A 115,343-nucleotide genomic window follows, 5' to 3' on the forward strand; every position below is an offset into this window, starting at 1 on the left:
CAGGAACGCACAAGAACGAATGTGGTCAGCGATAACGCGCAGCGATTTATTGCTCAGATCGGTCGCGCCAGTCACCTTAGCCACCGCCTGAATCAGCGTACGGAACAGGTCGATATCATAGTTGGAGTTTACGTGTTGCAGCACGGCGGCAATACGCTCCAGCCCCATACCGGTATCTACAGACGGCTTCGGCAGCGGTTCCATCGTGCCATCTGCCTGGCGGTTGAACTGCATGAAGACGATGTTCCAGATCTCAATGTAGCGGTCACCGTCTTCTTCCGGGCTTCCCGGAGGGCCACCCCAAATGTGGTCGCCGTGATCGTAGAAGATTTCGGTGCACGGGCCGCACGGACCAGTGTCACCCATCTGCCAGAAGTTGTCAGATGCGTATGGCGCACCTTTGTTATCGCCGATGCGAATAATACGTTCGCGCGGGATCCCTACTTCTTTTTCCCAGATTTCGTAGGCTTCGTCGTCGCTTTCATAGACGGTAACCCACAGACGCTCTTTCGGCAGGGCAAACCATTTTTCGCTGGTCAGCAGTTCCCATGCAAACTGAATGGCATCGTGTTTGAAATAGTCGCCGAAGCTGAAGTTGCCCAGCATTTCGAAGAAGGTATGGTGACGCGCGGTGTAACCGACGTTTTCCAGGTCGTTGTGTTTACCACCCGCACGCACGCAGCGTTGGGAAGTGGTAGCGCGGGAATAATTACGCTTGTCGAGCCCAAGGAAGACATCCTTGAACTGGTTCATCCCGGCGTTGGTAAACAACAAAGTTGGGTCGTTATGGGGTACCAGGGAGCTGCTGGCAACTACCTGATGTCCCTTACTATGGAAAAAGTCGAGAAACGCCTGACGGATCTCAGCGGTGCTCTTGCTCATAATTATCCTGAAATCAAGCTAACGAAATATCGCCACCAGCTACAGCGTGTCTTAACCGCCGGGCTGGTAACTGAAAAGTGGGAATAAGATAAGTTTTCTTGACTGGGAAGTAAAATACCGTATGCGTTCAGTCGGCAAAATTTCGCCAAATCTCCTGGATATCTTCCATCAGATAGCCACGATAGAGCAGAAAACGCTGGATCTTAACTTTTTCTGAAAAGACAGTTGGCAAAGGTTCACCATATTTTCGCGTCGCCTGATCGCGCGCCAGTGCGCACCAGTCGATGTCACATTCACGCATCGCTTTTTCTGTCGCGTCGCGGGAAATACCTTTCTGATTCAGTTCCTGACGGATACGCGCAGGCCCATAACCTTTGCGGCTACGGCTGGCGATAAAGCGCGCAACAAATCGGCTGTCATCGAGATAGCCATGTTCATGGCACCAGGCAATAACGCGCTCGTAATCTTCTGCCGTGGCATCAATCTCTTCCGGGCCATTTTTGCCCATAATCGGTGCCGCGAGTTTACGTCGCAATTCTTGCTCACTGTGATCACGTACCGCCAGAATGCGTACCGCTCGATCCAACAGACGAGCATATGCCGGGCGACGGGATGTTGAGTCTGTCATGGCATATCCTTAAAACTTAAAAAAGCAAAAGGGCCGCAGATGCGACCCAGGTTTTGCTGACAAAGTGCGAGTTGTTCATGCCGGATGCGGCGTGAGCGCTTTATCCGTCCTACAAACCGTGCAACTTCAATACATTGCAGAGTACATGTAGGCCTGATAAGCGTAGCGCATCAGGCAATTTTGCGTTTGTCATCCGTCTCAGAGTCGCAGATGCGCCCCTTGTGTATCAAACAAGACGATTAAAAATCTTCGTTAGTTTCTGCTACGCCTTCGCTGTCATCTACAGAGAAATCCGGCGTTGAGTTCGGGTTGCTCAGCAGCAGCTCACGTACTTTCTTCTCGATCTCTTTCGCGGTTTCTGGGTTATCTTTCAGCCAGGCAGTCGCATTCGCTTTACCCTGGCCGATCTTCTCACCTTTATAGCTGTACCACGCGCCAGCTTTCTCGATCAGCTTCTCTTTCACGCCCAGGTCAACCAACTCGCCGTAGAAGTTGATGCCTTCACCGTAGAGGATCTGGAATTCAGCCTGTTTAAACGGCGCTGCAATTTTGTTCTTCACCACTTTCACGCGGGTTTCGCTACCCACTACGTTTTCGCCCTCTTTCACCGCGCCGATACGACGGATGTCGAGACGAACAGAGGCGTAGAATTTCAGCGCGTTACCACCGGTAGTGGTTTCCGGGTTACCGAACATCACACCAATTTTCATACGGATCTGGTTGATGAAGATCAGCAGCGTGTTGGACTGTTTCAGGTTACCCGCCAGCTTACGCATCGCCTGGCTCATCATACGTGCTGCAAGGCCCATGTGAGAGTCGCCGATTTCACCTTCGATTTCCGCTTTCGGTGTCAGTGCCGCCACGGAGTCAACGACGATAACGTCTACTGCGCCAGATCGCGCCAGGGCGTCACAGATTTCCAGTGCCTGCTCGCCGGTGTCCGGCTGGGAGCACAGCAGGTTGTCGATATCGACACCCAGTTTACGTGCATAGACTGGGTCCAGCGCGTGTTCAGCATCGATAAACGCACAGGTTTTACCTTCGCGCTGGGCAGCGGCAATCACCTGCAGCGTCAGCGTGGTTTTACCGGAAGATTCCGGTCCGTAGATTTCGACGATACGGCCCATCGGCAGACCACCTGCCCCGAGCGCGATATCCAGTGAAAGCGAACCAGTAGAGATGGTTTCCACATCCATGGAACGGTCTTCACCCAGGCGCATGATGGAGCCTTTACCAAATTGTTTCTCAATCTGGCCCAGTGCTGCCGCCAACGCTTTCTGTTTGTTTTCGTCGATAGCCATTTTTACTCCTGTCATGCCGGGTAATACCGGATAGTCAATATGTTCTGTTGAAGCAATTATACTGTATAGTCATACAGTATCAAGTGTTTTGTAGAAATTGTTGCCGCAGCGTATTTAAGGCATAAGCCGTCGCCTTACGACGCACGGCATCGCGGTCGCCACTAAAGCATTCCCGGCGGGTAATGCCTTCGCCGCGGGCTGTGGCAAAAGCAAACCAGACGGTGCCGACAGGCTTCTCTTCGCTGCCGCCATCCGGTCCGGCGATGCCACTGATAGCAACCGCATAATCAGCACGAGCCTCTTTCAGGGCGCCAATCGCCATTTCCACCACGACGGGTTCACTCACTGCGCCATGCTGCGCCAGCGTCTCTTCGCGTACGCCGATCATCTGCGATTTGGCTTCGTTACTGTAGGTGACAAATCCGCGTTCAAACCAGGCGGAACTGCCAGCAATATCGGTAATCACTTTCGCTACCCAGCCGCCGGTACAAGACTCAGCGGTTGTTACGATTGCGCCACGGGATTTCAGCGCCTGCCCTACCTGCTCGCTTAACTGCATCAGTTCACTGTCAGTCATCACAACCTCTGTCAGTCAGATATTTATGCCGGACAAGATAGCACTTTCCCGTAAAAGATGGGGACGAGCGATTCATTTTACGAGTCGCATTCCGAAATAAGACTGTTACGACCAACCAGTAAAGAAAAAAGGCTACCATGCCGCGTTCGCATTGATATGTATTCACAGGGAGAGAAAAGCAATGGCAACAAAGAAAACGGATAACACCCCACAAAACGTACTCAAACAGACCACGCAAATGCGCATGTGGGTCACCATTGGCGGCGTCAGCGCCCTGGTTGCAGTGGTATGTAAGATTTTATCTTCTGGCTATCTTGAACCTTTCGACTTCGGTCAGGCTGCGTTAGGCGTTGTCTGCCTGGGATATGCGATATCGCTGTCAAAAAAAATCAGGCAGTTACGTCATTCGAATAAACAGTAAGAAAGCAGAGGGAAGTTTAACCTCCCTCTTGCAGACTTGCAGATAGTTACTGTACGCGCGCCAGCGCCACGGCTTGTCCTAACTGCCAGACCGCCATTGCGTAATGGGTGCTGTGGTTATAACGGGTAATGGTGTAGAAGTTCGGCAGACCGTACCAGTACTGATAACCTGTCCCAACATCCAGACGCAGCAGGCTGGCCTGTTGATGATTGCCCAGCGACTGCTGTGGCGTTAGACCTGCCGCGGCAAGCTGTGAAATGCTGTACTTGGTTTTGAAGCCATTCGGTAATCCTGGTGCCTGACCGTTTGCCATCACCGCGACCTGATCGCCTTTCACCCAGCCGTGCGCTTTGAAATAGTTCGCCACGCTACCGATGGCATCAACCGGATCCCACAGGTTGATATGCCCGTCGCCGCTGAAATCCACGGCGTATTGTTTATAAGACGATGGCATAAACTGACCGTAGCCCATCGCCCCGGCAAAGGAACCTTTCAGATTGAGCGGATCGTCCTGCTCATTGCGCGCCATCAGCAGGAAAGTTTCCAGTTCACCAGAGAAATACTCCGCGCGGCGTGGGTAGTTAAATGACAGCGTTGCCAGCGCATCGAGGATGCGGGTTTTCCCCATCACGCGCCCCCAGCGGGTTTCAACGCCGATAATCCCGACGATAATTTCCGGCGGTACGCCATATACCTGCCACGCGCGATTCAGCGCATCTTCATACTGATTCCAGAAAACCACGCCGTTCTGCACGTTATCCGGCGTAATAAATTTTTTGCGATAACGCAGCCATGCGCCGTTCGGGCCGGATGGCGGTTTCACCGATGTGGTTGGTGCCTGGTTATCCATCAGCCGCAGTACCGAATCCAGACGTTTCGCCTGGGAGAGGATTTCCTGCAACTGCTGACGATTGAAGCCGTGTTTGTTCACCATTTTTTCGATGAACTGCTGCGCATTGGGGTTATTGGCGAAATCTCCGCCCATCTGCATCACATTGTGCTGCGGCTCAAGCAGGAAGCCGCCGGACGGCGTTCCGGAGGTCGTTTCAGTCTCAGTAGGTTTTGGCTTGCTGCTACAGGCGGCAAGCAACACAAAAAGGGGAAGCAATGTTACATAACGACGCTTGAACATGAGGAGTCCATTTAACAGATTCAACCAGGGGCAAGTATGGTAAAGCATCCCGCCCCGCACAAGGAAGCGGTAGTCACTGCCTGATACAGACTTTACATAACACAAATCACCTTCATCACCATCCTTTTAACTAAACTTTCAAATTAAAATATTTATCTTTCATTTTGCGATCAAAATAACACTTTTAAATCTTTCAATCTGATTAGATTGGGTTGCCGTTTAGTAATAAAACAATAAATTTCAAAGGAGAGAACAATGATAGAAACCATTACTCATGGCGCAGAGTGGTTCATCGGGCTATTCCAGAAAGGTGGAGAGGTGTTTACCGGGATGGTGACCGGCATTCTTCCGCTGTTAATTAGCCTGCTGGTTATCATGAACGCGCTGATTAATTTTATCGGTCAGCATCGTATTGAACGTTTTGCTCAACGTTGCGCCGGTAACCCTGTTTCCCGTTACCTGCTGCTTCCGTGTATTGGCACGTTTGTTTTTTGTAACCCGATGACCTTAAGTCTGGGTCGCTTTATGCCGGAAAAATACAAACCCAGCTATTACGCAGCGGCCTCTTATAGCTGCCACTCAATGAACGGTCTCTTCCCTCATATCAACCCCGGCGAACTGTTTGTTTATCTGGGAATTGCCAGCGGTCTGACAACGCTGAATCTGCCGCTTGGCCCACTGGCGGTGAGCTATCTGCTGGTTGGTCTGGTCACTAACTTCTTCCGTGGATGGGTGACTGATCTGACCACCGCCATTTTCGAGAAAAAGATGGGCATTCAACTTGAACAGAAAGTTCACCTGGCAGGAGCGACATCATGACGCATATTCGGATCGAAAAAGGCAATGGTGGCTGGGGCGGCCCGCTTGAACTGGAAGTCACGCCCGGTAAAAAAATCGTCTATATCACCGCCGGTACACGTCCTGCGATTGTCGACAAACTGGCGCAGCTTACTGGCTGGCAGGCTATCGACGGATTTAAAGAAGGTGAACCCGCAGAAGCGGAAATCGGCGTTGCGGTAATCGACTGTGGCGGCACACTGCGCTGCGGCATCTATCCAAAACGGCGTATTCCCACCATCAATATCCATTCGACGGGCAAGTCCGGTCCGCTGGCGCAGTACATCGTGGAAGATATTTATGTCTCTGGCGTGAAAGAAGAAAATATCACAGTGGTGGGTGCTGCAACGCCACAACCGTCTTCCGTGGGCCGTGATTACGACACCAGCAAGAAAATTACCGAACAGAGCGATGGTTTACTGGCAAAGGTGGGAATGGGCATGGGGTCTGCCGTTGCCGTACTGTTCCAGTCCGGACGCGACACCATCGACACCGTATTAAAAACCATTCTACCGTTTATGGCGTTCGTCTCGGCGCTCATCGGCATCATTATGGCTTCCGGCCTTGGCGACTGGATTGCCCACGGTCTTGCTCCGCTGGCCAGCCATCCACTGGGGCTGGTGATGCTAGCGCTTATCTGCTCCTTCCCGCTGCTTTCACCTTTTCTCGGCCCGGGTGCCGTTATCGCGCAGGTTATCGGTGTATTGATCGGCGTGCAGATTGGCCTCGGCAATATTCCGCCGCATCTGGCTTTACCGGCGCTGTTTGCCATTAACGCGCAGGCTGCCTGCGACTTTATCCCGGTCGGTTTATCGTTGGCAGAAGCCCGTCAGGACACGGTTCGCGTCGGCGTCCCTTCTGTACTGGTGAGCCGCTTTTTGACCGGCGCGCCGACCGTACTGATCGCCTGGTTTGTCTCCGGTTTTATCTATCAATAGAGGCTAAAACATGACCATTATTTATCAGACCACCATCACCCGTATCGGCGCGAGTGCTACTGACGCCTTCAGCGACCAGATGCTCATCACCTTTCGTGAAGGCGCGCCTGCGGATCTCGAAGAGTATTGCTTCATCCATTGCCACGGCGAATTGAAAGGAGAACTCCATCCCGGTTTGCAATTTTCTCTCGGACAGCATCGCTATCCGGTGACCGCCGTTGGCAGTGTGGCGGAGAACAATCTTCGCGAACTGGGTCATGTCACCCTGCGCTTCGATGGTTTAAGCGAAGCGGAATTTCCGGGCACTGTCCATGTGGCAGGCTCCGTACCCGACGATATCGTTCCGGGGTCGGTTTTGAAGTTTGAATCAGTTAAGGAGTAAAAAAATGAATCAGGTTGCCGTTGTCATCGGTGGTGGGCAAACCCTGGGCGCGTTCCTGTGCCACGGTCTGGCTGCCGAGGGGTATCGCGTCGCGGTTGTCGATATTCAGAGCGACAAAGCCGCAAATGTGGCACAAGAAATTAACGCCGAATATGGTGAAGGAACAGCGTACGGTTTTGGTGCTGACGCCACCAGCGAGCAAAGCGTTCTGGCGCTCTCTCGTGGGGTAGATGAAATCTTTGGTCGTGTGGATTTACTGGTCTACAGCGCAGGAATTGCAAAAGCAGCCTTTATCAGCGACTTCCAGCTCGGCGATTTTGACCGTTCGCTACAGGTGAATCTGGTGGGTTATTTCCTGTGCGCGCGTGAATTTTCGCGTTTGATGATCCGCGACGGGATTCAGGGACGCATTATTCAGATCAACTCGAAATCCGGCAAAGTGGGCAGCAAACACAACTCTGGCTACAGCGCAGCAAAATTTGGTGGTGTCGGGCTGACTCAATCACTGGCTCTGGATCTGGCGGAGTACGGCATTACGGTTCATTCACTGATGCTCGGTAACCTGCTGAAATCGCCGATGTTCCAGTCACTGTTGCCCCAATACGCGACCAAGCTGGGTATCAAACCGGATCAAGTCGAGCAGTATTACATCGATAAAGTACCGCTCAAACGCGGCTGCGATTATCAGGACGTGCTGAATATGCTGCTGTTCTACGCCAGTCCTAAGGCGTCGTACTGCACTGGTCAGTCGATCAATGTCACCGGTGGTCAGGTGATGTTCTGATCAACAGCGGAGATCCGTTAAGGATCTCCGCGAGACTAATAGAATGCCTGATGCGCTACGCTTATCAGGCCTACAGGACTTCCGCCACTACATTAAGGAGAAGTTATGGTATCCGCACTCATCACCGTCGCCGTTATCGCCTGGTGTGCGCAACTGGCCTTAGGCGGTTGGCAAATTTCTCGTTTTAACCGCGCCTTCGACGCACTTTGCCAACAAGGGCGGGTTGGCGTGGGCCGTTCCAGCGGGCGCTTTAAACCGCGGGTCGTGGTCGCCATCGCGCTGGACGATCAGCAGCGCATCGTCGACACCTTGTTTATGAAAGGACTGACCGTCTTCGCCCGACCGCAAAAAATTCCCGCAATTAAGGGTATGAATTCTGGTGATTTAAAGCCCGATGTGATCTTTCCCCATGATCCACTATCACAGAATGCTCTATCATTGGCGCTTAAACTGAAACGTGGATAATTTCGTTGTGAATGTTACTAGCTTGCGAAGTTATCATTTTGAAACCTAAATCAGGTAATCACGCCCATGAAACCTCGTCAGCGTCAGGCCGCCATTCTGGAGTACCTGCAAAAGCAGGGGAAATGCTCGGTTGAAGAATTGGCGCAATACTTTGACACCACAGGCACCACCATTCGCAAAGATCTGGTTATTCTGGAACATGCCGGAACCGTCATTCGTACTTATGGCGGCGTGGTGTTAAATAAAGAGGAATCCGATCCACCTATCGATCATAAAACGCTCATCAACACCCACAAGAAAGAGCTGATTGCAGAAGCTGCCGTCAGTTTTATTCATGATGGCGACTCGATCATTCTTGATGCTGGCAGTACCGTGTTGCAGATGGTGCCTCTGCTCTCGCGCTTTAATAACATCACGGTGATGACCAACAGCCTGCATATCGTCAATGCGCTATCTGAACTGGATAACGAACAAACTATCCTGATGCCAGGCGGAACATTTCGTAAAAAATCGGCCTCATTTCACGGGCAGCTGGCAGAGAATGCCTTCGAGCATTTCACCTTCGATAAATTGTTTATGGGCACCGACGGCATCGATCTCAATGCGGGCGTAACCACCTTTAACGAGGTTTATACCGTCAGTAAGGCGATGTGTAATGCCGCGCGCGAAGTGATTTTGATGGCGGACTCATCGAAGTTTGGTCGTAAAAGCCCCAACGTTGTTTGTAGTCTTGAAAGTGTCGATAAGCTAATTACCGACGCAGGTATCGATCCCGCGTTTCGTCAGGCGCTGGAAGATAAAGGGATCGACGTGATCATTACCGGAGAAAGCAATGAGTGAAGCACTACTGAACGCGGGGCGTCAGACGTTAACGCTGGAGTTGCAGGAAGCAAGCCGTTTACCGGAACGTCTGGGCGATGATTTTGTTCGCGCCGCCAATATCATCCTGCACTGCGAAGGCAAAGTGGTGGTTTCCGGAATTGGCAAATCGGGCCACATTGGTAAGAAAATCGCCGCAACACTTGCCAGCACAGGCACACCGGCTTTTTTTGTCCATCCGGCAGAAGCACTGCACGGCGATCTGGGGATGATTGAAAGCCGCGATGTGATGCTGTTTATCTCTTACTCCGGTGGCGCGAAGGAACTGGATCTGATTATTCCGCGTCTGGAAGACAAATCTATCGCGCTGCTGGCGATGACCGGCAAACCGACGTCACCGTTGGGCCTGGCGGCGAAAGCGGTGCTGGATATCTCCGTAGAACGCGAAGCCTGTCCGATGCACCTTGCGCCGACCTCCAGCACTGTGAATACCCTGATGATGGGTGATGCGCTGGCGATGGCGGTCATGCAGGCGCGCGGATTTAATGAAGAAGATTTTGCCCGCTCCCACCCCGCCGGGGCACTGGGCGCTCGCTTGCTGAATAAAGTGCATCATCTGATGCGCCGTGATGACGCTATCCCACAAGTGACGTTAACTGCCAGCGTGATGGATGCGATGTTGGAACTCAGCCGCACCGGTCTGGGGCTGGTGGCGGTATGTGACGCTCAACAACAGGTACAAGGCGTATTTACCGACGGCGATTTACGTCGCTGGCTGGTTGGCGGCGGCGCACTCACCACGCCGGTTAATGAAGCGATGACGACAGGCGGCACCACATTACAGGCACAAAGTCGCGCCATCGACGCCAAAGAAGTTCTGATGAAGCGCAAAATCACTGCCGCACCGGTGGTGGATGAAAACGGCAAACTCACCGGCGCGATTAACCTGCAGGATTTCTATCAGGCCGGGATTATTTAATCCTTCAATCCCAGACGTTTCGCCAGCCGATGCAGGTTGGCGACGTCAGTTTCCAGCATCCGTGCGCAGGCAGCCCAGTTGTTATGATTTTGCACCAGCGCCTGGCGAATGGTTTCACGCTGAAACTCTTCTGTCGCTTCACGCAGGTTTTGCTTAACAACGGGCACCGCTGCCACTTCTGGCGGCGGCACCGTCACTTCTGGAAAAGCAAAATGTTGCGCCTCGAGAATCACTTCATCGCCGCTGCGGGTCGCTCTCGCCAGCACTACCGCCCGATGAATAGCATGTTCCAGTTCGCGCACGTTCCCCGGAAAACTATAGTGTTGCAATAAATTCTGCGCTCCGGCGCTTAATACCACACGGGAAAGCCCCAGCCGCAGGCGGCACTGCTCGCAGAAATAACCCGCCAGCAGAAGGACGTCATCGCCCCGCTCACGCAGCGGCGGCACCGAAAGCGGAAACACGCTCAGGCGATGGAACAAATCGGCGCGGAATCGCCCTGCCAGCACCTCTTCGCGCAAATCGCGGTTAGTCGCCGCCAGCACGCGCACATCGACCCGCAAACTGCGGTCATCACCAACGCGCTGAATATCGCCATACTGCAACACCCGCAGCAGCTTGGCCTGCAATGCCAACGACAACTCGCCGATCTCATCCAGAAACAGCGTGCCGTTATCCGCCATTTCAAACTTCCCGCTGCGGTTACTGATAGCGCCAGTAAACGCCCCTTTCACATGCCCGAACAGTTCACTTTCCGCCACACTTTCCGGCAGTGTGGCACAGTTGAGATAGACCAGCGGATTCACCGCCCGTGGCGAGGCTTCATGAATCGCTTTCGCCACCAGCTCCTTACCGGTTCCCGTCTCACCGCTAATCAGGACGTTGAGATCGGACGCCGCCACAATCTCAATCTCTTTTTTCAGTTGCATCATGCCTGGGGACAGACCGATCATCTGCGTCTGTTTCACCGCTTCAAACGGCGCGGCATCGCCCGGCAGCATATTCTGGCTTTCCAGTTGTTCAATCAGCAACGCATTGCTTAACGCTCCCGCCGCCAGCGCGGCAATCAGCCGTAACTCTTCGTCGCTGAAAACATCGAACTGATCGGGCTGCATCCCGTCGAGCGTCAGTGCGCCGATCAGGTTTTGTCCGGCAAACAACGGCAGACCAACACAGGCGTGAACCTTCAGACTCTCCTGACCAGGAATCAAACCGTCATAGGGATCAGGCAATTCGCTGTCTGCGGGAAAACGCACCACATCACCGGCGCGGGCAATCGCTTCCAGCCGTGGATGACCTTCCAGCGCAAAGCGTCTACCGAGTACATCCTTCGCCAGCCCGTCGATGGCAAGCGGAATAAACTGCCGCGAGTCGTAACGTAGCAACGCAGACGCATCGCACTCCAGCACCTGACGCAGCGTGGTGATCAGGCGCTGAAAACGATCCTGATGACCAATCCCACGCTGCAATTCGATAGCGATATTCGCCAGCACATCAACGGAAAAACTCATCTTTGCCTCACTGTCAATTTGACTATAGATATTGTCATATCGACCATTTGATTGATAGTCATTTTGACTACTCATTAATGAGCATTATTTTATTTATATAGTAAAAACAATTAGATAAAAAACTGGCACGCAATCTGCAATTAGCAAGACATCTTTTTAGAACACGCTGAATAAATTGAGGTTGCTATGTCTATTGTGGTGAAAAATAACATTCATTGGGTTGGTCAACGTGACTGGGAAGTGCGTGATTTTCACGGTACAGAATATAAAACGCTGCGCGGCAGCAGCTACAACAGCTACCTCATCCGCGAAGAAAAAAACGTGCTGATCGACACCGTCGACCATAAATTCAGCCGCGAATTTGTGCAGAACCTGCGTAATGAAATCGATCTGGCGGATATCGATTACATCGTGATTAACCATGCTGAAGAGGACCACGCCGGGGCGCTGACCGAACTGATGGCGCAAATTCCGGACACACCGATCTACTGTACTGCCAACGCTATCGACTCGATAAATGGTCATCACCATCATCCGGAGTGGAATTTTAATGTGGTGAAAACTGGCGACACGCTGGATATCGGTAACGGCAAACAGCTCATTTTTGTCGAAACGCCAATGCTGCACTGGCCGGACAGCATGATGACTTACCTGACAGGCGACGCGGTGCTGTTCAGTAACGATGCTTTCGGTCAGCACTACTGCGACGAGCATCTGTTCAACGATGAAGTGGATCAGACGGAGCTTTTCGAGCAGTGCCAGCGTTACTACGCCAATATCCTGACGCCGTTCAGCCGCCTGGTAACGCCGAAAATTACCGAGATCCTGGGCTTTAACTTGCCAGTCGATATGATAGCTACCTCTCACGGCGTGGTATGGCGCGATAACCCGACGCAAATTGTCGAGCTGTACCTGAAATGGGCGGCGGATTATCAGGAAGACAGAATCACCATTTTCTACGACACCATGTCGAATAACACCCGCATGATGGCCGATGCTATCGCCCAGGGAATTGCGGAAACCGACCCACGCGTAGCGGTGAAAATTTTCAACGTCGCCCGAAGCGATAAAAACGAAATCCTGACCAATGTCTTCCGCTCAAAAGGTGTGCTGGTCGGTACTTCGACGATGAATAACGTGATGATGCCGAAAATCGCCGGGCTGGTGGAGGAGATGACCGGATTACGCTTCCGTAACAAACGCGCCAGTGCCTTCGGCTCTCACGGCTGGAGCGGCGGTGCGGTGGATCGTCTTTCCACGCGCCTGCAGGATGCAGGTTTCGAAATGTCGCTTAGCCTGAAAGCCAAATGGCGACCGGACCAGGACGCTCTGGAGTTATGCCGTGAACACGGTCGCGAAATCGCCCGTCAGTGGGCGCTCGCGCCGCTGCCGCAGAGCACGGTGAATACGGTGGTTGAAGAAGAAACCTCTGCCACCACGACGGCTGACCTCGGCCCACGGATGCAGTGCAGCGTCTGTCAGTGGATTTACGATCCGGCAAAAGGCGAGCCAATGCAGGACGTTGCACCGGGAACGCCGTGGAGTGAAGTCCCGGACAACTTCCTCTGCCCGGAATGTTCCCTCGGTAAAGACGTCTTTGACGAACTGGCATCGGAGGCAAAATGAGCAACGGCATTGTGATCATTGGTTCGGGCTTCGCCGCCCGCCAACTGGTGAAAAATATTCGCAAACAGGACGCCAGTATTCCATTAACCCTGATTGCCGCCGACAGCATAGATGAGTACAACAAACCTGATCTCAGCCATGTTATCAGCCAGGGGCAACGTGCCGACGACCTTACCCGCCAGACGGCGGGTGAATTTGCCGAGCAGTTTAATCTGCGCCTGTTTCCGCACACCCGGCTGACGGATATCGATGCCGAAGCCCATGTGGTGAAAAGCCAGAATAATCAGTGGCAATACGACAAGCTGGTGCTGGCAACTGGTGCCAGTGCCTTTGTCCCGCCAGTACCTGGGCGTGAGTTAATGCTGACGTTAAATAGTCAGCAAGAGTATCGCGCCTGTGAAACGCAACTGCGGGATGCCCGACGCGTGTTGATTGTCGGCGGTGGTTTGATTGGTAGCGAATTGGCGATGGATTTTTGTCGGGCAGGAAAAGCGGTCACGCTAATCGACAACGCCGCCAGTATTCTGGCGTCGTTAATGCCACCGGAAGTAAGCAGCCGCTTGCAGCATCGGTTGACGGAGATGGGCGTTCATCTGCTGTTGAAATCTCAGCTGCAGGGGCTGGAAAAAACGGATTCTGGCATTTGGGCAACGCTGGACCGCCAGCGCAGCATCGAAGTGGATGCGGTGATTGCCGCCACCGGACTGCGCCCGGAAACTGCACTGGCACGACGCGCCGGGCTGACGATTAATCGCGGCGTTTGCGTCGATAGTTATCTGCAAACCAGTAACGCCGATATTTACGCGCTGGGCGATTGCGCAGAAATTAACGGTCAGATATTGCCGTTCCTGCAACCGATTCAACTTAGCGCGATGGTGCTGGCAAAAAATCTTCTCGGCAATAACACGCCGCTGAAACTACCGGCGATGCTGGTAAAAATCAAAACGCCGGAATTACCGCTGCATCTGGCAGGCGAAACCCAACGTCGGGATTTGCGCTGGCAGATTTGTACCGAAAGCCAGGGGATGGTGGCGCGCGGCGTTGATGATGCCGACCAGCTTCGCGCCTTTGTGGTCAGTGAGGATCGGATGAAAGAGGCATTTGGATTGTTGAAAACGTTGCCGGTATAGGTGGGCTATTGTACCCAAAATGTCGGATGCGACGCTGGCGCGTCTTATCCGACCTACGGGGACGCATGTGTTGGTCACATAATGCGTTCATGTCGCATCCGCCTACTGTGCCCAAAATGTCGGATGCGACGCAGGCGCGTCTTATCCGACCTACGGGGAGCACATGTGTTGGTCACATACTGCGTTCATGTCGCATCCGCCTACTGTACCCAAAATGTCGGATGCGACGCTGGCGCGTCTTATCCGACCTACGGGGACGCATGTGTTGGTCACATACTGCGTTCATGTCGCATCCGGCTACTGTACCCAAAATGTCGGATGCGACGCTGGCGCGTCTTACCCGACCTACGGGGACGCACGTGTAGGCCGGATAAGGCGTTTACGCCGCATCCGGCAATGGTGTCCAAATGCAACACGCTTTATCCGTTCTGGACTTCCCCTGCCAACCAACGCGCCGCAGCAATAACCCCCTGCCCCAGAGACAAACCGCCATCACCCGCCGGTAAACTCTGTGGAAAGAGCAATGTGAAATCAGCGAGATAATGCGCCAGACGTGCACGCAGCAAACGGTTATGAATAACCCCGCCGCTAAATACCAGCGTAGTGATACCACGCATCGTGGCCTGCTCACGCATCAACGCGGCAAAACCCTGCGCCAGCGCATCATGAAATGCCCACGCGCGTTGATTAACCGGTGCCTGCCAGTTCAGCCACTGCTGCCAGAAAGTAGCGAGATCCAGTTGATTGTCCACCAATGGCATCGTCACCGGATGTGTCACTCCGTGGCACGAAGCCGCCAGCGCCTCGAGCGCACAAGCCGCTTCACCTTCATAACTTAACGTGGCTGGCGCACAGCCCAGTGCCGCCGCTACGGCATCGAACAACCGCCCACACGATGACGCCAGCGGCGCATTGATTCCACGCTCAATGGCCCGCGCCAGCACGCTCCAGTTTTGCTGTTGCACACTTGCCGTTTCAGAGTAATTCTGCCACTCCAGCACAAAGCGCAGGCACTGCGCCAGCAAGTTACGCCACGGCTGCTTTGCAGCCAAATCGCCCCCCGGAAGCGCCACTGCAGGCAAGCCGCCAAGGTGCTGGCATTCGCGATAGTTCACCCGCAGACACTCGCCGCCCCACAAAGCGCCGTTCTCCCCCATACCGATACCGTCGAGCGTCAACGCAATGACATCACCGCCATCCAGCGGCCATTGATGTTCTGCCAGACACGCCGCCGCATGGGCATGATGATGCAGCACCGTTTGCGTCGGCAGATTCATCTCACGCGCCCACTGGCTGGAGACATAGCCCGGATGCGCGTCATGTACAACGTATTGCGGGGTGAAATCGTAGATGTTTTGCATCAGGCGTAACGCTTCGCGCCACTGCATCTGAATGCCATCGTCACTTAAATCGCCCAGATGCTGACTCAACACCGCTTGTTCACCACGCACCAGGCAGAAGGTATTTTTCAGATCCGCGCCGAGACACAGTACAGGCGGAACATTTTTAAAGCCCGGAGGCAAAGCCAGCGCATCCGGCACATACCCCCGCGAACGGCGCAGCATTTCGCCGCTTTCGCGCACCACCGAATCATCCATCCGCTGCACGATGTCGCGGTTATGTATCAGGAATCCATCGGCAATGCCCTGCAAATCCGCCAGCGCCTGTTCGTTGCTGATAGCCGGTGGTTTACCGCTCAGGTTGCCGGAGGTCATCACCAGTGGGCATTGCAGTTCCTGTAACAGCAAATGTTGCAGCGGGTTAGCCGGGAGCATTACGCCCACTTCGTTAAGGCCAGGGGCGATATCGTCACAAAGTTCAGGAACGTATTTTTTATCCACCAGCACAATCGGCGCGGCGGGCGTGGTAAGCAACTGACGGGCAGCGTCTGGTAAACCTTCTGCCATTGGCAACATGACCGCCAGCGGTTTCGCCGGGCGATGTTTGCGCGCCCGCAGTGTCGCCACCGCGTTACTGTTACGTGCATCGCAGGCGAGATGAAATCCGCCAATCCCTTTGATGGCGACAATGTTGCCCATTTTTAACTGTGCGATAGCTGCCTGTAATGCCGCCTCTTGTTCCGCATGTTCACCATGACTTACCCATTCAAGATGCGGGCCACACTCCGGGCAGGCAACCGGCTGGGCGTGGAAGCGACGGTCGAGCGGGTCGCGATACTCTTTGTCACAGGCCGGACATAGCGGAAACGCCGCCATCACGGTAAACGGACGGTCGTAAGGCATCGCGCGAATAATGGTGAAACGCGGGCCACAGTGAGTACAGTTGATAAACGGATAACGATAACGCCGCTCGCCTGGGGTATTCATTTCGGCAAGGCAAGCAGGGCAAGTGGCAGCATCCGGGACAATTTGCGTATTCATGACACCGCCCGCGCTCTGGCGGATAGAGAACTCAGTGGGCAGTTGTGGCCAGATGTACGGCTCACGCTCGACGCTATCAATACGCGCCAGCGGCGGGCAGTGCTGATGCAATTGAACAAGAAACGTTTCCGGGTCTTCCAGCAGCCGGACTTCTACGCCATCGCCGTCATTACAGACATCGCCGTGAAGATTTAATTGCTGTGCCAGTTGCCAGACAAACGGACGAAAACCGACGCCCTGCACTTTGCCACGAATACGCAGTTGGACACCGCAAGATGTGTTTTTTGCCATTGAGTTATTCCCGCCATCATGAATTGCGTAACCCGCCCTACCGGACACGACAGCGTCGCATCCGGTAGTCACAGGTCGGCGATATCGCCCGCTCCGTATTCTACGAATATTTCCGGGAATTCCTTTGATGCCAGAACAGTTCTGTAAGATTTTTAGAACATCAGCGCCGTGCGGCGGCGTTTTTCTGCGCTCAACTGCTCAAGTTTATTCCGATCGACACAAATCAGCGCATGGGTCGGGCAAGCCGCCATACACGCCGGGCCGTCTTCACGATGGTTACACAGGTCGCATTTATTGGCTTCGGCTTTGTCAGCGCGTACGTTAAGCCCTGCGCCGCTGTTGCGAATCACCGGACGCACCACCACTTCCATCGCGCCATACGGGCAAGCCACAACGCAGGTTTTGCAACCAATGCAACGTTCCTGCATCACATGAACAAACCCTTTATCACGGCTGATAGCACCATTCGGGCAGACGTTAGCGCACGGTGCATCTTCACACTGACGGCAAACCGTAGCAGTGGAAATGTTCACACCTTTAATGACATGGATTCGCGGTAAAAAAGTTTCCGGGGTCAGCGATGCACAGTCCTGATTTTCCTGATGAGAAACCACGCACGCTACTTCACAGGTACGGCAACCAATACATTTACTCGCGTCAGCAATGATGAAACGGTTCATCAAATTCTCCAGCAATGACAGTTAATGCGCCGATACATTCACAAATCATGCCAGTTTTTAATTTGCTGTTATTTAAGGAAATTAAATTCTGTAATGCAGAAAAAACGATGTCATCGACACAAGTGACGATGACATGTGATGACAATGTTTATTGCGAAAGAGCAATGAGGGAGCCACGGCGGATCAGTTTTCCACTGAAAGTTTTCGGCGGTGAGAAATCCCCGCCATCGAGCATAAAAATCAGCCGTCCAATAATTTCCTGAATCATCTCAGTCACCGGAATTTTTACGCTGGAGAGCGCCGGAACGATGTAGGGGGCAATTGCGATATCATCGAATCCGATAACTGACACCTGCTCTGGCACCGCTACGCCGCGCTCGTGCAACGCTTTCATCGCACCTATCGCCATATCGTCGTTACTGGCGACTAACGCGCTAAATTTAGCCCCACGTTCGAGCAACGTTTCTACCCCTTCGGCTCCGCTGGCGGGCGTCCATTTACCGTTAGCGATAAGTTTTTCATTGAGCGCAATACCATGCTGCGCCAGCGCGTCTTTATATCCGGCAAGACGCTCAATGCTGGTGGGGGAATCCATCGAGCCGGTAAGGAAAGCAATCTCCTGATGTCCGGCGTTTATCAACTCTGCCACGGCGTTAAAGCTGGTTTGTTTGTGATCGCACCAGACGCTATGACTGCTGTTTTTGCGCAGGCGTCGATTGAGCACCATTATCGGCTGACTGTGCGCGTCAATGATGTCATCGATCTCATCCACGCTTAAAAAACGCGGGTAAATCATGATGGCGTCGCAACGCAGATCCAGCAGATACTGAATCGCCTGGCGTTCTTCTTCGGCGCTATGTTTACCATCGGCTAACAGCAACTGCCGCCCTTTCTCTTCCGCCATTCGCGCGGCATGAAACAGTAATTCACTAAAATAAATGCCGTGGTAAAGCGTATTAGTCACTACCAGTCCCAGCGTCTGGGTACTCTTCGCCGACAGATTGCGCGCCAGCAAGTTTGGGCGATAACCGCTCTCTTCTACCGCCTGAAACACGCGATCTTTAGTCTCCTGGCTGACGTAGCCATTACCTGAAAGCACGCGGGAAACGGTCGCTTTTGAAACCCCGGCGCGCTTCGCCACTTCCAGCATTGTCGTCATTGTTTTCATCCCTTTACACGCAGTCATCGCAGTTTACTGCACCGCTGGCTGGTTGTCCTTGCGCAATCAGCGGGAAAAATATTCAGGTGACCGGTTTCACAAATATAAAAAATGAACAATCAACTCTCTTGCTTATTAAATGACAACTATTCATGATTTTGTGAAACCGGTTTCTTATTTCCGTTTCAGCATCGGCATTTTCCCGTCCCGTCGACTGATAACAACTACATCTACCCTACTGATAACAGGATAAAATCCGATGGCCAAAAATTATGCGGCGCTGGCAAGCTCGGTGATAACGGCACTGGGCGGCGTTGATAACATCTCGGCGGTCACGCACTGTATGACGCGTTTGCGCTTTGTTATCAAAGACGACCAGCTTATCGACAGCCCGACGTTAAAAACCATCTCCGGCGTGCTCGGCGTGGTACGTAGCGACAACCAGTGCCAGGTGATTATCGGCAATACGGTTTCGCAGGCTTTTCAGGAAGTCGTCAGCTTGTTACCTGGAGATATGCAGCCCGCGCAGCCCGTGGGTAAACCAAAGCTCACGCTACGTCGCATTGGTGCCGGGATCCTCGATGCGCTGATCGGCACCATGTCACCGCTGATCCCGGCGATTATCGGCGGATCGATGGTCAAACTGCTGGCGATGATCCTCGAAATGAGCGGCGTGCTGACAAAAGGATCGCCGACCTTAACCATTCTGAATGTGATTGGTGACGGTGCTTTCTTCTTCCTGCCGCTGATGGTCGCGGCTTCGGCCGCCATCAAATTTAAAACCAATATGTCGCTGGCGATTGCCATCGCGGGTGTGCTGGTACATCCGAGTTTTATTGAACTGATGGCGAAAGCGGCCCAGGGTGAACATGTCGAATTTGCCCTGATTCCGGTCACCGCGGTGAAATACACCTACACGGTGATCCCGGCGCTGGTGATGACCTGGTGCCTGTCATATATCGAACGCTGGGTGGACAGCATTACACCGGCGGTAACCAAAAACTTCCTCAAGCCAATGCTGATTGTGTTGATTGCCGCACCGCTGGCAATCCTGCTGATTGGACCGATTGGTATCTGGATCGGTAGCGCCATTTCGGCGCTGGTTTACACCATTCATGGTTATCTGGGCTGGCTTTCAGTCGCCATTATGGGCGCGCTGTGGCCGCTGCTGGTAATGACCGGGATGCACCGCGTCTTTACACCAACCATCATTCAGACCATTGCCGAAACCGGAAAAGAAGGGATGGTCATGCCGTCAGAAATCGGCGCTAACCTGTCGCTGGGCGGTTCATCGCTGGCGGTGGCGTGGAAAACGAAAAACCCGGAACTGCGCCAGACGGCGCTGGCTGCGGCGGCATCAGCCATTATGGCGGGGATTTCCGAACCGGCGTTATACGGCGTGGCGATCCGTCTGAAACGTCCGCTTATCGCCAGTCTTATCAGCGGTTTTATTTGCGGCGCGGTTGCCGGTATGGCGGGGCTTGCCAGCCACTCAATGGCAGCGCCGGGGTTATTTACCAGCGTGCAGTTCTTCGATCCGGCAAATCCGATGAGCATCGTCTGGGTGTTCGCGGTCATGGCGCTGGCGGTGGTGCTGTCGTTTATCCTCACACTGTTGCTCGGCTTTGAAGATATCCCTGTTGAGGAAGCGGCTGCCGAGGCGCGAAAGCATCAGGGCGCACAACCGACCGTCGCCAAAGAAGTAAGTCTTAATTGAGGATGAAAATGTCTGTATTTCCGCAAGGTTTTTTATGGGGCGGCGCGCTTGCCGCCAACCAGTCTGAAGGCGCGTACCGTGAAGGCGGCAAAGGGCTGACCACGGTCGATATGATCCCGCACGGCGAGCATCGAATGACGGTGAAACTGGGGCTGGAAAAACGTTTTCAGTTGCGCGATGACGAGTTTTATCCCAGCCATGAGGCGACGGATTTTTATCATCGGTATAAAGAAGATATCGCCCTGATGGCAGAGATGGGATTCAGGGTTTTCCGCACCTCGATTGCCTGGAGCCGCCTCTTTCCGCAGGGCGATGAGCTGACGCCCAACCCGCAGGGCATTGCTTTTTATCGTTCTGTCTTTGAAGAGTGTAAAAAGTACGGAATCGAACCGCTGGTCACGTTGTGTCACTTCGATGTGCCGATGCATCTGGTGACGGAATATGGCTCCTGGCGTAACCGTAAGCTGGTGGAGTTTTTCACTCGCTACGCCCGAACCTGTTTTGAAGCATTTGATGGCCTGGTGAAATACTGGCTAACCTTCAATGAAATCAACATTATGTTGCATAGCCCGTTCTCCGGCGCGGGTCTGGTGTTTGAAGAAGGGGAAAATCAGGAGCAGGTGAAATATCAGGCTGCGCACCACCAGCTGGTTGCCAGTGCATTAGCCACCAAAATCGCCCATGAGGTTAACCCGCAAAATCAGGTGGGCTGTATGCTGGCGGGCGGTAACTTCTACCCTTACAGTTGCAAGCCGGAAGATGTCTGGGCGGCGCTGGAGAAAGATCGGGAAAACCTGTTTTTTATCGATGTGCAGGCGCGGGGCTCGTATCCGGCTTACTCTGCCCGCGTATTCCGCGAAAAAGGGGTAACCATCGACAAAGCGCCTGACGATGATGAAATCCTGAAAAATACCGTCGATTTTGTCTCTTTCAGCTATTACGCCTCGCGCTGCGCCTCGGCGGAGATGAACGCCAACAACAGCAGTGCGGCGAACGTGGTGAAATCGCTGCGTAACCCGTATCTACAGGTAAGTGACTGGGGCTGGGGTATTGATCCGCTCGGTCTGCGTATCACCATGAATATGATGTACGACCGTTATCAGAAGCCGCTGTTTCTGGTGGAAAACGGCCTGGGCGCAAAAGATGAATTTGCTGCCAATGGCGAGATTAACGACGACTATCGCATCAGCTACTTACGCGAACATATCCGCGCAATGGGCGAAGCGATTGCAGACGGCATTCCGCTGATGGGCTACACCACCTGGGGCTGTATTGATTTGGTTTCCGCCTCAACGGGTGAAATGAGCAAACGCTACGGTTTTGTCTTTGTTGACCGTGACGACGCAGGCAACGGCACGCTGGCGCGCACGCGTAAGAAATCGTTCTGGTGGTATAAAAAAGTGATTGCCAGTAACGGTGAAGATTTAGAGTAAGTAACAGTGCCGGATGCGGCGTGAACGCCTTATCCGGCCTACTCGTCGCACGAACTTTGTAGGCTCGATAAGCGCAGCGCATCGGGCAATTTAGCGTTTGCCATCAGTTCTGATTCCCCCCATCAAGCACATCCCCCGTTATCAAACAACGCTGCGTCAGCGCCAAATCTTCCGTTTGCGGGTCGCGTCCAGCGATGGGTTTGAGAACGAGTTTACGGTTGGGAGTATAAGTAAAACGCGTGAGTGCAGGATAGCTTAACTTGCCAAACCAGCCATGAACACGCTGCCATTTGGCCTCTTTTACCTGATACAAACTGGTTAGCCAGTAACCGGAATCAAACTGCATATCCAGCAGCTGCGTGTGACCATTGCCTTGCAAATCCAGCAAATCATCAACGCCAGTTTTGCTTGCGGTGTAGAATCCCCAGGGTTCAAAGACACAGGGACGACCTTCGCGTGTGAACGTCAACAGGATTAAATGTGCATAAGGAGCCAGACCATTACCGGCACTGGGTAACCAGATAACCAGATCCTGAATGCCGTTACGATCAAGATCGGCGCGATAGAGTTGCCCTTTACCCGCTATGTTTGCCAGCATACCCACAGGCACCGTCCAGGATTTACCGGCGCGGTCTTTTGCGGTTAATTGCCAGTAATCCTCTTCATTTGGCATCTTCTCAAGCGTCACGCCAGCAACGCCGACTTTTCTAAAATGCCAGTTTTGCTCGGTATAATAAGGCATGGTCAGGAGAGGTTTCAGCGCCCGCTTTTGCGCGTATTCGCTGTCACTCATCGGCAGATATTCGGTAAAGCTGGTGGCCTGCGCAGGAAGCACTAAGCTCAATAAAAAAGCGCACATCCCTGTTCTGATTTTCAATTCCCTGAATTCCCTGATGGAGAATTATTCTTCTACCGCTAACTGCGCAAATCCACCGTTCCCTTCCCAGCCTTCCAGCCGTTGATAAACGGTTTCTACCGCATCTTTAATCGGCTGGGTCATCGGGTAGTAAAAGCCGACGATATCCGGCTGGATGCCGAGGAAAATCACTTCACCAATATCTTCTTTCAACTGATCGATAAGATAGTTCAGCGGCATGTTATGGGTAGTCATCATAAACATCTCGGCGATGTCATCCGGGTCGATGATGCGGATCTCACCGGGGTTTAGCCCCATATCCGTGGCGTCGACAATCAGCAGTCGTGTCGGGCGCAGTTCGCGGATGGCGACGATGTCGTTTTCCGGTGCGCTACCGCCGTCAATCACCACCCAGTTGCCTTTCGGCGCAGCGGCGCACTTTTCCGCCAGCAGCGGGCCTGCGCCATCATCGCCCATCATGCTATTGCCAACACAGAGTAAAACGTCAGTCACGCAGTCTCCTCACCATCAAATAGATGGCGTTTTCCTGATGAATATCATGCAGCATACTCAACAGCATTGTACTCCATTCCTTCTGCTGCGAAGTTTGCACAGCCCGGGCTTTATCGAATGCGTTGGCCAGCATCGGCACATGGTTAATGTCGATGACGATTTCACCATATTTCGGCACGCCTTCCATTTTGCGGCGGGCTTCGCTGCCCGCCTCCAGTGTGGCAATCCATGCCAGATATTCATCCCACGGGCAGGTGAGCGCCGCTTCCAGGCAATCGATAACCCCAAGGTGGTGACCAATCGCCAGGCTGTAATAGACCACCTGCTGCGCCTCGGCGGGCGTGGCATCGTTCTCATCAATAAATTTACGGCTCAGTTGACTGAACACCACCTTTTCACTCATCGGATACGCGCCTCTTCAACAACGTGATTCAGATGGCTGACAATCTCGTTCAGACGCGGATCGTTTTCCGCTTCCAGCCAGCGTGCAACCTGTTCTTCGCCCTGCCCTAACTGTGTCAGGAAGTCATCGGCAATCTGGCGACCGTAACGATAACCCGCCAGGCGGCGTGCTTCGCGATCCACTTTCACGCGCAGCGGCTGCACCATATCGCCATGCAGAATCTCAGCCGGTTGTTCATCCTGCTCACCCGGCCCACGGGCGTGAATTTTCTGCTCCAGCAGGCCGAGCGCCATTGCAAAGCCGTACAGCGTGGCGGCAGGCGTTGGCGGGCACCCCGGAATGTAGACATCCACCGGGACGATTTTATCCGTACCGCCCCACACGCAGTAGAGATCGTGGAAAATGCCACCACTGTTACCGCAGGCACCGTAGGAGATACAGATTTTCGGGTCCGGCGCGGACTGCCACGCACGCAGCGCAGGGGATCGCATTGCACGGGTGACCGCGCCGGTAAACAGTAAAATATCCGCATGACGCGGTGACGGAACGACTTTAATGCCGAAGCGTTCTGCATCAAACAGCGGCGAAAGCGTGGCGAAAATTTCGATTTCGCAGCCGTTGCAGCCACCGCAGTCCACGCGGTAAACGTAGGCAGAACGTTTGATTTTTTTCAGTAAAGACGCCTTCATGCTGGCGATGGATTCATCCACCGTCATCGGGACCGGAATGCCGTTGGCGTCACGGGGGCCTAATAAATTGCTCATCAGATGGCCTCTTTCATATGGCGAGTCAGTTCAATACGGTCGGACGGCACCAGGCATTTCTGGCGCTTACATTCCGGGCAAGTCTCAAAGCTTTCGCGGTGGTTTTCCGCGCGACTGTCACCGTTGTGCTTAAGCAGCGCAATGGCGTAGTCGATCTCTTTCTGTACGGCGAAAGGACGATTGCAGACGCGGCAGTTGCACAGCGCGAAGCGGGACTGTTGCAGGAAGTCTTCTTTCTTCCACACCGCCAGTTCGTACTCTTGCGACAGTTTGATCGCCGCCGTCGGGCAAACTTCTTCGCAGCGTCCACAGAAGATGCAGCGCCCGAGATTGAACTGCCACGCCAGCTCACCGGTGGCGAGGTCAGTTTCAACCGTTAAGGCGTTTGACGGGCAGGCATTGACGCAGGCCGCACAGCCGATGCACTGCTGCGGGTTCTGCTCTGGCTTACCACGGAAGTTTTTATCAACCGCAATCGGCTCCAGCGGATAAGACGAGGTCGCCGTGCCGGTTTTGATGACTTTTTTGATAAAGGTAAACATGGCGATTCCTTATTTCAGCGGCGAGTTTTTACGCTCAATGCTGTAACGCTCGAGTTCTTTGTACGGCACCACTTTGCTCTTCTTCTTACGCACATCGACCACGGTCATGCGGTCGGTACAGGAGTAGCAAGGGTCGAGGCTACCGATAATCAGCGGCGCATCAGAAACGGTGTTGCCGCGCAGCATGTAGCGCAGGGTCGGCCAGTTCGCGTAGGTCGCGGCACGGCAGCGCCAGCGGTACAGCTTCTGGTTGTCGCCGGTCATGCTCCAGTGGATATCATCGCCACGCGGCGCTTCGGCAAAGCCCAGCGCAAAACGGTGCGGAATGTAGGTGAATCCTTCCACCGCCAGCGGGCCGCCTGGCAGGTTGTCCAGGCCGTAGTCAATCATATTGAGCGAGGTAAAGACTTCGTTGATACGCACTTTCAGGCGGGAAATAACGTCGCAGCCCTGCTCGCTGTGAACTTCCATCGGCAGCAGGCCATAACCAACAAACGGGTGATCGGCACGGGTATCACGAGCGTGGCCGCTGGCGCGAACCATCGGGCCGACGTTACTGAAATCGCGGGCGATTTCCGGGTCGAGGCGACCAATGCCGACGGTGCGCTGTTCCATGTTTGGCGTACTCAGCAGCACATCCACCAGTTCCCGCACTTCACGACGCATTTGCTGCGCCAGTTGACGGGTCTGGATCATGTCATCTTTCAGCAGATCGCGACGAATCCCGCCGATCAAGTTCAGGCCGTAGGTTTTACGCGCGCCGGTGAGGATCTCCGCCATTTTCATGGAGGATTCGCGCACGCGGAAGAACTGCATAAAGCCGGAGTCAAAGCCAGTAAAGTGGCAGGCGAGGCCGAGGTTCAGCAGGTGCGAGTGCAGGCGTTCCACTTCCAGCAGAATAGCGCGGATCATCTGCGCACGTTCCGGCACCACGATGCCCATCGCATTCTCAACGGAGGTGGTGTACGCCGTGCTGTGGGCGAAGCCACAGATCCCGCACACACGGTCAGAGAGGAAGGTCACTTCGTTATAACCCATGCGGGTTTCCGCCAGTTTTTCCATGCCGCGATGGACGTAGAACAGGCGGTAGTCGGCGTCGATAATGTTTTCGCCATCGACGAACAGACGGAAGTGGCCCGGTTCGTCGGAAGTGACGTGCAGCGGACCAATCGGCACGACGTTGTTTTTCTTGTCGCCCAGTTCGTTGATGAACTCGTAGGTTTCAGCATCGGTGGTTGGTGCCGGACGTTGACGATAATCCATGCTGTCTTTACGCAGCGGATAAAGTTCATCCGGCCAGTCATCCGGCAGCACCAGACGACGTTCATCCGGCAGACCTACCGGAATCAAACCGTACATATCGCGCACTTCACGCTCGCCCCAGACCGCCGCCGGAACGCGCGGCGTCACGGACGGATATTCCGGTTTGTTGGCGTCAACTTCAACGCGAACCGTTACCCAACACTTGGTGCCCTTCTCCATCGACAGCACGTAATAAACGGCGTAATGACCATTCAGTTTGCGTTCGTCGTTACCAAACAGCACCGACAGCCAGCCACCCTGTTTGTAGTAAAGAAACTCCACCACTTCCGGCAGATAGTTCACCTTTACGGTGACAGTCAGCTGATCTTTGGTCTGCCAGGCGTGGTCCAGCACGACGCCCGGAAATGCCTCATTCAGCGCGGCGAGATAATGTTGACCTAATTTTTCTTCAGACATGCTCAAACTCTCTTTAATCACGCCGCCAGCAAGGAGACGAACGCTAAAAATGCAAAGCCAAACCCAGCCCAGGTAATGCGTGGAGTAATATCAAGACGCAGACGGGCCATGCTGTTTTCGAACAGCGCGATAACCAGTACGCCGACCACCAGTTTGACGATGGCAATCACCAGCGCCAGTAACAGCCCACCGACGGTGAAGGTTTCCATTTGTCCCCACGGAATAAACACCCCGACAAACATCTGCAACACCACCAGCTGTTTCAGGCTGATACCCCATTTCATTACGCCAAAGCCGCTGCCGCTGTATTCAGAGAGCGGACCTTCCTGCAACTCCTGCTCGGCTTCCGCAAGGTCGAACGGCAGTTTGCCCATTTCGATAAAGGTGGCGAATGCGCAGGCACAGAGTGCCAGCACCAGCGGGATGCTCTGGCTCAGAGGCCAGTGGTAAACGGTGTCGGTGATGTTGCTGATGTTGGTGGAACCGGCAACCTGCGCCGCGACCCACAGGCCGAGCAACAACATCGGCTCGACCAGCACACCGAGCATCGCTTCACGGCTCGCGCCGATAGCGGTAAATGGGCTACCGGTATCCAGACCGGATATGGCAAAGAAGAAACGCGCGATGGCGAAGAGATACAGTAAGGTGATCAAATCGCCCAGTTGCGGCAGCGGAGAACCGACGGTCACCACCGGCAGCGCGGTAGCGATAGTCAGCATGACGCCCACCATCACATACGGCGTCAGGCGAAACACCCAGCCAGAGGCATCCGGGCCAACGCTCTGGCGACCCAGCAGTTTGATAATGTCGCGATACTCCTGCAACACGCCCGGCCCGCGACGGTTATGCAAGCGGGCGCGCGCCACGCGGGTTATACCGGAGAGCAGCGGCGCAACGGCAAATAACACCAGCGCCTGAATTAACGGATATAAAACACTCATTCTCAGGCTCCTCGTGAAACAATAATCACCACCAGCACCGCCAGTTCAACCAGCGCCATCCGGCGGAACAGCAACGCACTCCCCTCGCACTGCCAGCCCGGCACCAGCGACACTGGATTCAGCACTTTGCGCAGTTTCAGCACCGGCGCAAACGCCTGTTTCACCGGCATGGCAAAACCGTGAGCAGTAATCACCATTGATTTTTCGTGGTCGTAGCCGCACACCCAGGCCGCGCCACGAGAACGTGACGGCAAACGGTCGCCTTTGCAAATCGCCATAATGATGAATGGCAGCAGCGGGCAGGCAATCAGCAGCAAGGTGATCATTGGTTGAGAAACGGTGGTGTTAGCAGGCTCCAGCGGCAGAGGTACAGCAGCAGACAGCATCGGCAGCAGCCACGGCGCAGCAACACCGCCAATTACGCAGCAAATCGCCAGTGCCACCACGCTTACGCTCATCAGGAGTGGCGCACAGGTGGCGTTTTCGGCTTCTTTGGTACGCGGCGCACCGAGGAACGTGACGCCATAGACTTTCGCCATACACATCACCGCTAGTGCACCGGTAATTGCCAGCCCCACAGCGAGCAGCGGCCCCAGCAGACGGGCAACAAACGCGCCACTATTGCTCAATTTGAAGAAGGATTGATAGATAACCCATTCCCCGGCAAAACCGTTCAGCGGCGGCAGCGCAGCCATTGCCATCAGCCCGACTAACATGGCGATGGAGATAACCGGCATTTTCTTGCCAATACCACCGAGTTTTTCGATATCGCGATGCCCGGTACGGAACCAGACGCTCCCCGCTCCGAGGAACAGTACGCTTTTGAACAGGCTATGGTTAAGCAGATGGTACAGACCACCGACCAGGCCAAGAGCAATCAGTGCCGGTTGTTCGAGCGCGATACCCGTTACGCCAGCGCCCAGCCCCAGCAGGATAATGCCGATATTTTCCAGGGTGTGGTAAGCCAGCAGACGCTGGATGTTGTGCTCCATCAACGCATACAGACCGCCGACGAACGCGGTGATCATGCCGAGCACCAGCAGCGCGATCCCCCACCACAGCGGCGCGTTACCGCCCAGCAGCGACAGGGTTAAAATGCCCAGCAGGCCAATTTTCATCACCACCGTAGAAAACAGCGCAGCAGCAGGCGCTGAAGCGTTAGCATGTGCCTGTGGCACCCAGCCGTGCAGCGGGATAATCCCGGCCAGCAGGCCAAAGCCAATCACGCCGAGCAGCCAGATATCAGAACCGAGCGGCAGTTGCTGCACGCGCATATCCAGCAAGCGCAGATCCAGCGTGCCGTAACGCTGCCACAGCAGCCAGCAAGCAATCGCCAGCAGCAAAGTGCCAAGACGCCCCAGCGCAAACCACAGTTTGCCCTCTTTGCTGTTGCTGGTGAGGAACACCGCGCACAGGGCCATGATTTCGGCCATTACCACGAACATGCCGATGTTGCTGGCGATGACGGCGCAGACGGCGGCAGCCATCAACATATTGATCTGCAAGCCGTTGCACTTCACCTGCGCGTGGCGATGCCAGTCAATGTTGTAGAGGCTGACAAACAGGCCGCACAGGCCGAGCGTAATCAGCCAAATCGCATTAAGCGGAGAGATTTGCACATCGTAGCTTACCAGTGACAGCGCACCACTCACGCCGACTGCCCCCGTCAGCACGGTGAAGCCCGCTGCTGCCGTGTACAGGCTACCGACTGCGCCACCAATTCCGGCAATCCAGCCGCTTAGTGCCTTATGAAAAGAAAAGAGAAATGCCAGAACAGCGGCGGCGGCAAACCACGCCACGCCGCTATTGATCAGGGAAATTGCGCTCATTTAGCCTCTCCACTTTGAGCCTGCTGAAACAAGGTGAGATCGCCAAAGTCCGTGTTAAAGGTCAGCTCACGCTTACGTTTGCTAACGCGGGCGATATCGGTGTTATCCACCAGATGCAGGGCTTTGGTCGGGCACATCCGCACGCAGGCCGGACCTTGTTCATCAAAGCTACAAAGGTCACATTTGACGGCGATCGCGCGAATACCCGGCACCCAGTCAAGCAATGTGCTGACACGCGCCGGAGCAGGCGGTGCCGGTGGCGCTTTCGGGGTATTGGCATTTGCAGGAATATCCAGCGGACGGCTGCCGGAAAATTCGATTGCGCCGAACGGACAGGCGATGCCGCACAGTTTGCAGCTTACGCACAGGCTTTCATTCAGCTGCACGGCCCCATCAACACGAGTGATGGCGTTAACCGGGCAGACTACCGCACAAGGTGCATCTTCACAGTGGTGACAGAGCTGCGGCGCAGATTCTTTATCATTTAGCATCACTCTCAGACGCGGCATAGACTGAAGGCCGTGCTGGCGATGCGTCTCTGAACAGGCGGCTTCACAGGTGTGGCAGCCGATACAGAGCGTGGAGTCAGCAATTACAAAACGATTCACCGGGCATTCCTCAGGTGATTGTCATTTTTGACGAAAACATGCCGATGAAATGTCATTTTCGACACTCATCGACACGCCCATCCCCAAACAGGCATGATGCCTGCAAACCGGACAAAGCCTCAGCTCATGCTGCTGAGCTTTGTCCCTTTACCAGTTGGCTTAAATTCACCGGCGTGTTGTTCTCAATGGCGGTGTATAAGTTGTCGTAAACACCAGCGATTTTTTCGAGATAGTGCTCCAGAACCTGTTCGCGATTGCGGATGTTGACCTTGCCATCAATCATGCCGTCAATGCTTAACTGAGCCTGTGCAATCAGCTGCTTGTCTTCGCCGTCTTTCGTTTCGACGTAGTACTCGATGGTGTGGCTGTTAAAACCATCCGCCAGGGTGACGTAAATGCGAAAATGTTCAAAAAGTACGAAACAGAGTTCTTTATCTGGCGCGCAACTCATGGCGTGGTGCAGACGCGCTTTTGATAACGTGATCCCCTGAACCAGCGAATTGCAATAGGTATGCCACTGGTCCTGTAGGCGACGATGCCGCTGTGCGATGTAATCGGCTTTCTCGCTTATTTCCCAAATAGTCATTGTCAGGTTACCCGTTTAACAGAGATGCCAGCCTTAAGCATTTTTTGTGCCAATTTTTATCTCATTGTTATTCATATGTTTTTCATAAGGCAGCCAACTTTCGACGCCATGACGACGTGTCATTTCGACATCATCGACATTGTTCACATCAGGGATAATCAACACTGGCACAATTATTGCTTGTCACGGGCAACAGTTAATGGGAGGCGATATGCACGAAATAACCCTCTGCCAGCGGGCACTGGAATTGATCGAACAGCAGGCCATACAGCACGGCGCAAAACGCGTAACTGCGGTCTGGCTCAAAATTGGCGCATTTTCTTGTGTCGAAACCAGCTCTCTTGCCTTTTGTTTTGATCTGGTTTGCCGCGGCAGCGTGGCAGAAGGTTGTAAACTGCACCTCGAAGAACAAGAGGCCGAGTGCTGGTGTGAAACATGCCAGCAGTATGTGACGCTACTGACCCAGCGCGTCCGCCGCTGTCCACAGTGTCATGGCGACATGCTGCGCATTGTGGCAGACGACGGTTTACAGATTCGGCGGATAGAAATAGACCAGGAGTGAGCGATGTGTACAACATGCGGTTGCGGTGAAGGCAACCTGTATATCGAGGGTGATGAACATAACCCTCATTCCGCGTTTCGTAGCGCGCCATTTGCCCCGGCGGCACGGCCGAAGATGAAAATCACCGGCATTAAAGCGCCTGAATTTACCCCCAGCCAGACCGAAGAAGGCGACCTGCATTATGGTCACGGCGAAGCTGGCACTCATGCGCCAGGTATGAGCCAGCGTCGGATGCTGGAAGTCGAAATTGACGTGCTGGACAAAAACAACCGTCTGGCTGAACGCAACCGCGCGCGCTTTGCTGCCCGCAATCAGTTGGTACTCAACCTGGTTTCCAGCCCTGGTTCCGGTAAAACCACGCTGCTGACTGAAACCTTAATGCGCCTGAAAGATAGCGTTCCGTGTGCGGTGATTGAAGGCGACCAGCAAACCGTGAACGATGCCGCCCGCATTCGCGCTACCGGCACACCAGCTATTCAGGTGAATACCGGTAAAGGCTGCCATCTCGATGCCCAGATGATCGCTGATGCCGCACCGCGCCTGCCACTGGCCGATAACGGTATTCTGTTTATCGAAAACGTTGGCAACCTCGTATGCCCGGCCAGCTTCGATCTCGGTGAAAAACACAAAGTGGCGGTGCTTTCCGTTACCGAAGGTGAAGACAAACCGCTGAAATATCCGCATATGTTTGCCGCCGCCTCGCTGATGCTGCTCAACAAAGTTGACTTGCTGCCATATCTCAATTTCGACGTTGAGAAGTGCATCGCCTGCGCCCGCGAAGTCAATCCAGAAATTGAAATCATCCTTATTTCCGCCACCAGCGGCGAAGGGATGGACCAGTGGCTGAACTGGCTGGAGGCACAGCGATGTGCATAGGCGTTCCTGGCCAGATTCGCACCATTGACGGCAACCAGGCGAAAGTCGACGTCTGCGGCATTCAGCGCGATGTCGATTTAACGCTAGTCGGCAGCTGCGATGAAAACGGTCAGCCGCGCGTGGGTCAGTGGGTACTGGTTCACGTTGGCTTTGCCATGAGCGTAATTAATGAAGCCGAAGCGCGCGACACTCTCGACGCCTTACAAAATATGTTTGACGTTGAGCCGGATGTCGGCGCGCTGTTGTATGGCGAGGAAAAATAATGCGTTTTGTTGATGAATATCGCGCGCCGGAACAGGTGATGCAGTTAATTGAGCATCTGCGCGAACGTGCTTCACATCTCTCTTACACCGCCGAACGCCCTCTGCGGATTATGGAAGTGTGTGGCGGTCATACCCACGCCATCTTTAAATTCGGCCTCGACCAGTTACTGCCGGAAAACGTTGAATTTATCCACGGTCCGGGTTGCCCGGTGTGCGTACTGCCGATGGGCAGAATCGACACCTGCGTGGAGATTGCCAGCCATCCGGAAGTCATCTTCTGTACCTTTGGCGACGCCATGCGCGTACCGGGGAAACAGGGGTCGTTGTTGCAGGCAAAAGCACGCGGTGCTGATGTGCGCATCGTCTACTCGCCAATGGATGCGTTGAAACTGGCGCAGGAGAACCCAACTCGTAAAGTGGTGTTTTTCGGCTTAGGGTTTGAAACCACCATGCCGACCACCGCAATCACTCTGCAACAGGCAAAAGCCCGCGATGTGCAGAATTTTTACTTCTTCTGCCAGCACATTACGCTGATCCCGACTCTGCGCAGTTTGTTGGAGCAGCCGGACAACGGCATTGATGCATTCCTCGCGCCGGGCCACGTCAGTATGGTAATTGGCACCGACGCCTATAATTTTATCGCCAGCGATTTTCATCGTCCTCTGGTGGTCGCTGGTTTCGAACCACTTGATCTACTGCAAGGCGTGGTGATGCTGGTAGAGCAGAAAATAGCGGCCCACAGCAAGGTAGAGAATCAGTACCGGCGAGTGGTGCCAGATGCGGGTAATTTGCTGGCACAACAGGCGATTGCTGACGTCTTCTGCGTCAATGGCGACAGCGAATGGCGCGGCTTAGGCGTGATTGAATCTTCTGGTGTGCACCTGACGCCGGATTATCAACGATTCGATGCCGAAGCACATTTCCGCCCGGCACCGCAGCAGGTTTGTGATGACCCGCGCGCACGTTGTGGTGAAGTATTGACCGGCAAATGTAAGCCGCATCAATGCCCGCTGTTTGGTAACACCTGTAATCCTCAAACCGCGTTCGGCGCACTTATGGTTTCCTCCGAAGGAGCATGTGCCGCATGGTATCAGTATCGTCAGCAGGAGAGTGAAGTGTGAATAATATCCAACTCGCCCACGGCAGCGGCGGCCAGGCGATGCAGCAATTAATCAACAGCCTGTTTATGGAGGCGTTTGCTAATCCGTGGCTGGCAGAACAGGAAGATCAGGCTCGTCTTGACCTGGCGCAATTAATGGCAGAAGGCGATCGTCTGGCCTTCTCCACTGACAGCTACGTCATCGACCCGCTGTTCTTCCCTGGCGGTAATATCGGCAAGCTGGCGATTTGCGGGACGGCCAATGACGTGGCGGTCAGCGGCGCTATCCCACGTTATCTCTCCTGTGGATTTATCCTCGAAGAAGGATTGCCGATGGAGACGCTGAAAGCGGTAGTGACCAGCATGGCAGAAACCGCCCGCGCGGCAGGAATCGCCATCGTCACTGGCGACACTAAAGTGGTACAGCGTGGGGCGGCAGATAAACTGTTTATCAACACCGCAGGCATGGGCGCAATTCCGGCGAATATTCACTGGGGAGCACAAACTCTCACCGCAGGCGATGTTCTGCTGGTTAGCGGTACGCTCGGCGACCACGGAGCAACTATCCTTAACCTGCGCGAGCAGCTGGGGCTGGACGGCGAACTGGTCAGCGATTGCGCGGTACTGACGCCGCTGATTCAGACGCTGCGCGACATTCCCGGCGTGAAAGCGCTGCGCGATGCTACCCGTGGTGGAGTGAACGCGGTAGTTCATGAGTTCGCGGCAGCCTGCGGTTGCGGTATTGAACTTTCAGAAGCAGCGCTGCCGGTTAAACCTGCCGTGCGCGGCGTTTGTGAGCTGCTGGGCCTGGATGCCCTCAACTTTGCCAACGAAGGTAAGCTGGTGATTGCTGTAGAGCGTAACGCGGCAGAGCAAGTGCTGGCGGCGCTGCGTTCCCACCCACTGGGACAAGATGCAGCATTAATTGGCGAAGTGGTTGAGCGTAAAGGTGTTCGTCTCGCTGGACTTTATGGCGTGAAACGAACTCTCGATCTACCACACGCCGAACCGCTACCTCGTATATGCTAATAAAAATTTAGCCCCTGGAATTTGTCATTTACCTTTTGCACCGCTTAGCGGTGCTTTCCTGGAAGAACAACATGTCGTATACACCGATGAGTGATCTCGGGCAACAAGGGTTGTTCGACATCACTCGGACACTATTGCAGCAGCCCGATCTGGCCTCGCTGTGTGAGGCTCTTTCGCAACTGGTAAAGCGTTCTGCGCTCGCCGACAACGCAGCTATTGTGTTGTGGCAAGCGCAGACTCAACGTGCGACTTATTACGCGTCGCGTGACAAAGACAATCCCATTAAATACGAAGACGAAACCATTCTGGCACATGGCCCGGTGCGCAGCATTTTATCGCGCCCTGACACACTGCACTGCAGCTACGAAGAATTTTGTGACACCTGGCCGCAACTGGCTACGAGTGGGCTATACCCCAAATTTGGTCACTATTGCCTGATGCCGCAGGCCGCGGAAGGACATATTTTTGGCGGCTGTGAATTTATTCGTTATGACGATCGCCCGTGGAGCGAAAAAGAGTTCAATCGCCTGCAAACATTTACGCAGATTGTTTCTGTTGTCACCGAGCAAATTCAGAGCCGCATCATCAACAATGTCGACTACGAACTGCTATGCCGGGAACGGGATAACTTCCGCATTCTGGTCGCCATCACCAATGCAGTACTCTCCCGCCTGGACATGGACGAGCTGGTCAGCGAAGTGGCTAAAGAAATCCACTACTACTTCGATATCGACGATATCAGCATCGTTTTACGCAGCCACCGCAAAAACAAACTCAACGTTTACTCCACTCACTATCTCGATAAACAGCATCCCACTCATGAACAGAGTGAAGTTGATGAGGCAGGAACCCTCACCGAGCGCGTATTTAAAAGCAAAGAGATGCTGCTGCTTAATCTCCACGAGCGAGACGATTTAGCCCCCTACGAACGCATGTTGTTCGACACCTGGGGCAACCAGATCCAGACGCTGTGCCTGCTACCGTTGATGTCTGGCAACACCATGCTGGGCGTGCTGAAACTGGCGCAGTGCGAAGAGAAAACCTTTACCACCACTAACCTGAGTTTGCTGCGCCAGATTGCTGAACGTGTGGCGATTGCCGTGGATAACGCCCTCGCCTATCAGGAAATCCACCGTCTGAAGGAGCGCCTGGTTGATGAAAACCTAGCTCTGACCGAACAGCTCAATAATGTGGAAAGTGAATTTGGCGAGATTATTGGTCGCAGTGAAGCCATGTATAGCGTGCTCAAGCAGGTTGAGATGGTAGCGCAAAGCGACAGTACCGTACTCATTCTCGGTGAAACGGGGACGGGTAAGGAACTGATTGCCCGCGCGATCCACAATCTCAGCAACCGCAATAGTCGGCGAATGGTGAAGATGAACTGCGCCGCCATGCCTGCGGGACTGCTGGAAAGCGACCTGTTTGGTCATGAGCGTGGTGCCTTTACTGGTGCCAGCGCCCAGCGCATTGGTCGTTTTGAACTGGCGGATAAAAGCTCGCTATTCCTTGATGAAGTGGGCGATATGCCGCTGGAATTACAGCCTAAGTTGCTGCGCGTTTTACAAGAACAGGAATTCGAACGTCTCGGCAGCAACAAAATCATTCAGACTGATGTGCGTTTAATCGCCGCGACTAATCGCGATCTGAAAAAAATGGTCGCCGACCGCGAGTTCCGTAGCGATCTCTACTACCGCCTGAACGTCTTCCCGATTCATCTGCCGCCGCTGCGCGAGCGCCCGGAAGATATTCCGCTGCTGGCTAAAGCCTTTACGTTTAAAATTGCCCGCCGCCTGGGTCGTAATATTGACAGCATTCCTGCCGAGACGCTGCGCGCATTGAGCAATATGGAATGGCCAGGTAACGTGCGCGAACTGGAAAACGTCATTGAGCGCGCGGTACTGCTGACTCGCGGTAACGTTCTACAACTCTCTTTACCCGATATCTCACTGCCAGAACCTGAAACGCCGCCAGCTGCAACGGTCGTCGCTCAGGAAGGCGAAGATGAATATCAACTGATTGTCCGCGTATTAAAAGAGACTAATGGCGTAGTCGCGGGTCCGAAAGGCGCTGCGCAACGTCTGGGGTTAAAACGCACGACCCTGCTGTCACGGATGAAACGGCTGGGAATTGATAAAGCGGCGTTGGTTTAATCTTCTAGTGCCGGACAGGAAGATCTATCCGGCACGCTATTCACGTGGTTTTTTCGGGCGATATTTTTCCGGCAGTTCTGGCACTGGACGTTTGTCATCAATCAGATGACGCACGGTTAAGATCGGATGACGCCACAGCATTCGCGGCCCCGCCCAACGCATAATTTGCTTCATCTCCTCACGCTTCGCAGGCTGATAACAGTGCACCGGGCACTGCTTACAGGCCGGTTTCTCTTCGCCAAACACACATTTATCCAGCCGCTTTTGCGCGTAAGCAAACAACGCCTCGTAATGCTCCGGCTCCGCTGACGCCTGCGGGCATTTCGCTTGATAAAGATCGATCATTTTTTTAATCGTCAGTTTTTCACGAGAGATACGCTTGCCGGACATGCTGCCTCCATACTCTTAAGGTGCATTTATATTACAACTTAATTTTGAAGGGGACTATGGCTCTGAAGGAGGAGGTTTCTTCAACCGATGTAATTTTGCGATCTTGTTTCATAGTCATCACGCAAACGCTGCAAAGCGGCATATTTCCCGGAACCTGCGTCAAGAACTCACCTTTCGTGTCTTCCCCTGAAATGATTAACTCCGGTATCATGTGCGCCTTATGTGATTACAACGAAAATAAAAACCATCACACTACATTTAACATCAGGGAACCGGATCTAATTCCATGAGTGTAATAGAAAATTTCGACGCCCATACACCAATGATGCAGCAGTATCTCAAGCTGAAAGCCCAGCATCCGGAGATCCTGCTGTTTTACCGGATGGGTGACTTTTACGAGCTATTTTATGACGACGCAAAACGGGCGTCGCAGCTGCTGGATATTTCGCTGACCAAACGCGGCGCGTCTGCGGGCGAGCCGATCCCGATGGCGGGTATCCCCTACCATGCAGTGGAAAACTATCTCGCCAAACTGGTGAATCAGGGCGAGTCCGTCGCTATATGCGAACAGATTGGCGACCCAGCGACCAGCAAAGGGCCGGTTGAGCGCAAGGTTGTCCGTATCGTCACGCCGGGGACTATCAGCGATGAAGCCCTGTTGCAAGAGCGCCAGGATAACCTGCTGGCGGCTATCTGGCAGGACAGCAAAGGTTTTGGCTATGCGACGCTGGATATCAGCTCCGGCCGTTTTCGTCTGAGCGAACCGGCTGACCGCGAAACGATGGCGGCAGAACTGCAACGCACCAATCCGGCGGAACTGCTTTATGCAGAAGATTTCGCCGAGATGTCGTTGATTGAAGGTCGTCGCGGCCTGCGTCGTCGCCCGCTGTGGGAGTTTGAAATCGACACCGCGCGCCAGCAGTTGAACCTGCAATTTGGCACTCGTGATCTGATTGGTTTCGGCGTCGAGAACGCGCCTCGCGGGCTTTGTGCTGCCGGTTGTCTGTTACAGTATGCGAAAGATACCCAACGCACCACCCTGCCGCATATCCGTTCTATCACTATGGAACGTGAGCAGGACAGCATCATTATGGATGCTGCGACACGTCGTAACCTGGAAATCACCCAGAATCTGGCGGGCGGCGCGGAAAATACATTGGCTTCCGTGCTCGATTGCACCGTCACGCCGATGGGTAGCCGTATGCTGAAGCGCTGGCTGCATATGCCAGTGCGAGACACCCGTGTGTTACTTGAGCGCCAGCAAACTATTGGCGCATTGCAGGATTTCACCGCCGAGTTACAACCGGTACTACGGCAGGTCGGCGATCTGGAACGTATTCTGGCGCGCCTGGCGTTACGTACTGCTCGCCCGCGCGATCTAGCCCGTATGCGTCACGCTTTCCAACAACTGCCGGAACTGCGCGCGCAGTTAGAAACTGTCGATAGTGCACCGGTTCAGGCGCTGCGTGAGAAGATGGGAGAGTTTGCCGAGCTGCGCGATCTGCTGGAGCGGGCAATCATCGACACACCGCCAGTGCTGGTACGCGACGGCGGTGTTATCGCTCCGGGCTATAACGAAGAGCTGGATGAGTGGCGGGCGCTGGCTGACGGCGCGACCGATTATCTGGAACGTCTGGAAGTCCGCGAGCGTGAACGTACCGGTCTGGACACGCTGAAAGTCGGCTTTAACGCGGTTCATGGTTATTACATTCAGATCAGCCGTGGACAAAGCCATCTGGCACCAATCAACTACATGCGTCGCCAGACGCTGAAAAATGCCGAGCGTTACATTATTCCAGAGCTGAAAGAGTACGAAGACAAAGTCCTCACTTCAAAAGGCAAAGCACTGGCTCTGGAAAAACAGCTTTATGAAGAGCTGTTCGACCTGCTGTTGCCACATCTGGAAGCGTTGCAACAGAGCGCGAGCGCGCTGGCGGAACTCGATGTGCTGGTGAACCTGGCGGAACGGGCCTATACCCTGAATTACACCTGCCCGACCTTTATTGATAAACCTGGCATTCGCATTACCGAAGGCCGCCATCCGGTGGTAGAACAGGTACTGAATGAACCGTTTATCGCTAACCCGCTGAACCTGTCGCCACAGCGTCGGATGTTGATTATTACCGGTCCGAACATGGGCGGTAAAAGTACCTATATGCGCCAGACCGCACTGATTGCGCTGATGGCCTATATCGGCAGCTATGTACCGGCACAAAAAGTCGAGATTGGCCCGATTGACCGTATCTTTACCCGTGTGGGCGCGGCGGACGATCTGGCATCCGGGCGTTCAACCTTTATGGTGGAGATGACCGAAACCGCTAATATTCTGCATAACGCCACCGAGTACAGTCTGGTGTTGATGGATGAGATCGGGCGCGGGACGTCCACTTACGATGGTCTGTCACTGGCATGGGCGTGCGCGGAAAATCTGGCAAATAAGATTAAGGCATTGACGCTGTTTGCCACCCACTATTTCGAGCTGACCCAGCTACCGGAGAAAATGGAAGGCGTCGCCAACGTACATCTCGATGCGCTGGAGCACGGCGACACCATCGCCTTTATGCACAGCGTGCAGGACGGCGCGGCGAGCAAAAGCTACGGCCTGGCGGTTGCTGCGCTAGCAGGCGTGCCGAAAGAGGTGATTAAGCGCGCACGGCAAAAACTGCGCGAGCTGGAAAGCATTTCACCGAATGCCGCCGCTACGCAGGTGGATGGTACGCAAATGTCTTTGCTATCAGTACCAGAAGAAACTTCGCCTGCGGTCGAAGCACTGGAAAATCTTGATCCGGATTCACTCACCCCGCGTCAGGCGCTGGAGTGGATTTATCGGTTGAAGAGTTTGGTGTAATAACAATTCCCGATAGTCTTTTGCTATCGGGAATATTAACGACAACTGACGAATCAAATAAAAATACCCTGTATAATAGGAAAGCTTATTTTACAGGGTAAAACCATGCCATCTACACGCTATCAAAAAATTGATGCTCATCACTATCGCCATATATGGGCCGTTGGTGATATTCATGGGGATTATCAATTATTACAATCCCGTTTACATCAATTATCTTTTTGTCCCGAAACTGACTTGCTTATTTCCACAGGCGATAACATTGATCGTGGGCCTGAGAGTCTTAATGTGCTGCGCATGTTAAACCAGCCCTGGTTTACCACCGTAAAAGGCAACCACGAAGCGATGGCGCTTGATGCGTTCGCTACAGGTGATGGTAATATGTGGTTAGCCAACGGCGGTGACTGGTTTTTTGATTTAAATGATACGGAACAACAAGAGGCAATAGATCTGTTGCTGAAATTCCATCACCTTCCGCATATTATTGAAATTACCAACGACATAATAAAATATGTCATCGCACATGCAGATTATCCGGGTGATGAATATCAGTTCGGAAAAGAAATAGCGGAAAGCGAATTACTCTGGCCTGTTGATCGTGTGCAGAAATCGCTTAATGGCGAGTTACAAAAAATAAACGGCGCTGACTATTTTATATTTGGCCATATGATGTTTGATAACATTCAGACATTCGCTAATCAGATCTATATTGATACCGGATCACCGAAAAGCGGACGCCTGTCATTTTACAAAATAAAGTAGTCTCATGCTTCTTCAGTGAAGCATGAGTACCCGGTGTTATTTCAGGCCATTATTCATTTTTCGCTACAAGCAAAGAGAGATCCAGCTTCGTCAGGGCGCGGTTGGCACTCTCTGGCAGACCATCGTCAGTAATGATCTGATCAAACTCGCTCAACGGTAACGCCAGCCATGTCGCCACCTGACCATATTTTGTGGCATCACAGACCAGAACTCGCTGGCGGCTGGCACTGGCAATCGCCCGTTTCACCGTGACTTTATCTTCCGCTGGCGTAGAGATCCCCCGCACGCTCCATGACGATGCAGAAATAAAAGCCTGATCAATCATCAAGCTACGCAGCATGGTCGCAGCGGCTTCCCCGACACAAGAACGGTTTTCCCGACACACTGCGCCACCAGTGTGAATAATTGTGCAATTACTGTTGTCGAGCAAGTAGTCCGCAATAACAAAATCGTTTGTGACCACAGTCAGTGACTCCATGTGAATCAGATGCTGTGCAATCGCTAACGTAGTCGTTCCCGCATCCAGATAGATACAACTTCCCGGCTGAACAAGACTTGCCGCCAGCTTGCCAATCGCCGCTTTTTGCGTCATTGCCAGCGCAGTTTTTACCTGATGAGAAGGTTCATGCGCCACGCGTCCCGGAGACTGAACGCCTCCGGACACCAGCACAACGGCGCCCTGCTGCTCAAGTTTTTGTAAATCCCGACGAATGGTCATATGTGACACATTCATTCTGTCCGTCAGTTCAGCAATACTGACAATGCCTTTTTCAGCTACCATCTCAAGGATGATTTGGCGACGCTCTACGGGTATCAACTTTTGCTCCTTCCTTTGTCCTGCGGACATTCTACGCTATTTGCCTGCGAAACATGCGCAGCGCAACTATCGCTTAGTTCACATAAAATAACACACATTGTTAATTTTTGTGAATCAGGTCACCATATCGTTATCTCCTGGCGCTTATATTCACAACATCAAACAAAATATCACTTAAATTAACAAGGAGAGCAGATGAAGACGGGATCTGAGTTTCATGTCGGAATCGTTGGTTTGGGATCAATGGGAATGGGAGCGGCGCTGTCATGTGTCCGCGCAGGTCTTTCTACCTGGGGCGCAGACCTGAACAGCAATGCCTGCGCTACGTTGAAAGAGGCTGGTGCTTGCGGGGTTTCTGATAACGCCGCGACATTTGCCGACAAACTGGACGCTCTGCTGGTACTGGTGGTCAATGCGGCCCAGGTTAAACAGGTGCTGTTTGGTGAAAAAGGTGTTGCACAACATCTGAAACCCGGTACGGCAGTAATGGTTTCTTCCACTATCGCTAGTGCTGATGCGCAAGAAATTGCTACCGCTCTGGCTGGGTTCAATCTGGAAATGCTGGATGCGCCGGTTTCTGGTGGTGCAGTAAAAGCCGCTAACGGTGAAATGACTGTCATGGCCTCCGGTAGCGATGTTGCCTTTGAACGCCTGGCTCCCGTGCTGGAAGCCGTTGCCGGAAAAGTTTATCGCATTGGCGCAGAACCGGGGCTGGGTTCGACCGTAAAAATTATCCACCAGCTGTTAGCGGGCGTGCATATTGCGGCCGGAGCCGAAGCGATGGCGCTTGCTGCCCGTGCGGGAATCCCACTGGATGTAATGTATGACGTCGTGACCAATGCCGCCGGAAATTCCTGGATGTTCGAAAACCGGATGCGTCATGTGGTGGATGGCGATTACACCCCGCATTCAGCCGTCGATATTTTTGTTAAGGATCTTGGTCTGGTTGCCGATACCGCCAAAGCCCTGCACTTCCCACTGCCATTGGCCTCAACAGCATTGAATATGTTCACCAGCGCCAGCAACGCGGGTTACGGGAAAGAAGACGATAGCGCAGTCATCAAGATTTTCTCTGGCATCACCCTACCGGGAGCGAAATCATGATCAAGATTGGCGTTATCGCCGATGATTTTACCGGCGCGACGGATATCGCCAGTTTTCTGGTGGAAAACGGTCTACCAACGGTACAAATAAACGGTGTTCCAACAGGTGAAATGCCGGAGGCAATCGACGCGCTGGTAATCAGTCTGAAAACGCGCTCCTGCCCGGTGGCTGAAGCCACACAGCAATCGCTGGCGGCTCTTCGCTGGTTGCAACAACAAGGTTGCCGTCAGATTTATTTCAAATACTGCTCCACTTTCGACAGTACGGCGAAAGGTAATATCGGCCCGGTTACCGATGCATTGATGGATGCTCTCGACACGCCGTTTACAGTCTTTTCTCCGGCTCTGCCGGTCAACGGACGCACGGTTTATCAGGGTTATTTGTTCGTTATGAATCAACTGCTGGCCGAATCCGGGATGCGCCATCATCCGGTAAATCCCATGACCGACAGCTACCTTCCCCGTCTGGTTGAAGCGCAATCCACGGGACGCTGCGGCGTCGTTTCGGCGCATGTTTTCGAACAAGGTGTGGAAGCCGTGCGTCAGGAACTAGCTCGCTTACAGCAAGAGGGCTATCGCTACGCGGTGCTTGATGCGCTGACCGAACACCATCTGGAAATACAGGGAGAAGCCTTACGCGATGCCGCACTGGTAACGGGCGGTTCTGGCCTGGCGATTGGCCTTGCCCGGCAGTGGGCGCAAGAAAACGGTAGCCAGGCGCGCGAAGCGGGGCATCCGCTCGCTGGGCGCGGCGTAGTGCTCTCCGGGTCATGCTCTCAAATGACCAACCGCCAGGTGGCACATTACCGTCAAATTGCACCAGCCCGTGAAGTTGATGTGGCACGCTGCCTCTCAACTGAAACTCTGCCCGCTTATGCACACGAACTGGCGGAATGGGTTCTGAGCCAGGAAAGTGAACTTGCTCCTCTGGTTTTTGCCACCGCCAGCACTGACGCACTGGCAGCAATTCAACAGCAATATGGTGCACAAAAAGCCAGTCAGGCAGTGGAGGCGCTGTTTTCGCAACTGGCTGCCCGGTTAGCAGCGGAAGGTGTGACACGCTTTATTGTCGCAGGCGGTGAAACCTCCGGCGTGGTCACGCAGAGCCTGGGCATAAAAGGGTTTCATATTGGCCCAACCATTTCCCCCGGCGTACCGTGGGTAAACGCACTGGATAAACCTGTCTCACTCGCCCTTAAATCCGGCAACTTTGGCGATGAGGTCTTTTTTTCACGAGCCCAAAGAGAGTTTTTATCATGAGCGATTTCGCAAAAGCAGAGCAGTCTTTGCGAGAGGAGATGACACGGATTGCCAGTTCATTCTTTCAGCGCGGCTATGCCACCGGTTCGGCTGGCAATCTGTCTCTGCTTTTACCTGACGGGAATTTACTGGCGACGCCGACAGGCTCTTGCCTGGGCAATCTCGATCCGCAGCGGCTTTCCAAAGTTACCGCTGATGGTGAATGGCTAAGTGGTGACAAACCCTCGAAAGAAGTGCTCTTTCATCTGGCGCTGTATCGCAACAATCCGCGCTGTAAAGCGGTGGTGCATTTGCACAGTACATGGTCGACGGCGCTTTCCTGCCTGCAAGGGCTGGACAGCAGCAACGTTATTCGTCCATTCACACCATACGTGGTGATGCGGATGGGAAATGTCCCGCTGGTGCCCTATTACCGCCCGGGCGATAAACGCATCGCGCAGGATCTGGCGGAACTGGCAGCAGATAATCAGGCTTTTTTACTGGCAAATCATGGCCCAGTCGTTTGCGGTGAAAGCCTACAAGAAGCCGCCAACAATATGGAAGAACTGGAGGAAACGGCAAAGCTGATTTTTATTCTCGGTGACCGCCCGATCCGTTATCTGACCGCAGGTGAAATTGCGGAATTAAGGAGTTAATGCAATGCCTCGTTTTGCAGCTAATTTATCCATGATGTTCACCGAAGTGCCTTTTATTGAACGCTTCGCCGCAGCGCGAAAAGCCGGGTTTGATGCTGTGGAATTTCTGTTTCCCTATGACTACTCCACCCAGCAAATCCAGCAGCAACTGGCGCAAAATCATCTGACGCTGGCGCTGTTCAATACCGCTCCCGGAGATGTTAATGCGGGGGAATGGGGATTATCCGCCCTTCCCGGACGTGAGCACGAAGCACGCGCAGACATCGACCTGGCACTGGAATATGCATTGGCGCTCAATTGTGAACAAGTCCATGTGATGGCAGGCGTCGTGCCCGCTGGCGAAGATGCTGAACGGTACCGGGCAGTATTTATCGATAATCTCCGCTACGCTGCCGACAGCTTTGCGCCACACGGCAAGCGAGTTTTGGTTGAAGCACTCAGCCCCGGCGTTAAGCCTCATTATCTCTTCTCCAGCCAGTATCAGGCACTGGCTATTGTTGAAGAGGTTGCGCGAGATAACGTGTTTATTCAACTGGATACTTTCCATGCGCAAAAAGTGGATGGCGACCTGACGCATTTAATCCGCGACTACGCCGGGAAATATGCCCACGTACAAATTGCCGGACTGCCCGATCGACATGAACCGGACGATGGTGAGATCAACTATCCGTGGCTGTTCCGCCTGTTCGATGAGGTGGGATATCAGGGCTGGATCGGTTGTGAATACAAACCTCGTGGCCTCACCGAAGAAGGGCTTGGCTGGTTCGACGCCTGGCGCTAATTCGCTCAATCCATAATTACAACGTACCCATACATCCCCCCATCTACGGATGGGGTAGGTTAACTATAACTTTCAGACAGGGTTTTCCATGTCCACAATTACATTGTTATGCATTGCGTTAGCTGGCGTAATCATGCTGTTGCTGCTGGTCATCAAGGCAAAGGTACAACCATTCGTTGCTCTGCTTCTCGTCAGCCTGTTAGTCGCACTTGCGGCGGGTATCCCGGCGGGCGAAGTGGGTAAAGTGATGATCGCCGGGATGGGCGGTGTGCTTGGCTCCGTCACCATCATTATCGGCCTTGGTGCCATGCTGGGTCGCATGATTGAACACTCTGGCGGCGCAGAGTCGCTGGCTAATTATTTCAGCCGCAAGTTAGGAGATAAACGGACTATTGCCGCACTGACTCTGGCAGCGTTCTTCCTCGGTATTCCTGTTTTCTTTGATGTCGGCTTTATTATTCTTGCGCCAATCATTTACGGCTTTGCCAAGGTCGCCAAAATATCGCCGCTTAAATTTGGCCTGCCGGTCGCCGGGATAATGCTTACTGTTCACGTGGCAGTACCGCCGCATCCAGGTCCCGTTGCCGCTGCCGGGCTACTCCACGCAGACATCGGCTGGCTGACCATAATCGGTATCGCAATTTCTATTCCTGTAGGCATTGTCGGCTATTTTGCAGCGAAAATAATCAATAAGCGCCAATATGCGATGTCGGTGGAAGTACTGGAACAGATGCAGCTGGCACCAGCCAGTGAGGAAGGCGAGACAAAATTAAGCGATAAAATAAATCCGCCGGGCGTCGCGCTGGTCACCTCATTAATTGTTATTCCTATCGCGATTATTATGGCGGGTACGGTTTCCGCAACGCTAATGCCAGCCTCGCATCCCCTGCTTGGTACTCTGCAACTGCTCGGCTCACCGATGGTGGCTCTGATGATTGCGCTGGTGCTGGCATTCTGGTTACTGGCCTTACGTCGCGGCTGGAGCTTACAACACACCAGCGACATTATGGGCTCAGCCCTTCCCACTGCGGCGGTAGTGATTCTGGTTACTGGTGCCGGTGGGGTATTTGGCAAAGTGCTGGTGGAGTCTGGCGTCGGTAAAGCCCTTGCCAATATGTTACAAATGATTGACCTGCCTCTGTTGCCTGCGGCATTTATTATTTCTCTGGCGCTGCGCGCATCGCAGGGTTCAGCCACCGTAGCAATCCTGACAACCGGGGGGTTACTCTCGGAAGCGGTGATGGGATTGAATCCAATTCAGTGCGTACTGGTGACGCTGGCGGCCTGCTTTGGTGGGCTTGGCGCGTCACATATTAATGACTCAGGGTTCTGGATTGTGACCAAATATCTGGGGTTGTCGGTAGCAGACGGTCTGAAAACCTGGACAGTGTTAACGACCATTCTCGGCTTTACCGGATTCTTAATTACCTGGTGCGTATGGGCGGTAATTTGACCTTAATAAAAAGGTCCGATGGGCATCGGACCTTTTATTTAGCGCTTATCTTCCGCCAGCAGCGGCGGAATGCTCGGCACCATCGGCGCGTCATCAATATCTTTTTGCGTCATACGAAACGCTTCCGGGTAATGTTCGCGGCTGGTGCGACGCAGCGGTTCGGTATCGCGCCAGGTATAAAGGCAATGCTGGCACTGGTAGACCGTCCAGACATCTTTCACCGGCGATTTCGCCATCACTTCAATCTGTTCATCGGCACAACGTGGACAAATCATCTTGTTCTCCTTATTTACGTGCGGCCAGCATAGCGGTCAGTTTTTCAGCCCAGGCTTTGGTTTCCGGTAAATCCACCACCGGCTGGCTGTAGTGACCACGGTTGTCCGGGGCGACAGGCGTGGTGGCGTCGATAATCAACTTGTCGGTGATCCCCGCCGGACTTGAGCCTGGGTCAAGTTCCAGCACGGACATATTCGGCAACTGCACCAGGTCCCCTGCCGGGTTCACTTTCGAGGAGAGCGCCCACATCACCTGCGGCAGGTTGAACGGATCAACGTCTTCATCGACCATAATCACCATCTTCACGTAGCCCAGACCGTGCGGCGTGGTCATCGCACGCAGGCCCACCGCGCGGGCAAAGCCGCCGTAGCGTTTTTTGGTGGAGATTATCGCCAGCAGGCCGTGGGTGTACATGGCGTTTACCGCCTGTACTTCCGGGAACTCAGCTTTAAGTTGCTGATACAGCGGCACACAGGTGGCTGGCCCCATCAGGTAGTCGATTTCGGTCCACGGCATACCGAGATAGAGCGATTCGAAAATCGGTTTCGTGCGGTAAGAGACTTTATCGATGCGCACCACGGTCATGTTGCGCCCGCCGGAGTAGTGGCCGGTAAACTCACCGAATGGCCCTTCAATTTCGCGTTTACGGCTTTCGATAACACCTTCGAGAATTACTTCCGAGCCCCACGGCACATCAAAACCGGTCAGTGGGGCGGTAGCGATCGGGTATGGGCTTTCGCGCAGCGCGCCCGCCATTTCGTACTCAGACTGATCGTATTTCAGCGGTGTAGCGCCCATCAGCGTGATGATCGGATCGTTACCAAGAGTGATGGCTATCGGCAAATCTTCGCCACGCTCTTCCGCTTTATGCAGATGCAGGGCGATATCGTGCATTGGCACCGGTTGCAGGCCGAGCTTACGCTTGCCCTTCACTTCCATACGGTAGATGCCGACATTCTGCTTGCCGAAGTTATCCGGGTCGAGCGGATCGCGGGAAACCACGCAGGCTTTATCGAGATAGAAACCGCCATCGCCATCGTTCAGGCGAAACAGCGGCAGAATATCGAACAGGTTAATCTCTTCGCCATCGACAGTGTTCTGCGCCCAGGCTGGATTCGCGCGGCGCTCCGGGGCAATCGGGAAGTTATCCCAGCGGCGGATAAACTCATCAATCTGTTTTTTAACCGGCGTGTTCGGCGGCAGGCCGAGGGAAATCGCGTGGTTCTGCCAGGAACCGATGGTGTTCATCGCCACTCGCGCATCGGTAAAGCCGCGAATATTATCAAACCACAGCGCGGGTGCGCCGTCGCCGATACGCCCAGTGGCGTTGGCAGCAGCGGCCAGATCTGGCTCGGCGTTAACCTCCTCACTAATTTTCAGCAATTGTCCCTGGTCGTCGAGTGCCTGTAAAAAGCTGCGTAAATCATCAAAAGCCATTATTCATTCTCCTGAGAAAAACTCCCGGACTGCGGCAATCCTTGCCAGCGCCTGGCTTGAGGATGTTCGAGGCCAAACTGATCCATCACGCGGGCAACCACGTGGTGGACAATGTCATCTACCGTTTCGGGATGGTTATAGAAGGCAGGCATGGGCGGTATCATCGCCACGCCCATACGGGAAAGCGCGAGCATATTTTCAAGGTGGATAGTACTGAGCGGCATTTCACGCGGCACCAGCACCAGCTTGCGCCCTTCTTTGAGAACAACATCAGCAGCGCGCCCCACCAGCCCATCGGCATAGCCAGCACGGATACCAGCCAGCGTCTTCATGCTGCACGGAATAACGATCATGCCATCGGTACGAAAGGAACCTGAGGAGATAGTCGCCGCCTGATCCGCCGGGTTATGGCAATAGTCTGCCAGGGCCGCGACATCGTGGACGCTGTAGGGCGTTTCCAGTTCAATGGTAGTTTTCGCCCACTTCGACATCACGAGATGTGTTTCAACACCGGGCACCTTCTTTAGTGCTTGCAGTAATGCCACACCAAGAGGCGCACCTGTAGCCCCAGTCATCCCGACGATCAGTCTCATTTTTTATTTCCTTAATTGTTCGTACACGAACGTTATTATTAACATACCCTTCTATTCACGTAGCGGCAAGTGCAGAAAAGTAACAACATCCCCTTCGTCACTGAAAAACAGCTATGATAGCGACAGAAAGTTAGCCCGGAGTTTACATGGCGTTACGAAATAAAGCGTTCCATCAGTTACGACAGCTTTTTCAGCAACACACGTCTCGCTGGCAGCATGAGCTACCTGACCTTACTAAACCGCAGTACGCGGTAATGCGCGCTATTGCTGAACAACCCGGTATAGAGCAGGTTGCGCTGATAGAAGCAGCTGTCAGCACTAAGGCAACGCTGGCGGAAATTCTGGCAAGAATGGAAAATCGTGGTCTGGTCAGACGAGAGCATGACACCGTCGATAAGCGACGGCGCTTTGTCTGGCTGACTGCGGAAGGGGAAAAGGTACTTGCGGCGGCTATCCCCATTGGTGACGGCGTGGATGAAGAATTTTTGGGGCGTTTGAGTAGAGATGAGCAAGAGCTGTTTATGCAACTGGTGCGAAAAATGATGGCTGCTTAGCATATTACGCCGGAGCCGTTCTGTACCCTCTCCCCGAACGGCAAGGGGACTGTCCGAGCTCTTTTGAGACTTTATCATCAGATAAAAAAAGGCCAGCCTCATAAGAGACTGGCCTTTCTTAATGGTACTTTGCTTATTCGCGGAACAGCGCTTCGATATTCAGCCCCTGAGTCTGCAAAATCTCACGCAGACGGCGCAGGCCTTCAACCTGAATCTGGCGAACACGTTCACGGGTGAGGCCAATTTCACGACCTACATCTTCCAGTGTTGCCGCTTCGTACCCCAGCAAACCGAATCGACGTGCCAGCACTTCACGCTGCTTGGCGTTCAGTTCGAACAGCCATTTGACGATGCTTTGTTTCATATCGTCATCTTGCGTGGTGTCTTCCGGACCGTTCTCTTTTTCATCGGCCAGGATATCCAGCAACGCTTTTTCGGAATCACCACCCAATGGGGTGTCTACCGAGGTAATGCGCTCGTTAAGACGAAGCATACGGCTGACGTCATCAACTGGCTTATCCAGTTGCTCTGCGATCTCTTCCGCACTCGGTTCGTGGTCCAGCTTATGGGACAACTCACGTGCGGTTCGCAGGTAAACGTTCAGCTCCTTTACGATGTGAATCGGCAAACGAATAGTACGGGTTTGGTTCATAATGGCCCGTTCGATCGTCTGGCGAATCCACCAGGTTGCGTAAGTTGAGAAGCGGAAACCACGTTCCGGGTCAAACTTCTCAACCGCGCGGATCAGCCCCAGGTTACCCTCTTCGATAAGGTCCAGCAGCGCCAGACCACGATTGCCATAACGGCGGGCAATTTTTACCACCAGACGCAAGTTACTCTCGATCATCCGGCGGCGAGAGGCGACATCACCACGCAGTGCGCGACGCGCAAAATAAACTTCTTCTTCGGCCGTTAACAGTGGCGAATAACCAATCTCACCAAGATAAAGCTGAGTCGCGTCTAGCACACGCTGTGTTGCGCCCTGCGATAACAGCTCCTCTTCGGCCAAATCGTTATCACTGGGTTCCTCTTCAACTAAGGCCTTTTCGTCAAAAACCTCAACTCCATTCTCATCAAATTCCGCGTCTTCATTTAAATCATGAACTTTCAGCGTATTCTGACTCATAAGGTGGCTCCTACCCGTGATCCCTTGACGGAACATTCAAGCAAAAGCCTGGTTCCGCCGATTTATCGCTGCGGCAAATAACGCAGCGGGTTTACGGATTTCCCCTTGTAACGAATTTCAAAATGCAAGCGTGTTGAACTGGTTCCGGTGCTACCCATGGTCGCTATTTTTTGCCCCGCCTTAACTTCTTGTTGTTCCCGGACCAGCATTGTGTCGTTATGGGCGTAGGCACTCAGGTAATCATCATTATGTTTGATGATAATCAGATTACCGTAGCCGCGCAGCGCATTACCGGCATAAACAACGCGGCCATCTGCGGTCGCGATAATTGCCTGTCCTTTGCTACCTGCGATATCAATCCCCTTGTTGCCTCCCTCAGAAGCGCCAAAGGTTTCAATCACTTTGCCCTCAGTCGGCCAGCGCCAGGTGGAGATCGGCGTACTGGTTGTTGTACTGCTGACAGTTGGCTCGGTTGTGCTTGCTGTTGGTACCGTTACAGGCGCTGTGACCGTGGTCGCAGTTGGCTTGTTGTTTGGCAACATTTTGTTAGCACTCTGTTCACCCGAAGATTCAGAATACGTAATTGTCGGTTGCGACGCAACAGCAACGGTGGAATTTTGTGCAGGTTTGATCACAACTCCTTGCTCTGCTGCATCGGCCTGGGTAATGGCATTTCCGCCAGTGATTGGCGTACCGGAAGCATTCCCCACCTGTAAGGTCTGACCGACGTTCAACGCGTATGGCGCCTGAATATTATTGCGTTGGGCAAGGTCACGGAAATCGTTGCCGGTAATCCAGGCAATATAGAAAAGCGTGTCGCCTTTTTTCACGGTGTAAGTACTGCCGCTATAACTGCCTTTCGGAATATTCCCGTACTGACGGTTATAGACGATGCGTCCGTTTTCCATTTGCACCGGTTGTTGGGCAACAGGCTGTACTGGTTGGATTTGCGGCTGTTGAGCCGATTGAATTTGTGGCTGTTGTACCGGCTGAATTTGCGGTTGCTGCGTTGTAGACGTCGTCCCCATCTTCGGTGGCGGCGTAATCAACATACCAGAATTGGTATTTGCAGGCGTATTGCCATTGACGGAGCTGACCGGTGCCGGTGGATTTGAAGTGTCAGAACAGCCAGCCAACCATAGCGAAACCAGTGACAAAGCCGCAATACGGCGAACGGTGAATTTTGGGCTTCCCGCGCTCATTTATCCCCCAGGAAAAAATTGGTTAATAACCAGTGACATAATTACCGTGCAAGGCACCCTACTGAACACTGGAAAAGATGTTCACGATACGCTGACCTGCTGCAAAATAACCAGGAAAATTCCAGGTATTTTCCTCACGCGCTAAGCCAGCTCCCCCTTTACTAAGGGAACAAAGCGCACAGCCTCCACGGTGTCGATAATAAATTCGCCTCCCCGACGACGCACCCGCTTTAAATACTGGTGCTCTTCCCCTACGGGTAAGACGAGAATGCCGCCTTCATCCAGTTGCGTCATTAACGCTGTCGGGATTTCGGGCGGTGCTGCCGTTACAATGATAGCGTCAAACGGCGCACGTGCTTGCCAACCTTGCCATCCATCACCGTGACGGGTTGAAACATTGTGTAAATCAAGATTTTTCAGACGTCTGCGCGCCTGCCACTGCAATCCTTTAATCCGCTCGACCGAGCATACATGCTGGACAAGATGTGCCAGAATTGCTGTTTGATATCCTGAACCAGTGCCGATCTCCAGCACTCGCGACTGCGGCGTCAGTTCAAGTAATTCAGTCATTCGCGCCACCATATACGGCTGCGAAATTGTCTGCCCCTGACCTATCGGCAACGCGATATTGTCCCAGGCTTTTTGTTCAAACGCTTCATCGATGAATTTTTCACGCGGCACGGCAGCAAGTGCATTAAGCACCTGCTCATCCTGAATACCTTGCGCACGTAATTGATCCAGAAGTGCTTGTACGCGTCTGCTTACCATTGCGTGCCAACTCCCACGCTGTTTAACCAGTCTGAAACCACATCTTGCGCGTTGTGCGCGGTTAAATCTACATGCAGCGGCGTGATGGAGACGTAGCCTTCATCTACCGCAGCAAAATCGGTCCCCGGACCGGCATCACACTTACCGCCCGGCGGGCCAATCCAGTACAGCGTATTACCGCGCGGATCCTGCTGCGGAATCACTTGATCTGCCGGATGTCGTGTACCGCAGCGAGTCACGCGGATACCTTTAATCTGATCCAGCGGTAAATCAGGTACGTTGATATTGAGAATACGTCCGGTACGCAGCGGCTCTTTACACAGTGCGCGCAAAATGGAACAGGTGACCGCTGCAGCAGTGTCGTAATGTTTATGCCCGTCAAGTGAAACGGCCAGCGCCGGAAAACCTAAATGACGGCCTTCCATCGCGGCGGCTACCGTGCCGGAATAAATAACATCATCACCCAGATTCGGCCCGGCGTTAATACCCGAAACCACAATATCCGGGCGCGGACGCATCAGAGCATTCACGCCAAGATAGACACAATCGGTCGGGGTTCCCATTTGCACGGCGATATCACCATTTTCAAAGGTAAACGTGCGCAGGGAGGATTCCAGCGTCAGGGAATTTGAAGCGCCGCTGCGGTTACGATCCGGGGCGACCACCTGAACGTCAGCAAACTCACGCAGAGCTTTCGCCAGCGTTTGTATACCGGGCGCATGTACCCCGTCATCATTACTCAGCAATATGCGCATAATCACCTGTTGTGTTGATAAGTTCCCTGACAACGCTGGTTGCAAAGCTTCCTGCCGGAAGCCAGAAACGGATTTCGACGGTGACGTCATCCCACCAGTTCCAGCTTAATTGTTGCGGATATAACAGCATCGCTCTGCGCGCCGCCTCAACTTTTTCGCGCAGCAGTAAGGCTTGTAATTCAGTTTCTTCGGCGACAGCTGCTTGTTCGAATGCCAGCGCCTCACGCTGGGTTCCCCATTCGCCGCTCCCCGGCATTGCAGCTGTAATTAACAACTCTTTATCGTTCACGCGACGCTGTAATTCCGCCAGTTCTTCGTTAGTTGCAACAAACCAGCTGCCGCGCCCGGCTAATTGTAGCGCATCACCGTCAACAACCTGATTAACTTCTGCTTTTTTGAGACGCTCAGCAACAATCTGATTAAACAACGCACTACGAGCTGCCGACAACCAAAAACTACGCTTATTGCGATCGCGCACCGGAGTATTGGTTTGCGCCCAGCGCAACGCGCCCTGCAAATTACTACCACCAATACCAAAACGTTGCGCGCCAAAGTAATTCGGTACACCTTTCACGCAAATATCGATCAATCGCTGTTCAACGTCATCACGATTGCTCACTTCTCGCAGCACCAGGGTAAAGGCATTGCCTTTCAGCGCCCCTAAACGCAGTTTACGTTTGTGGCGCGCATACTCCAGTACCTGGCAGCCTTCCAGTTGAAACGCGCTCAGATCAGGCATCTCTTTGCCCGGTACCCGAGCGCATAACCATTGTTCCGTAACGGCATGTTTGTCTTTCTGCCCGGCGAAACTGACTTCGCGGGCATGAATTTTCAGGAATTTCGCCAGTGCGTCGGCCACAAAACGGGTATTGCAGCCGTTTTTGAGGATTCGCACCAGGATATGCTCACCTTCACCATCAGGCTCAAAGCCTAAATCTTCCACCACCACAAAGTCTTCCGGGTTGGCTTTCAGCAGCCCGGTTCCTTGCGGTTTGCCGTGGAGGTAAGTGAGATTATCAAATTCAATCATTTTGTTGCCTTAATGAGTAGCGCCACCGCTTCACAGGCAATCCCTTCCCCACGTCCGGTAAATCCGAGTTTTTCCGTAGTAGTGGCTTTCACGTTAACATCATCCATATGGCAGCCGAGATCTTCGGCAATAAACACGCGCATTTGTGGAATATGTGGCAGCATCTTCGGTGCCTGAGCGATGATAGTGACATCGACGTTGCCGAGGGTATAGCCCTTCGCCTGAATGCGTCGCCAAGCTTCGCGCAGCAGCTCGCGGCTGTCAGCGCCTTTAAATGCGGGATCTGTATCCGGGAATAGCTTGCCGATATCCCCCAGCGCCGCTGCACCAAGTAATGCATCGGTCAGCGCGTGCAGCGCCACGTCGCCATCAGAATGTGCCAGCAGTCCTTTTTCATAAGGGATGCGCACGCCACCAATGATAATTGGGCCTTCGCCGCCAAAGGCGTGAACATCAAAACCGTGTCCAATTCGCATTATGTATTCTCCTGATGGATGGTTCGGGTGAGGTAAAATTCGGCAAGCGCCAAATCTTCCGGGCGCGTGACTTTAATGTTATCTGCTCGGCCTTCGACAAGCTGTGGATGAAAACCACAGTATTCCAGCGCTGAGGCCTCATCGGTAATGGTAGCGCCTTCATTTAAAGCGCGCGTCAGGCAGTCATGTAACAGCTCACGAGGGAAAAATTGCGGCGTCAGCGCGTGCCATAAGTCGTTGCGATCAACGGTATGAGCGATGGCATTTTTGCCCGGTTCGGCGCGTTTCATGGTATCGCGCACCGGTGCGGCAAGAATCCCCCCCGTGCGGCTGGTTTCGCTCAACGCCAACAGACGCGCGAGGTCATCCTGATGCAGACAAGGGCGAGCGGCGTCATGCACCAGTACCCACTGCGCGTCGCCAGCGGCTTTCAGACCAGCCAGCACGGAATTAGCACGCTCTTCACCACCATCAACAACGGTGATTTGCGGATGATTCGCCAGAGGAAGTTGAGCAAAGCGGTTATCGCCAGGGCTTATTGCAATGACGACACGTGTCACCCGGGGATGCGCCAGCAGCGCATGCACCGAGTGTTCAAGAATGGTTTGATTACCGATTGAGAGATATTGCTTAGGACATTCCGTTTGCATTCGGCGGCCAAATCCGGCCGCCGGAACCACGGCGCAAACATCCAAATGAGTGGTTGCCATGTTAATTCCTGGGCTGATTTATCGATTGTTTTGCCCCGCAGACTGCGCGCGCTTCGACGCGTCAGGCACCAGACGATAAAAAGTTTCGCCCGGCCTGGTCATGCTGAGTTCATTACGCGCACGCTCTTCGAGCGCCTCCTGGCCGCCATTGAGATCGTCAATTTCGGCAAAAAGCTGATCGTTTCGCGCTTTAAGTTTCGCGTTTGTAGCTTGCTGTGCCGCCACATCATCATTGACGCGGGTATAGTCATGTATACCGTTCTTACCGAACCACAGCGAATACTGTAGCCAGACCAGAATAGCCAGCAACAGCAGCGTTAGTTTACCCATCCTGCCCCCTGAAAAACGGCATCCTCATCCCATGCATCCGAAGACGACTCTACATCCTCTGTTGGGGATACCGCGACAACGCGGGCAAATGTACCACATTTGTCCACTGTTACGTATACCCAGGGCGCGCAGAACATAATCTCATTATTGGTTACGGTTTGAATTATGGACAGAATGAACAGGAAAGAACAGATTAGCCCAACAACCACATAAACAGTGCACCAAACATAATGCCAACGGTGATAAAAGTGAAAACAATACTGTAGCGTAATTTTCCGTCCATCAAGGAGTGCAGCGCAATACCTACCACCACCGCAACAGGCATTAGCGCCAGAAAGAAAGGCCAGGTGTAGATAAAGAAAAACAGCGTGTTAGAGCCATAAATTAACATCGGAATCGCCAGTGCACACAGCCAGGAGACAAAACCGACCACGGCCCCAGGTAGCGACCATATGGTTTCTTCGTCCTCGGTAAGGCTAGCACTATTTGTTAGTGTAATGTTATGGCTATTACGCATATCTGATCCTGTTACTTTGACGAACCGGGCATGAAAACCCGGTGGTGTCTCAGGATCTGATAATATCGTTCTGTCTCAGTAGGTCTAATAATTGCTGAACCAAATTTGTTACTAATTGTTCACCATTGAGATGAATTTCTGCCGATTCAGGCGCTTCGTAAACGGAGTCTATTCCCGTAAAGTTGCGCAGTTCACCGGCACGCGCTTTCTTATACAAGCCTTTTGGATCTCGGGCTTCACAAATCGCCAGTGGCGTATCGACAAATACTTCGATAAACCGTCCTTCCCCTACACGTTCACGAACCATCTGACGTTCGCCACGGTGTGGGGAAATAAATGCAGTTAGCACCACCAGTCCGGCTTCAACCATTAAATTCGCCACTTCACCTACCCGGCGGATATTTTCTTTACGATCGGCATCGCTAAAACCGAGATCGCTACATAAACCGTGGCGAACGTTGTCGCCATCCAGCAAATACGTACTGACCCCGAGTTTATGCAGTGCTTCTTCCAGCGCACCCGCGACGGTTGATTTACCGGAACCGGAGAGGCCGGTAAACCACAGTACAACACCACGATGACCGTGGTGTTGCTCGCGTTGTTGCGGTGTAACTGGATGGCTATGCCAGACGACGTTTTCGTCATGCAGCGCCATTATTTACCTCCCAGTAAATCGCGCGCGCCCCAGTGCGGGAAGTGGCGGCGTACTAACGCATTCAGTTCCAGCTCGAACGCGCTAAATTCCGACGGCGCAACGGCGGCCTCGTTTTTCGGCTCATGCACCATACCGGCACCAACAGTCACGTTGCTCAGGCGATCGATAAAAATCAGCCCACCCGTCACCGGATTTTGTTGATAACGATCTAACACCAGCGGCTCGTCAAAGGTGAGATCCACGAGGCCGATCCCATTCAGTGGCAGGTTTTCAACTTCGCGTTGGGTAAGGTTATTAATATCAACCTGATAACGAATGCCATCAACACGAGCACGCGTCTTCTTACCGGCAATTTTGATGTCGTAGCTCTGCCCAGGGGAAAGTGGCTGTTCCGCCATCCATACCACATCAACTGACGCGCTCTGCACTGCCGGTAACGCTTCATCTGCTGTCAACAGCAGATCGCCACGGCTGATGTCGATCTCGTCCGTCAGCACCAGGGTGATCGCTTCTCCAGCAAAAGCTTCTTCGCGATCGCCATCAAAAGTGACGATCCGCGCGATGTTTGACTCCACGCCAGAGGGCAGCACTTTGACACGTTGCCCGACTTGCACGCTGCCGGAAGCCAGCGTTCCGGCATAGCCACGAAAATCGAGATTCGGGCGGTTAACGTACTGAACCGGGAAGCGCATCGGCTGGGCATCAACCACTCGCTGAATCTCCACGGCTTCCAGCACTTCGAGCAATGTCGGTCCGCTGTACCACGGCATACTTTCGCTTTGCGAAGCCACATTGTCGCCTTCCAGCGCAGAGAGCGGTACAAAACGAATATCCAGATTGCCCGGCAATTGTTCGGCAAAAGTCAGGTAGTCTTCACGAATGCGGGTGAATGTCTCTTCACTGTAATCCACCAGATCCATTTTGTTGATCGCTACGACCAGATGTTTGATCCCCAACAGCGTGGAGATAAAACTGTGACGACGGGTTTGATCGAGCACGCCTTTACGGGCATCGATCAATAAGATCGCCAGCTCACACGTTGACGCGCCGGTCGCCATATTGCGGGTGTACTGCTCATGCCCAGGGGTGTCGGCGATAATAAATTTACGCTTCTCGGTGGAGAAATAGCGATAAGCCACATCTATAGTGATGCCCTGTTCGCGTTCCGCTTGCAGGCCATCCACCAGCAACGCCAGATCCAGTTTTTCGCCCTGAGTGCCGTGACGTTTACTGTCGTTATGCAGTGATGAGAGCTGATCTTCGTAGATTTGGCGGGTATCGTGCAGCAGGCGACCAATCAGGGTACTTTTGCCGTCATCGACGCTACCACAGGTCAGAAAACGCAGCAGGCTTTTATGTTGTTGCGCAATCATCCAGGCTTCGACGCCGCCTTCATTGGCGATTTGTTGTGCAAGTGCGGTGTTCATCTTAAAAATACCCCTGACGTTTTTTCAGCTCCATAGAGCCTGCCTGGTCGCGGTCAATCACGCGCCCCTGACGCTCACTGGTGGTGGAGACCAGCATCTCTTCGATGATCTCCGGCAGCGTTTGTGCATTTGACTCCACCGCACCGGTCAGCGGCCAGCAGCCCAACGTGCGAAAGCGAACCATCCGTTTTTTAATCACTTCACCCGGTTGCAGGTCAATACGGTTGTCATCAATCATCATCAACATACCGTCGCGTTCCAGAACCGGACGTTCAGCGGCGAGATACAGCGGAACAATGTCGATATTTTCCAGCCAGATGTATTGCCAGATATCCTGCTCGGTCCAGTTAGAGAGCGGGAAAACGCGGATGCTTTCGCCTTTGTTGATCTGCCCGTTATAGTTGTGCCACAACTCCGGGCGCTGGTTTTTCGGATCCCAGCGATGAAAGCGGTCACGGAAAGAGTAGATTCGTTCTTTAGCGCGGGACTTCTCTTCATCGCGACGTGCGCCACCGAAAGCGGCATCAAAACCGTATTTATTCAGTGCCTGTTTCAAACCTTCGGTTTTCATAATGTCGGTATGTTTGGCGCTGCCGTGCACGAACGGGTTAATCCCCATCGCCACGCCTTCCGGGTTTTTATGTACCAGCAACTCGCAGCCGTAAGCTTTCGCCGTACGATCGCGGAACTCATACATCTCGCGGAATTTCCAGCCGGTATCGACATGCAGCAGTGGGAACGGCAGCGTACCAGGATAAAACGCCTTGCGCGCCAGATGCAGCATGACGCTGGAATCTTTGCCGATGGAGTAGAGCATCACCGGATTTGAGAATTCTGCCGCCACCTCGCGAATAATGTGGATGCTTTCCGCCTCCAGTTGCCGCAGGTGGGTAAGTCGTTTTTGATCCATAACCGTTCCTTTGCAATACCGCTATTTTCTTGCCATCAGATGTTTCGACTATAGGGAGCCCAGGAGAACGAATGAAATTACCAATTGGAATGAGTAGTTCCTTAACGGAATAACGCTTTGGCAAAGCAAATATCAAAAAGTGCTTAAGCTACCGAATTTCGGGCGTTTAGGAAGATTTGAAATTGTTTTAGCGCAGCGGCAGTTTCATACTATGGCGGTAAAAATTTTGCATGGTATTTAAGGACTCACTATGTTTTCCGCATTGCGCCACCGTACCGCTGCCCTGGCGCTCGGCGTATGCTTTATTCTCCCCGTTCACGCCTCATCACCTAAGCCTGGTGATTTTGCCAATACACAGGCGCGACATATTGCCACTTTCTTTCCGGGACGCATGACCGGAACACCCGCAGAAATGTTATCTGCCGATTATATTCGGCAACAGTTTCAGCAAATGGGTTACCGCAGTGATATTCGAACATTTAATAGCCGATATATTTATACCGCACGTGATAACCGCAAAAACTGGCACAACGTGACGGGAAGTACGGTGATTGCCGCTCATGAAGGCAAAGCGCCGCAGCAGATCATCATTATGGCGCATCTGGATACCTATGCCCCGCAGAGCGACGCAGATGCAGATGCCAATCTTGGCGGGCTGACGTTACAAGGAATGGATGATAATGCCGCAGGTTTAGGTGTCATGCTGGAGCTGGCTGAACGCCTGAAAGATATTCCGACTGAGTATGGGATTCGTTTTATTGCCACCAGTGGTGAAGAGGAAGGGAAATTAGGTGCTGAGAATTTACTCAAGCGCATGAGCGATACCGAAAAGAAAAATACTTTATTGGTGATTAACCTCGATAATCTGATTGTTGGCGATAAGCTGTATTTCAACAGTGGCGTAAAAACACCTGAAGCAGTAAGGAAATTAACGCGCGACCGGGCGCTGGCAATTGCCCGCAGTCATGGAATTGCCGCCACCACAAATCCAGGTTTGAATAAAAACTATCCGAAAGGCACTGGGTGTTGTAATGACGCAGAAATATTCGACAAAGCGGGCATTGCTGTACTTTCGGTGGAAGCGACAAACTGGAATCTTGGGAATAAGGATGGTTATCAGCAACGAGCAAAAACAGCCGCATTCCCTGCGGGAAATAGCTGGCATGACGTAAGACTGGATAATCAACAGCATATAGATAAGGCACTTCCTGGAAGAATAGAACGCCGCTGCCGTGATGTTATGCGGATAATGTTACCGTTGGTGAAGGAGCTGGCGAAGGCGTCTTGATGGGATTGAAAATGAGAGTTGGGAGTTCCCCGCTGGCGCGGGGAACACTATATCCGCACATTTGATCAAAAAGTTTTAGACGGTTTATCCCCGCTGGCGCGGGGAACACATATATGCACCGATATAAACTTTTAATTCTGACGGTTTATCCCCGCTGGCGCGGGGAACACATCCCCCCCCGAATGGCAGGGAGTGTTTTACGGTTTATCCCCGCTGGCGCGGGGAACACTGGCGGGTTGGTAACAATGAGCATGAAACGCCCGGTTTATCCCCGCTGGCGCGGGGAACACGTAATCACTTCGACCTTGATCCAGTTCGATGCCGGTTTATCCCCGCTGGCGCGGGGAACACGCCTCGGCAAACATTTAGCTACTTACAGAACGCGGTTTATCCCCGCTGGCGCGGGGAACACTGAGACGCTCCCGGATGAGGTTATACTGTACGCGGTTTATCCCCGCTGGCGCGGGGAACACTCCGGAAGGATTACACCGTAATCTCGCTCAGCCGGTTTATCCCCGCTGGCGCGGGGAACACATATAATGCAAGCATATATCACAGCAAAGGTGCGGTTTATCCCCGCTGGCGCGGGGAACACTTGTATGCACCCTCAAGCCAGTATCGGTATGACGGTTTATCCCCGCTGGCGCGGGGAACACCTCTGCCACTACTGGCGCAGAGAGTGAAGTGTCGGTTTATCCCCGCTGGCGCGGGGAACACATTCAGTGACTGCGCTGTCTCAGGTGATCGCACGGTTTATCCCCGCTGGCGCGGGGAACACGGTGCCACAATCTCCGCCCCGCCACCGACAACCGGTTTATCCCCGCTGGCGCGGGGAACACAAAATCGCGCCACTGAAAAACTACCTGCGCCGCGGTTTATCCCCGCTGGCGCGGGGAACACATCCGCGATGAAAGTCGCATTAACTCCGCAGGCGGTTTATCCCCGCTGGCGCGGGGAACACTTTCATATCCACCACCTGATTAATGCGTTCTGCGGTTTATCCCCGCTGGCGCGGGGAACACGAACTGGTGACTGAACTACATGATGAGCAACACGGTTTATCCCCGCTGGCGCGGGGAACACCCAATCATGACACCGAACGTATCAGCCGATCCCGGTTTATCCCCGCTGGCGCGGGGAACACTGAAGGCCGGATGTGGAAAGGCCCCGAGTCAACGGTTTATCCCCGCTGGCGCGGGGAACACGTGGACAAACTCAACATGATCCCCGGCGTTAACGGTTTATCCCCGCTGGCGCGGGGAACACGAGCGACTGGAGGGGGATGCGCGTCGTGTTGCCGGTTTATCCCCGCTGGCGCGGGGAACACGTCCACTGAAACAGGGCCGGCATCCCAGATTCGCGGTTTATCCCCGCTGGCGCGGGGAACACGTTTACCCGCCAGGCGAAGTGGTGTTCGTGGCCGGTTTATCCCCGCTGGCGCGGGGAACACTGTGGTATCCAGAATGATGGAAAATGCGGTTGCGGTTTATCCCCGCTGGCGCGGGGAACACCTGGCAGCACTCAACATGCTGGCAGAGCGTGGCGGTTTATCCCCGCTGGCGCGGGGAACACAGCAGCAGGACGCTCAAAGAGCCTGGAAGCAAGGTTTATCCCCGCTGGCGCGGGGAACACGGTGGTGATCATCCAGCTTTCCATCTGCCTGACGGTTTATCCCCGCTGGCGCGGGGAACACCTGACGGCATATCAGCGCGATCACCGGGCCGTCGGTTTATCCCCGCTGGCGCGGGGAACACATTAACCGGCGACACACAGATATTTTTATCGGCGGTTTATCCCCGCTGGCGCGGGGAACACGCCAGAAAGCCATACAAAGCGAATTTCAAAGGTGGTTTATCCCCGCTGGCGCGGGGAACACTTGCTAAACCACGAAATTCTGATCCCTGCCGCAGGTTTATCCCCGCTGGCGCGGGGAACACACTAAGCATACATAACTGTTTTTAAACAACTTTATTTCACATCAACAATCTACCAACCAAATTAAAACATTTCCTTAATTTTAAAGAACGGATAACTTATTGATTATCAACAGGAAGAAACGAAACCAACCGTAACCCATCCAAATCCACCGGAATACGTCTGTTTTCACCCCAGGTCTGAAATTCAAAACCCGACTCGGTATTGGTCGCCCAGGCCATTACCACATTTCCGCAACCTGCCAGTTGAGAGATTTGCTGCCAGATCATCTCCCGAATACGTTTGGACGTATCTCCGACATAAACACCGGCACGCACTTCCAGGAGCCAGATCGCGAGCCGTCCACGTAAGCGCGGCGGGACATTTTCTGTAACAACGACGACCATACTCATCCGCCGCGTCCCCGGTGACCGCTATCGCCCAGCGTTTCAGGTTCAGGGATGGCAGGCGGCAACATATCCGGCGCGGGTTGTGGTGGTTCAATTTCACCTGCGGCAAGCACTTCCTCGATTAACGGAATTAATTTGCCCGTTAACTTACTGCTACGGAAAATATCACGACAGGCCAACCTGACTTCTTTATCTGGTTCTGCGGGTTGCCTCGCTGCTATTTCAAATGCCTTTGGCACAACCGAATCAAATTTAATGATATCGGCTATGTCATAAACAAATGAAAGCGGTTTGCCACTATGGATAAAACCAATAGCGGGCGCATATCCCGCAGCTAATACTGCCGCTTCAGATATACCGTACAGGCATGATGTGGCAGCACTGATGCAGCGATTGACAACATCGCCTTTTTCCCAGTCTTTAGGATCGTATTTGCGACCATTCCATTTCACACCATATTGTTTCGCCAGTAATGCATACGTCTGGCGAACGCGGGATCCCTCAATTCCCCGTAGCTGCTCCACTGAACGGCGAGCTGGTGGTGGCTCACGAAAACGTAATTCATACATTTTGCGCACCACCTTCAGCCGTAAATCTTCCGTTAAAGCAAGCTTTTCCTGGTAGAGTAATTTATCTGCCCGCGCCCCACCGGGTTGTCCGGAAGAGTAAACGCGAACGCCCGCTTCACCGACCCAGACCAGCAGTGTTCCCACCGTGGCGGCCAGATGCACCGCCGCGTGGGAAACTCTCGTTCCTGGTTCGAGCATAATGCACGCGACCGATCCCACCGGAATATGCGTGCGGATCCCGGTTTTGTCGATCAGCACGAAAGCGCCGTCCAGTACGTCGATTTGACCGTACTGGAGGAAGATCATAGAGGTGCGATCTTTTAACGGGATCGGACTCAGTGGTACAAACGTCACGCCTCTGCTCCGGGTTTGATCAGCATCAGACCACAGCCGAACGCGCGGCTTTTGCCATACCCCTGGCTCAGACGTTGCAGAAATAACCCGGGATCGGTGACCGTAAGCATCCCCGTATAATCCACACTACTGAACTGGATCAGTTGCCGGGCGTTTTCCCGCCGCAGTTGTTGTTGTCGGTAGGCATCAACCGAGGTATCCAGTAGTGTAAAACCACTTCTTTCCCCCTGCGCTGCCAGCCAGTCCAGCGCCGCCTGTTGTTGATGCAACCAGACATCACTTCCTTCCGCCTGTCCCCTCACCTGCCGTTTCGCCTCCATCAGCAGATCGTGGCGCTTACCCGCTTTACAGATTGTTGGATTCGCCCGCAGGTTGAAACAAAGTTGTTGTCCGGTACGCAACTCGGGCACAAATGACCGGCATTCGATGGTGAACGTTTCACTTTCCGCCGGGCGTTCCTGCGAGAGGACAAAAAAGCGAAACGCCCCCTGGAGTTCTTCCCGACGATAAAGAAATGGCCTTTCTTTGCCGCCAGGGAAGAGATCCCATAGCCACTGATGCATCACATATTCCCCGCGATCCACCAGATGCAACAACTGCGCAGGCGAAAGCTGGCCGGTATTTAAGGTTATTCTTGAGAGGTACATGGTTCCTCCTTGCTGAGCCACGGCCCCTGATTGACGGTGCGTTCCCCAAACAGCCACTGCTGACGATTTAAAGGAACATCCCGGCGGCGTAATCTTTTGCTCGCAACCAGCCCCTCGTGCTCCCCTTCCCACCAGCATTCATCCTGAAGTTTCGGGAGTGATACTTTCAGGTCGTGGAAACGATCCTGATACTGGAGGTATGCGTTACGTAAGACATCAGACGCGCTGCCTTCGAGCAGTAACGGCGCAAGTGGTAATGCCAGCGGATGACTTTTTCGCCCCAGATAAAGCGGAAAAACCGGATGACGTAAACCATCCTGTAATTGCTTGAGACTGTATGGCGCATCGGTAGTTTTTGCCACAGCCACCATCCACCAGGCATCGGTGTAGTAGTCGCGCCGGGAGATAATCGCGCTCAGAAGAGCAGGATCGCTCAACTCTTCGCGACGGCTGAAATAACGCGCTTTACGCACCTCTTTTGGCATCTGGATCGTGTGATAATCTCGTGCCCAGCGCGGGTTATGGCTGGCGCAAACCACCAGTGAATAGTGGCGATTAAACGCGTTTAAGCGTTCAGTGTCATCACGTCGGATCCCTACGCCAGCAGCCAGCAGCCCCAGCAATGCTGAGCGCGAAGGCAGTTCATGGGTATGACGCACTTCACCGGGGGCATCGACGCCCCAGGATGCCATCGGCCCATGAAGCTGAAAAATCAGATATTGGCTCATAAGCCGCCCCTTACGCGCAGATAAAGTCCAGTACGTCCTTCATGCTTCCCTGTTTGTTCATCACGTCAAAACTTACGCATTCAGTCTTCTGTTCGTAGACTGTATTCATGTTTTCACGAAGCGTTGTAATACGCTGCACCGCCACATCTAACTGACGGGTACCATTGATCGGTTCATAAAAAGCCGCCGCCAGAGAGCGCGGTTGTTCGGTACCTTTTTCTGCCAGCGCCCAGGAGGCGTAGGCACGGCTGGCAAAGCTGTTTTGTTTACCGGTGGGGGAGACTTTAAGCGCGGCTTCCGTAAAGGCGTGTATGGTCTGATTAGCCAATGCTTCGTCACCGCCAAGGTTTTCTACCAGCCGATCTTTATCGATACAGATATAGGTGTAGAAAAGTGCTGAGCCGAACCCGGTTTCTCCTAGATGCCCGGCACCGGCATCTTCAGAGGCCTGGCGCAAATCATCAACGGCGGTAAAAAAATCATCTTCGACAATCGTTTCACTGACACCAAATGCATGCGCTACCTGGCAGGCAGCTTCAACATTAAATTCGGGTTTATTCGCCAGCATACGACCAAACATAGCGATATCTACCGCCATACGGTCTTTACGTAACAAAGCGAGATCTTCCTCTTTTGGCGCGCGCTTTTCTTCTGCCAGTTGATGGGCCAGCGCTTTTACGGCGTCAAATTCTGCCGGGCTGATATGGACTAACTGTTCAGTTTCGGCGTTACTGAGCGGATCTTTTGGTTTTTTGTCATTTTTAGCTTTTCCAAGATAATCCGCAATTTTTGCCGCCCATTCGATGGCTTTTTTATCTTCGATTCCTTTCTCAATCAGGATAGTTGCCGCCTCACGCGCGATACGCCCACTGCGAATACCAATATGGCCCGCCAGCGCCTGTTCAAAAAGTGCAGAAGTGCGCCATGCACGTTTAAGACTTTGCGAAGAAACGCGCAGACGCGTTGCGCCACCCAGCACCACAGTTTTCGGCGCACCGGTGTCATCACGGTTAAGGTTGGCAGCAGGGTAAGCGGTTAACAAATGAAGCTGAATAAATGTTGTCATGAGATAGTCCTTTATTGATTTTGTTCGTTATCGGCGTCGCCAGCCTGGTAATATTCCAGTGCCCAGCGAATACGGATAAATTCGGTTGGCCGCTGCTGGCGGCGGTGATGATTGAGCAGGTCGTCGCTCTCCTGGCACCAGCGGAAAATATCGTCTGCTAAAGAGATAAGATTGACGGAACCATTTAATAATTTGACCGCGCGACGTAACTGACGCAGTAAATCATCCGGGGTTTTTACTGCCGACAGGCGAGTAAAACGCCCCTCAGACATTACCGCCGCCAGCTGCGCGGCAAAAGGCTGCCGTTCATCAATAACTTTTACATTGGCGCTAACTGCGGCGACCAGCGCCAGTGCGGTAAAACGCCACTCTTGTGCTTCAATTTTCCACAAAGTGTGGGTCTGCATCAGCAGAGAACGAAACCCTTCTGACAAGCAAACATCATTAACCGTTGTGCTACGCCGCAGACTGGCACGATTGCCGCGTTTAGCCTGCAACTCTTCGTGCCATTTACGCAGCGTGGCTTTGTGCTCCTCTTTTACAATACTCATTCAGCAGCCTCCTGCTTTTTCTCCCTGGCGGCTTTAGCACTTTGCTTCTCCGCCGATGTTGTAAAATATTTCTTGCGCGCGGTCATGACGCGTTTTAAATCAACGGGCTCATAAGGATTGGTGAATACACGCTCGTCAAAATCCTGACGCGCGAATAACCAAATCTCCTTATTCCATTTGCTGAGTAATTCATCCGCATCCTGACCTTCTTCAATTTGGCGCACTAACCTCAGGAAGCGATGCTGAGTTTTGTTCCAGAAGTCGATATCCACAAAACTGAAATCACCCCGTGCACCTTTTGGATCGGAGAACCATGCTTCTTTCAATGCACTCCGTAACAGACTTAGAATTCGTGAAGCCGTTTGCGCAGCCAGCCGCAGTTTCGGTATCTGGCCTTCTTTTTTATTGAGTAACAGAGGGAAATGGTGTTCGTACCAACAGCGCGCTTTCATGTTGTCGAAATCATAGCCAAATCCCCACAGGCCCACTTTTGCCTGTTTCAGACTGCTGGCATTAAAGAGTTTCACCACCAGCGCGGGCAGTTCCGTATTGTTTTCTGATTTACCCATTGCGATAAGGCCTAACCAGTCGCGCCAGATTAAACCGCCCGGTTGTGGTTTGACCGAGTAAAACTCGCCCTCTTTAAGTGGTACACGGTAAGGCGTTAAGGGATGCTGCCACATGGCATAATTCGCACCGTAATTTTTGGTCGTCATCAGGCTCAGGAGCGCATCGCTGTGCTCACCGCAAATATCGCAGTTGCCAATTGAGGTTGTCTTAAAATCAATACGAATACGCCGCGGCATTCCCCAGTACGCCTGGAGTTTATTAACCTGATCATGGGTTACCACCGCACCGGCCAGTTCGCTGGTACGCGTCGGGCCAAGCCAGGGGAAAATCAGATCGTCAAATTTTTTGGGTAGCGGTAAGTCGGCTTCATCCTGCGGCATCACATTGAGCCACAGTTTGCGCCACAAGGGCGTTTGTTGATTACCCTGATATTCCTGTAATTCAATCAGAGTCGTCATCGGCCCACCACCGCGTAAACCGGTGCGATAGCCTTTGCCACCTGATGGCGCATTTAACTGTAGGGAGAACAGAGCTAACGCAGAACAATGAGGGCATACGTGTTCAGTCACGCCACGCTTAATAAAGTGGTCTTTATTAAACTTCGTTGTTTGAGCGCCGGGAATCTCAGGCAGTAGCGAAGCGACCTGAACTTTATCTCCGGTGAGCGCTTCAAAATCCTGCATAAATGAAGGGGAATCTGGCCCAAACTGGAAAGCGTGTTCTAACGACATCAATGCTTCCCGTAGCTTTTCAGCTTCCAGTCCGTCTTCCCAGATATCATCCCAACGACGTTGATCTTTTGGCGCGAAGCTGGTTTGTAATAGTCCCAACAAAAACTGCCATGCCGCCCCCTGGAGATCTGCCCGTGGCGCAGCGATATCGACAACATTTTCATCCGCCAGATCGACTGGCGCCAGTTTGCCTGTCGTTCCGTCTTTAAAACGAACAGGCAACCACGGGGAAGTAATTAAACTAGTAGGGTACATAACTATTCCTTATTAAAATCACCATCCATGGCATTTATCATCCCTTAAACTTTTAGTTAACCGATAACTGAAAACTAACTGACAACCTTTTACCAAAACGGACCATTAGTCGACAAAACAGTCGTTTACAGCGGGAGGCCTTTTCTTCCATGGTACAACCCTTTTACATAATTCTCATACTCTGAAATAGCCAATCAGTCCTGCATCCAGAGCCTATATTTGGGTAAAAAAAACTCAACTCTCCCAAACTGAGCAAAGGTTACTCCTCGCATCCAAAGCTGTAAAGGTGGTAAGAGGGAATTCATTTTAAATCAAAAGCAGTTCTATCTCAGTGAATGCTATACTCCCTTCTTCCCTATTAACGTAGGGATGAACCAGTGGTTAGAGGTAACTCTTGTTACACTGTTATTCCGTTCCCCGCACCAGCGGGGATAAGCCCTGGCGTCATCCGACGCCAGGGCATCTCAATCAACCTTGCCAATCAATCCCTCCGAAGCCGAATACCCGCAACTTTCGTCATCGTTGATAAAAATCACAGTTGCCATCTCCGGGTTTTGCCGCTGTTCAACACACCATTGCTTAAATGCCTCACCTTCCAGTAAGGAAAATTCATCCCGATGCTTTTCCCACCAGCTTTGGCGCACTCTGACAACGCTCATTTCCCATGCGTGTGCACCCGTCGCATAAGGCATCACCGCACCGTCGATACGTTTTGCCAGCCATAGTGAAACGGATTCCTCCGCCAGACGGGTAGACACTTTGTCCTGGAGATAATTATTAATATTGGCGGCGTAACCAGGTTTGAAATTCAGCACTACATTTTTAGCTATTGCACGATCACAGTAATATTTGCCTACTTGCTCCTGCTCGCGGCGGGCAAATCCTTCAGGCATTACTACGTCCTCGCCATAAACTGATTCAATTAATAACCGGGCAGACTGTGGCATCTGAATAGCGCCCTGCTCTCTTAATACGCACTGCGTCAGCCAGATTCGACCATGATCGGGATAGACATATGCACTGTTACGCATCGCACTACCAAACCATTCCTCACCCGGAGAGTCATCCCAGACGGGAGCCAGAATCAGTAATTCAGGAGGGGAACGCTCGTCTTTTCCGTCACGCTTTAACTGACCATTAATATCGCGGATATGCCGCTGTAATCGCCCCGCTCGCTGAATCAGCAAATCAACAGGGGCAAGGTCGGAAATCATTTCGTCCAGGTCGCAATCGACACTCTGCTCTAATACCTGAGTACAAATAAGGACTTTTCCGGCACGCTGTGAGCTATCTTCTTTACCAAAGCGTGCCAGTGTCTCCGTTTCAATTCGCTGGCGATCGCTAAAAGCAAAGCGGCTATGAAACAGAGAAAGGCTGGAAGCAGGAATGACGCCGCGGGCAAGTAACTGGCGATAAACCTTAATAGCGTCATCGACAGAATTCCGGATCCAGGCGATGCATTTCCCCTGACCTACCGCCAATTCAATACGCGCAATACACTCTTGTTCACTATGGAGCCAACCCACGCTCACGCTACGCTCAACTTCTTTGCGCGTAGCCACCCGGTGTGAATGCACATCCGATTTCGTGACATGCGTCAGCCAGGGGTAATCATCCTTTTCCAGGAACGGAGCTTCTTGCTGACCCTCTGCGCCACGCGCAAAGGCAGCGACGAGTTTGTCGCGCTGCTGTTGAGATAACGTAGCAGAAAGCAAAATAACACTGTTTCCGCCACACACCTGCCGCTCAATCAGCCCTTCAAGAATGCATGACATGTAAGCATCACAGGCGTGGATCTCATCAGCCAGCAGGATTTTGTTACTTAGCCCCAGAAGCCGCAGATTATTATGTTTGAACGGCATCACCGCCATCATCGCCTGATCCAGCGTGCCGACGCCAATTTCAGCCAGCAACGCCTTCTTGTTACTGTCGGCAAACCAGGCCGCACATCCCTGACTGAACGTTTGTTCATCCGGTTCTTCTGACCCGACTAAATCACCGGACCAGAGTGATTCATTAAAGCGGTCCAAAAATGCGCGGGCACTGTGTGCCAGCACCAGGCTGGGGCGGGATTCTGGCGAATAGAAAGCAAGCCAGGTTTTGACCAGCCGATCATACATGGCATTGGCCGTTGCCATTGTTGGCAGGCCAAAAAACAAACCCTGTGCTTTCCCCGCGGCCATCAACCTGTGCGCCAGGATAAGCGCCGCTTCTGTTTTACCTGCGCCAGTCACATCTTCCAGAATAAATAACTGTGGCCCTGGCTGGCTGATATCCAGATCCAGCACCTTTTGCTGTAACGGTGTCGGGTGCTCAATAAAAGGAAACAGCGTATTAATCCCGGTGAAAGGTGCGGTTTCTGCTTTTAGAGGAAAGACGGTTAATGCGTTTTGAGCCTGAACTAAAGCCTTCTGCCAGTAATCTTCAATATCCATTGTCTGTGCGACGCGGGGAAAGAATCGCGTTGACGATCCCACCCAGTCTGCGAGTACAACGGTTGCAGAGATATACCAGGAAAGTTGTTTTATAAGTTCAACGCCCTCATCATCATCCCAGAATGCAGGGATCTCTATGTGGGGAAACAGTGGCTTGATTGCAAGGAGAAAATCTCGCGCGGCAGCTTTATCTTCAGGAAGAAAATTATCCAGTTCATCAATACGGTCAGGCGGGCGACCATGATGCCCCGTAGTCATGGGCATCCACATCGCTATTACATGTGTAAGTTTGCGTGAAGAGAGTGAAGATGAAGGAAGCAACTCCTGGCATTCACTTAAATAATGATTCCACAACCAGTAGCCCAGCGTTGAATGAGAGATCTTTTCGTAATTCTTTCTGGCGCCTTCCGGAACCTTGAGTTTCGGGTGCAGGTAAAGTTGCTGAAAAGAGCGGGCAAATTTTCCAGTATCGTGCCAGCACAATAGCCAGGCGAAAAATTGTGCTGCCTGCTCCGTATCAGCGAAACCTAGTTGACTAAAATAGTCAGCCAGCCCGAAGCAATTGCTTTTAACCATTAAATAGCCCATCGCGGCTACATCCAGCGAATGCCAGCAAAGAAGGTGATAGTCGCCACCACCCTCTTTCTCGCCACGTCGGGTTTTTCCCCAGAAATCAAAGAAAGTCACAATGTTTTTTATCCTTCAGTAAAACTTAAAGGATATTTACGCATATATTAAAAATTATCTGTGATATATATCGTTCAATAAAATATTTACATTATGAATAATCAAATGATTTTCATCCGTAATATATATGAATAATAAACATAGGCATAATATTCACATAAACAATATAAATTAAAAAAGGGTGCAGGAGACCAAACCATCACAATTCAGTACGCGGGGTTTTACCCCCGCGTGGTGGCTACTTCTTCGATTCGTAAGCGAGAACTGCCTTAAACTCCATACCACGTTCTCTGATACTCAACTCACACAACGAGTCGCCTACCATCAGCGTGAATCCCAGTACTGTACAACACAGTACGATGATTGCCACAAGGGCATATTTTGTCAGCATGTCTTGCCTCCCTGCAAAGAAGAGACTAACATTCGAATTGCTACGTTCGAACGCAAGCCTCAGGTTGATAGAAATATCGCCTGGGGCTTTTGTCCATCTGGAACCTCGCGAATGCTTAACGCCAGACAGCCTCAAGCACCCAACGCCATTCTATACCTGTTAATTCTTCCAGCTGCGTTCACGTTTAAAATCAGGAATGCTGCTCGCAAAATAAAAACGCCCCCATCATTTCTGACAGAGGCGTTTAATTTATCCGGCAATATTTACCCTTCGTGTAATCCACATTCCCTTTTTAAGCCAAAGAAACGCGTTTCTTCTTCCGCCATGCCGGGTTCCCATTTACGGGTTGTATGGGTATCACCGACCGATAAATATCCTTCGTCCCATAACGGGTGATATTTCAGACCATGTTTTTGCAGGTACTGATAAATAGTTCGGTTATTCCAGTCGATAATCGGCAGCACTTTAAATACGCCACGCTGAATTGCCAGCACCGGTAAATTGGCGCGGCTGCCGGATTGTTCACGGCGCAGGCCAGCAAACCATGTTTGCGCATTCAGTTCTTTCAGCGCCCGGTTCATCGGTTCGACTTTGTTGATGTCATTGTACTTTTCAATGCCTTCAACGCCCTGCTCCCACAGTTTGCCGTAGCGTGCTTCCTGCCAGGCGGCGCTTTCGGTAGCACGGTACACTTTCAGGTTGAGCTTGAGTTTGTCCGTTAACTCGTCAATAAAGCGGTAGGTTTCCGGGAACAAGTAACCCGTATCAGTGAGGATCACCGGAATATCCGGGCGAATCTGATTCACCAGATGCAGGCTCACCGCCGCCTGAATGCCGAAGCTGGAAGAAAGCACATATTCACCGGGCAGATTATCCAGCGCCCAGGCAACGCGGCCTTCAGCGTCCAGTTTTTCCAGTTCGGCGTTAGTTTCCGCCAGCGCCAGAATCCGGTCTACCTTTGGCAGTTCGTTCAGGGTGTTTAGATCGAGTTTGGACATAAGTTCCTCACTGTTTGCCTTGCCTGATGCGACGCTGTCGCGTCTTATCAGGCCTACAAGACCGAGCAGAAGCGGCAATTCATGTTAATCCCATAAATCCCGCGCCGGGTCGAGCACCGGGCGAATGATGCCCGCACGCACCGTAAAGTCGCCGAAGCCTTCACCCGCTTCACGCTCTTTCGCCCAGCGCCCTATCAGTTCATCAAGCGACGCCAGGATTTCCGGCTCGGTGATGTTTTCTTTATACATCCGTGGGATACGTGTCCCCATGCGGTTGCCGCCAAGATGCAGGTTGTAGCGACCTGGCGCTTTACCCACCAGACCCACTTCCGCCAGCATCGCGCGACCACAACCGTTCGGGCAGCCTGTTACACGCATCACGATATGCTCATCGCTGACACCATGTTTCGCCATTAAATTATCGATGTTATCGATAAACGACGGCAGGAAACGCTCCGCTTCCGCCATCGCCAGCGGGCAAGTCGGGAATGACACGCAAGCCATTGAGTTTTCACGCTGCGGCGTGACGGCATTCATCAACCCGCTCTCTTTGGCGATCTTCTCGATCTTCGCTTTCTCGCTTTCCGGCACACCGGCGATGATCAGATTCTGGTTCGCCGTAATGCGGAAATCGCCTTTGTGGATCTTCGCGATCTCCAGCAGGCCGGTTTTCAGCGGACGCCCCGGATAATCAAGAATTCGGCCATTTTCGATAAACAGCGTCAGATGCCATTTGTCGTCAATACCTTTAATCCAGCCAATGCGATCGCCGCGTCCGGTGAACTCATACGGACGGATCGGTTCGAACTTGATCCCCGCACGACGTTCCACTTCCGCTTTAAACGTCTCGACCCCCACGCGCTCCAGCGTGTATTTGGTTTTGGCATTTTTACGATCGGTTCGGTTACCCCAGTCACGCTGAGTCGTCACTACTGCTTCCGCCACTGCCAGCGTATGCTCCAGCGGCAGATAGCCAAACTCGCTCGCGGTGCGGGCGTAGGTTTTCTTGTTACCGTGTTCGATGGAAAGCCCACCGCCCACCAGCAGGTTGAAGCCTACCAGCTTGCCGTTTTCTGCGATTGCCACGAAGTTCATGTCGTTAGCGTGCAGATCGATATCGTTCTGCGGCGGGATAACTACCGTGGTTTTGAACTTACGTGGCAGGTAGGTCTGACCGAGGATCGGTTCTTCATCGGTGGTGGCGACTTTTTCCTGATCGAGCCAGATCTCCGCGTAAGCGCGAGTACGCGGCAGCAGATGTTCAGAAATTTTCTTCGCCCATTCATACGCTTCCGCATGCAGCTGCGACTCGAACGGGTTCGAGGTGCACAGCACGTTACGGTTCATGTCGTTGGCGGTGGCTAACGCATCCAGACCGACCGAGTGCAGCATCTGGTGCGCAGGTTTGACGTTCTTTTTCAGAATACCGTGGAACTGGAACGTCTGACGGTTGGTCAGACGGATGCTACCGTAAATGGTGTTTTCCACCGAAAATTTATCGATCGCCTGCCACTGTTTGGTGGTGATAACACCGCCCGGCAAGCGACAGCGGAGCATCATCGCGTGACGCGGTTCCAGCTTCTGTTCAGCACGTTCGGCGCGGATGTCACGGTCATCCTGCTGATACATACCGTGGAAACGGATCAGCAGGAAGTTATCGCCCTTAAACCCACCGGTCAGGCCGTCGTTTAAATCTTCAGCAATCGTGCCGCGCAGATAGTTGCTTTCAAGCTTCATGCGCTCGGCGTCTGCCAGTTTACCTTCGACCACTAAAGGCCCTGGATGTTTTTCGCTCATTAGTAGACATCTCGCTGATAACGGCGCTCTACGCGCAGCTCACTTAAAAATTCATCCGCCGCTTCGGTGTCCATGCCACCAAATTCGGCAATCACTTCCAGAAGTGCCTGTTCAACGTCTTTCGCCATGCGATTAGCGTCGCCACAGACATAAATGTGGGCACCGTCATTGATCCAGCGCCACAGCTCCGCGCCCTGTTCGCGAAGTTTGTCTTGTACGTAAATTTTTTCTTTTTGATCGCGCGACCAGGCGAGATCGATGCGCGTCAGCACGCCTTCTTTCACGTAACGCTGCCATTCCACCTGGTAGAGGAAATCTTCCGTAAAGTGCGGATTGCCAAAGAACAGCCAGTTTTTGCCCGGCGCTTCGTCGGCGGCACGTTGCTGCATAAAGGCGCGGAACGGCGCAATACCAGTACCTGGGCCAATCATAATCACCGGGGTTTCCGGGTTAGCGGGCAGGCGGAAGTTGTCGTTATGTTCGATAAAGACGCGAACTTCGCCCTCTTCTTCCACACGGTCCGCGAGGAAACTGGAGGCACCACCGGCACGGGCGCGGCCTTCCACGTCGTAACGCACCACGCCAACGGTGACGTGTACTTCGTTCTCGACTTCCGCCTGCGAGGAGGCGATGGAATAGAGGCGCGGGGTCAGCGGGCGCAGCAGGTTAATCAGCGCTTCGGCATCCAGCTGTGCCGGAGAGAAACGCACCATGTCGACAATCGGTGTGGTCGCGGCGTAATGCTGTAACTTCGCTTTATCGCCCACCAGCGGCAGCAGTGTTTCGCTGCGCGTTAAGGTAGCGTAGTTCTCAACGATATTGGCGGTGTTGACGGTCAGTTCGAAGTGCCACTGTAGCGCCTCGTTCAACGGCAGGGTTTTGCCCTCAACGGTGACAGGTTCATAGCCTTTCAGCCACAGCAGTTCGACAAGTTCTTTCACTAGTGCCGGATCGTTTTGATACCACACACCCAGCGCATCGCCCGGCTGATAACGCAGGCCAGAGTCGCCTAAATCAATTTCGATATGGCGAACGTCTTTTTCAGAGTTACGCCCGGTAATTTTCTGGTTAACAGAGAGGCTTGCCACCAGCGGCGCGTCTTTGCTGTACGGGCTGGTGTGGATTTCATTTACCGCGCCAGTAGCGACGGATTGTGAAGGTGCTGCGACAGGCGCGCGCAATTTAAGAGCATCAACCACGCGGGCGCGCCACTCGCTGGCAGCGGCCTGGTATTCCACATCCGCATCAACGCGGTCGAGCAGGCGTTCACCGCCCAGTTCCGCCAGCTTGCTGTCGAAATCTTTCCCGGACTGGCAGAAAAATTCATAAGAGCTATCGCCAAGGCTAAACACGGCAAACGCGGTGTTTTCCAGCTTCGGCGCTTTTTTGGAGAACAGAAACTTATGCAGCGCGACGGCTTCTTCCGGCGGTTCCCCTTCCCCTTGTGTTGACGTCACCACGATAAGCAGTTTTTCACTGGCGATTTGTTTGAATTTATAGTCGCCCGCGTTCACCAGCTTAACGTTCAGTTTTATCGCTAATAAGTCATCCCGTAACGCTTCGGCAACCCGACGCGCATTGCCGGTTTGCGAAGCGGAGATAATAGTAATACCCGGCATTTCTGCGGCGGGCGCTGGCGTCGCTGTAAGCGTAGCAGGCTGCTGATTGAGCACGCCCCAGAAATAGCCAGAAACCCAGGCAAGCTGGGCGGGTGTTAAATCGGTAGTGGCCGCCTGAAGGCGTGCCAGTTGCTCCGGGTTCAACGGAAGCAACGCGGAAGGTGGGACCTGTGTCGTCATGCGTCGTTATGTTCCAGTAAGCAAAGCTGTTTATCGGCCCTGTCAGCGCCCATAAAACAGAAGAGAAGGTAAGGTTAACGGCGCGAAGGGGGTGGATTAAAGACGGGATAGCGATAACTAATAACCAAATCGACTAACCTGTTTTAGCAATAGTCTTTAACAACAAAATAGATTTGTTAACTCAATGAAAAATAAATAAATATCGACCGCAATTAAGTTAAATCGGTCATTTTGCGCAACAAACCCGTTTTTAGTAATGCGAAAAAACAGGCTTTCCGGTACTCTACGGCGGTTTTATCGTCCTGTAGAGAAATTATGATGTCCACCACGTTATTTAAAGATTTCACCTTCGAAGCCGCTCACCGTCTGCCGCACGTCCCACAGGGACATAAGTGCGGGCGCTTACACGGGCATTCTTTTATGGTGCGCCTGGAAATCACAGGGGAAGTCGATCCGCATACGGGCTGGATTATCGATTTCGCTGAACTGAAAGCGGCGTTTAAACCGACCTACGATCGCCTCGACCACTATTACCTCAATGATATACCCGGTCTGGAAAACCCAACCAGCGAAGTATTAGCAAAATGGATTTGGGATCAGGTTAAACCGGTTGTTCCGCTGTTAAGTGCGGTGATGGTGAAAGAAACTTGCACCGCAGGTTGCATCTATCGCGGCGAATGATAAGAGTGTGTCGGCGGTCAATTTCCCTTAAGTAACGCTATGTTAGGGTGTTGCGCTCAGGATATCTGGAGCACACCATGGAAGATGACTGCGACATTATTATTATCGGTGCGGGTATAGCAGGCACCGCTTGTGCTTTACGCTGCGCGCGGGCTGGTTTGTCCGTTCTGTTACTGGAACGCGCTGAAACTCCCGGCAGTAAAAACCTTTCCGGCGGGCGTTTATATACCCATGCGCTCGCTGAACTCCTCCCGCAATTTCATCTGACCGCGCCCCTTGAGCGTCGCATCACCCACGAAAGCCTTTCTCTGTTAACGCCGGATGGCGCAACAGCATTTTCCAGCTTACAGCCTGGCGGTGAATCCTGGAGCGTGTTACGCCCGCGATTCGATCCGTGGCTGGTTGCCGAAGCCGAAAAAGAAGGTGTCGAGTGTATCCCTGGTGCGACGGTAGATGCGCTGTATGAAGAAAACGGCAGAGTGTGTGGCGTTATCTGTGGTGACGATATTCTCCGCGCCCGTTATGTCGTCCTGGCAGAAGGTGCCAATAGCCTCCTGGCAGAACGCCATGGATTAGTTAACCGCCCTGCTGGCGAATCAATGGCGTTAGGAATCAAAGAAGTGCTGGCGCTGGAAACATTCGCTATTGAAGAACGTTTTCATCTGGAGAATAACGAAGGCGCAGCGTTGCTGTTCAGCGGCGAAATCTGTGATGACTTGCCCGGCGGAGCATTTCTTTATACTAATCAACAAACGCTCTCGTTAGGGATTGTTTGCCCGCTCTCTTCCCTTACGCAAAGTCGTGTTCCGGCAAGCGAGCTGCTGGCTCGCTTTAAAACGCATCCAGCAGTGCGCCCGCTTATCAAAAACACGGAATCGCTGGAGTATGGCGCGCATCTGGTGCCAGAAGGTGGCCTGCACAGTATGCCGGTGCAATACGCCGGTAACGGCTGGCTACTGGTGGGCGATGCGTTACGCAGTTGCGTCAATACCGGAATTTCCGTACGCGGCATGGATATGGCGCTGACTGGCGCACAGGCGGCGGCACAAACGCTGATAAGCGCCTGCCAGCACCGCGAGCCGCAAAATCTGTTTCCGCTTTATCATCACAACGTAGAACGCAGCCTGCTGTGGAATGTTCTACAACGTTATCAGCATGTTCCGGCGCTTTTGCAACGCCCGGGATGGTACCGTGCGTGGCCTGCGTTAATGCAGGATATTTCCCGTGATTTATGGGATCAGGGTGATAAACCTGTTCCGCCGCTGCGCCAGTTACTCTGGCGTCATTTACGTCGTCACGGCTTGTGGCATCTGGCGGGCGATGTTATCAGGAGTCTGCGATGTCTGTAGCCCGTAATCTCTGGCGCGTTGCTGATGCGCCGCACATTGTTCCGGCTGACTCCGTTGAGCGTCAGACGGCAGAACGGTTAATTAACGCCTGTCCGGCTGGTCTTTTTTCGCTCACACCAGAAGGTGACTTATGTATTGATTATCGCAGTTGCCTTGAGTGCGGAACCTGCCGTTTGCTGTGTGACGAAAAAACATTACAACAGTGGCGCTATCCACCTTCCGGATTCGGCATCACCTACCGCTTTGGATAAATAACAAGGATAATTTATGTCCCTCTTACACCTGCTCCGCCAGAATCCGGTGATTGCTGCCGTTAAAGATAATGCCAGCCTGCAACTGGCAATCGATTCTGAATGCCAGTTTATTTCCGTGCTATACGGCAATATCTGCACCATCAGTCAAATCGTCAAAAAGATTAAAAACGCCGGGAAATATGCCTTTATTCATGTCGATTTGCTGGAAGGCGCATCGAACAAAGAAGTGGTGATTCAGTTTCTGAAACTGGTGACCGAGGCGGACGGCATTATCAGCACCAAAGCCTCAATGCTGAAAGCGGCAAGGGCGGAAGGTTTTTTCTGTATTCATCGCCTGTTTATTGTCGATTCGATTTCGTTTCACAACATTGATAAGCAGGTTGCGCAATCGAACCCAGATTGTATTGAGATCCTGCCAGGCTGTATGCCCAAAGTGCTGGGCTGGGTGACGGAGAAAATCCGCCAGCCGCTGATTGCTGGCGGGCTGGTGTGCGATGAAGAAGATGCGCGTAATGCGATTAACGCGGGTGTCGTGGCGCTTTCCACCACGAATACCGGGGTCTGGACGTTAGCGAAAAAATTGCTTTGACGGGATAATCGTAACGAATTGAATTTGTGTGATTTGTAAGCTGCACGCCAAATCCGGCATTCAGCGCCTGATGCGACGCTTGACGCGTCTTATCAGGCCTACAAGTCCCGAGCCCGGAACCCGCCCACGCCGCATCCGGCTGTACGTTATTGGCAATCTGCGTGAATGTTTGTCGCCAGTGCCTCCAGCACGGCTTTCCAGTCATCCACCACGCCAACATCTGCCTGCGAAAATACCGCCGCGCAGGCGTCATGATTAATCGCCACCACAAACTTACTATTACGTACGCCTGCCATTAACGCTGCCGCACCGGATGCGCCCGCCACAATGCAAACATCTGGCGCCAACAAATGCCCGGAAATACCAATGACCTTTTCGGCTTCAAAGCCACCGTTCATCACTCGCGCCCGACTGTAGCCCACTTCTGCCCCCAGCTTTTCAGCCAGCGTAGCGATTTCCTGGTTATCTGCCTCTCCGCCCTGCCCCACCACCAGCACCCGTCTGGCCTCAGCTAATGGGTCACGGGTAACATTTTTCAGGTTTTCTATGTTAACCAGCCACTCGGGAAGCGCTCCGGGAACAATATTCAGTTGTTGCATACCAGAGGGCAACGTGACGTTTTTCGCCGCTCCAACCTGGCGCGCCAGGGAAAGACATAGCGGGCGTTTTTCTGTTTGCAGCGTCGCCGTTAGCGCATTTCCCCAGTGGGATTTGCGCACGCTTGCGGTCGGTATATCTAATGAAATCACCTGGCAGACACAGGCTCCATGTAAACGCCAGGCCAGCCGGGTCGACAGTTCATCACCAAACGTTCCCGGCGGAAAGAGAACAACGTCCACAGGCGTTCGCTGCCACTGTTCTACCAGCGTATCCAGCACCTGTTCCGCGACCATCGGCTGCGGCTCGATTTGCCAGTGCGTTAGTGTGCTGCCGCTGAAATCCTGCTCAGCCAGCCAGCCTGCTATTGCGGCATGTTCCTGATTTATTGTCACAATTGCGATATTCATGGCTGCATCCTTTGGCGTAAATAGTCCTGCCATAGCTTTTGCGCTTTTTCTGCTACCGTTTGCCCATCAATCAGCGTCGCTCTGCGTCGTTGCTCTGGCCTTGCCAGTTGCAGGCACTGTATCACTGGCGCTTCTGCGACAAGTGTTTCGCGGGTAATCTCCGATTTCCCCGCCGCCATACGCTGACGCATTCCCGGTACAGGCAAGGCGACTTCACCACACTGACGCACAGCAATCACCGCGGGCAAGCGGACACGACAACAGCGCAACCCATTTTCAGTACGCTGTTCGAGGGTAATAAACGGCGCGTCGAGAGTAAAACGCTCCACCTGGGTGAAACAGGGCCAGGCCAGTATTTCCGCCAACAAAAACGGCGTTTGCCCATTCTGCCCCTCGCTGCTTTGGCAGCCGGTAATGATCAAGTCCATCGTATTCAGGCGCTGCCATTCGGCAATATGCCGGGCGACAAATTCTGGCGCAAAGCGCAGATCTGCCGCCGTCTCCAGCAATACAGCTTCCTCAAACCCAAGAGCCATGAGATAGCGCAGCCAGTGCAACGCCCGTTCATCCCCCATGCTCAACGCGGTTAAAGTCATCGGCGTGCCATTTTTTCTCTGCGCCAATAGCAGCGCGGCAGCGGCCTGTTCATCAGCGCCGAGTAAACTTCGCAGCAACGAAACATCCGGCCCACTATTACCCTGAGCTGCCGCTAACCACTCTTTTTCCGCCAGCATTCCGGCATCCGGTTCGGCTTTAAACGCTAACAGAATGTTCATTAGCACCTCCTGCATTTCCCGCCGCCACCAGCGGCAGAGCTTTGGTTTCTGGCGCCCATAGCCAGGTCACGACAAAACCAACTAACAACACTGCCGCCAGTAGCAATAAAGTAACTTGCATTCCCCACTGCGCCAGAATCCACGGCAGCAGACCAGTACTTACCGCCGCGCCGAGTCGACTCATGGCGGTGGCAAAACCGACGCCCAACGAGCGAATGTCAGTAGGAAAACTTTCTGCAGGCAAAATGCCCACCAGATTACTGACCGCCGAAATGGTGGTACTGAAGACGACAAAAAGCAGTAACGTTAGCGAACTGCCGGAAGGCAGGCAGGCCATCACTATTAACGTAACTGCCAGCAGCAAAAAACTGCCAAGTAAAAATTTGCGATGCGCCAGCAGGTGGGTCAGGAATAAACCTAATATCGCGCCAACAATTAACAACGCGTTAAGCATCAGACTGGCAGTCAGCGCATCTTCCAGACCGATAGTCTGGGCGATAGTCGGCAGCCAGGTGTAAATCACAAACCACGGGATCACGAGGCAGACAAAGAAGACGCTGTTAAACGCCGTGCGCCGCCAGTAGCGCGAAGAGAACAAGGTTTTGATGTGTTTATGGGTCGCCGTTGCCACTTCATCGCCCAGTAAAACATGGGGACCAAAATAGCGATGCACGATAGCGTGAGCTTCTGCAAAACGCCCCTGGCGCAGCAGCCAGCGTGGCGATTCTGGCGTTCCCCAGCGTAAAAGCGTAATCAGCAAAGCTGGCAACGCCGCCGATGCCAGCAGCCAGCGCCAGGCTTCCGGGTTTTCGGAAATAAAGTGATGTCCGGCAATACTTGCCAACACATAGCCTACGGTCCACACCACGCTGAACGCGCCCAGCAAAATACCGCGGTGGCGGCGCGGGGAAAATTCAGCCAGCAAGGTGTGACCGACTGAGTAGTCGCCTCCCAGACCAATGCCAATCAAAATGCGCAGTCCAATAAGATGCTCTGGCGTGGTGGCAAAAAATTGTAAAAAAGAGGCGAGTGTGATCAGCAAGAAGCTGAAGGTGAAGATTTTTTGCCGGCCAATATGGTCGGAGATCCAGCCCAGAACCAGGCTGCCGATAAACAGGCCAAGCAGCGCCGAGCTGCCGATCATTCCCGCCATAAAAGGCGTTAGTTGCATAGCAGGTGTAAGCTGAATAATGGCGTAACCAATGACGCCAAGAACATAACCGTCGGTCAGGTGCGCGCCGAAAGTGAGCGCGGCAATTCGACAGTGAAAACGGTTAAGCGGTAAATCATCCATTCGCACCGGTGAAGTGTTCATCTTTACCCCTTCATTGTCCGGTAATAAGAACGGCTTCCCGGTTGAGAAGCCGAAAAGGCAACGCCCCGTCATCGCGGAACGCTGCCTGACACATTATTTTTCAATCGGATAGATAGTACCCGTATTCATAATGCCGTTAGGATCGAACTGCTTTTTCAGCCCTTCCAGTAACGCCCACGCGCTGCCGTGTTCCAGCTTGCTCCAGTGGACGCGATGTTTACCAATACCGTGGTGGTGCACCATCGAACCGCCGAGGCGAATGGTTTCTTCGCAGATGATTTTGTTGAGCGGATTGTGGTACTTGTCGATTTCCTCTTCCGGCTTACAGTCAACAACGTTGTAGTCGTAGACGAAGTACATGTTGGTGCCGTTCTGGTAGCTGTGAGAAGAGTGGCCACCCAGCATGGTGATGTCGTCGGCGTGTGGAAACTCGGTACGAATACGGTTAATAACGCTTTCGTAGATTTCGTGGATGCAGCTCCAGCAGCCGGACACTTCAGTGGTAAAGCCCATATTTCCGGTTTTGAGGATCTGCACGCGTTCGGCAGCCACTTTATCTGGTCCCCAGTTCAGATGATTAAACCAGGTTTCGATCAGCTTGCTGTCCACGCGCTGGCATTGCGGGTAGCGGGCAACGATTTCCGCAATCCCTTCGCCCGTAGCCTTCGCAATGCGCGGATTGCCTTCAGCCATAAAGATCAGCACACATTTTCCGTCGGCAAAATGGGTGAAGTGCTGCGTACTATCTTCAGCGTCATACAGGCGAGCGATCGACGGACGATACCCTTCCACCATGATTTCACGCAGGATGTTGAAGCCGGTTTTCATGTCTTCCAGTACATAGCCATAGAAAAGGTTGTTTTCTGGCGTGAATTTAAAGATTTTTACCGTAACTTCAGTGATATAGCACAGTGCACCTTCGTTGCCGATGATGATGTGACGAATGTCCGGGCCTGCCGCGCGACGTGGCACGTTTTTAATGCGTGTTACGGTGCCATCAGCCAATACTGCTTCCAGACCAACGACCATATCTTCGATTGCGCCGTAGAGTGTGGAGAACTGCCCGATACTGCGGGTTGCTACCAGGCCGCCCATCTGCGCCAGCGGCTTTGACTGCGGAGAATGCCCCGTGGTGTAACCTTTTTCACGCAACGCGTTTTCCAGCACCTCCAGCGGAACGCCACATTGCGCCGTCGCCTGCATATTCTCAATATCAATATTAATGATTTGATTCATGGCGGAGCCGTCGAGCACCACCGAGTTTTCCACAACGGTTTCCAGCCCGCCTTCAGTGGCGGAAGCGCCGGTACGCGGCACACCGTTAATTTTGTGCGCATTCATAAAATTCAGCACACGGGAGACTTGTTCTGTGGAACCGAGTTTTACGACCGCTGCCGGAATCGGCAAAGTATAAATGCCATGAATATCCGGAAATTTACGAAAACGGTCAATACTGTTCTTCTTTAATACTGTTTCATCGGTAATTACGCGATCTGCACCAACAATTTCCTTTAGCTGGTCGACAATCGCTGCGCGAGATAAAGACATAGTAATTCCTTCCTGATAATAAAAATGGAATAGTCATTAATAAAAGAAAACAGAAACCACCCTAATGAATTAGCGCACTAAATAACCGCCATCAACTACCAGCAAATGACCATTAACATAGTTTGAAGCCGGACTTGCGAGGAATACGGCTGCGCCCATTAAATCCTGAGTATCGCCCCAACGGTTTGCAGGAATATGATCAAGAACGCGCTGGTTAGTTTCTGGATTACTACGGGTCGCCAGAGTGATATCGGTAGCGTAATATCCCGGGGCAATACCATTCACTTGAATATTATATTGACCTAATTCATCGCAATAGGCTTTGGTGAATCCGGCAAGAGCATGTTTAGTGGCAGAATAAGCAGGTGACCATTGTCCACCTAAGTAAGAGAACAATGAACAGATATTAATAATTTTACCGCTTTTTTGCGGGATCATAATTTTTGCAGCTTCATAGCTTAACTCGAATGCGGCGGTCAGGTTCACATCAATCATCGGGTCCCAGTCAGCACGACCGAAGTCCAGCACCTTATTCAGCTTACAAATACCTGCGTTATTGACCAGAATATCGACGGTGCCAAAACGCTCACAACAGGCGGCGATGATCTTCTGTGGCGCGCCTTCTGCGGTGATATCCACCTGCATAAAATCAACTTCAACACCCTGTTTTTCAATAATTTCCTTCGTTTCACCATTATCTTTGACGAAGCTTGGAATAAAGATATTTGCACCTGCTTTTGCCAGTGCCATCGCAAATGCCTGGCCCAACCCGCTATTCCCGCCGGTAACAATTGCCGTTTTACCTTTCAGGGAGAAAAAATCCATTGAGAACGCATTGAGAGATTCGATTGACATAGTTAGCTCCAATTTCCGTAAGGCAAAAAAAAAGAAAGGTAACTTCCCCCGCGAGAGGGAAGTTACCTTTCTCATTATCTCTGGTAACTGGTGATAATTTTTAGCATAAGGGCAAAATCGCTTATGTGATCATAATCACAGTGTGATATTTGTATTATCAAATATTTTTAAAAAGTAGAATCGTGATTACTCTCACACAACAACTCTGAGTTCCATGTTATTTCTTATCGCAATTACTAGAGACCTGAGAAAAGTAATCCTCCCGAAAGGGCGGCTTACTTTTCTCTTTTTTTTGTCTATTACAAATGGGAATACGATATGCAACACAACTCATATCGCCGTTGGATAACCCTCGCGATAATCAGTTTTAGCGGCGGAGTTAGTTTTGACCTGGCTTATTTACGTTATATTTATCAAATTCCCATGGCGAAATTTATGGGATTCAGCAATACCGAAATAGGTTTAATAATGAGCACCTTTGGTATTGCGGCCATTATTCTTTATGCGCCCAGCGGCGTTATTGCCGATAAATTTTCACATCGCAAAATGATTACTTCCGCGATGGTCATTACCGGATTATTAGGCCTGATAATGGCAACATATCCACCATTATGGGTAATGCTTTGTATCCAGGTCGCGTTTGCGATAACGACGATTTTAATGCTGTGGTCGGTGTCGATTAAAGCCGCTTCATTGCTGGGCGATCATAGCGAGCAAGGGAAAATTATGGGCTGGATGGAAGGGCTGCGCGGCGTCGGTGTAATGTCGCTGGCGGTGTTTACCATGTGGGTCTTTTCTCGCTTTGCACCTGATGACAGCGCCAGCCTGAAAACGGTCATTATCATCTACAGCGTGGTTTACATCTTGTTGGGAATTCTGTGCTGGTTTTTTGTTAGTGATAACAATAGCCTGCGCAGTGCCAATAACGAAGAAAAACAGTCATTCCAGCTTAGCGACATCCTGGCCGTTTTGCGCATCAGCACCACCTGGTATTGCAGCATGGTGATTTTTGGCGTCTTCACCATCTACGCCATTCTGAGTTACTCCACCAACTATCTGACCGAAATGTACGGCATGTCGCTGGTGGCGGCGAGCTACATGGGGATTGTGATCAACAAAATCTTCCGCGCACTGTGCGGCCCGCTTGGCGGCATTATCACCACCTACAGCAAAGTGAAATCTCCTACCCGCGTGATCCAAATCCTTTCCGTGATCGGTTTACTGGCGTTGACTGCCCTGCTCGTCACGAACTCTAACCCGCAATCGGTCGCGATGGGGATTGGCCTGATTTTACTACTGGGATTCACCTGCTACGCCTCACGCGGGTTGTACTGGGCCTGCCCCGGTGAAGCGAGAACACCGTCTTACATTATGGGCACCACGGTGGGTATTTGTTCAGTGATTGGATTCCTGCCGGATGTCTTCGTTTACCCAATTATCGGCTACTGGCAAGACACCCTGCCCGCAGCAGAAGCCTACCGCAATATGTGGCTGATGGGCATGGTGGCGCTCGGCATGGTGATCGTCTTTACCTTTTTACTGTTCCAAAAAATTCGTACTGCTGATAGCGCCCCCGCAATGGCTAACAGCAAGTAAGCCAGGAAAATTACAGGAGAAAAATCATGTCGAAAAAATACATCATAGGGATTGATGGCGGAAGTCAGAGTACAAAAGTGGTGATGTACGATCTGGAAGGTAACGTGGTTTGCGAAGGCAAAGGCTTATTGCAGCCGATGCACACGCCGGATGCCGATACCGCAGAACATCCTGACGACGATTTATGGGCATCATTATGCTTTGCAGGTCACGATTTAATGAGCCAGTTTGCCGGGAATAAAGAAGATATTGTTGGCATCGGCCTGGGATCAATCCGTTGCTGTCGTGCGTTGTTGAAAGCCGATGGCACGCCAGCTGCGCCATTGATTAGCTGGCAGGATGCACGCGTTACGCGACCTTACGAACACGCTAATCCTGACGTGGCGTATGTCACCTCTTTTTCGGGCTACCTGACGCACCGTTTAACGGGCGAGTTTAAAGATAATATCGCCAACTACTTTGGTCAGTGGCCGGTGGATTATAAGACCTGGGCATGGAGCGAAGATGCCACGGTAATGGAGAAGTTTAATATCCCCCGCCATATGCTGTTTGATGTGCAAATGCCGGGCACTGTTCTTGGGCATATCACACCGCAAGCTGCACTGGCGACACATTTCCCGACAGGACTGCCGGTAGTTTGTACCACCAGTGATAAACCGGTAGAAGCACTCGGAGCCGGGTTACTGGATGATGAAACGGCGGTGATTTCACTCGGTACTTATATCGCGCTGATGATGAACGGCAAAGCACTGCCGAAAGATCCGCTGGCGTACTGGCCGATTATGTCTTCTATTCCGCAAACATTGCTGTATGAAGGTTACGGTATCCGCAAAGGCATGTGGACGGTGAGCTGGCTGCGCGACATGTTAGGCGAGTCGTTAATTCAGGATGCCAAAGCACAGGATCTTTCACCGGAAGATTTGCTCAATAAAAAAGCTTCTTGTGTGCCGCCTGGCTGTAATGGTCTGATGACGGTGCTGGACTGGCTGACCAACCCGTGGGAACCCTACAAACGTGGGATTATGATCGGCTTTGATTCCAGCATGGATTACGCATGGATATATCGTTCAATACTGGAAAGCGTGGCGCTGACGCTGAAGAACAATTACGACAATATGTGTAATGAAATGAATCACTTTGCGAAGCATGTGATCATTACTGGCGGCGGTTCGAACAGCGATCTGTTTATGCAGATTTTTGCCGACGTGTTCAACCTTCCGGCACGACGTAACGCCATTAACGGTTGTGCAAGCCTAGGGGCAGCGATTAATACAGCGGTAGGTCTGGGGCTATACCCGGATTACGCAACGGCTGTCGATAAAATGGTTCGCGTGAAAGATATCTTTATGCCTGTTGAGAGCAATGCCAAACGCTACGACGCGATGAATAAAGGCATTTTCAAAGATTTAACCAAACACACTGATGTGATTCTGAAAAAATCGTATGAAGTGATGCATGGGGAATTGGGGAATGCGGATTCGATCCAGAGCTGGTCGAATGCGTGAATGAGGTAGGCCGGGCGGAAAACTGCCCGGCCTGAACGTACCTGAATGATTATCCCCGCTGACGCGGGGAACTCGAATAACTGACCAACGTCTGGCTCTCTAAATCCGGTTTATCCCCGCTGACGCGGGGAACTCATTTCCTGCGTAAATACCAGTCCTTCACGTACCGGTTTATCCCCGCTGGCGCGGGGAACTCTCTGGTAACACGAATAACAATCGTGGCGGGAGCGGTTTATCCCCGCTCGCGCGGGGAACTCAATTTTGAAGAAAAGACCGGAGTATTCCCGGTCGGTTTATCCCCGCTCGCGCGGGGAACTCCTGATAACGCGTCAGAAATGGCGTCAATCGCCCGGTTTATCCCCGCTCGCGCGGGGAACTCCACATATTCATATTATCATCCCGAAAACAAACCGGTTTATCCCCGCTCGCGCGGGGAACTCTATTCATTGTAAGATTAACAGCACGTCCGCATCGGTTTATCCCCGCTCGCGCGGGGAACTCTTTACCGCCAAACATGGTCATATCTGGATGCTCGGTTTATCCCCGCTCGCGCGGGGAACTCGTGATAGGCTGTCAGTCCCACCACAAACATCCCGGTTTATCCCCGCTCGCGCGGGGAACTCTCTAAACATAACCTATTATTAATTAATGATTTTTAAGCCAATCACAATCTACTAACTTTACAGGATCACACAAACAACACATCCATTATGTTAAAGAGCACTTGATCCATTGATTTAAAAGGTAAATATTTAAAATAACTCTATGCAAACTAAAATCTACCAAACTTCACCCCAATAATTTTTACCCCAGAGAAAAATTAACGCCACAGAATTTGTAGAGAATGACAATGATTAGTCCGGAATGGGCAAAATGGATGAGTTTCAGAGGCGACAAAAAATATAAATGAGTGGAAGTCTTTACAGGTTCCACCCATTTATAACGCTTATAAATGTGTAATCAGGCAATATTTAAATATTTATGTGTTTGCATCGACAAACGCCAGTTACGCGCAATGCAAGTTTCAATGCACAAACGTGTGGCATCATCTTTTTGGCTAATCGGCTGCAGTGCAATGACTCGCGGTTTATCATCGGTCAGCGTCGCCAGCAATTCATCCAGAGCTTCGATATCCCGTACGCGTCCAACTGGGTGTTTGATTTCGTTAGCTCGCTCCAGGGCTTGCGACAATACTTCATAACCGCCACGCATATTTAGCTTTGGCGACACGGTGACCCAAGTATTCGGCGTACAACGCACTTCATGAGTACCGCTGGTTTCTATCTGGCAACTGAAACCGTTCTTTTCGAGCAGGTCAGTTAGTGGCATCAAGTCATGAATACAAGGTTCACCACCCGTAATCACCACGTGACGCGCGGTGTATCCCTGACGACCGATGACTGCGAGCAAGTCTTCACTGCTTGCTGCTCCCCACTTATCACTCTCTTTCGTTTTACCCAGAATGCTGAAAAGGGAAACTTCCCGATCCTCAAGCTTTTCCCATGTGTGTTTGGTGTCGCACCAGGCACAGCCGACCGGGCATCCCTGTAAACGAATAAAAATAGCGGGGACGCCGGTAAAGTAACCCTCACCTTGCAGGGTCTGGAACATCTCGTTAATCGGGTACTGCATAGCATTCTCTGTAAAGTGGATAATTGTTAATTATTGCAGATCTCGCCGCAATATTCATGCTTTATTAACATTCTGTTACAGGCAGGTTTGACGCAAAAAGTGGCTCAGATCATTAAGAATAAAATGAAGCGGCGTATTATGTTTTAAAGGATTAAATAAAAGGAATTTAAACATGTTTAGAATATTCATCGTATTTATATTTATTTTCAATTTATCAGGTTGCGGTTATAACGATATTCAAACCTATGATGAACAGGTCAATGCCTCCTGGTCAGAAGTATTGAATCAGTATCAACGCCGTGCCGATCTTATTCCTAATCTTGTCGCAAGTATTAAAGGTTATTCCAGCCATGAAAAAGAGGTACTGGAGGCCATTACGTTAGCTCGTAGTCAAGCTAATCGTGCCAGCAGCGATCTTCAGCAAGCTCCGGGAGATGAGCAAAAATTACAAGCCTGGCAACAAGCTCAGGCCCAGGTGACTCGCACTCTCGGGCAGTTAACGATTATTAGTGAGCGATATCCAGAATTAAAGGCCCAGGAACTCTATCAAAATTTGATGGTACAACTCGAAGGAAGCGAAAATCGAATTACCGTTGCGCGAGGAAGATATATTAAAGCCATTGAGCAATATAATGTCACCATCCGCAAATTTCCCGCTGTATTAACGGCAAAGGTCATGGATTACACACCAAAGAAAAATTATTTGCCGGATGATGTCGCCGCAGTAAGTAAAGCCCCGACAATAGATTTTAGCCAGAATACTAATGCTCATTAAGCGGAGAAGCCCTATGCGAAATTTTATCTTTCTTATGGCTTTCTTCTGTTCATCTGCGTTTGCCACGCAAATTCCAGTACCTGAAACATCCAGGTATGTGAATGACTTAACTGGCACATTGACGAACAACGAAGTAAACACCCTGACCAACCAGATTAAAGCCCTGACGCAAAAAAGCCAGGCGCAACTGGTCGTGTTAGTGGTTGAAACAACAGGCGATGAAACCATCGAACAATACGCAACGCGGGTATTCGATAGCTGGAAGCCTGGTAATAAAGACCGCGATGATGGCATTCTGCTGTTAGTTGCCTGGCAGGATCATACCGTGCGTATTGAAATCGGTTACGGACTGGAAGGCGTTATTACAGATGCACAGTCCGGGAAAATTATTCGCAATAGTATTATTCCGGCATTTAAAAAAGGCGACCTGGCTGGCGGGTTGCAAAAGGGGATCAACGATATTGAAAGCCGTCTGACGGGGAATGATTTAGCAACGATAACACCAACCGATCACCCTTTGCCCTTTAGCGGTTGGTGGGCTTTGTTGGCCTGGGCGATAGTACTGACCTTTATTTCCGCCAGGGGATATATCAAAACGCTGGGATTGATTTGCTTCGCTGCCATAGTGCTGGCCTTTGTTTTGCCTATTGCAGGTTTCAGCGGAAGCTGGGGAGTGCTCGCTACATTATTATGCTTCTCCACACCGTTCCTTGTTGTTGCTATTACTTTTACCCCTTTCGGCAAAAAGGTACGTGACTCAATGCGTAGTGCCAACCGGCCATCACACCATACCAGAAGTAATTATAACTCCAGAGATTCGTCATCATCATCGTCCTCTTCTTTCGACAATGACAATTTCAGCGGCGGTGGCGGTTCATCCGGCGGCGGTGGTGCTTCCGGGCGTTGGTGATCGTAATGCGCTTAATCTTTATTTTACTCGCTTTGTGGTGCCTTCCGGTGCTTGCCCAGCAAATTGCTGTGCCGGAGCTGCGCCACCAGGTGACCGATATTACTGGTACGTTAAGCTCGTCTGAACAACAATCTCTGACACTACAGTTGCAGAAGATTGCACAGAATACGCAGGCGCAGGTCGCTATATTAGTGGTGCCATCCACTGGTGAAGATACCATTGAACAATATGCAACACGCGTTTTTGATAGCTGGAAGTTGGGCGATGCACAGCGCAACGATGGTATTTTACTTCTGGTTGCCTGGGAAGATCATGCTGTCCGTATAGAAGTGGGCTACGGGCTGGAAGGGGTGGTTACCGACCTGCAAGCGGCAAAGATTATCCGTGATATATTGATCCCCGCGTTCAAAAACGATGATCTTATTGGAGGGTTGACACTGGCCAGCGAAAATATCGGCGCGCTTCTGTTGAATGGTGAATTACCGGAAGGCAGCGGAAATCATTACAGTATCAAAACTCCAATTCCATTATCGGTCGCTGTAATTATTTTACTGGCAGTACTTTCGTATTTTATTATTTTTACCGATCCATCAAATCTACCGTGGATTGCACTCACCGGCGCAATTTACGGGATGGTATTCCTCTATGTTGCCGAGCCCGGAGCATGGACGAATTTAATCGTTGCTTGCGGTATGTTAACGCCTTTTGCGATCGTACCTCTGCTTATCTTCTGGCTTCTGGTGAATAAAAAGTTACGCGCCAAATATAAGAAGCTCAGTAAAGAAAGAGCTTCAAGAAAAGGTTCTTCTTCATCCTCTTCCGGTGGAGGCTCAAGTGGCGGCGGATTTAGCGGCGGGGGTGGTTCTTCTGGCGGTGGCGGCGCATCCGGCCGCTGGTAACTCAACCATAAAAAATGCCAGCCCGAAGGCTGGCATTTTTAAATCAAATAAAGTCAGACTTATGCCTGGCCTTTGATCTCTTTACGACCGTTGTACGGTGCTTTTTCGCCCAGAGCTTCTTCGATACGAATCAGCTGGTTGTATTTAGCAACACGGTCAGAACGGCTCATAGAACCAGTTTTGATCTGGCCTGCAGCAGTACCAACAGCCAGGTCAGCGATGGTAGCGTCTTCAGTTTCACCAGAACGGTGAGAGATTACTGCAGTGTAGCCAGCGTCTTTCGCCATCTTGATTGCAGCCAGAGTTTCGGTCAGAGAACCGATCTGGTTGAATTTGATCAGGATGGAGTTAGCGATGCCTTTTTCGATACCTTCTTTCAGGATCTTGGTGTTGGTTACGAACAGGTCGTCACCAACCAGCTGGATTTTGTCGCCCAGTACTTTGGTCTGGTATGCGAAACCGTCCCAGTCAGATTCGTCCAGACCGTCTTCGATAGAAACGATCGGGTACTGTTTGGTCAGTTCTTCCAGGAAGTGAGTGAATTCTTCAGAGGTGAAAGCTTTGTTGCCTTCGCCAGCCAGAACGTATTTACCGTCTTTGTAGAATTCAGAAGCTGCGCAGTCCATCGCCAGAGTGATGTCTTTGCCCAGTTCATAGCCAGCAGCTTTAACAGCTTCAGCGATAACAGCCAGAGCTTCAGCGTTGGAACCCAGGTTCGGCGCATAGCCACCTTCGTCACCAACTGCAGTGTTCATGCCTTTCGCTTTCAGAACTTTTGCCAGGTGATGGAAAACTTCAGAACCCATGCGGATGGCTTCTTTCACAGTTTTCGCGCCAACCGGCTGAATCATGAATTCCTGGATATCAACGTTGTTATCAGCGTGCTCACCACCGTTGATGATGTTCATCATCGGAACCGGCATGGAGTATTTGCCCGGAGTACCATTCAGTTCAGCGATGTGCTCGTACAGCGGCATACCTTTAGCAGCTGCAGCAGCTTTGGCGTTAGCCAGAGATACAGCCAGGATTGCGTTCGCGCCGAATTTGGATTTGTTTTCGGTGCCATCCAGGTCGATCATGATCTTGTCAATGCCAGCCTGATCTTTGGCATCTTTACCAATCAGCGCCTGAGCGATCGGGCCATTTACCGCAGCTACAGCTTTGGTTACGCCTTTACCCAGGAAACGGGATTTGTCGCCATCGCGCAGTTCCAGAGCTTCACGGGAACCAGTAGAAGCACCTGACGGGGCAGCTGCCATACCGACGAAACCACCCTCCAGATGTACTTCGGCTTCAACAGTCGGGTTACCACGGGAGTCGATGATTTCACGACCGATGATTTTTACGATTTTGGACATTAGGTTTTCCTCAAGTCACTAGTTAAACTGAAACTCCAGACAAACAACGCGTACCCAGGGTACGCGTTGCCGTTCTAACTTTTTTTACTTACTTCGCCTGACGTTTCTGGAACTCGCTGGCGGCTTTCACAAAGCCTGCAAACAGCGGGTGCCCATCACGTGGAGTAGAAGTAAACTCCGGATGGAACTGACAAGCCACGAACCACGGGTGATTCGGAACTTCGATGATCTCGACCAACTGATCATCCCCGGAACGGCCCGCAACGCGCAGACCAGCATCTTCAATCTGTTTCAGCAGCATGTTGTTGACTTCGTAACGGTGACGATGACGCTCAACAATTGTCGGCGCATTGTACAGCTGGCGAACCAGGCTATTGTCAACCAGCTGGCACTGCTGTGCGCCGAGACGCATGGTGCCACCGAGATCGCTATTCTCGCTACGAACTTCAACGTTGCCGTTTTCATCACGCCACTCGGTAATCAGCGCCACAACCGGGTACTTACAGTCTGGCACAAATTCCGTAGAGTTGGCGTTCTCCATGTTGGCAACATGGCGAGCGTAATCAATTAACGCCACCTGCATACCCAGGCAAATGCCCAGATAAGGAATATTGTTCTCACGCGCAAAGCGCGCGGTAGTAATCATGCCTTCTACGCCACGATAGCCGAAACCACCAGGTACGAGGATCGCGTCCAGACCTTTAAGGATTTCAACACCGCGCGTTTCAACATCTTGTGAATCGATCAGTTTGATGTTGACGCTGACACGATTTTTCAGCCCACCGTGTTTCAGTGCTTCGATCACGGATTTGTAAGCGTCCGGCAGTTCAATGTATTTGCCAACCATACCGATGGTGACTTCACTTACCGGATTCGCTTCTTCAAAGATAACCTGTTCCCATTCGGACAGATTAGCTTCCGGACAGTTCAAGCTGAATCGTTTACAAATATAATCGTCCAGCCCCTGAGATTTCAACAGGCCCGGAATTTTATAGATGGAATCGACGTCTTTCAGAGAAATAACCGCTTTTTCCGGAACATTACAGAACAATGCAATCTTCGCGCGTTCGTTCGCCGGAACGGCGCGATCTGAACGACAAATCAGGATGTCAGGCTGGATACCGATAGAAAGCAGCTCTTTAACAGAGTGCTGAGTCGGTTTAGTTTTGACTTCACCAGACGCTGCCATATACGGCACCAGCGTCAGGTGCATGAACAGCGCGTGTTCACGACCGATATCAACAGCTAACTGGCGAATCGCTTCGAGGAACGGCAGGGATTCAATATCACCTACAGTACCGCCGATTTCTACCAGAACCACGTCGTGGCCTTCGCCACCTGCAAGAACGCGTTCTTTGATAGCGTTAGTAATGTGCGGGATAACCTGTACGGTTGCGCCCAGATAGTCGCCACGGCGTTCTTTACGCAGAACATCAGAATAGATACGACCCGTGGTGAAGTTGTTGCGGCGGCTCATTTTGGTACGAATGAAACGCTCGTAGTGCCCCAGGTCCAGGTCGGTTTCAGCGCCGTCTTCAGTAACGAACACTTCCCCGTGTTGGATTGGGCTCATAGTACCTGGATCGACGTTAATGTACGGATCCAGTTTCATGATGGTCACATTGAGGCCACGGGCTTCAAGAATGGCTGCGAGGGAGGCTGCGGCAATGCCTTTACCCAGAGAGGATACGACCCCGCCGGTCACAAAAATATAGTTCGTTGTCATGCTGAACCTGAGAAGTTAGGTTGAAAAGACGATGGAATAACCAGGACGGGAAAGCAGTATACCCGAACATGACCTGTGCCACAAACTTTCATTATCCCTCCTCTTCGCCAGCGCACTATTGAAATCAGGAGTGAGAAAATAGCCCCTTTGGGGTAAATGTTTTTGACGCAAATCAAGCGCTTGTCATTTAAAAAATGACACAAATGGCGCTTGACCGCGTAATTCCCTTAGAGATCAATTTCCTGCCGTTTTACCTGTTGCCAGACTTCTTCCATTGTTTCGAGGTCAACACCTGTCATTTCCAGTCCACGCGCGGCAACAATACGCTCCACTTCGCGAAAACGACGCTCGAATTTTTCATTCGCTTTTTGCAATGCAATTTCAGCTTTCGTCCCTAAATGGCGAGCCAGGTTGACCGTGGCAAACAGCAGGTCACCCATTTCCTCCTCCAGTTTAGCCTGGTCGACAACAGCCTGCCGCGCCTCGTACATCACCTCGTCGATCTCTTCGTAGACTTTATCGACTACTGGGCCAAGCGTCGTCCAGTCAAAGCCAACGTTGGCGCAACGTTTCTGGATTTTTTGCGCACGCATTAAAGCCGGTAAACTACGAGGAATATCGTCCAGCGCCGAATGCTGTGCTTTCTGCGCGCGTTCTTCAGTTTTGATTTGCTCCCAACGGGCGAGCACTTCACTGCTGTTTTCGGCAGAACTGTCAGCAAAAACATGCGGATGGCGACGCTCTAATTTATCGCTGATTGCAGCGCAAATATCATTAAAGTCAAAGCGCCCTTCTTCCTGGGCCATTTGCGCGTAAAACACCACCTGGAACAATAGATCGCCAAGTTCACCGCGCAGATCGTCAAAGTCTTCGCGGGCAATGGCGTCCAGCACTTCGTAGGTTTCTTCAAGTGTGTAAGGTGCTATAGAAGCAAATGTCTGCTCTTTATCCCACGGGCAGCCGTTTTCCGGATCGCGCAGGCGCTGCATGATAGTGAGCAAACGGTCGATTTGATTCATTGAAATGTCCTGAAAATTGCGGGTCTGTCAGGTGTAATACCTTCGAGTAAAAGATATCGCTGGATACGGCTGACACCATATCCAGCTATGTAAGATTAACTCCCGTGCAACCGACGCGCGTCAATAACATCCGGTACCTGGTTGAGTTTACCCAGCACGCGGCCCAGCACCTGCAGGTTATAAATCTCAATGGTCATATCGATGGTCGCCAGTTGCTGTTTGGTGTCGCTACGGCTGGCAACGCCAAGCACATTCACTTTCTCATTGGCGAGAATGGTCGTGATATCACGTAACAACCCACTACGATCATTAGCCAGCACGCGGACCACCAGCGAATATCCGGCGGAGTAGCTCTCGCCCCATACAGCATCGACAATGCGTTCTGGCGCATGGGAGCGCAGTTCCGCCAGTTGTTCGCAATCGGCGCGGTGTACTGAAATACCGCGCCCCTGGGTTATGAAGCCGACAATCTCATCTCCAGGAATCGGCTGGCAGCAACGCGCGATGTGGTGCATCAGGTTGCCGACACCTTCGACTACCACGCGACCGTTATCTTTACTGCGGTTTTGCGGTGTGTAGCTTTTTTGCTGAAGCTGTTTCAGCGCGGCGGCGTCCTGCTCTTCGGCACTCGGCTTATTAAATTGCGATTGCAGGAAATTCACCATCTGATTGAGCCGGATATCCCCGCCCCCAATCGCCGCCAGCAACTCGTCGACATCATTGAAGTTGTAACGCGGCAGCAGGTGTTTTTCTGCTTCTTTCAGGCTGATCCCCAGATGTTCCAGCTCGTCATCAAGGATTTGTCGTCCAGCCAGAATGTTTTTGTCACGATCCTGTTTACGGAACCAGGCATGAATTTTCGAACGCCCACGGCTGGTTGTGACATAGCCCAGGTTTGGGTTTAACCAGTCACGGCTGGGATTGGGCTGTTTCTGGGTGATAATTTCAATCTGGTCACCCATCTGTAACTGGTAGGTGAATGGCACAATCCGCCCGCCAATTTTAGCCCCGATGCAGCGGTGTCCGACATCGCTGTGGATGTGATAAGCGAAGTCCAGCGGCGTTGATCCCGCAGGTAAATCAACAACATCCCCTTTCGGCGTAAAGACGTATACCCGGTCGTCAAACACCTGACTGCGTACTTCGTCGAGCATTTCACCAGAGTCGGCCATCTCTTCCTGCCACGCAATCAGTTTACGCAGCCAGGCAATCCGGTCCTCATGCCCCGACCGTGCACCGCCAGCAGCCGCGCCTTCTTTGTATTTCCAGTGCGCAGCAACGCCCAACTCTGCATCTTCATGCATCTGTTTGGTGCGGATTTGGATCTCAACGGTTTTGCCCCCCGGCCCCAAAACCACGGTATGAATAGACTGATAACCGTTCGGTTTCGGGTTAGCGACGTAATCGTCGAACTCATCCGGCAGATGGCGATAGTGAGTGTGCACTATCCCCAACGCGGCGTAGCAGTCCTGTAAACGCTCGGCGACAATACGTACTGCACGGACATCAAACAGCTCGTCAAAGGCGAGGTTCTTTTTCTGCATTTTGCGCCAGATGCTGTAGATGTGTTTCGGGCGGCCATACACTTCAGCTTTAACGCCTTCGGCTTTCATCTCTGCGCGCAGATGCCCCACAAACTCTTCAATGTAGTGTTCGCGGTCGAGGCGGCGCTCATGCAGCAATTTAGCGATGCGTTTGTATTCGGTCGGGTGGAGATAACGGAAGCAGTAATCTTCCAGTTCCCATTTCAGTTGCCCGATCCCGAGACGGTTCGCCAGCGGCGCGTAGATATTGGTGCACTCTTTTGCTGCAAGTACGCGTTCATCTTCTGGCGCATCTTTCACTTCGCGCAGATGGGCAATTCGCTCCGCCAGTTTGATGACCACGCAACGGAAGTCATCGACCATCGCCAGCAACATCCGGCGAACATTATCGACCTGCTCGGAGGAAACAGAATCAGTGTGTGTGGCTTTAAGCTGGCGGATTGCCGCCATATCGCGCACACCGTGAATAAGATTAACGACCGACTTACCGACGCTCTCGCGCAGTACGTCTTCGCTGACTACGTTGGCATCGGCCAGAGGGAACAGTAGCGCCGCCCGCAGCGTGTCAATGTCCATACTTAATGTCGAGAGGATCTCCACCATCTCGACACCACGCCACAACAGCAAACTGGCATCCGGATGCCCCTGCGTCTGCTGCAGACAATACGCCCAGGTTTCGGCTAAGCACTCACACGACTTCTGGCTGGCAATCCCCAGACTTGCGATCCATTTGTCCGGATCAAATTCACCAGCCTTATTGATATGTGCACTTCTTACCGCAACCATTGTCCTCTCCTTTAGGGACCTGACCTGCCGAAATCAGCAAATCGTAACTATTTAACGCGCGAAAAAAGCACCATCGATTCCAGATGCCCCGTGTGTGGGAACATATCCAGCATCGCCAGTCGCGCAATGGTATATCCTGCTTTTAATAACGCCTCGCTATCCCGAGCCAGCGTCGCAGGGTTACAGGATACATAAACTATACGAATGGGTTCCAGTTTTATAATTTGCTGCATGACGCCAGCAGCACCTGCTCGCGCCGGGTCCAGCAACACTTTGTCAAAGCCGTTTTTAGCCCACGGCTGCTTTGTGACATCATCTTCAAGATTTTCATGATAAAACGTCACATTTTGTAAACCATTAAGTCGCGCATTTTCCTGACCTTTCTCCACCAGCACCGCAACACCTTCTACCCCTACCACGCTAGCCGCTCGTGTCGCTAATGGCAGTGTGAAATTGCCCATACCGCAAAACAGATCAAGCACGCTGTCTTCAGCCTGCACATCCAACCACTCCAGCGCGCGTGCCACCATTTTCTGGTTCACACCCGCGTTGACCTGAATAAAATCACGCGGGCTAAAAGTTAAACGTAACCCATTTGAGTCATACCAGGGCATCTCGCCAGAGACGGTTTCGAGTATCTCACTATCGGGGGCGAGAAACAGATCCAGGCCTTCAGAATGCGAAAAGCGTTCCAGTTTTTCACGATCAGCCGAACTTAGCGGTGTGGTATGGCGTAAAATCATCAGCGTGCCGCTGGTTGCCTGCACCAGTTCAACGTGACCAAGATGGCGCATGGCTTGTAAGCTGGTCAGGCATGCCCTGACTTTGGGCAGCAATGCTTCAAGTTGGGGCGCTAAAATGGGGCATTGCTTAACATCGACAATGTCACTGGAACCCGCTTTGCGAAATCCCATCTGTAATTGTTGTGTTTTCGGCTGATAGTTCAGGCTTAAGCGCGCGCGGCGACGGTACCCCCAGGGAACATCGGCGATCACTTCAGAGACGTCATGCTTCATTAACCGGGCGAGCGCCGCACTTTTGCTTCGCTGCTGTAGTTCGATGCTGGCGTGTTGTTGCTGACAGCCGCCGCATACGCCAAAATGAGGGCAGCGTGGCGTTTCGCGTTCCGGGCTGTCGCTTAGCCTGCGCACGACTTTAGCGCGGGAATACTGTTTTTTATCTTCAGTAACAGTAACTTCCGCGTCTTCCTGCGGCAATAGCCCGGGGATAAATAACGCTTTTCCGTTATGTCGTGCCACGCCCTGACCAAAAGAGTCGAGGTCGTTGACTGAAACGGTTATGATCTGACGCGTCGTCACGCGTCGTTTTGCAGAGTAGAATTGCGCCATTGGCGAGACTTTCTCAATTTAACAGTGTGACCTTAATTGTCCCATAACGGAACTCCATGACCAACTACAGCCTGCGCGCACGCATGATGATTCTGATCCTGGCGCCGACCGTCCTTATTGGTTTATTGCTCAGTATCTTTTTCGTCGTGCATCGCTATAACGACTTGCAGCGTCAACTGGAAGATGCCGGTGCCAGCATTATTGAGCCGCTTGCAGTTTCTACTGAATATGGCATGAGCCTGCAAAATCGCGAATCTATCGGTCAGTTGATAAGCGTTTTGCATCGTCGCCATTCTGATATTGTTCGCGCCATTTCAGTTTACGATGAAAATAACCGACTCTTTGTCACCTCCAATTTTCATCTCGACCCTTCAGCAATGCAGCTCGGTAGTAACGTGCCATTTCCGCGCCAGCTCACTGTCACACGTGATGGCGATATTATGATTTTGCGTACGCCGATTATCTCCGAGAGTTATTCTCCCGACGAATCGCCCATTAGCGATGCCAAAAATAGTCAGAATATGCTGGGGTATATTGCCCTTGAGCTGGACCTTAAATCGGTGCGCTTACAGCAATATAAAGAGATTTTTATTTCCAGCGTGATGATGCTGTTTTGTATTGGTATTGCACTTATTTTTGGCTGGCGACTCATGCGCGATGTAACCGGCCCGATTCGCAACATGGTGAATACTGTCGACCGCATCCGCCGAGGACAACTCGACAGCCGGGTGGAAGGATTTATGCTCGGCGAGTTGGATATGCTGAAAAACGGCATCAACTCGATGGCAATGTCTCTGGCGGCTTATCACGAAGAGATGCAGCACAATATCGACCAGGCGACGTCAGATCTGCGTGAAACGCTGGAGCAGATGGAAATTCAGAACGTTGAGTTGGACCTGGCGAAAAAGCGCGCCCAGGAAGCGGCGCGTATTAAGTCCGAGTTTCTGGCGAATATGTCACATGAGCTGCGTACACCGCTGAATGGAGTTATTGGCTTTACCCGCCTGACGCTGAAAACAGAATTAACGCCAACGCAGCGCGATCACCTGAACACGATTGAACGCTCGGCAAATAATTTGCTGGCAATTATTAATGATGTTCTCGACTTCTCGAAACTGGAAGCGGGCAAGCTGATCCTGGAAAGTATTCCGTTCCCGCTGCGCAGCACGCTGGATGAAGTGGTTACTCTTCTGGCGCATTCTTCTCACGATAAAGGACTGGAATTGACGCTCAATATTAAGAGCGACGTGCCAGATAACGTGATAGGCGATCCGCTGCGCTTACAGCAAATCATCACTAACCTGGTGGGGAATGCGATTAAATTCACCGAGAATGGCAACATCGATATTCTGGTGGAAAAACGAGCGCTGAGTAATACCAAAGTTCAGATTGAGGTGCAGATCCGCGATACCGGTATTGGTATTCCTGAACGCGATCAATCGCGCCTGTTCCAGGCCTTCAGGCAGGCAGATGCCAGTATTTCACGCCGTCATGGCGGCACCGGGCTGGGGCTGGTAATTACGCAAAAACTGGTTAATGAGATGGGCGGAGATATTTCGTTCCATAGCCAGCCGAATCGTGGCTCAACCTTCTGGTTCCATATTAATCTCGATCTGAACCCGAATATTATTATTGAAGGACCATCCACCCAGTGCCTCACAGGCAAACGCCTGGCTTATGTCGAACCGAACTCGGCAGCCGCGCAGTGCACGCTGGATATTTTAAGCGAAACACCGCTTGAGGTGGTCTACAGCCCAAGCTTCTCGGCCCTCCCTCCCGCGCATTACGACATGATGTTGTTAGGGATTGCGGTGACTTTCCGCGAACCGCTAACGATGCAACATGAGCGGTTAGCGAAAGCAGTGTCGATGACCGATTTTCTGATGCTCGCCCTTCCGTGCCATGCACAGGTCAATGCCGAAAAGCTCAAGCAAGATGGTATCGGCGCGTGTCTGCTGAAACCCCTGACGCCTACACGTCTGTTGCCTGTACTGACCGAGTTTTGTCATCAAACACAAAATACGCTGTTGCCTGTCACCGACGAAAGTAAGCTGGTAATGACGGTTATGGCTGTTGATGATAACCCAGCAAACCTGAAACTTATCGGCGCATTGCTGGAGGACATGGTTCAGCATGTGGAGTTGTGCGATAGCGGCCATCAGGCGGTTGAACGAGCAAAACAGATGCCGTTCGATTTAATCTTAATGGATATTCAAATGCCGGACATGGACGGCATTCGTGCATGCGAACTTATCCACCAGCTTCCGCACCAGCAACAAACGCCAGTCATCGCGGTGACTGCACATGCGATGGCTGGGCAAAAAGAGAAATTACTTGGCGCGGGGATGAGCGATTATCTGGCGAAACCGATAGAAGAAGAGCGATTGCATAATTTGCTGCTGCGCTACAAACCCGGCAGCGGCATTTCTTCCCGCGTTGTGACGCCAGAAGTGAACGAAATTGTGGTGAACCAGAATGCGACTCTGGACTGGCAACTGGCGCTACGCCAGGCCGCTGGCAAAACCGATCTGGCGCGCGATATGCTGCAAATGTTGCTCGATTTCCTGCCAGAAGTTCGCAACAAAGTTGAGGAACAACTGGTTGGGGAAAATCCGGAAGGCCTGGTTGATTTGATTCATAAACTGCATGGCAGTTGCGGCTATAGCGGTGTGCCGCGTATGAAGAATCTCTGTCAACTTATCGAACAACAGCTACGAAGCGGTACTAAAGAAGAAGATTTGGAGCCAGAGCTACTGGAATTGTTGGACGAGATGGATAATGTGGCACGCGAAGCCAGTAAAATTCTTGGGTAATAAATATTTTATCGAGTAAAAATCGGCTTCTTATGAAGCCGGTTTTAGACTGGTGACAAGGTGCCTGTGTTTATGCCGGATGCGGCGCGTGTTTATATCTGGCATCAGCAATATAAAAGCGGCTCACCGTGCAACAACACAACATGAATGCGTTCAATGAGGCTCGAGTTTGGCATTAGGAATCCACTTCACGGAAATGAAAACAAGAACAAGAAAGGAAGGGTTAAATCGGAGAAATAAAGAAGAGTATGAAATGGATCGCTTGACTCCAGGCAAACGCCAGTAAAAATCCGCGCTAATAAGCAGTTTTTACAGGCATTTGCCTGAAAAGACTCGATTCAGCACCGCTAAAACGGTATTTTGCCGATCGCTGAACAAATCAGGGCAACAGCGTCCCCCACTGTTCAACCCACGGATTGGATTCCGTTTCTGGTTCCGGGTTTTCACTGGCATCGATCAGCAGCATTTCCCCTACCCGCTGCGCGCTCTGTTCCTGTAACAAAGCATCAAACTGTTTGCCACCGTTGCAGAAATTCACATAACTACTGTCGCCGAGCGCAATCACGCCGTAACGCAGGTTCGGCTGGAAACCGAGGTTATCCTTTATGTCCTGAAAGAGTGGCACAATGCTATCAGGAAGGTCGCCCTGCCCGGTCGTGGACGTAACCACCAGAACATACTTGTCCTGATAAGGTAGCCAGTCGCTTAATTCAGGATCTTCAAATACCGTTGCTTTGTGCCCCTGCGCGGTCAGAATCGCTTCCGCTTCTTCGGCCACTAGCAGTGAATTCCCGTACATGGTGCCTACAAAAATACCAATTTCCGCCATACCGTTTTCTCCCTGGATTAGGAACTTATCTCATCATCCTGACCTGATGGCGCGCTGAACTCAACCCTTTCATTTTCAAGAAGCAGACCGCGCCAGCCAAATTGTGATAATGCCTGCATCCAGGTGTCGTCCAGACCGGCGTGGATAGTCAGCGGCTCGCCAGTAAAAGGATGCGTCAATGACAACTGACTGGCATGCAGCATTAACCGCTGGAGGCCAAAATGTTCAGCCGCGCTGCGATTCTGGCGCAAATCGCCATGTTTGCTGTCGCCAATAATCGGATGGCGCAAATGGGCGAGATGGCGACGAAGCTGATGTTTGCGTCCGGTTTTCGGCTCCAGTTCCACCAGACCGTAGCGTGTCGTCGCGTAACGCCCGGTGGCGACTGGCATTTCAACCGTCGCCAGACCGCGATAATGCGTCACTGCTGGCTGCGGGCCTTTATCTTCGCGGGCATACTTATCGGCGATTTTATCCAGTTCTTCCACCAGCGGATAATCCAGCACCGCTTCTTCCATCAGCCAGCCACGCACAATCGCATGGTAACGTTTCTGGATTTGGTGTTGTTCAAACTGTTGCGCTAACAGCCGTCCGGCCTCGCTGGATAATCCCATCAGCAATACGCCAGAAGTCGGTCGGTCCAGCCGATGCGCGGTAAACACGTGCTGACCAATCTGGTCACGTACGGTTTGCATGACCACCACTTTTTCGTCGCGATCCAGCCAGCTGCGGTGAACCAGCCAGCCAGACGGTTTGTTAACCGCAACCAGCCATTCATCCTGGTAGAGTATTTCCAGCATCAGTTTGTATCATCCGCAAAAAGCGCATCCAGTTTTTCCAGCTCCGCCAGAATAAGCGCGCGCTGGGGGTGGTCCGTCGCCAGCGCCATTTCATAATACGGCGCCACGGCGAAAGCCCCTGGCAATGGCTGATTATTATCTAAGAGATCGTGCATTCGTGGGATCAGTACCCATTGCAACCACTCCAGTGGCTCCATCGTATCCATAAAGAAAGGTTGGGTACTGTTGAATTGATGCGGCTGCGGTTCATCGCTCTGCCAGTGCTGATGTTCACGCAGTATTGTTTCAAGTGCCTGCAACTGAAGACGAACGCGGTCATGAGTGGTCATAAAACAACCTCAAGAAGAAAAAACTGCCGCGAAGGATAGCAGGAATAAAAAAAGGGAGCACTGTATTAACAGTGCTCCCGGTTCGTTTCGCAGCATTCCAGCTACTTTTGTTGCTCCCTGCTCATCCTTGACAACTTTTCCTGTGGCCTTGCGACCAATCGTTCATCCTGAACTAATGCTTCCTGCTCACACCACCCCGATGTGATACTTCATCCTGAAGTGTCCCTGGCCTTCCTGACCCACCGAATCATCCTGACCGGTTCTCATTCTCCGTCCTGGAGGTGTCCTTTAACGCATCCAGCGTTTTCCTCTTCGCTTCATCCAGAAGCCTTTCCCTGAAACACCATCCTGGCGTGTCCTTTAGAAGTGTCATCATCCTGATGTTCACTTCGTTGTCTGACTCCCTGTCGACGAAGATAGAATCGTCTTTTTCACTGAGTCTTACAAGGCGCTTACAGACAATGCCTTAAGGAAAATTTCATATGGAAGTTAAGGATATTCAGTCAACACATTGATTTAAAATAAAAATATGATTCTTATCTTTTTAAGTATTCACTTATTTTCTGGCGATCTCCTACAGGGTCTGTAAGAGATCTCTCACAACCAGACGGGGTGAATGGATTACAGAAGAGGCTTAAGCTGCGTAAGGAATTCCGCAAGATTTGAGGCTAAATGGGTACGATTCCGCGTACCTAACGTCTCTTTGCATACTTCGCCAGAGAGATTACACACCGAAATCACTTCCAGCTCTTCTTCCAGTGTGGCGATAAATAACGTGGGGGGCAGTTTCAGACGTTTCTGGGTAACCAGATGTCCAATCAGGTTTTCCTGCACCCGGCGGAAGTCGTCTTCGCTCCAGGTTTGCAGTAATGTCAGTTTGATATCGCCAAACTGCGCATGCATATCCCCGGCAAGCTGGGTCGTATAGAAGGTATGAATTGCGGGTTGTATCACAATATCAAACGCACGCTCAACCGCGTTTACATTTTGCTCACCGCTAAACGGCTGCGGTTGCCAGAACACAGCATCATTAGTGGTTGAAATGATGCACGGTGAAGGAACGCCATACAGCTCCTCGCTTAACGGCCAACTACTGTGCTGTTCGTGCCAGGCATCGCAGTAACGCGTGGTAAAATCTCTCAAGGCTTGTGCGGTCAATTCGTCCACTAATTTCTCTCTTCACTTAAACCAGATACACTTGTCGTTTAGTTTATCTGGTTTATGACGGTGAAACATGTCTTCTTATGCAAACCATCAGGCACTTGCGGGCCTGACTCTTGGAAAATCAACCGATTACCGGGATACCTATGACGCCAGCCTGCTACAAGGCGTTCCACGTAGTTTGAATCGCGATCCGCTGGGCCTGAAAGCAGATAATCTGCCTTTTCACGGTACGGATATCTGGACGCTATATGAACTCTCCTGGCTGAATGCGAAAGGTTTGCCGCAGGTTGCCGTGGGTCATGTTGAACTTGATTACACCAGCGTAAATCTCATTGAGTCGAAGAGTTTTAAACTCTATCTCAACAGCTTTAACCAGACACGCTTTAACAATTGGGAGGAAGTGCGCCAGACGCTGGAGCGCGACTTAAGCACTTGCGCCCAGGGTAACGTTAGCGTGGCGTTATATCGTCTTGATGAACTGGAAGGTCAGCCGGTGGGGCATTTCAATGGCACCTGCATTGATGACCAGGATATCGCTATCGATAACTATGAATTCACCACTGACTATCTTGAGAATGCCACCAGCGGCGAGAAAGTGGTGGAAGAAACACTCGTTAGCCACCTGCTGAAATCAAACTGCCTGATTACTCATCAACCAGACTGGGGATCTATCCAGATTCAGTATCGTGGACGCAAGATTGACAGGGAAAAACTGCTGCGTTATCTGGTTTCTTTCCGTCATCATAACGAGTTCCATGAACAGTGCGTAGAGCGCATTTTTAATGATCTGTTACGCTTCTGCCAGCCAGAGAAATTAAGCGTTTACGCACGTTATACCCGTCGTGGCGGTCTGGACATTAACCCATGGCGCAGTAACTGTGATTTTGTCCCATCGACAACCCGTCTGGCACGGCAATAAAATTTTTCTCAATTTTGCGTGCTGGATTCACGCATAAGGTTGTGAAAGGTCATCAGGCAGGGCTATTGTAATCAAAGGGAATGACGATAATCGTCCCATAAGGAGTTTTTCTTGATTACACATATTAGCCCGCTTGGCTCCATGGATATGTTGTCGCAGTTGGAAGTGGACATGCTTAAACGCACCGCCAGCAGCGACCTCTATCAACTATTTCGCAACTGTTCACTCGCTGTTCTGAACTCCGGTAGCCTCACCGATAACAGCAAAGAATTGCTGTCCCGTTTTGAGAATTTCGACATTAACGTGCTACGCCGTGAACGCGGCGTTAAGCTAGAACTGATCAATCCTCCGGAAGAAGCTTTTGTCGATGGGCGTATAATTCGCGCCTTGCAGGCCAACTTGTTCGCTGTCCTGCGCGACATTCTCTTCGTCTATGGGCAAATCCATAACACCGTTCGTTTTCCAAATCTGAATCTCGACAACTCTGTTCACATTACCAACCTGGTCTTTTCTATCTTGCGCAATGCTCGCGCGCTGCATGTAGGTGAAGCGCCCAATATGGTGGTGTGCTGGGGTGGTCACTCCATCAACGAAAACGAGTATTTGTATGCCCGTCGCGTTGGTAATCAGTTGGGGCTGCGTGAGTTAAATATTTGCACTGGCTGTGGTCCAGGCGCGATGGAAGCGCCGATGAAAGGCGCGGCGGTCGGACACGCCCAACAGCGTTACAAAGACAGCCGTTTTATTGGTATGACTGAACCATCGATTATCGCCGCTGAACCGCCTAACCCGCTGGTTAACGAACTGATCATTATGCCGGATATCGAAAAACGTCTGGAAGCGTTTGTCCGTATCGCCCACGGCATCATTATCTTCCCTGGCGGTGTGGGTACAGCGGAAGAGCTACTGTATTTGCTGGGAATTTTAATGAATCCGGCCAACAAAGATCAGGTCTTGCCATTGATCCTCACCGGCCCGAAAGAGAGTGCTGATTACTTCCGCGTACTGGACGAGTTTGTCGTGCATACGTTAGGAGAAAACGCGCGCCGCCATTATCGCATCATCATTGATGACGCTGCAGAAGTAGCCCGTCAGATGAAAAAAGCGATGCCGCAGGTGAAAGAAAACCGTCGCGATACGGGCGATGCCTACAGCTTTAACTGGTCAATGCGTATTGCGCCAGATTTGCAAATGCCGTTTGAGCCGTCTCACGAGAATATGGCGAATCTGAAACTTTATCCGGATCAGCCAGTTGAAGTGCTGGCCGCCGACCTGCGTCGTGCGTTTTCAGGCATTGTAGCCGGTAACGTAAAAGAAGTCGGCATTCGCGCCATTGAAGAGTTTGGACCATACAAAATCAACGGTGATAAAGAGATCATGCGCCGTATGGACGACCTGCTTCAGGGGTTTGTTGCCCAACATCGTATGAAGTTGCCAGGCTCTGCCTACATCCCTTGCTACGAAATCTGCACCTAATCCCCCTTTCCCCGGTAACGTTTGTTGCCGGGTTTTTCTCTTTTTTGGTCGCTCACTAATCAATCTATTTCATTTGTTAAATGAATGTTTCAGTACGTCATCATGTCATTAATATCACCACCTGCAATATGTCATACAATTTATGTTGCAGCGCAAACGTTTCCCTTAATTTGAAGACCGCATTTTATCTCCGCAAAAAAGAAAATCTTGCAATCATTAACTAAAAGTATTGATTTTTTCAGTTCAACCTACATATATTGCGCGCCCCGGAAGAGGCCAGATGTCGTTAATCTGCCAAATATTGCCCTTAAATTCTCTTTTACTTTTGATTTACAGAGTAAAGCGTTGGGATTATCTATCTTCCAAGTAGATTATTGTATTTGAGATCAAGATCACTGATAGATACATAACTTGTGTGTATCTTTCCGCCCTCAAATTATTACGGCGGAAAATGATTAAGCCATCGCCGATAGACAGATTTCATTTTTACGGCCAGGCACCTTCCCGGGCTGAACTGGCTAAAAGCTGAATTATTTGCATTCCTCCAGGAGAAATAGATGGAAACGACTCAAACCAGCACGATTGCGTCGAAAGACTCTCGCAGTGCCTGGCGCAAGACAGATACCATGTGGATGCTGGGCCTTTACGGCACGGCGATCGGCGCGGGCGTGCTGTTCCTGCCAATCAACGCCGGTGTTGGCGGTATGATCCCGCTGATCATCATGGCTATCCTTGCGTTCCCGATGACGTACTTTGCGCATCGTGGCCTGACTCGCTTCGTGCTGTCTGGCAAAAACCCAGGCGAAGACATCACCGAGGTAGTAGAAGAACATTTTGGTATTGGCGCAGGTAAACTGATTACCCTGCTTTACTTCTTCGCTATCTACCCGATTCTGCTGGTTTACAGCGTGGCAATCACCAACACGGTTGAAAGCTTCATGTCTCACCAGCTGGGTATGACGCCGCCGCCGCGTGCGATTCTGTCACTGATCCTGATCGTGGGTATGATGACCATCGTTCGCTTCGGTGAGCAGATGATCGTTAAGGCGATGAGTATTCTGGTATTCCCGTTTGTTGGCGTACTGATGCTGCTGGCTCTGTACCTGATCCCGCAGTGGAACGGCGCAGCACTGGAAACTCTGTCTCTGGACACTGCATCTGCAACCGGAAACGGTCTGTGGATGACCCTGTGGCTGGCAATTCCGGTTATGGTGTTCTCGTTCAACCACTCTCCGATCATCTCTTCTTTCGCCGTTGCGAAGCGTGAAGAGTACGGCGATATGGCAGAACAGAAATGCTCGAAGATCCTGGCATTCGCTCACATCATGATGGTGCTGACCGTAATGTTCTTCGTATTCAGCTGCGTACTGAGCCTGACTCCGGCAGACCTGGCTGCGGCTAAAGAGCAGAACATCTCGATTCTGTCTTACCTGGCTAACCATTTTAACGCGCCGATCATCGCGTGGATGGCTCCGATTATCGCGATTATCGCTATCACCAAATCCTTCCTGGGCCACTACCTGGGCGCACGTGAAGGCTTCAACGGTATGGTGATCAAATCACTGCGTGGTAAAGGTAAGTCTATCGAAATCAACAAGCTGAACCGTATCACTGCGCTGTTCATGCTGGTAACGACCTGGATTGTTGCCACCCTGAACCCGAGCATCCTGGGTATGATTGAAACCCTGGGCGGCCCAATCATCGCGATGATCCTGTTCCTGATGCCGATGTACGCCATTCAGAAAGTACCGGCAATGCGTAAATACAGCGGTCACATCAGCAACGTATTCGTTGTCGTGATGGGTCTGATTGCAATCTCCGCAATCTTCTACTCTCTGTTCAGCTAAGTCCTTTCGCGCCGCTTTCGGGCGGCGCTTCCTCCGTTTTAACGCGATGTATTTCCTATGATTAGCGTATTCGATATTTTCAAAATCGGCATTGGCCCTTCCAGTTCTCATACCGTTGGACCAATGAAAGCGGGTAAACAATTTACCGACGATCTGATTGCCCGTAACCTGCTTAAAGACGTGACCCGCGTGGTGGTTGACGTCTATGGTTCGCTCTCTCTGACCGGCAAAGGGCACCACACTGATATCGCCATTATTATGGGCCTGGCAGGGAATCTGCCGGATACCGTGGATATCGATTCTATCCCTGGTTTTATTCAGGATGTGAATACTCACGGTCGCCTGATGCTGGCAAACGGTCAGCACGAAGTCGAGTTTCCGGTTGATGAATGCATGAACTTCCATGCCGATAACCTTTCTCTGCATGAGAATGGCATGCGCATTACCGCGCTGGCGGGCGATAAAGTTGTTTACAGCCAGACGTATTACTCCATCGGCGGTGGCTTTATCGTTGATGAAGAGCATTTTGGCCAGCAGGATAGCGCACCGGTTGAAGTTCCATATCCGTACAGTTCTGCTGCCGATCTGCAAAAACATTGCCAGGAAACCGGGCTGTCACTCTCTGGTCTGATGATGAAAAACGAGCTGGCGCTGCACAGCAAAGAAGAGCTGGAACAGCACCTGGCGAACGTCTGGGAAGTGATGCGTGGCGGTATTGAACGCGGTATTGCCACCGAAGGCGTGCTGCCGGGCAAACTGCGCGTTCCACGCCGTGCGGCGGCACTGCGCCGGATGCTGGTCAGCCAGGATAAAACCACCACTGACCCGATGGCGGTTGTTGACTGGATCAACATGTTCGCACTGGCAGTGAACGAAGAGAACGCTGCGGGCGGTCGCGTGGTGACTGCGCCGACTAACGGTGCGTGCGGGATTATCCCGGCAGTGCTGGCGTACTACGACAAGTTTATCCGCGAAGTGAACGCTAACTCACTGGCTCGTTACCTGCTGGTAGCCAGCGCGATTGGTTCTCTTTATAAGATGAACGCGTCGATTTCTGGTGCCGAAGTGGGTTGCCAGGGTGAAGTTGGCGTGGCGTGCTCAATGGCGGCGGCGGGTCTGGCAGAACTGTTAGGCGCAAGCCCGGCGCAGGTGTGCATCGCGGCGGAAATCGCCATGGAGCACAACCTCGGTCTGACGTGTGACCCGGTCGCTGGGCAGGTTCAGGTACCGTGCATTGAGCGTAACGCCATTGCGGCAGTGAAAGCGGTGAACGCCGCGCGTATGGCACTGCGCCGTACCAGCGAACCGCGCGTCTGCCTCGATAAAGTTATCGAAACCATGTACGAAACAGGTAAAGACATGAACGCCAAATACCGCGAAACCTCTCGCGGCGGCCTGGCGATGAAGATCGTTGCCTGCGATTAATCTCTCTCCAGAGGCCTCGTTTTGCGAGGCCTCACATTGTTGAGAATGTGCCTGTTGTTTATGTCGGATGCGGCGTAAACACCTTATCAGACCTATAAAACAGCGCAAATTCAATAGATTGCAATTCTTTTGTAGGCATGAAAAGCGTAGCGCATCAGGCAATTTGGCGTTGTCATCAATATCAGACCTCGTTTTGCGAGCCCTCTTCCTGTTTTCTCATCCAGTCGTAGCCTGTTCCGGTGACCAATGTTACCCTTATCGCCTGATCTTTAAGGGGGAATATTGTGGCTGTTCATTTGCTTATCGTCGATGCACTGAATCTTATTCGTCGCATTCATGCCGTGCAGGGTTCACCCTGCGTCGAAACCTGCCAGCACGCCCTTGATCAACTTATTATGCACAGCCAGCCAACTCATGCAGTTGCCGTATTCGATGATGAAAACCGCAGTAGCGGCTGGCGTCATCAGCGCCTGCCTGATTACAAAGCGGGTCGCCCGCCAATGCCGGAAGAGTTGCACAACGAAATGCCCGCATTACGCGCAGCCTTTGAGCAACGCGGCGTCCCGTGCTGGTCAGCCAGCGGCAACGAAGCCGATGACTTAGCCGCCACGCTGGCGGTCAAAGTGACTCAAGCCGGGCATCAGGCAACCATCGTTTCGACAGATAAAGGCTACTGTCAGCTACTTTCACCTACATTACGTATTCGCGATTATTTCCAGAAACGCTGGCTGGATGCACCGTTTATCGATAAAGAATTTGGCGTTCAACCGCAGCAATTACCCGATTTCTGGGGGCTGGCGGGGATCAGCAGTTCAAAGGTGCCAGGCGTTGCGGGAATTGGGCCCAAAAGCGCCACGCAGTTGCTGGTCGAGTTTCAGAGTCTGGAAGGGATCTATGAGAATCTGGATGCGGTTGCCGAAAAGTGGCGCAAGAAATTAGAAGCCCATAAAGAGATGGCGTTTCTGTGCCGCGATATTGCCCGCTTACAGACTGATTTGCATATCGACGGCAATTTACAGCAATTGCGGTTGGTACGGTAACGGCGAGCTGGATGCAAACGATTATCAACACATTGAATTTAATGCACTTATATGCCGGATAAGACGCGGCTAGCGTCGCATCCGGCATCAACACATCAGCGCATTTACCAGGCGGTATGGTAAAGCTCTACAATATCCTCAAGCGTTGCTTCACGCGGGTTGCCACCGGTACAAACATCATCCAGTGCCGCCTGCGCCAGTGCCGGAATGTCTTCTTTGCGTACACCAACATCACGCAAATGTGGCGGAATACCGACATCACGGTTGAGAGCAAACACCGCTTCAATGGCGGCATTACGCGCCTCATCCAGGCTCATACCTTCCACTTTCACGCCCATAACGCGCGCGATATCGCGGTACTTCTCACCGGTAAAGTCAGCGTTATAGCGCATGACATGCGGTAACAGGATGGCGTTCGCAACACCGTGTGGAGTGTTATAAAACGCGCCCAGTGGATGCGCCATACCATGCACCAACCCTAACCCAACATTCGAGAAGCCCATACCCGCAACATACTGCCCGAGCGCCATTTCTTCTCCGGCATCCTTATCACCAGCAACCGATCCTCGCAGCGCCCCAGCAATGATTTCAATCGCTTTAATGTGCAGCGCATCGGTTAGCGCCCACGCGCCACGGGTAATATACCCCTCAATAGCATGAGTGAGCGCATCGACACCCGTCGCAGCTTTCAGTGCCGGTGGCATACCATCCATCATGTCAGCGTCAATAAACGCTACCTGCGGAATATCATGCGGATCAACGCAAACAAACTTACGACGTTTTTCTTCGTCAGTGATCACATAGTTAATGGTCACTTCTGCCGCAGTGCCTGCCGTGGTGGGGATCGCCAGAATTGGCACGCTGGGTTTGTTGGTCGGTGAAAGCCCTTCCAGGCTGCGCACATCGGCAAACTCAGGGTTATTGCTGATGATACCAATTGCTTTACAGGTATCCTGCGGGGAGCCACCGCCGATGGCGATTAGATAATCCGCGCCACTGTTCTCAAATACGCCAAGCCCTTCTTTTACTACACTGATTGTCGGATTCGGAACTACACCGTCGTAAATTGCCCACGCCAGTCCTGCGGCATCCATCTTATCGGTCACTTTCGCGACCACGCCGCATTGCACCAGCGTTTTATCAGTCACGATCAGCGCCTTGTTGTAACCACGGCGTTTTACCTCATCAGTAAGAGCACCAATCGCACCGCGCCCAAACCATGCTGTTTCGTTCAGAATCATTCTGTTAGCCATCGTCCTTCTCCTTGTTGCTTTACGAAATTACTCTTCAATCCGTAATCCATAGGTTTTGAATTTTTCCAGCACCACGGCAATCTCTTCATCGCTCAGTACCGGCACAGGGTCTGTAATCGCCAGAGTACTCAGATAAAGCTGTGCCAGCACCTCAACTTCTTGCGCCAGCCATAACGCTTTCTCCAGATTAACCTCACAAGCTATAAGCCCATGATGTTGTAACAGAATTGCTTTACGGTTTTTGAGAGCCAGCGCAACATGTTCGGAAAGTTCGCGAGTCCCAAAAGTCGCATAAGGCGCGCAAGGAATAGAGTTACCTCCAGCGGCCGCAATCATGTAATGGATAGCGGGGATAGGTCGGTTGAGTATGGAAACTGCCGTACAGTGGATGGCATGGTTATGGACAACCGCGCTGACATCCGGTCTGCTTTGATAGGCCGCCATATGGAAACGCCACTCACTGGACGGAATTTTGCCCTCTTCGTATTTGCCGTTGTCATCAACATAGACAATCATATTTTCCGTCATTCTTTCATAAGGAATACCGCTTGGCGTAATTAACATGCCATTTTCAAAACGCGTACTCACATTTCCAGCGGTACCCTGATTTAACCCGAGACGCGTCATTTCCAAACAGGTTTCAATTATTTCACGGGATAAACGTGTTCTTTCCATCTCTATTCTCCAGATACAGGTTCAGCTCGCCTTATTGCGTAAGACTGCACCGCAAATGAAGACGGGTCATGGGAGTAACCATTGAATATTTTTATCCAATGGCTGATTGTTGTTCCGCGATGATTATTTTTTTCTTCTACGTTTAATTAACTTCATTTCTACTTTAACCGTTTTTTTCACCGGTTTTTCTTCAAGGGCGCTTAACATCATTTCGAATGCTTTTTCAGCCCACGCATTTTCATCCTGCTGCATTGACCAGACATTATTAGCGAGAAATCCCAACATAGGGTGTTCATCGAAAGTACCTATATTGATTTCTGGCGGTACAGCGCCAAAGCGATCGCGAATCGCACGAACGGCTCCCTCAAGCACCGGTAAAGACGAGGCGATAAATGCCTGCGGACATCCCTGCTCTTCAATGAGTTTTTCCATAATGACATAGCCGCCTTCAGGAGTATTTACCGGGCCTTCCCTCACCCAAT

At 52.1% G+C, this 115,343-nt stretch carries 106 protein-coding genes, 2 pseudogenes and 2 CRISPR repeat arrays (2 of these 110 running past the window's edge); of the genes and pseudogenes, 42 read left to right on the forward strand and 66 right to left on the reverse strand.

Annotation, left to right across the window (positions count from 1 at the left end):
• The 4 genes from alaS to pncC all read right to left on the reverse strand — a co-directional run.
• Window positions 1–882, reverse strand: the beginning of a protein-coding gene (alaS, locus tag FEM44_RS03340) for an alanine--tRNA ligase (RefSeq protein ID WP_135521343.1). It extends 1,749 nt beyond the left edge of the window; 882 of the gene's 2,631 nt are visible here — the first part of the coding sequence; it begins with the start codon at window positions 880–882; its stop codon lies off the left edge, out of view.
• A 127-nt stretch (window positions 883–1,009) separates the two neighbouring features.
• Complete coding sequence (gene recX / locus FEM44_RS03345; protein WP_135521340.1) at window positions 1,010–1,510, reverse strand: recombination regulator RecX; 501 nt, start codon at window positions 1,508–1,510, stop codon at window positions 1,010–1,012.
• Between the two features lie 239 nt (window positions 1,511–1,749).
• Window positions 1,750–2,811: a recombinase RecA gene (recA, locus tag FEM44_RS03350; protein ID WP_000963153.1), complete on the reverse strand. Its 1,062-nt coding sequence runs from the start codon at window positions 2,809–2,811 to the stop codon at window positions 1,750–1,752.
• Between the two features lie 79 nt (window positions 2,812–2,890).
• Window positions 2,891–3,388, reverse strand: a complete 498-nt coding sequence (gene pncC / locus FEM44_RS03355; RefSeq protein ID WP_135521337.1) for a nicotinamide-nucleotide amidase — start codon at window positions 3,386–3,388, stop codon at window positions 2,891–2,893.
• Between the two features lie 181 nt (window positions 3,389–3,569).
• Here pncC and FEM44_RS03360 point away from each other — a divergent pair, with 181 nt between their 5' ends.
• The gene (locus tag FEM44_RS03360) at window positions 3,570–3,809 is read left to right on the forward strand and encodes a hypothetical protein (protein WP_135403803.1); all 240 of its coding nucleotides are present in this window, start codon (window positions 3,570–3,572) and stop codon (window positions 3,807–3,809) included.
• A 46-nt stretch (window positions 3,810–3,855) separates the two neighbouring features.
• Here FEM44_RS03360 and mltB read toward each other — a convergent pair whose 3' ends face one another.
• On the reverse strand, window positions 3,856–4,941 hold the full coding sequence (gene mltB, locus FEM44_RS03365; protein ID WP_135521335.1) for a lytic murein transglycosylase B: 1,086 nt from the start codon (window positions 4,939–4,941) through the stop codon (window positions 3,856–3,858).
• Between the two features lie 255 nt (window positions 4,942–5,196).
• On the opposite strand from mltB, the gene srlA reads away from it, so the two are divergent.
• The 7 genes from srlA to gutQ all read left to right on the forward strand — a co-directional run bounded on the left by srlA (window position 5,197) and on the right by gutQ (window position 10,145).
• Window positions 5,197–5,760, forward strand: a complete 564-nt coding sequence (srlA, locus tag FEM44_RS03370; protein WP_000573321.1) for a PTS glucitol/sorbitol transporter subunit IIC — start codon at window positions 5,197–5,199, stop codon at window positions 5,758–5,760.
• Window positions 5,757–6,716: a PTS glucitol/sorbitol transporter subunit IIB gene (gene srlE, locus FEM44_RS03375; RefSeq protein ID WP_135521332.1), complete on the forward strand. Its 960-nt coding sequence runs from the start codon at window positions 5,757–5,759 to the stop codon at window positions 6,714–6,716. The genes srlA and srlE overlap by 4 nt, the downstream gene beginning before the upstream one ends.
• Before the next feature lie 10 nt (window positions 6,717–6,726).
• The gene (srlB, locus tag FEM44_RS03380; protein WP_135521329.1) at window positions 6,727–7,098 is read left to right on the forward strand and encodes a PTS glucitol/sorbitol transporter subunit IIA; all 372 of its coding nucleotides are present in this window, start codon (window positions 6,727–6,729) and stop codon (window positions 7,096–7,098) included.
• Between the two features lie 4 nt (window positions 7,099–7,102).
• Window positions 7,103–7,882, forward strand: coding sequence for a sorbitol-6-phosphate dehydrogenase (srlD, locus tag FEM44_RS03385; protein WP_001077351.1), 780 nt, complete (start codon window positions 7,103–7,105; stop codon window positions 7,880–7,882).
• Window positions 7,883–7,987: 105 nt separating this feature from the next.
• The gene (gutM, locus tag FEM44_RS03390; protein ID WP_135521326.1) at window positions 7,988–8,347 is read left to right on the forward strand and encodes a transcriptional regulator GutM; all 360 of its coding nucleotides are present in this window, start codon (window positions 7,988–7,990) and stop codon (window positions 8,345–8,347) included.
• Between the two features lie 66 nt (window positions 8,348–8,413).
• Window positions 8,414–9,187, forward strand: a complete 774-nt coding sequence (gene srlR / locus FEM44_RS03395; RefSeq protein WP_119828361.1) for a glucitol operon DNA-binding transcriptional repressor SrlR — start codon at window positions 8,414–8,416, stop codon at window positions 9,185–9,187.
• Window positions 9,180–10,145: an arabinose-5-phosphate isomerase GutQ gene (gene gutQ, locus FEM44_RS03400; RefSeq protein WP_135521323.1), complete on the forward strand. Its 966-nt coding sequence runs from the start codon at window positions 9,180–9,182 to the stop codon at window positions 10,143–10,145. Before srlR ends, gutQ begins: the two co-directional genes overlap by 8 nt.
• On the opposite strand, the gene norR is transcribed toward gutQ, so the two are convergent.
• Window positions 10,142–11,656 (reverse strand): nitric oxide reductase transcriptional regulator NorR, encoded by a 1,515-nt coding sequence (gene norR, locus FEM44_RS03405; protein ID WP_135521320.1) that lies wholly within the window; start codon window positions 11,654–11,656, stop codon window positions 10,142–10,144. The two genes, gutQ and norR, sit on opposite strands and share 4 nt — an antisense overlap.
• Window positions 11,657–11,842: 186 nt before the next feature.
• Between norR and norV the strand changes: the two genes are divergently transcribed.
• Together norV and norW are read left to right on the forward strand one after the other, a co-directional pair.
• Window positions 11,843–13,282 (forward strand): anaerobic nitric oxide reductase flavorubredoxin, encoded by a 1,440-nt coding sequence (gene norV / locus FEM44_RS03410; RefSeq protein WP_138158862.1) that lies wholly within the window; start codon window positions 11,843–11,845, stop codon window positions 13,280–13,282.
• Window positions 13,279–14,412, forward strand: a complete 1,134-nt coding sequence (norW, locus tag FEM44_RS03415) for an NADH:flavorubredoxin reductase NorW (protein WP_135521317.1) — start codon at window positions 13,279–13,281, stop codon at window positions 14,410–14,412. The genes norV and norW overlap by 4 nt, the downstream gene beginning before the upstream one ends.
• Before the next feature lie 419 nt (window positions 14,413–14,831).
• Here norW and hypF read toward each other — a convergent pair whose 3' ends face one another.
• The 3 genes from hypF to ascG form a co-directional block, all read right to left on the reverse strand.
• Window positions 14,832–17,084 carry a carbamoyltransferase HypF gene (gene hypF, locus FEM44_RS03420; protein WP_135521312.1) on the reverse strand — a complete coding sequence of 751 codons (2,253 nt, stop codon included), beginning with the start codon at window positions 17,082–17,084 and terminating at the stop codon, window positions 14,832–14,834.
• A gap of 152 nt (window positions 17,085–17,236) precedes the next feature.
• Entirely contained in the window at window positions 17,237–17,764 is a 528-nt protein-coding gene (gene hydN / locus FEM44_RS03425) for an electron transport protein HydN (protein ID WP_001078777.1), read from the reverse strand.
• 148 nt (window positions 17,765–17,912) lie between these two features.
• Complete coding sequence (gene ascG / locus FEM44_RS03430; RefSeq protein WP_097512841.1) at window positions 17,913–18,923, reverse strand: DNA-binding transcriptional regulator AscG; 1,011 nt, start codon at window positions 18,921–18,923, stop codon at window positions 17,913–17,915.
• 259 nt (window positions 18,924–19,182) lie between these two features.
• Between ascG and ascF the strand changes: the two genes are divergently transcribed.
• Window positions 19,183–20,640: a PTS cellobiose/arbutin/salicin transporter subunit IIBC gene (gene ascF, locus FEM44_RS03435; protein WP_135521311.1), complete on the forward strand. Its 1,458-nt coding sequence runs from the start codon at window positions 19,183–19,185 to the stop codon at window positions 20,638–20,640.
• Window positions 20,641–20,648: 8 nt separating this feature from the next.
• On the forward strand, window positions 20,649–22,073 hold the full coding sequence (gene ascB / locus FEM44_RS03440) for a 6-phospho-beta-glucosidase AscB (protein WP_135521309.1): 1,425 nt from the start codon (window positions 20,649–20,651) through the stop codon (window positions 22,071–22,073).
• Between the two features lie 103 nt (window positions 22,074–22,176).
• Here ascB and FEM44_RS03445 read toward each other — a convergent pair whose 3' ends face one another.
• From FEM44_RS03445 to hycA, 10 genes are all read right to left on the reverse strand, one after another.
• A complete protein-coding gene (locus tag FEM44_RS03445) occupies window positions 22,177–22,932 on the reverse strand; it encodes a hypothetical protein (RefSeq protein ID WP_135521314.1) in 756 nt (251 codons plus the stop codon).
• Between the two features lie 42 nt (window positions 22,933–22,974).
• Window positions 22,975–23,442, reverse strand: coding sequence for a hydrogenase maturation peptidase HycI (gene hycI, locus FEM44_RS03450; RefSeq protein ID WP_000132960.1), 468 nt, complete (start codon window positions 23,440–23,442; stop codon window positions 22,975–22,977).
• Window positions 23,435–23,845 (reverse strand): formate hydrogenlyase assembly protein HycH, encoded by a 411-nt coding sequence (gene hycH, locus FEM44_RS03455; protein WP_001291925.1) that lies wholly within the window; start codon window positions 23,843–23,845, stop codon window positions 23,435–23,437. The genes hycI and hycH overlap by 8 nt, the downstream gene beginning before the upstream one ends.
• A complete protein-coding gene (hycG, locus tag FEM44_RS03460; protein WP_000067399.1) occupies window positions 23,842–24,609 on the reverse strand; it encodes a formate hydrogenlyase subunit HycG in 768 nt (255 codons plus the stop codon). Before hycG ends, hycH begins: the two co-directional genes overlap by 4 nt.
• Window positions 24,609–25,151, reverse strand: coding sequence for a formate hydrogenlyase subunit HycF (hycF, locus tag FEM44_RS03465; RefSeq protein WP_000493799.1), 543 nt, complete (start codon window positions 25,149–25,151; stop codon window positions 24,609–24,611). Before hycF ends, hycG begins: the two co-directional genes overlap by 1 nt.
• A 9-nt stretch (window positions 25,152–25,160) precedes the next feature.
• Window positions 25,161–26,870 (reverse strand): formate hydrogenlyase subunit HycE, encoded by a 1,710-nt coding sequence (gene hycE / locus FEM44_RS03470; protein ID WP_135521307.1) that lies wholly within the window; start codon window positions 26,868–26,870, stop codon window positions 25,161–25,163.
• 17 nt (window positions 26,871–26,887) lie between these two features.
• Window positions 26,888–27,811, reverse strand: coding sequence for a formate hydrogenlyase subunit HycD (gene hycD / locus FEM44_RS03475; RefSeq protein WP_000115226.1), 924 nt, complete (start codon window positions 27,809–27,811; stop codon window positions 26,888–26,890).
• 2 nt (window positions 27,812–27,813) lie between these two features.
• Complete coding sequence (gene hycC, locus FEM44_RS03480) at window positions 27,814–29,640, reverse strand: formate hydrogenlyase subunit 3 (RefSeq protein ID WP_135521305.1); 1,827 nt, start codon at window positions 29,638–29,640, stop codon at window positions 27,814–27,816.
• Window positions 29,637–30,248, reverse strand: coding sequence for a formate hydrogenlyase subunit HycB (gene hycB, locus FEM44_RS03485; protein ID WP_059268566.1), 612 nt, complete (start codon window positions 30,246–30,248; stop codon window positions 29,637–29,639). The genes hycC and hycB overlap by 4 nt, the downstream gene beginning before the upstream one ends.
• Before the next feature lie 124 nt (window positions 30,249–30,372).
• Complete coding sequence (gene hycA / locus FEM44_RS03490) at window positions 30,373–30,834, reverse strand: formate hydrogenlyase regulator HycA (protein WP_135521303.1); 462 nt, start codon at window positions 30,832–30,834, stop codon at window positions 30,373–30,375.
• A 211-nt stretch (window positions 30,835–31,045) separates the two neighbouring features.
• Here hycA and hypA point away from each other — a divergent pair, with 211 nt between their 5' ends.
• The 6 genes from hypA to flhA all read left to right on the forward strand — a co-directional run bounded on the left by hypA (window position 31,046) and on the right by flhA (window position 36,813).
• The gene (gene hypA / locus FEM44_RS03495; RefSeq protein WP_130207634.1) at window positions 31,046–31,396 is read left to right on the forward strand and encodes a hydrogenase maturation nickel metallochaperone HypA; all 351 of its coding nucleotides are present in this window, start codon (window positions 31,046–31,048) and stop codon (window positions 31,394–31,396) included.
• 3 nt (window positions 31,397–31,399) lie between these two features.
• Window positions 31,400–32,272: a hydrogenase nickel incorporation protein HypB gene (hypB, locus tag FEM44_RS03500; RefSeq protein ID WP_135490251.1), complete on the forward strand. Its 873-nt coding sequence runs from the start codon at window positions 31,400–31,402 to the stop codon at window positions 32,270–32,272.
• Window positions 32,263–32,535: a hydrogenase 3 maturation protein HypC gene (gene hypC, locus FEM44_RS03505; RefSeq protein WP_000334881.1), complete on the forward strand. Its 273-nt coding sequence runs from the start codon at window positions 32,263–32,265 to the stop codon at window positions 32,533–32,535. The genes hypB and hypC overlap by 10 nt, the downstream gene beginning before the upstream one ends.
• Window positions 32,535–33,656 (forward strand): hydrogenase formation protein HypD, encoded by a 1,122-nt coding sequence (hypD, locus tag FEM44_RS03510; RefSeq protein ID WP_130207636.1) that lies wholly within the window; start codon window positions 32,535–32,537, stop codon window positions 33,654–33,656. The genes hypC and hypD overlap by 1 nt, the downstream gene beginning before the upstream one ends.
• On the forward strand, window positions 33,653–34,663 hold the full coding sequence (gene hypE / locus FEM44_RS03515) for a hydrogenase maturation carbamoyl dehydratase HypE (protein WP_130207638.1): 1,011 nt from the start codon (window positions 33,653–33,655) through the stop codon (window positions 34,661–34,663). Before hypD ends, hypE begins: the two co-directional genes overlap by 4 nt.
• A gap of 71 nt (window positions 34,664–34,734) precedes the next feature.
• Window positions 34,735–36,813 carry a formate hydrogenlyase transcriptional activator FlhA gene (flhA, locus tag FEM44_RS03520; protein ID WP_135521301.1) on the forward strand — a complete coding sequence of 693 codons (2,079 nt, stop codon included), beginning with the start codon at window positions 34,735–34,737 and terminating at the stop codon, window positions 36,811–36,813.
• A gap of 36 nt (window positions 36,814–36,849) precedes the next feature.
• Here flhA and FEM44_RS03525 read toward each other — a convergent pair whose 3' ends face one another.
• Window positions 36,850–37,203, reverse strand: a complete 354-nt coding sequence (locus FEM44_RS03525; RefSeq protein WP_000015483.1) for a nitrous oxide-stimulated promoter family protein — start codon at window positions 37,201–37,203, stop codon at window positions 36,850–36,852.
• A gap of 286 nt (window positions 37,204–37,489) precedes the next feature.
• On the opposite strand from FEM44_RS03525, the gene mutS reads away from it, so the two are divergent.
• Together mutS and pphB are read left to right on the forward strand one after the other, a co-directional pair.
• Window positions 37,490–40,051, forward strand: a complete 2,562-nt coding sequence (gene mutS / locus FEM44_RS03535; protein WP_130221540.1) for a DNA mismatch repair protein MutS — start codon at window positions 37,490–37,492, stop codon at window positions 40,049–40,051.
• Window positions 40,052–40,156: 105 nt separating this feature from the next.
• The gene (gene pphB, locus FEM44_RS03540; RefSeq protein ID WP_135521297.1) at window positions 40,157–40,813 is read left to right on the forward strand and encodes a protein-serine/threonine phosphatase; all 657 of its coding nucleotides are present in this window, start codon (window positions 40,157–40,159) and stop codon (window positions 40,811–40,813) included.
• A 49-nt stretch (window positions 40,814–40,862) separates the two neighbouring features.
• Here pphB and ygbI read toward each other — a convergent pair whose 3' ends face one another.
• Complete coding sequence (gene ygbI, locus FEM44_RS03545) at window positions 40,863–41,630, reverse strand: DNA-binding transcriptional repressor YgbI (RefSeq protein WP_135521295.1); 768 nt, start codon at window positions 41,628–41,630, stop codon at window positions 40,863–40,865.
• 195 nt (window positions 41,631–41,825) lie between these two features.
• Here ygbI and ltnD point away from each other — a divergent pair, with 195 nt between their 5' ends.
• From ltnD to FEM44_RS03570, 5 genes are all read left to right on the forward strand, one after another.
• A complete protein-coding gene (gene ltnD, locus FEM44_RS03550) occupies window positions 41,826–42,734 on the forward strand; it encodes an L-threonate dehydrogenase (protein ID WP_135521293.1) in 909 nt (302 codons plus the stop codon).
• On the forward strand, window positions 42,731–43,993 hold the full coding sequence (gene otnK / locus FEM44_RS03555) for a 3-oxo-tetronate kinase (RefSeq protein ID WP_135521291.1): 1,263 nt from the start codon (window positions 42,731–42,733) through the stop codon (window positions 43,991–43,993). The genes ltnD and otnK overlap by 4 nt, the downstream gene beginning before the upstream one ends.
• Window positions 43,990–44,628, forward strand: a complete 639-nt coding sequence (gene otnC / locus FEM44_RS03560) for a 3-oxo-tetronate 4-phosphate decarboxylase (protein WP_130214473.1) — start codon at window positions 43,990–43,992, stop codon at window positions 44,626–44,628. The genes otnK and otnC overlap by 4 nt, the downstream gene beginning before the upstream one ends.
• Window positions 44,629–44,632: 4 nt before the next feature.
• A complete protein-coding gene (locus FEM44_RS03565) occupies window positions 44,633–45,409 on the forward strand; it encodes an HPr family phosphocarrier protein (protein ID WP_135521289.1) in 777 nt (258 codons plus the stop codon).
• Between the two features lie 88 nt (window positions 45,410–45,497).
• Window positions 45,498–46,862 (forward strand): GntP family transporter, encoded by a 1,365-nt coding sequence (locus FEM44_RS03570; RefSeq protein ID WP_130221535.1) that lies wholly within the window; start codon window positions 45,498–45,500, stop codon window positions 46,860–46,862.
• A 38-nt stretch (window positions 46,863–46,900) separates the two neighbouring features.
• On the opposite strand, the gene FEM44_RS03575 is transcribed toward FEM44_RS03570, so the two are convergent.
• Genes FEM44_RS03575 through FEM44_RS03585 form a run of 3 tightly spaced genes read right to left on the reverse strand, consistent with a single transcriptional unit; the run spans window position 46,901 to window position 49,168 of the window.
• Window positions 46,901–47,137 carry a non-oxidative hydroxyarylic acid decarboxylases subunit D gene (locus tag FEM44_RS03575; protein WP_015963262.1) on the reverse strand — a complete coding sequence of 79 codons (237 nt, stop codon included), beginning with the start codon at window positions 47,135–47,137 and terminating at the stop codon, window positions 46,901–46,903.
• Between the two features lie 10 nt (window positions 47,138–47,147).
• Window positions 47,148–48,575, reverse strand: coding sequence for a non-oxidative hydroxyarylic acid decarboxylases subunit C (locus FEM44_RS03580; RefSeq protein ID WP_046081190.1), 1,428 nt, complete (start codon window positions 48,573–48,575; stop codon window positions 47,148–47,150).
• Window positions 48,575–49,168 (reverse strand): non-oxidative hydroxyarylic acid decarboxylases subunit B, encoded by a 594-nt coding sequence (locus tag FEM44_RS03585; protein WP_135521287.1) that lies wholly within the window; start codon window positions 49,166–49,168, stop codon window positions 48,575–48,577. Before FEM44_RS03585 ends, FEM44_RS03580 begins: the two co-directional genes overlap by 1 nt.
• A gap of 146 nt (window positions 49,169–49,314) precedes the next feature.
• Between FEM44_RS03585 and FEM44_RS03590 the strand changes: the two genes are divergently transcribed.
• Window positions 49,315–49,722, forward strand: coding sequence for a MarR family winged helix-turn-helix transcriptional regulator (locus tag FEM44_RS03590; RefSeq protein WP_135521285.1), 408 nt, complete (start codon window positions 49,315–49,317; stop codon window positions 49,720–49,722).
• A 133-nt stretch (window positions 49,723–49,855) separates the two neighbouring features.
• Here the strand turns inward: FEM44_RS03590 and rpoS are convergent, their stop codons facing one another.
• From rpoS to cysD, 12 genes are all read right to left on the reverse strand, one after another.
• A complete protein-coding gene (gene rpoS, locus FEM44_RS03595) occupies window positions 49,856–50,848 on the reverse strand; it encodes an RNA polymerase sigma factor RpoS (RefSeq protein ID WP_000081550.1) in 993 nt (330 codons plus the stop codon).
• Between the two features lie 62 nt (window positions 50,849–50,910).
• Entirely contained in the window at window positions 50,911–52,050 is a 1,140-nt protein-coding gene (gene nlpD, locus FEM44_RS03600) for a murein hydrolase activator NlpD (protein WP_135521283.1), read from the reverse strand.
• A gap of 141 nt (window positions 52,051–52,191) precedes the next feature.
• Window positions 52,192–52,818: a protein-L-isoaspartate O-methyltransferase gene (gene pcm / locus FEM44_RS03605; protein WP_000254703.1), complete on the reverse strand. Its 627-nt coding sequence runs from the start codon at window positions 52,816–52,818 to the stop codon at window positions 52,192–52,194.
• Window positions 52,812–53,573 carry a 5'/3'-nucleotidase SurE gene (gene surE, locus FEM44_RS03610; protein WP_001516955.1) on the reverse strand — a complete coding sequence of 254 codons (762 nt, stop codon included), beginning with the start codon at window positions 53,571–53,573 and terminating at the stop codon, window positions 52,812–52,814. The genes pcm and surE overlap by 7 nt, the downstream gene beginning before the upstream one ends.
• The gene (gene truD / locus FEM44_RS03615) at window positions 53,554–54,603 is read right to left on the reverse strand and encodes a tRNA pseudouridine(13) synthase TruD (protein ID WP_130259329.1); all 1,050 of its coding nucleotides are present in this window, start codon (window positions 54,601–54,603) and stop codon (window positions 53,554–53,556) included. Before truD ends, surE begins: the two co-directional genes overlap by 20 nt.
• On the reverse strand, window positions 54,600–55,079 hold the full coding sequence (gene ispF, locus FEM44_RS03620; protein WP_001219242.1) for a 2-C-methyl-D-erythritol 2,4-cyclodiphosphate synthase: 480 nt from the start codon (window positions 55,077–55,079) through the stop codon (window positions 54,600–54,602). The genes truD and ispF overlap by 4 nt, the downstream gene beginning before the upstream one ends.
• Complete coding sequence (gene ispD, locus FEM44_RS03625) at window positions 55,079–55,789, reverse strand: 2-C-methyl-D-erythritol 4-phosphate cytidylyltransferase (protein ID WP_135521281.1); 711 nt, start codon at window positions 55,787–55,789, stop codon at window positions 55,079–55,081. Before ispD ends, ispF begins: the two co-directional genes overlap by 1 nt.
• Window positions 55,790–55,807: 18 nt before the next feature.
• Window positions 55,808–56,119 carry a cell division protein FtsB gene (gene ftsB, locus FEM44_RS03630; RefSeq protein ID WP_000517476.1) on the reverse strand — a complete coding sequence of 104 codons (312 nt, stop codon included), beginning with the start codon at window positions 56,117–56,119 and terminating at the stop codon, window positions 55,808–55,810.
• A 193-nt stretch (window positions 56,120–56,312) separates the two neighbouring features.
• Window positions 56,313–56,636, reverse strand: a complete 324-nt coding sequence (locus tag FEM44_RS03635) for a DUF3561 family protein (protein WP_135521279.1) — start codon at window positions 56,634–56,636, stop codon at window positions 56,313–56,315.
• 49 nt (window positions 56,637–56,685) lie between these two features.
• Complete coding sequence (gene cysC / locus FEM44_RS03640) at window positions 56,686–57,291, reverse strand: adenylyl-sulfate kinase (protein WP_135487416.1); 606 nt, start codon at window positions 57,289–57,291, stop codon at window positions 56,686–56,688.
• The gene (gene cysN, locus FEM44_RS03645; RefSeq protein ID WP_135521278.1) at window positions 57,291–58,718 is read right to left on the reverse strand and encodes a sulfate adenylyltransferase subunit CysN; all 1,428 of its coding nucleotides are present in this window, start codon (window positions 58,716–58,718) and stop codon (window positions 57,291–57,293) included. The genes cysC and cysN overlap by 1 nt, the downstream gene beginning before the upstream one ends.
• Window position 58,719: 1 nt before the next feature.
• A complete protein-coding gene (gene cysD / locus FEM44_RS03650; protein WP_000372392.1) occupies window positions 58,720–59,628 on the reverse strand; it encodes a sulfate adenylyltransferase subunit CysD in 909 nt (302 codons plus the stop codon).
• A gap of 250 nt (window positions 59,629–59,878) precedes the next feature.
• Between cysD and iap the strand changes: the two genes are divergently transcribed.
• Window positions 59,879–60,916, forward strand: a complete 1,038-nt coding sequence (gene iap, locus FEM44_RS03655; protein ID WP_130214491.1) for an alkaline phosphatase isozyme conversion aminopeptidase — start codon at window positions 59,879–59,881, stop codon at window positions 60,914–60,916.
• A 19-nt stretch (window positions 60,917–60,935) separates the two neighbouring features.
• Window positions 60,936–62,853: direct repeats of the CRISPR family, unit length 29 nt; unit sequence CGGTTTATCCCCGCTGGCGCGGGGAACAC.
• Between the two features lie 96 nt (window positions 62,854–62,949).
• Here the strand turns inward: iap and cas2e are convergent.
• From cas2e to cysJ, 12 genes and pseudogenes are all read right to left on the reverse strand, one after another.
• Window positions 62,950–63,243 (reverse strand): type I-E CRISPR-associated endoribonuclease Cas2e, encoded by a 294-nt coding sequence (cas2e, locus tag FEM44_RS03660; protein WP_000063170.1) that lies wholly within the window; start codon window positions 63,241–63,243, stop codon window positions 62,950–62,952.
• Window positions 63,240–64,163: a type I-E CRISPR-associated endonuclease Cas1e gene (gene cas1e, locus FEM44_RS03665; RefSeq protein WP_135521276.1), complete on the reverse strand. Its 924-nt coding sequence runs from the start codon at window positions 64,161–64,163 to the stop codon at window positions 63,240–63,242. The genes cas2e and cas1e overlap by 4 nt, the downstream gene beginning before the upstream one ends.
• Complete coding sequence (cas6e, locus tag FEM44_RS03670; protein WP_135521274.1) at window positions 64,160–64,810, reverse strand: type I-E CRISPR-associated protein Cas6/Cse3/CasE; 651 nt, start codon at window positions 64,808–64,810, stop codon at window positions 64,160–64,162. The genes cas1e and cas6e overlap by 4 nt, the downstream gene beginning before the upstream one ends.
• Entirely contained in the window at window positions 64,792–65,538 is a 747-nt protein-coding gene (gene cas5e, locus FEM44_RS03675) for a type I-E CRISPR-associated protein Cas5/CasD (RefSeq protein ID WP_135521272.1), read from the reverse strand. The genes cas6e and cas5e overlap by 19 nt, the downstream gene beginning before the upstream one ends.
• Window positions 65,539–65,548: 10 nt before the next feature.
• Window positions 65,549–66,604 carry a type I-E CRISPR-associated protein Cas7/Cse4/CasC gene (cas7e, locus tag FEM44_RS03680; protein WP_135521270.1) on the reverse strand — a complete coding sequence of 352 codons (1,056 nt, stop codon included), beginning with the start codon at window positions 66,602–66,604 and terminating at the stop codon, window positions 65,549–65,551.
• Between the two features lie 11 nt (window positions 66,605–66,615).
• Window positions 66,616–67,155, reverse strand: a complete 540-nt coding sequence (gene casB / locus FEM44_RS03685) for a type I-E CRISPR-associated protein Cse2/CasB (RefSeq protein ID WP_000029321.1) — start codon at window positions 67,153–67,155, stop codon at window positions 66,616–66,618.
• Window positions 67,152–68,711 carry a type I-E CRISPR-associated protein Cse1/CasA gene (casA, locus tag FEM44_RS03690; RefSeq protein ID WP_135521268.1) on the reverse strand — a complete coding sequence of 520 codons (1,560 nt, stop codon included), beginning with the start codon at window positions 68,709–68,711 and terminating at the stop codon, window positions 67,152–67,154. Before casA ends, casB begins: the two co-directional genes overlap by 4 nt.
• Window positions 68,712–69,175: 464 nt before the next feature.
• Window positions 69,176–71,877: pseudogene (gene cas3 / locus FEM44_RS03695) on the reverse strand (CRISPR-associated helicase Cas3').
• Between the two features lie 194 nt (window positions 71,878–72,071).
• Complete coding sequence (locus FEM44_RS03700) at window positions 72,072–72,224, reverse strand: Hok/Gef family protein (RefSeq protein WP_000956458.1); 153 nt, start codon at window positions 72,222–72,224, stop codon at window positions 72,072–72,074.
• A 263-nt stretch (window positions 72,225–72,487) separates the two neighbouring features.
• On the reverse strand, window positions 72,488–73,222 hold the full coding sequence (cysH, locus tag FEM44_RS03710; protein WP_135521265.1) for a phosphoadenosine phosphosulfate reductase: 735 nt from the start codon (window positions 73,220–73,222) through the stop codon (window positions 72,488–72,490).
• Window positions 73,223–73,306: 84 nt separating this feature from the next.
• Window positions 73,307–75,019, reverse strand: a complete 1,713-nt coding sequence (gene cysI, locus FEM44_RS03715) for an assimilatory sulfite reductase (NADPH) hemoprotein subunit (RefSeq protein ID WP_135521263.1) — start codon at window positions 75,017–75,019, stop codon at window positions 73,307–73,309.
• Complete coding sequence (gene cysJ / locus FEM44_RS03720) at window positions 75,019–76,818, reverse strand: NADPH-dependent assimilatory sulfite reductase flavoprotein subunit (RefSeq protein ID WP_135521261.1); 1,800 nt, start codon at window positions 76,816–76,818, stop codon at window positions 75,019–75,021. The genes cysI and cysJ overlap by 1 nt, the downstream gene beginning before the upstream one ends.
• Window positions 76,819–77,133: 315 nt before the next feature.
• Between cysJ and queD the strand changes: the two genes are divergently transcribed.
• From queD to FEM44_RS03740, 4 genes are all read left to right on the forward strand, one after another.
• Complete coding sequence (gene queD / locus FEM44_RS03725) at window positions 77,134–77,499, forward strand: 6-carboxytetrahydropterin synthase QueD (RefSeq protein WP_016159619.1); 366 nt, start codon at window positions 77,134–77,136, stop codon at window positions 77,497–77,499.
• A 77-nt stretch (window positions 77,500–77,576) separates the two neighbouring features.
• Window positions 77,577–78,848 carry an FAD-dependent oxidoreductase gene (locus FEM44_RS03730; protein WP_135521259.1) on the forward strand — a complete coding sequence of 424 codons (1,272 nt, stop codon included), beginning with the start codon at window positions 77,577–77,579 and terminating at the stop codon, window positions 78,846–78,848.
• Window positions 78,839–79,099: a ferredoxin family protein gene (locus FEM44_RS03735; protein ID WP_130258105.1), complete on the forward strand. Its 261-nt coding sequence runs from the start codon at window positions 78,839–78,841 to the stop codon at window positions 79,097–79,099. Before FEM44_RS03730 ends, FEM44_RS03735 begins: the two co-directional genes overlap by 10 nt.
• A 16-nt stretch (window positions 79,100–79,115) precedes the next feature.
• On the forward strand, window positions 79,116–79,691 hold the full coding sequence (locus FEM44_RS03740) for a glycerol-3-phosphate responsive antiterminator (protein ID WP_096987239.1): 576 nt from the start codon (window positions 79,116–79,118) through the stop codon (window positions 79,689–79,691).
• Between the two features lie 146 nt (window positions 79,692–79,837).
• Here the strand turns inward: FEM44_RS03740 and FEM44_RS03745 are convergent, their stop codons facing one another.
• From FEM44_RS03745 to FEM44_RS03765, 5 genes are all read right to left on the reverse strand, one after another.
• On the reverse strand, window positions 79,838–80,698 hold the full coding sequence (locus FEM44_RS03745) for an electron transfer flavoprotein subunit alpha/FixB family protein (protein ID WP_135521258.1): 861 nt from the start codon (window positions 80,696–80,698) through the stop codon (window positions 79,838–79,840).
• Window positions 80,695–81,474, reverse strand: coding sequence for an electron transfer flavoprotein subunit beta/FixA family protein (locus FEM44_RS03750; protein WP_135521256.1), 780 nt, complete (start codon window positions 81,472–81,474; stop codon window positions 80,695–80,697). The genes FEM44_RS03745 and FEM44_RS03750 overlap by 4 nt, the downstream gene beginning before the upstream one ends.
• Window positions 81,452–82,861: an MFS transporter gene (locus FEM44_RS03755; RefSeq protein ID WP_167850644.1), complete on the reverse strand. Its 1,410-nt coding sequence runs from the start codon at window positions 82,859–82,861 to the stop codon at window positions 81,452–81,454. The genes FEM44_RS03750 and FEM44_RS03755 overlap by 23 nt, the downstream gene beginning before the upstream one ends.
• 21 nt (window positions 82,862–82,882) lie before the next feature.
• Window positions 82,883–84,337, reverse strand: a complete 1,455-nt coding sequence (locus tag FEM44_RS03760; RefSeq protein WP_135521252.1) for an FAD-binding oxidoreductase — start codon at window positions 84,335–84,337, stop codon at window positions 82,883–82,885.
• Window positions 84,338–84,406: 69 nt separating this feature from the next.
• Window positions 84,407–85,192, reverse strand: a complete 786-nt coding sequence (locus FEM44_RS03765) for an SDR family oxidoreductase (protein ID WP_135521250.1) — start codon at window positions 85,190–85,192, stop codon at window positions 84,407–84,409.
• A gap of 318 nt (window positions 85,193–85,510) precedes the next feature.
• Here FEM44_RS03765 and FEM44_RS03770 point away from each other — a divergent pair, with 318 nt between their 5' ends.
• Entirely contained in the window at window positions 85,511–86,788 is a 1,278-nt protein-coding gene (locus tag FEM44_RS03770) for an MFS transporter (RefSeq protein WP_135521248.1), read from the forward strand.
• Window positions 86,789–86,814: 26 nt separating this feature from the next.
• The gene (locus FEM44_RS03775) at window positions 86,815–88,293 is read left to right on the forward strand and encodes an FGGY-family carbohydrate kinase (RefSeq protein WP_135521246.1); all 1,479 of its coding nucleotides are present in this window, start codon (window positions 86,815–86,817) and stop codon (window positions 88,291–88,293) included.
• Between the two features lie 45 nt (window positions 88,294–88,338).
• Window positions 88,339–88,916: a CRISPR direct-repeat array (repeat unit 29 nt; unit sequence CGGTTTATCCCCGCTCGCGCGGGGAACTC).
• 337 nt (window positions 88,917–89,253) lie between these two features.
• Here FEM44_RS03775 and queE read toward each other — a convergent pair.
• Complete coding sequence (queE, locus tag FEM44_RS03780; protein ID WP_065227519.1) at window positions 89,254–89,925, reverse strand: 7-carboxy-7-deazaguanine synthase QueE; 672 nt, start codon at window positions 89,923–89,925, stop codon at window positions 89,254–89,256.
• Between the two features lie 172 nt (window positions 89,926–90,097).
• Here queE and FEM44_RS03785 point away from each other — a divergent pair, with 172 nt between their 5' ends.
• The 3 genes and pseudogenes from FEM44_RS03785 (at window position 90,098) to FEM44_RS03795 (ending at window position 92,509) form a co-directional block, all read left to right on the forward strand.
• A complete protein-coding gene (locus FEM44_RS03785; RefSeq protein ID WP_135521240.1) occupies window positions 90,098–90,700 on the forward strand; it encodes a LemA family protein in 603 nt (200 codons plus the stop codon).
• 13 nt (window positions 90,701–90,713) lie between these two features.
• Window positions 90,714–91,385 (forward strand): annotated as a pseudogene (locus tag FEM44_RS03790) (TPM domain-containing protein); the annotation flags it as partial.
• 221 nt (window positions 91,386–91,606) lie between these two features.
• A complete protein-coding gene (locus FEM44_RS03795; protein WP_135521236.1) occupies window positions 91,607–92,509 on the forward strand; it encodes a TPM domain-containing protein in 903 nt (300 codons plus the stop codon).
• Window positions 92,510–92,568: 59 nt separating this feature from the next.
• Here the strand turns inward: FEM44_RS03795 and eno are convergent, their stop codons facing one another.
• The 5 genes from eno to rlmD all read right to left on the reverse strand — a co-directional run bounded on the left by eno (window position 92,569) and on the right by rlmD (window position 100,291).
• The gene (eno, locus tag FEM44_RS03800; protein ID WP_000036723.1) at window positions 92,569–93,867 is read right to left on the reverse strand and encodes a phosphopyruvate hydratase; all 1,299 of its coding nucleotides are present in this window, start codon (window positions 93,865–93,867) and stop codon (window positions 92,569–92,571) included.
• 88 nt (window positions 93,868–93,955) lie between these two features.
• The gene (gene pyrG, locus FEM44_RS03805) at window positions 93,956–95,593 is read right to left on the reverse strand and encodes a glutamine hydrolyzing CTP synthase (protein WP_135521234.1); all 1,638 of its coding nucleotides are present in this window, start codon (window positions 95,591–95,593) and stop codon (window positions 93,956–93,958) included.
• A 227-nt stretch (window positions 95,594–95,820) separates the two neighbouring features.
• On the reverse strand, window positions 95,821–96,612 hold the full coding sequence (mazG, locus tag FEM44_RS03810) for a nucleoside triphosphate pyrophosphohydrolase (RefSeq protein WP_112912024.1): 792 nt from the start codon (window positions 96,610–96,612) through the stop codon (window positions 95,821–95,823).
• A gap of 95 nt (window positions 96,613–96,707) precedes the next feature.
• Window positions 96,708–98,942, reverse strand: a complete 2,235-nt coding sequence (gene relA / locus FEM44_RS03815) for a GTP diphosphokinase (RefSeq protein WP_130221513.1) — start codon at window positions 98,940–98,942, stop codon at window positions 96,708–96,710.
• A gap of 47 nt (window positions 98,943–98,989) precedes the next feature.
• Window positions 98,990–100,291: a 23S rRNA (uracil(1939)-C(5))-methyltransferase RlmD gene (rlmD, locus tag FEM44_RS03820; RefSeq protein WP_135521233.1), complete on the reverse strand. Its 1,302-nt coding sequence runs from the start codon at window positions 100,289–100,291 to the stop codon at window positions 98,990–98,992.
• A 56-nt stretch (window positions 100,292–100,347) separates the two neighbouring features.
• Between rlmD and barA the strand changes: the two genes are divergently transcribed.
• The gene (gene barA, locus FEM44_RS03825; protein ID WP_130207684.1) at window positions 100,348–103,104 is read left to right on the forward strand and encodes a two-component sensor histidine kinase BarA; all 2,757 of its coding nucleotides are present in this window, start codon (window positions 100,348–100,350) and stop codon (window positions 103,102–103,104) included.
• Between the two features lie 379 nt (window positions 103,105–103,483).
• Here the strand turns inward: barA and FEM44_RS03830 are convergent, their stop codons facing one another.
• From FEM44_RS03830 to syd, 4 genes are all read right to left on the reverse strand, one after another.
• The gene (locus FEM44_RS03830; protein ID WP_135521231.1) at window positions 103,484–103,933 is read right to left on the reverse strand and encodes a flavodoxin; all 450 of its coding nucleotides are present in this window, start codon (window positions 103,931–103,933) and stop codon (window positions 103,484–103,486) included.
• Between the two features lie 17 nt (window positions 103,934–103,950).
• On the reverse strand, window positions 103,951–104,733 hold the full coding sequence (truC, locus tag FEM44_RS03835; RefSeq protein WP_135521229.1) for a tRNA pseudouridine(65) synthase TruC: 783 nt from the start codon (window positions 104,731–104,733) through the stop codon (window positions 103,951–103,953).
• Window positions 104,733–105,062 (reverse strand): YqcC family protein, encoded by a 330-nt coding sequence (locus FEM44_RS03840; protein WP_135521227.1) that lies wholly within the window; start codon window positions 105,060–105,062, stop codon window positions 104,733–104,735. The genes truC and FEM44_RS03840 overlap by 1 nt, the downstream gene beginning before the upstream one ends.
• Before the next feature lie 621 nt (window positions 105,063–105,683).
• Window positions 105,684–106,229 (reverse strand): SecY-interacting protein, encoded by a 546-nt coding sequence (syd, locus tag FEM44_RS03845; RefSeq protein ID WP_135521225.1) that lies wholly within the window; start codon window positions 106,227–106,229, stop codon window positions 105,684–105,686.
• A gap of 67 nt (window positions 106,230–106,296) precedes the next feature.
• Between syd and queF the strand changes: the two genes are divergently transcribed.
• The 5 genes from queF (at window position 106,297) to xni (ending at window position 112,933) form a co-directional block, all read left to right on the forward strand.
• Complete coding sequence (queF, locus tag FEM44_RS03850) at window positions 106,297–107,145, forward strand: NADPH-dependent 7-cyano-7-deazaguanine reductase QueF (RefSeq protein ID WP_130221507.1); 849 nt, start codon at window positions 106,297–106,299, stop codon at window positions 107,143–107,145.
• A 111-nt stretch (window positions 107,146–107,256) separates the two neighbouring features.
• Complete coding sequence (gene ppnN / locus FEM44_RS03855; protein WP_064528225.1) at window positions 107,257–108,621, forward strand: nucleotide 5'-monophosphate nucleosidase PpnN; 1,365 nt, start codon at window positions 107,257–107,259, stop codon at window positions 108,619–108,621.
• A gap of 557 nt (window positions 108,622–109,178) precedes the next feature.
• Entirely contained in the window at window positions 109,179–110,468 is a 1,290-nt protein-coding gene (gene sdaC / locus FEM44_RS03860) for an HAAAP family serine/threonine permease SdaC (RefSeq protein ID WP_064528228.1), read from the forward strand.
• A 57-nt stretch (window positions 110,469–110,525) separates the two neighbouring features.
• Window positions 110,526–111,893 carry an L-serine ammonia-lyase II gene (gene sdaB / locus FEM44_RS03865; protein ID WP_135521223.1) on the forward strand — a complete coding sequence of 456 codons (1,368 nt, stop codon included), beginning with the start codon at window positions 110,526–110,528 and terminating at the stop codon, window positions 111,891–111,893.
• A gap of 284 nt (window positions 111,894–112,177) precedes the next feature.
• Window positions 112,178–112,933 (forward strand): flap endonuclease Xni, encoded by a 756-nt coding sequence (gene xni / locus FEM44_RS03870; protein ID WP_135521221.1) that lies wholly within the window; start codon window positions 112,178–112,180, stop codon window positions 112,931–112,933.
• A gap of 104 nt (window positions 112,934–113,037) precedes the next feature.
• Here the strand turns inward: xni and fucO are convergent, their stop codons facing one another.
• From fucO to FEM44_RS03885, 3 genes are all read right to left on the reverse strand, one after another.
• Entirely contained in the window at window positions 113,038–114,186 is a 1,149-nt protein-coding gene (gene fucO, locus FEM44_RS03875) for a lactaldehyde reductase (RefSeq protein WP_135521220.1), read from the reverse strand.
• 27 nt (window positions 114,187–114,213) lie between these two features.
• Window positions 114,214–114,861 (reverse strand): L-fuculose-phosphate aldolase, encoded by a 648-nt coding sequence (fucA, locus tag FEM44_RS03880; RefSeq protein ID WP_135521218.1) that lies wholly within the window; start codon window positions 114,859–114,861, stop codon window positions 114,214–114,216.
• A 123-nt stretch (window positions 114,862–114,984) separates the two neighbouring features.
• Window positions 114,985–115,343, reverse strand: the final stretch of a protein-coding gene (locus FEM44_RS03885) for a LacI family DNA-binding transcriptional regulator (RefSeq protein WP_135521216.1). The gene runs 640 nt beyond the window's last position; only the last 359 of its 999 coding nucleotides appear in the window; its start codon lies off the right edge, out of view; the stop codon is at window positions 114,985–114,987.

The organism is Escherichia sp. E4742 (assembly GCF_005843885.1).
In the GTDB taxonomy this organism is placed as follows: domain Bacteria; phylum Pseudomonadota; class Gammaproteobacteria; order Enterobacterales; family Enterobacteriaceae; genus Escherichia.

Bases quoted from the DNA above. Each gene is read 5' to 3' on its own strand.
- truD (WP_130259329.1), bottom strand. From the start codon at position 54,603: ATGATTGAATTTGATAATCTCACTTACCTCCACGGCAAACCGCAAGGA.
- fucA (WP_135521218.1), bottom strand. From the start codon at position 114,861: ATGGAAAGAACACGTTTATCCCGTGAAATAATTGAAACCTGTTTGGAA.
- FEM44_RS03580 (WP_046081190.1), bottom strand. From the start codon at position 48,575: ATGGCTTTTGATGATTTACGCAGCTTTTTACAGGCACTCGACGACCAG.
- ltnD (WP_135521293.1), top strand. From the start codon at position 41,826: ATGAAGACGGGATCTGAGTTTCATGTCGGAATCGTTGGTTTGGGATCA.
- pncC (WP_135521337.1), bottom strand. From the start codon at position 3,388: ATGACTGACAGTGAACTGATGCAGTTAAGCGAGCAGGTAGGGCAGGCG.
- cysJ (WP_135521261.1), bottom strand. From the start codon at position 76,818: ATGACGACACAGGTCCCACCTTCCGCGTTGCTTCCGTTGAACCCGGAG.
- iap (WP_130214491.1), top strand. From the start codon at position 59,879: ATGTTTTCCGCATTGCGCCACCGTACCGCTGCCCTGGCGCTCGGCGTA.
- surE (WP_001516955.1), bottom strand. From the start codon at position 53,573: ATGCGCATATTGCTGAGTAATGATGACGGGGTACATGCGCCCGGTATA.
- srlB (WP_135521329.1), top strand. From the start codon at position 6,727: ATGACCATTATTTATCAGACCACCATCACCCGTATCGGCGCGAGTGCT.
- ispD (WP_135521281.1), bottom strand. From the start codon at position 55,789: ATGGCAACCACTCATTTGGATGTTTGCGCCGTGGTTCCGGCGGCCGGA.
- gutM (WP_135521326.1), top strand. From the start codon at position 7,988: ATGGTATCCGCACTCATCACCGTCGCCGTTATCGCCTGGTGTGCGCAA.
- FEM44_RS03590 (WP_135521285.1), top strand. From the start codon at position 49,315: ATGGCGTTACGAAATAAAGCGTTCCATCAGTTACGACAGCTTTTTCAG.
- hypF (WP_135521312.1), bottom strand. From the start codon at position 17,084: ATGGCAAAAAACACATCTTGCGGTGTCCAACTGCGTATTCGTGGCAAA.
- srlE (WP_135521332.1), top strand. From the start codon at position 5,757: ATGACGCATATTCGGATCGAAAAAGGCAATGGTGGCTGGGGCGGCCCG.
- hycA (WP_135521303.1), bottom strand. From the start codon at position 30,834: ATGACTATTTGGGAAATAAGCGAGAAAGCCGATTACATCGCACAGCGG.
- queF (WP_130221507.1), top strand. From the start codon at position 106,297: ATGTCTTCTTATGCAAACCATCAGGCACTTGCGGGCCTGACTCTTGGA.
- FEM44_RS03735 (WP_130258105.1), top strand. From the start codon at position 78,839: ATGTCTGTAGCCCGTAATCTCTGGCGCGTTGCTGATGCGCCGCACATT.
- FEM44_RS03750 (WP_135521256.1), bottom strand. From the start codon at position 81,474: ATGAACATTCTGTTAGCGTTTAAAGCCGAACCGGATGCCGGAATGCTG.
- FEM44_RS03635 (WP_135521279.1), bottom strand. From the start codon at position 56,636: ATGCGTAATAGCCATAACATTACACTAACAAATAGTGCTAGCCTTACC.
- sdaB (WP_135521223.1), top strand. From the start codon at position 110,526: ATGATTAGCGTATTCGATATTTTCAAAATCGGCATTGGCCCTTCCAGT.
- queE (WP_065227519.1), bottom strand. From the start codon at position 89,925: ATGCAGTACCCGATTAACGAGATGTTCCAGACCCTGCAAGGTGAGGGT.
- nlpD (WP_135521283.1), bottom strand. From the start codon at position 52,050: ATGAGCGCGGGAAGCCCAAAATTCACCGTTCGCCGTATTGCGGCTTTG.
- hycD (WP_000115226.1), bottom strand. From the start codon at position 27,811: ATGAGTGTTTTATATCCGTTAATTCAGGCGCTGGTGTTATTTGCCGTT.
- hydN (WP_001078777.1), bottom strand. From the start codon at position 17,764: ATGAACCGTTTCATCATTGCTGACGCGAGTAAATGTATTGGTTGCCGT.
- rlmD (WP_135521233.1), bottom strand. From the start codon at position 100,291: ATGGCGCAATTCTACTCTGCAAAACGACGCGTGACGACGCGTCAGATC.
- casB (WP_000029321.1), bottom strand. From the start codon at position 67,155: ATGAGTATTGTAAAAGAGGAGCACAAAGCCACGCTGCGTAAATGGCAC.
- ascF (WP_135521311.1), top strand. From the start codon at position 19,183: ATGGCCAAAAATTATGCGGCGCTGGCAAGCTCGGTGATAACGGCACTG.
- norV (WP_138158862.1), top strand. From the start codon at position 11,843: ATGTCTATTGTGGTGAAAAATAACATTCATTGGGTTGGTCAACGTGAC.
- ispF (WP_001219242.1), bottom strand. From the start codon at position 55,079: ATGCGAATTGGACACGGTTTTGATGTTCACGCCTTTGGCGGCGAAGGC.
- hycG (WP_000067399.1), bottom strand. From the start codon at position 24,609: ATGAGCAATTTATTAGGCCCCCGTGACGCCAACGGCATTCCGGTCCCG.
- FEM44_RS03775 (WP_135521246.1), top strand. From the start codon at position 86,815: ATGTCGAAAAAATACATCATAGGGATTGATGGCGGAAGTCAGAGTACA.
- rpoS (WP_000081550.1), bottom strand. From the start codon at position 50,848: ATGAGTCAGAATACGCTGAAAGTTCATGATTTAAATGAAGACGCGGAA.
- casA (WP_135521268.1), bottom strand. From the start codon at position 68,711: ATGTACCCTACTAGTTTAATTACTTCCCCGTGGTTGCCTGTTCGTTTT.
- otnC (WP_130214473.1), top strand. From the start codon at position 43,990: ATGAGCGATTTCGCAAAAGCAGAGCAGTCTTTGCGAGAGGAGATGACA.
- FEM44_RS03585 (WP_135521287.1), bottom strand. From the start codon at position 49,168: ATGAGACTGATCGTCGGGATGACTGGGGCTACAGGTGCGCCTCTTGGT.
- FEM44_RS03575 (WP_015963262.1), bottom strand. From the start codon at position 47,137: ATGATTTGTCCACGTTGTGCCGATGAACAGATTGAAGTGATGGCGAAA.
- ftsB (WP_000517476.1), bottom strand. From the start codon at position 56,119: ATGGGTAAACTAACGCTGCTGTTGCTGGCTATTCTGGTCTGGCTACAG.
- queD (WP_016159619.1), top strand. From the start codon at position 77,134: ATGATGTCCACCACGTTATTTAAAGATTTCACCTTCGAAGCCGCTCAC.
- cysI (WP_135521263.1), bottom strand. From the start codon at position 75,019: ATGAGCGAAAAACATCCAGGGCCTTTAGTGGTCGAAGGTAAACTGGCA.
- hypC (WP_000334881.1), top strand. From the start codon at position 32,263: ATGTGCATAGGCGTTCCTGGCCAGATTCGCACCATTGACGGCAACCAG.
- hypD (WP_130207636.1), top strand. From the start codon at position 32,535: ATGCGTTTTGTTGATGAATATCGCGCGCCGGAACAGGTGATGCAGTTA.
- norR (WP_135521320.1), bottom strand. From the start codon at position 11,656: ATGAGTTTTTCCGTTGATGTGCTGGCGAATATCGCTATCGAATTGCAG.
- FEM44_RS03730 (WP_135521259.1), top strand. From the start codon at position 77,577: ATGGAAGATGACTGCGACATTATTATTATCGGTGCGGGTATAGCAGGC.
- FEM44_RS03570 (WP_130221535.1), top strand. From the start codon at position 45,498: ATGTCCACAATTACATTGTTATGCATTGCGTTAGCTGGCGTAATCATG.
- ascG (WP_097512841.1), bottom strand. From the start codon at position 18,923: ATGACGACAATGCTGGAAGTGGCGAAGCGCGCCGGGGTTTCAAAAGCG.
- recX (WP_135521340.1), bottom strand. From the start codon at position 1,510: ATGACAGACTCAACATCCCGTCGCCCGGCATATGCTCGTCTGTTGGAT.
- cysN (WP_135521278.1), bottom strand. From the start codon at position 58,718: ATGAACACCGCACTTGCACAACAAATCGCCAATGAAGGCGGCGTCGAA.
- hypA (WP_130207634.1), top strand. From the start codon at position 31,046: ATGCACGAAATAACCCTCTGCCAGCGGGCACTGGAATTGATCGAACAG.
- FEM44_RS03360 (WP_135403803.1), top strand. From the start codon at position 3,570: ATGGCAACAAAGAAAACGGATAACACCCCACAAAACGTACTCAAACAG.
- FEM44_RS03700 (WP_000956458.1), bottom strand. From the start codon at position 72,224: ATGCTGACAAAATATGCCCTTGTGGCAATCATCGTACTGTGTTGTACA.
- cysH (WP_135521265.1), bottom strand. From the start codon at position 73,222: ATGTCCAAACTCGATCTAAACACCCTGAACGAACTGCCAAAGGTAGAC.
- eno (WP_000036723.1), bottom strand. From the start codon at position 93,867: ATGTCCAAAATCGTAAAAATCATCGGTCGTGAAATCATCGACTCCCGT.
- FEM44_RS03745 (WP_135521258.1), bottom strand. From the start codon at position 80,698: ATGAATATCGCAATTGTGACAATAAATCAGGAACATGCCGCAATAGCA.
- FEM44_RS03445 (WP_135521314.1), bottom strand. From the start codon at position 22,932: ATGTGCGCTTTTTTATTGAGCTTAGTGCTTCCTGCGCAGGCCACCAGC.
- barA (WP_130207684.1), top strand. From the start codon at position 100,348: ATGACCAACTACAGCCTGCGCGCACGCATGATGATTCTGATCCTGGCG.
- truC (WP_135521229.1), bottom strand. From the start codon at position 104,733: ATGCTGGAAATACTCTACCAGGATGAATGGCTGGTTGCGGTTAACAAA.
- FEM44_RS03740 (WP_096987239.1), top strand. From the start codon at position 79,116: ATGTCCCTCTTACACCTGCTCCGCCAGAATCCGGTGATTGCTGCCGTT.
- hycE (WP_135521307.1), bottom strand. From the start codon at position 26,870: ATGTCTGAAGAAAAATTAGGTCAACATTATCTCGCCGCGCTGAATGAG.
- flhA (WP_135521301.1), top strand. From the start codon at position 34,735: ATGTCGTATACACCGATGAGTGATCTCGGGCAACAAGGGTTGTTCGAC.
- FEM44_RS03765 (WP_135521250.1), bottom strand. From the start codon at position 85,192: ATGTCAATCGAATCTCTCAATGCGTTCTCAATGGATTTTTTCTCCCTG.
- cas6e (WP_135521274.1), bottom strand. From the start codon at position 64,810: ATGTACCTCTCAAGAATAACCTTAAATACCGGCCAGCTTTCGCCTGCG.
- hycF (WP_000493799.1), bottom strand. From the start codon at position 25,151: ATGTTTACCTTTATCAAAAAAGTCATCAAAACCGGCACGGCGACCTCG.
- FEM44_RS03840 (WP_135521227.1), bottom strand. From the start codon at position 105,062: ATGACCACTCATGACCGCGTTCGTCTTCAGTTGCAGGCACTTGAAACA.
- FEM44_RS03770 (WP_135521248.1), top strand. From the start codon at position 85,511: ATGCAACACAACTCATATCGCCGTTGGATAACCCTCGCGATAATCAGT.
- norW (WP_135521317.1), top strand. From the start codon at position 13,279: ATGAGCAACGGCATTGTGATCATTGGTTCGGGCTTCGCCGCCCGCCAA.
- mazG (WP_112912024.1), bottom strand. From the start codon at position 96,612: ATGAATCAAATCGACCGTTTGCTCACTATCATGCAGCGCCTGCGCGAT.
- srlD (WP_001077351.1), top strand. From the start codon at position 7,103: ATGAATCAGGTTGCCGTTGTCATCGGTGGTGGGCAAACCCTGGGCGCG.
- mutS (WP_130221540.1), top strand. From the start codon at position 37,490: ATGAGTGTAATAGAAAATTTCGACGCCCATACACCAATGATGCAGCAG.
- FEM44_RS03525 (WP_000015483.1), bottom strand. From the start codon at position 37,203: ATGTCCGGCAAGCGTATCTCTCGTGAAAAACTGACGATTAAAAAAATG.
- srlA (WP_000573321.1), top strand. From the start codon at position 5,197: ATGATAGAAACCATTACTCATGGCGCAGAGTGGTTCATCGGGCTATTC.
- FEM44_RS03755 (WP_167850644.1), bottom strand. From the start codon at position 82,861: ATGACGGGGCGTTGCCTTTTCGGCTTCTCAACCGGGAAGCCGTTCTTA.
- fucO (WP_135521220.1), bottom strand. From the start codon at position 114,186: ATGGCTAACAGAATGATTCTGAACGAAACAGCATGGTTTGGGCGCGGT.
- hypB (WP_135490251.1), top strand. From the start codon at position 31,400: ATGTGTACAACATGCGGTTGCGGTGAAGGCAACCTGTATATCGAGGGT.
- cas2e (WP_000063170.1), bottom strand. From the start codon at position 63,243: ATGAGTATGGTCGTCGTTGTTACAGAAAATGTCCCGCCGCGCTTACGT.
- mltB (WP_135521335.1), bottom strand. From the start codon at position 4,941: ATGTTCAAGCGTCGTTATGTAACATTGCTTCCCCTTTTTGTGTTGCTT.
- cysD (WP_000372392.1), bottom strand. From the start codon at position 59,628: ATGGATCAAAAACGACTTACCCACCTGCGGCAACTGGAGGCGGAAAGC.
- pphB (WP_135521297.1), top strand. From the start codon at position 40,157: ATGCCATCTACACGCTATCAAAAAATTGATGCTCATCACTATCGCCAT.
- gutQ (WP_135521323.1), top strand. From the start codon at position 9,180: ATGAGTGAAGCACTACTGAACGCGGGGCGTCAGACGTTAACGCTGGAG.
- FEM44_RS03565 (WP_135521289.1), top strand. From the start codon at position 44,633: ATGCCTCGTTTTGCAGCTAATTTATCCATGATGTTCACCGAAGTGCCT.
- cysC (WP_135487416.1), bottom strand. From the start codon at position 57,291: ATGGCGCTGCATGACGAAAACGTCGTCTGGCATAGCCATCCAGTTACA.
- cas5e (WP_135521272.1), bottom strand. From the start codon at position 65,538: ATGAGCCAATATCTGATTTTTCAGCTTCATGGGCCGATGGCATCCTGG.
- srlR (WP_119828361.1), top strand. From the start codon at position 8,414: ATGAAACCTCGTCAGCGTCAGGCCGCCATTCTGGAGTACCTGCAAAAG.
- hycC (WP_135521305.1), bottom strand. From the start codon at position 29,640: ATGAGCGCAATTTCCCTGATCAATAGCGGCGTGGCGTGGTTTGCCGCC.
- hycH (WP_001291925.1), bottom strand. From the start codon at position 23,845: ATGAGTGAAAAGGTGGTGTTCAGTCAACTGAGCCGTAAATTTATTGAT.
- sdaC (WP_064528228.1), top strand. From the start codon at position 109,179: ATGGAAACGACTCAAACCAGCACGATTGCGTCGAAAGACTCTCGCAGT.
- ascB (WP_135521309.1), top strand. From the start codon at position 20,649: ATGTCTGTATTTCCGCAAGGTTTTTTATGGGGCGGCGCGCTTGCCGCC.
- otnK (WP_135521291.1), top strand. From the start codon at position 42,731: ATGATCAAGATTGGCGTTATCGCCGATGATTTTACCGGCGCGACGGAT.
- pcm (WP_000254703.1), bottom strand. From the start codon at position 52,818: ATGGTAAGCAGACGCGTACAAGCACTTCTGGATCAATTACGTGCGCAA.
- FEM44_RS03760 (WP_135521252.1), bottom strand. From the start codon at position 84,337: ATGTCTTTATCTCGCGCAGCGATTGTCGACCAGCTAAAGGAAATTGTT.
- cas7e (WP_135521270.1), bottom strand. From the start codon at position 66,604: ATGACAACATTTATTCAGCTTCATTTGTTAACCGCTTACCCTGCTGCC.
- FEM44_RS03785 (WP_135521240.1), top strand. From the start codon at position 90,098: ATGTTTAGAATATTCATCGTATTTATATTTATTTTCAATTTATCAGGT.
- relA (WP_130221513.1), bottom strand. From the start codon at position 98,942: ATGGTTGCGGTAAGAAGTGCACATATCAATAAGGCTGGTGAATTTGAT.
- pyrG (WP_135521234.1), bottom strand. From the start codon at position 95,593: ATGACAACGAACTATATTTTTGTGACCGGCGGGGTCGTATCCTCTCTG.
- recA (WP_000963153.1), bottom strand. From the start codon at position 2,811: ATGGCTATCGACGAAAACAAACAGAAAGCGTTGGCGGCAGCACTGGGC.
- FEM44_RS03830 (WP_135521231.1), bottom strand. From the start codon at position 103,933: ATGGCGGAAATTGGTATTTTTGTAGGCACCATGTACGGGAATTCACTG.